The organism is Amycolatopsis sp. NPDC005961 (assembly GCF_040629235.1).
Taxonomy (GTDB): domain Bacteria; phylum Actinomycetota; class Actinomycetes; order Mycobacteriales; family Pseudonocardiaceae; genus Amycolatopsis; species Amycolatopsis camponoti.
In genome coordinates, this window is sequence record NZ_JBEXVF010000039.1 from 1 (window position 1) to 82,094 (window position 82,094).

The window sequence follows — 82,094 nt, forward strand, 5'->3', positions numbered from 1 at the left end:
CCGTACGCGGAGGGCAAGGGTGACCGTCCACAAGGGATGGGACTCGACGCTGCCGACCTCGCCACGCTGCAGAAGCTGAAGGACTCCGGTGTGCACGACCGCGTCGAACGGTTCTTCCATGCCCCGCAACAGGTCCAGCACCGCCGCGGCGGACAGGAAGCTGTCGAGCCAGCCCTCCGCGGACTCCGGTCCCCAGCGGGGCGTGCGGGCGAGGATCTCGGTGCCGGGGCTCGCGGCGGCGCGTGCCCCGGCTTCGATCTCCTTCGTCATCGCCTGGGTGGTGTTGCAGTTGGTGACGACGATCCTCATCGGTGCTTCCTCGAGACCGCGAAGTACAGGGCCGCGGACGACGCCGTGCCGATGAACCACGAGTACGGCGCCGCGGGGGCGAAGAACGGCACCAGCGCGATCACCGCGGCCAGCGCGGCGGTCGGGAAGAACGTGACCAGCGCGCGCGGGTTCACCCGGGGGTAGATCCCGCCGTCGACGAACAGCTGCGCGACGTCGACCTTGCCGCGCCGGATCAGGTAGTAGTCGACGATCATGATCCCGAACAGCGGCCCCAGGAACGCGCCGAGCCCGCCGAGGAAGTAGTTGACCACGGTGGGTGAGGAGTACAGCTTCCACGGCAGCACGCACAGCGCGGCGACCGCGCTGATCATCCCGCCGACGGTGAACGAGATCCGCTTCGGCCAGATGTTGGCCAGGTCGTAGGCGGGGGAGACGAAGTTCGCGACGATGTTGACGCCCATGGTGGCGACGGCGAACGTCAGCGCGCCGATGATCAGCACCGGCGTGTTGTGCACCTTCGCCAGCAGCTCGGCCGGGTCGGTGATCGCCTCGCCGAACACCTGCATGCTGCCCGCGGTGACGACGACCGACAGCAGCGCGAACGCCGTCGAGTTGATCGGCAGGCCCCAGAAGTTGCCGCGCCGCACCGTCTTCTGGTCCGGGGCGTTGCGGGAGAAGTCGCAGAAGTTGAGCATCAGCGTGCCGTAGGTGGCCAGGATCAGCCCGGCCGCGCCGAACCACTGCCGGATCTGCTCGCCCGTCGACAGCTGCTTCGGGCTGCTGGTGAAGGAGATGTTCCAGTGCCCGGCGGCGAGGATCCACACCGCGAGCGCGATCATCACGACCCAGATCGCCGGGCCGCACCAGTCCTGGAACTTGCGGATCGACTCCATGCCGCGGGTGAGGATGAGCGCCTGGACCGCCCACAGCGCGATGAAGCAGATCCAGCCGAGCGCGTGCAGGCCGAGGAAACCGTGTTCGGTCAACGGTTTCAGGCCGGGGTCGATGGTGAGCACGAGCAGCGTGATGGCCACGCTCGCGAGGTAGGTCTGGATGCCGTACCAGAAGATCGCGATGACGGCGCGGATCAGCGCGGGCAGGTTGGCGCCGAACGTGCCGAAGCTGATCCGCGCGACGACCGGGAACGGGACGCCGGTGCGCTGGCCGATCCGGCCCATCAGGTTCATGCCGACGTAGATGATGACGAAGCCGAACAGCAGGGCGGTGAACACCTGCCAGGCCGACAGGCCGAGCACGAACAGCCCGGCCGCGAAGGTGTAGTTGCCGAGGTTGTGCACGTCCGACATCCACAGCGCGAAGATGTCGTAGACCTTCCAGCGGCGATCCTTCGCCGGGGCGAGGTCTTCGTTCCAGAGCCGAGGATCCGGCGATGGGCTCGTTTCCTGCTGGGAATCGGTGAGCGGGGCGGCGGTCAAGAGAGGCCTCCGATCGACGTGCTGCGACGGCGATTTGGGATACCAAAATTTGGCATCCCAAATATCACCCCGATGTCCGCCGTCGTCAACCCTCCGGCCCGTAAACTCTTGTTACGAGCGTGTTGAGGAGAGGGGACCGGTGACGACGGCGAGCGAGCGGCAGCCCCTCGCGGCCACCCGCCAGCGGGTGCGCGACGAGCTGCGCGAACGGATCTTGACCGGCCGCCTCCGCCCCGGCGACCGGCTGGTCGAGCGCGAGCTGGCCGAGGACCTCGGCGTGTCCAGGGTGCCGGTTCGCGAGGCCATCCGCAGCCTCGAGGCCGAAGGCTTCCTCGTCGAGCAGTCGGCCCGCCGGATCGTCGTCCGGCAGCTCGCGCGCGTCGACGTCGAAGAGCTGTTCGACGTCCGCGAGGCCCTCGAAGGACTCGCGGCGGGGCGCGCCGCCGGACGGGCGGGCGCGGCCGAGCTGAAGCGGCTGGAGCGGATGCTCGCCGACTCGGCCCGCGCGACGGCCCGCGGCGACGCGGCCCGGATCACCGTGCTCAACTCGCGCTTCCACGACGAGATCGTCGCCATCGCGGGCAACGCCCTGCTCACCACGATGCTGCAGCCCCTGCAGGGCAGGCTCCGCTGGCTCACGAGCCAGAACGAGCACTGGACCGAACTGCTCGACGAGCACCGCCGGCTCTACGAGGCGATCGCGTCGGGGGACGCCGACCGCGCGCACGCCGAAGCCGTCGAGCACGTGCGGGTCAACCGCGAGGTGACGCTGAAGTCCCTCTTCGGTGACGAGCCGGATCAGGCGGAGATCGCGGCCGGCTCGAGGTAGGGCGTCACGTTCCGCAGGGCGCGCTCGACGTACTCGTCCTTCTCGCCGACCGGCGCGACGTAGTGCATCGCGTGCTCGGCGGCTTCGAGGCCGTGCAGCCGGGCGAGGACCCAGGTGGCGAGGTACGTCGAGGCCAGGCAGCCGCCCGCGGTGGCGAGCGGGCCGCGGGCAAAGAAGGGCTGGTTCAACACCTCGACGCCGGCCGCGAGGACCCACGGCTTCGTCGTCAGGTCGGTGCAGGCGGGTACATCGGCGAGCAGCCCGAGCTTCGCCAGGACGAGCGTGCCGGAGCACTGGGCGCCCAGGAGCTGCCGGGCCGGGTCGAGCCCGCGCAGCACGTCCATGATCGCCGGGTCCTCGACGACCTCGCGGGTCTTCGCGCCGCTGCCGATGATCACGGCGTCGGCCGTGCAGGCCTCCTCGAGCCCGATCGCCGCGTCGATCGTGACGCCGTTCATCGACGTCACCCGCGGGGTGGGGCTCGCGATCGACACCCGCGAACCGGGCAGCCGGTTCAGGACGCCGAGGGCGATGAGCGAGTCGAGTTCGTTGTAGCCGTCGAAGGTCAGGATCGCGGTGTGCATAACCGCACGCTAGGACGGCCGATCCAGGACAGTCCACAAATTGTCCTGCCTACAATCGCGGTGTGCGGGTGCCGAAGTACAAGACCGTCGTCGACGCGTTCGCGGCGAAGATCCGCGGCGGGCAGTGGCCGGCCGGGACGCGGCTGCCCACGCACCGGCGGCTGGCCGCCGACGAGGGCATCGCCGTCGTGACGGCGTCCCGGGTGTACGCCGAGCTCGAAGCGATGGGGCTGGTCAGCGGCGAGCAGGGGCGGGGCACGTTCGTCCGGGACCTCGCCGCCGGTGAGGGCGCCGACGAGCGTGCGGTCGCCGCGGACGCCGTCGACCTCAGCTTCAACTCCCCGGCCGTGCCCGGTCAGGCCGACCTGCTGCGGGAGGCGCTGCGGGACCTCGCCACGGCCGGCGACCTCGACGCGCTCCTGCGCTACCAGCCCCACCGCGGACGCGCCGAGGACCGGGCCGCCGTCGCCCGCCACCTGCGCCGGCGCGGGCTCGACGTCGGCCGCGAACGCGTGCTGATCGTCGACGGCGCCCAGCACGGCCTGGCGGTGACGGCGATGGCGCTGCTGAGCCCGGGCGACGTCGTCGCGGTGGACGCCCTCACCTATCCCGGCTTCCGGGTGCTCGCGCGCACGCTCGGGCTCGACCTCGCGCCGCTGCCGGTGACCGACGAGGGGCCTGACCTCGACGCGCTCGACCGGCTGTGCCGCCGGCGCCGGGTGCGCGCGGTGTACGCGATGCCGACCCTGCACAACCCGCTGGGCTGGGTGCTCTCCGCCGGGCAGCGCACGCGGCTCGTGGAGATCGCCCGGCAGCACGGCGTGACGATCATCGAAGACGCGTCGTACGCCTACCTGGCCAAGGACGCACCACCGCCGCTGGCGGTGCTCGCGCCGGAGACCACCGTCTACGTTTCGGGGCTGTCGAAGAGCGTCGCGACCGGGTTGCGCGTCGGGTTCGCTGTCGCACCGCCCGAGCTGGTGCCGGCGCTCGAGAGCGCGATCCGGGCGACGACGTGGAACACGCCCGCCCTGACCGCGGCCATCGCGCGCCGGTGGCTCGACGACGGTACCGTCGAACGCTTGGAGGCCCGCAAGCGCGACGACGCGCGAGGGCGTCAGGCACTCGCTTCGGAAGTGCTGGCCGGGCTTCCGTGGATCGGGCACCCGTCGTCGTACTTCCGGTGGCTGCCGCTCGCCCGCGACTCCCGGCCGGACCGGATCGTGGCGGCGCTCGCCCGGCGGCGCGTCGCGGTGGCCACAGCCGAGCCGTTCGCGACGACGCCGGCCGTGCCGCAGGCGCTCCGGCTGGCGCTCGGTTCGGTGGGACACGCCGAACTGCGCGACGCGCTCGCGGCGGTCCGCGAGGAGGTCGAGCGGGATGTTTTCCGCTGATCACGGCGAGATGACGAAGGTCACGCTCGGTACCGGAGAGCTTACGTATTAACATGATCGGCGGGTCTTCGCTCCGTGAGCGGGAGTGGCATATTCCACAGCCCGATGGGCCCCGGCCAACAGGCGCTTCCCAGTGCCTTCATGGGAAATTCACAGAATGGGTGGCAAGTCTGACAACGTGAACCACGCCGACGACGGTGCCGGAACGGCGGCACGATGACGACTGCCCAGGCCACTCTCGAAGCGCCCTCCCGGATCGCGAGACCGGGTGGAAAAGCGCCGTACCTGCACCAGGTCGACCTGTTCCGGCTGGTCACCTTCGCGTGCGTGATCCTCATCCACGTGGTCGGCGCCACGAACTTCGCGCAGGACGTCGGCGCCAACGCCGTCGAGACGCCGCTGCACTTCACGCGGGAGGCGTTCTTCGCGCTGACCGGATTCGTGCTGGTGTTCCAGAACCGCGGCCGCGAGATCGCGCCGTCCGACTTCTGGCGCAAGCGGCTCCCGCTGGTCGCGACGCCGTACCTGGCGTGGTCGATGTTCTTCTGGGCGTTTTCGCTGGTCACCGGCACGCAGCAGCCGGACTCGCTGGAGGCGTCGATGCGCCTGCTGCTCAAGGACCTCGTCACCGGCGGCGCCTGGTACCACCTGTACTTCCTGCTCGTGACGATGCAGGTGTACCTGCTGTTCCCGTGGATCATGAAGCTGCTGCGGGCGACCGAGGGCAAGCACAAGTGGCTGCTGCTCGGCAGTGGCGTGCTGCAGGCCGGCGTGACGCTGTTCATGACGTACCAGCCGTTCGGCGTCGGCTACGAGACGATCACCCACCTGTACGCCACCGTGCTGCCGTACCAGTTCTACACGCTGTTCGGGGCCGTGGTGGCCATGCACTTCGAGGCCGTGCACGCCTGGGTCGGCCGGCACCGGCTGCTGCTCGGCGGCGCCCTCGTGGCGGTGCTGGCGGGCACCGAGTGGTACTACCTCCGGACCGTCCACAGTGGAACGTTCCCGCAGGTGGCCAGCGACCCGTTCCAGCCGTACCTGATCCCGTGGTTCCTCGCGGTCATCGCGGCGATCTACGCGTTCAGCACGTGGTGGTCGGGTCGCCGTCGCGAAGGCAGTGGCGGGGCCCGGCTCGTCTCCTGGGCGGCGAACCGGTCGTTCAGCATCTTCCTGGTCCACCCGCTCGCGCTGGCGTTCCTCGGGCCGCTGATCCCGCACGTGGCCGAGCGCTTCGGGGCGCCCTGGCTGAGCGTGATCATCTACTTCGCCACGATCGCCCTGACGATCGTGATGGTCGAGGTGCTGCGGCGGCTGCCGGGCAGCCAGGCGCTGACCGGACGGCCGCGGCTGCGGCTCGCGAAGGCCGCCGCGTAGGTCACCCCGTCGGGTGGTCAACCGCACAAAAGAGAGTTCCGGCATGTCCCGGCGCGCGGTTCCACGGTCTTCGGATATGCTGGCGGCCCGTGGGACTTCAGTCACGGGCTACCAAGTACGTTTTTGTCACCGGAGGCGTCGCCTCCTCTCTGGGTAAAGGACTCACGGCTTCCAGCCTGGGACAACTCCTTACCGCGCGCGGGCTTCGCGTCACGATGCAGAAGCTCGATCCGTACCTCAACGTCGACCCCGGGACGATGAACCCGTTCCAGCACGGTGAGGTGTTCGTCACCGACGACGGTGCGGAGACCGACCTCGACATCGGGCACTACGAGCGCTTCCTCGACCGCGACCTCGACGGCAAGGCCAACGTCACGACCGGCCAGGTCTACTCCGAGGTGATCGCCAAGGAGCGCCGCGGCGAGTACCTCGGCGACACCGTCCAGGTCATTCCGCACATCACCGACGAGATCAAGTCCCGGATCACCGCGGCCGCCGAACCCGACGAGAACGGCCAGACGCCGGACGTCGTCATCACCGAGGTCGGCGGCACGGTCGGCGACATCGAGTCGCTGCCGTTCCTGGAGGCCTGCCGCCAGGTCCGCCACGACGTCGGCCGCGACCACTGCTTCTTCCTGCACGTCTCGCTGGTGCCGTACCTGGCGCCGTCGGGCGAGCTCAAGACGAAGCCGACCCAGCACTCGGTCGCCGCGCTGCGCAACATCGGCATCCAGCCGGACGCGCTGGTCTGCCGGGCCGACCGGGAGATCCCGGAGGACCTCAAGCGCAAGATCGGCCTGATGTGCGACGTCGACAACGAGGCCGTCATCGCCTGCCCCGACGCGCGGTCGATCTACGACATCCCGAAGGTGCTGCACCGCGAGGCGCTCGACGCCTACGTCGTCCGCCGCCTCGGGCTGCCGTTCCGCGACGTCGACTGGACGGTGTGGGGTGACCTGCTCGACCGGGTGCACAACCCGAGCGAGGTCGTGCGGATCGCCGTCGTCGGGAAGTACATCGACCTGCCGGACGCCTACCTGTCGGTCACCGAGGCCCTGCGTGCGGGCGGGTTCGCCCACCGCGCCAAGGTGGAGATCGTCTGGGTCGCGTCGGACGACGCGCAGACCGCGTCCGGCGCGGCGTCGGTGCTGTCCGATGTGGACGGTGTGCTGATCCCGGGCGGGTTCGGCATCCGCGGCATCGAGGGCAAGGTCGGCGCGATCGAGTACGCCCGCACCCGCGGCGTGCCGCTGCTCGGCCTGTGCCTCGGCCTGCAGTGCATGGTCATCGAGGGTGCCCGGCACCTGGCCGGGATCGTCGACGCCGGGTCGTCGGAGTTCGACGAGAACACCAAGCACCCGGTGATCTCGACGATGGCCGACCAGCGCGACGTCGTCGCGGGGGAGCGGGACATGGGCGGCACCATGCGCCTGGGCGCCTACCCGGCGAAGCTCAAGCCGGGTTCGCAGGTCGCCAAGGCGTACGGCACCACCGAGGTGTCCGAGCGGCACCGCCACCGCTACGAGGTGAACAACGCCTACCGCAAGCAGCTCTCCGACGCGGGCTTGGTGTTCTCCGGCACGTCGCCGGACGACCGCCTGGTCGAGTTCGTCGAGCTGCCGGCCGACAAGCACCCGTTCTTCGTCGGCACCCAGGCGCACCCCGAGCTCAAGAGCCGCCCGACCCGGCCGCACCCGCTGTTCAGCGCGTTCGTCAAGGCCGTCGTCGACCGCAAGGTCGCCGAGCGGCTGCCGGTCGAGCTGCCCGAGGCCCCCGTGGCGGCCCGGTGACCGCGCCGGGCGAGCACGAGTTCACCGTCGCGTCCAGCCGGGACGTCCACATCGGACGGGTCGTCGGCCTGCGGATCGACGACGTCGTGATGCCGGGTGGGGACACCGCGGTCCGTGAGGTGATCGAGCACCTCGGCGCGGTCGCGATCGTCGCGCTGGACGACGAGCAGCAGGTCACGCTGATCCACCAGTACCGGCACCCGATCGGGCACCGGCTGTGGGAGCTGCCGGCGGGCTTGATCGACCACCTCGGCGAGGACCCGGTCGGGACGGCCAAGCGCGAGCTGGTCGAGGAGGTCGGCCTGGCGGCGGCGGACTGGGTGACGCTGGTCGACGTCGCGGCGTCGCCCGGCTTCACCGACGAGGTCGTGCGGATCTTCCTGGCCCGCGGACTGTCCGATGTGGACCGTGAGGTGCTCGGCGAGGAGGAGGCGGACCTGGTCATCCGCAAGTTCCCGCTCGCCGAAGCCGTCCGGATGGCCCTGGCGGGCGAGCTGATCAACGGCGCCACGGTGTCCGGCGTGCTCGCCGCGCACGCGGTGGTCACCGGAGGGGCTCCGGCTCGCCCGGCGGACGCCCCGTGGGAGGACCGCCCGACGGCGTTCGCCAAGCGCAAGGAAGCCTGAGGAAGTCCGCTGCGCCTCGGTTCAGGGGCGCAGCGGGCGGCCCTGGGCGTCCAGGCCGCCGTCCTTCAGGAGCGTGATGCCGTCGATGATCGGCCAGATCACGCCGACCCCGGTCAGCATGACGACGAGCAGCTGGAGCAGCCCGAGCCCGACCTGGCCGGTGTAGAACCGCCCCACGCCGAACGGCAGCACGATCTGCAGCACCCCGGCCACGGTCTTGGACCGGTAGGAGTACGGGACCGGCGCGTACGGCATCGGGGCCGGCGGCGGCGCGTACGGGTCGATCGGGGGCCCGTACGCCGGCAGCTGCATCGTCGTCTGCGCGTACACCGGCGGCGGCCCGAAGAACCCCGGGTGCGGCTGGGGCAGGTCCTGGAACAGCGGCCGCAGGTCGCCGAGGGTCGTCGCCGCGTAGGCGTCCGTCACCCGCGTCTCGTACTCGTCCGGGGTGATGCGGCCCATGCCGAAGTGGTCGGCGAGCAGCCTCGCCGCCTCTTCCCGTTCGGCCGTGCCGATGCGGAGCTGGTCCGACTCCATGAATCCAAGGTAACCGCGCCAAGCTGAGAACGGGGTTTCTCCCGGGTCACGGTGCCCGCACGGCCTAAGGTGTCCCGCGTGGCCTCCAGCCCGCACAGCACGGACGGCGTGATCGCCGCGTACCTCGACCACCTGGTCGTCGAACGCGGGACCGCGCGCAACACGCTGGACAGCTACGCCCGTGACCTGCGCCGGTACGCCGCGCACCTGGACGGCATGGGCGTCGGCAAGATCGCCGACGTCACGTCCGCGCACGTCACGTCGTTCGGCGCCGCTCTGCGCGAGGGCGACGGCGAGCACCGGCCGCTGGCCGCGTCGTCGGCCGCGCGAGCGCTGGTCGCCGCGCGCGGGCTGCACAAGTTCGCCCACGCCGAAGGCCTCACCGAGCACAACCCGGCCCGCGAGGTCCGGCCGCCGACGCCCGCGAAGCGGCTGCCCAAGGCGTTGCCGGTCGACGACGTCCTGCGGTTGCTCGAGACCCCGCCGCCGGACGGCGAACGCCCGCTGCGGGACCGGGCGCTGCTGGAGGTGCTCTACTCGACCGGCGCCCGGATCTCCGAAGCCGTCGGCCTGGACATCGACGACGTCGACGAGGTCGAACGCACCGTCCTGCTCGACGGCAAGGGCGGCAAGCAGCGGCTCGTCCCGATCGGCCGCCCCGCGCTCGCCGCGCTGAACGCCTACACGGTCCGTGCCCGCCCGGCGCTCGCCGCCCACGGCCGCGGCACCGCGGCGCTGTTCCTCAACGCCCGCGGCAGCCGGCTTTCGCGCCAGAGCGCGTGGCAGGTCCTCAAGGACACCGCCGAACGGGCGGGGATCACCGCCGCGGTCTCGCCGCACACCCTCCGCCACTCCTTCGCCACGCACCTGCTCGAGGGCGGCGCGGACGTCCGGGTCGTCCAGGAACTGCTCGGCCACGCCTCGGTGACGACGACCCAGGTGTACACGCTGGTCACGGTCAACACCCTGCGCGAGGTGTACGCGACGGCGCACCCGCGGGCGTTGGGCTAGATGGCCCCGTAGCGGGCGAAGGGCCTTCGTACGCTGCACCGACGGTCGAGTGACATTGCCCCGTCGAGTCCGGCGCGTTGCTTTGCCGGGGCTCCGGCTCCGCGCATAGGCTGCGTCGGACGCGACGAACAAGGAGTCTTCTCGCCATGTCGACACCGAACCAGCCGGCCCACGCGGCCGAGTCCGCCGGGTCGGCGGCGGCGAACCTCAGCGACGTCAAGATCGCGACCCCGGCGGTCCACGACGGCGACGAACCGCACGAGCGCAACGGCAAGAAGGTCAAGCTCGAGGGTATCGGGCCGACCGGCCGCCCGATCCGCGAGCACGCCGATCCGGCGCCGCTGGACAAGCACGGCCCGGCGAAGATCATGGCGATGTGCAACCAGAAGGGCGGCGTCGGCAAGACGACGTCGACCATCAACCTGGGTGCCGCCCTCGCCGAGTACGGCCGCAAGGTGCTGCTCGTCGACTTCGACCCCCAGGGCGCGCTCGCCGTCGGTCTGGGCATCCAGCCGCACGAACTGGACCAGACGGTCTACAACGCCATCATGGAGCGGTCGGTCAGCGCCACCGACGTGCTGATGAAAACCCGCGTGGACGGCGTTGACCTGCTGCCGAGCAACATCGACCTGTCCGCGGCGGAGGTCCAGCTCGTCGCTGAGGTAGGGCGCGAACACACGTTGTTACGGGTCCTTCGTCCGGTCATGAACGACTACGACTATGTTCTTGTCGACTGCCAGCCCTCACTCGGCTTGCTCACGGTGAACGCGCTGACTGCCGCGGACGGCGTGATCATCCCGCTCGAGTGCGAGTTCTTCAGTCTGCGAGGCGTCGCGCTCCTGATCGACACGATCGAGAAGGTGCAGGAACGCCTCAACCCCAAACTGGACATAGTCGGGATTCTCGCCACCATGTACGACCCGAGAACCCTGCACTCGAAGGAGGTCATGGCTCGCGTGGTGGAGGCATTCGGCGAGACCGTGTTCGACACGGTCATCAACCGCACCGTGCGGTTCCCCGAGACGACGGTCGCGGGTGAGCCGATCACGACCTGGGCGCCCAAGTCGGCCGGCGCCGCGGCGTACCGCCAGCTGGCCCGCGAGGTGATCGCTCGGTGAGCAGGCGTGCTTCCCTGCCCGGAGCGTCGGAACTCTTCCGCATCACCTCCAGCCCCGCTCTCGACCTTCCGCCCCAGGCGGCGCCCGAACCCGTCGAAAAGGCCAAGCCCGCCGGCAACGGCCGGTCGGAGCAGCTCGCTCGCGGCGTGGCCCCGCACGGGTCGGGCCGGACCAAGCACGACGCGAAGATCACCGTGTACGTCTCCGGCGACGAGCTCGTCGCCATGGAGCAGGCCCGGCTGACGCTGCGCGCGAAGCACGACCTGGTCGTCGACCGCGGCCGGCTGGTCCGCGAAGCGGTCGCGGTGCTGCTGGCCGACTTCGACCAGAACGGCGAGGAGTCGGTGCTGGTGCAGCGGCTGCGGGTGGTCGGCTCAGACGGCGGCGAAACCGAGGGCTGATGGACGAGCCGGAACCGGCCCCGGCATCGGCTCCGGAGGAACAGGTCCCCGAAGAGCACCAGACGGTGCACGGCGGGATGATCCCCGAAGGCGTCAACACCGAAGAGCTGAGCACGTCGAAGTTCAAGGTGCGGCTGGCCAACTTCGAGGGGCCGTTCGACCTGCTGCTGCAGCTGATCTCGCAGCACCAGCTCGACGTCACCGAGGTGGCGCTGCACCGGGTCACCGACGACTTCATCGCGTACACGCGCGCGCTGGGCACCGAATGGAACCTCGACGAGACGACGGAGTTCCTGGTCATCGCGGCGACGCTCCTGGACTTGAAAGCGGCGCGTCTGCTGCCTTCGGCCGAGGTGGAGAGCGAAGACGACCTGGCGCTGCTCGAAGCCCGCGACCTGCTGTTCGCGCGGATCCTGCAGTACCGCGCGTACAAGCAGGTGGCGGCGCTGTTCGGCGAGCTGGAGCAGAACGCGCTGCGGCGCTACCCGCGGTCGGTGGCGCTGGAGGAGCGGTTCATCGGGCTGCTGCCCGAGGTGATGCTGGGCGTGACGCCGGCGAAGTTCGCCGACATCGCGGTGGCGGTGTTCCGGCCCAAGCCCCCGCCGACGGTGTCGATCGCCCACATCCACATGGGCCGCGTGTCGGTCCGCGAGCACGCGGCGCTGCTGCGGGTCAAGCTGGCCGCGGCGGGCGAGGCGACGTTCGGCGAGCTGGTGGACGACTGCGAGCACACGGTCGAGATCGTGGCGCGCTTCCTGGCGCTGCTGGAGCTCTACCGCGAGGCGACGGTCCAGTTCGAGCAGTCGGAGGCGCTGGCGGAGCTGCACGTCCGCTGGACGGGCGGCTCGATGGCCGACGCCTCCGCGGCGGCCGAGCTGGACCGGACCGCCGGAGACGAAGAGGAGTACGGGTGAGCCCCGAAGACAACGAGCCGGCCGAGGCGCCGGCGGTGCCGGCCGAGCCGGCTTTGCCGGCGGCGGACGACGTCGAGGGCGCGGCGGAACTGGCGCTGGACGAGGCGCTCTCCGGCGAGCCGGTGACGGACGATGGTGAGCCGGTGGAGCCGCTGGTCGAGGTGGCCGTGGACGGGGCGGATTCCGCCGAGCCCGCCGATTCTGCGCCGGTACTGGATTCAGTCACTGAAGATAGTTCTGCCGGTGTTGTTGAGGGTGTGACTGAAGCCGCGCCCGCCGAGGGTGGTGTCGCCGCGGAGGCTTCCGCCGGGGCGCCGGTTACAGTCACTGAAGAGACTTCTGCCGCTGTACCTGCGGACGTGGCTGAAGCGACTGAAGTCGAGCCTGGCGAGGGTGGCCTTGCTGCGGAGGGTTCAGCCGAGTCGCCGCTTACAGTCACTGAAGAAACTTCTGCCGCTGTAGCTGCGGACCTGACTGAGGTGACTGATGTCGAGCCTGGCGAGCGTGGTCTTGCTGGGGAGGCTTCGGTCGGGGCGCCGGTTACAGTCACTGAAGACACTTCCGCCGCTGTAGCCGCGGAAGCGACTGAACCTGAGCCTGAAGCCGACCCGGGCGCTGACGACCCCGAGTCCGACCTCGTCGCCGCGGGTGACGTCGACTCCCTCCCCGACGTCACGTCCGACGAGACCCTCGAAGCCGCCCTCGAAGCGCTTCTCCTCGTCGTCGACTCGCCCGCCAGCGAGGAACTGCTCGCCGATACCGTCGGCCAACCCAAGGCCAGGATCGTCGTCGCCCTCCGCACCATGGCGCAGAAGTTCACCGACCGCGCCTCCGGGATCGACCTGCGGCGCGTCGGTGAAGGGTGGCGGTTCTACACTAGAGACGTCTATGCCCCGTTCGTGGAGAAGCTCCTGCTGGACGGCCAGCGGTCGAAGCTGACCCGGGCCGCGCTCGAGAGCCTCGCCGTGATCGCGTACCGGCAGCCGGTGACCCGTGCCAGGGTCGCCGCGGTGCGCGGCGTGAACGTGGACGGCGTGATCCGGACGCTGCTCGCGCGCGGCCTCATCGAAGAGATGGGGACCGACCCCGAGACGACCGGCACGCTGTACGTGACGACCGAGCTGTTCCTGGAGCGACTGGGGCTGTCGTCACTGAACGACCTGCCGGCCATCGCTCCGTTGCTACCCGAAGTGGACACCATCGATGACATCCAGTGAACACCCCGACGGCATCCGCCTGCAGAAGGTGCTGTCGCAAGCCGGGGTCGCCTCCCGGCGGGCGGCGGAGGACCTGATCGCGGCCGGCCGGGTCGAGGTGGACGGCCAGGTCGTCACCGAGCTGGGCCGCCGGGTGCACCCGGACGAGGCGATCATCCACGTCGACGGCACCCGCGTGAACCTGCGCGACGACCTGATCTACCTCGCCCTGAACAAGCCCAAGGGCGTGCACTCGACGATGTCGGACGACCGCGGCCGCCCGTGCGTCGGCGAGTACCTGATGGGCCGCTACGAGGAGACGCCCGGCGTCGTGCACGTCGGCCGGCTCGACGAGAACACCGAGGGCCTGCTGCTGCTCACCAACGACGGCGACCTCGGGCACCGGCTGATGCACCCGTCCTACCAGGTGCTCAAGACCTACCTCGCCGAGGTCGACGGTCTCGTGCCGCGCGGGCTCGGCAAGGAGCTGCGCAACGGCTGGGAGCTGCCGGACGGCATCGTCAAGGTCGACCAGTTCCGGGTCAAGGACATGCACTCCGGCAAGTCGCTGGTCGAGCTGGTCATCCACGAGGGCAAGAAGCACATCGTGCGCCGCCTGCTCAAGGACGCCGGGCACCCGGTGCTCAAGCTGGTCCGCACCGCGATCGGCGACGTCCAGCTCGGCAACCAGCGCGTCGGCTCGATCCGGCGGCTGACCAAGGGCGAGGTCGGCTCGCTCTACCGCGCCGTCGAGCTCTGACGCCGCCTTTCGGGGTCCGGGTGGCGAAGCCCCCGGCCCCGGTCGGCACAGTCCCGACTTTCCGCCGTGGCGCGAACATTCCGCCGCTGCCAGCGTGGAGCCATGCGATCGCGTCTGGCAGGCGGAGTTCTCGCGACCATCCTCTTCACCGCGTTCCTCCCCGGGGTGGCCCACGCGGCGCCCCGGGCGAGTGAGCCGGTCTACGACTACGCGAAGGCGGTCCGCGAGACCGTCTGGGTCGACATCGGCCACGACGGCGACGGCGACGGCAAGCCCGACCGCGTCGCCGCCGACATCGTCCGCCCGAGCGAGGCGACGTCACCCGTTCCGGTGATCATGGACGCCAGCCCGTACTACTCGTGCTGCGGACGCGGCAACGAAAGTGAGCTCAAGTCGTACGACAGCGCCGGCAAGCCGGTGAAGTTCCCGCTGTTCTACGACAACTACTTCGTGCCGCGCGGGTACGCCGTGGTGCTCGTCGACCTGGCCGGGACGAACCGCTCGGCCGGCTGCGCGGACGTCGGTGGCGCTTCGGACGTCGACTCGGCGCGCAAGGTCGTCGACTGGCTGAACGGGCGGGCGACGGGGTACAGCGCGAAGACCGGCGGCAGCGCGGTGACCGCGGGCTGGAGCACCGGGAACGTCGGCATGATCGGGAAGTCCTACGACGGCACGATCGCCAACGGCGTCGCGGCGACCGGCGTCGCGGGCCTGAAGACGATCGTGCCGATCTCGGCAATCAGCTCCTGGTACGACTACTACCGCTCCGACGGCGCGACCTTCGGCTTCAACCCGGACGGGCTGGCGCAGACCGTCGAGGCACGCAACAGCGGCCAGAACTGCGCGGCCCAGAACCAGGTGCTCAAGCAGGGCGCGACCGCCGACGGCGACTACGGGCCGCTTTGGGCGGACCGCGACTACGTCACCCACGCGGGCAACGTGCGGGCCAGCGTGCTGCTTTCCCACGGCGTCAACGATCTCAACGTCAAGACGATCCACTTCGGACAGTGGTGGAGCGGGTTGAACGTCGAGAAGAAGATCTGGCTGTCGCAGACCGGGCACGTCGACCCGTTCGACTACCGGCGCGACGGCTGGGTGGACCTGCTGCACCGCTGGTTCGACCACTACCTGCTGGGCGTCGACAACGGCGTCCAGAACGGGCCGCAGGCGAGCGTCGAGCGGCAGCCGGACCAGTGGGTGGACCAGAGCGCGTACCCGGCGGCGAACGCGGTGGCCACGACGTTGCGCCCGCACACCGGCGGCTCGCTCGGCACCGCGGCGGCGTCCGGCACGGCGTCGTTCACCGACAACCCGAACCTCGGCGAAGACACCTGGGTGACGAACCCGGGCAGCGCGGCGCTGACCTACTCGACCGGAACCCTCAAGACGGACCTGCAGGTTTCGGGGACGTCCGCGGTGACCGTGACGGCTACGCCCAGCACGGCATCGGCCCGGCTTTCGGCGCTGCTGGTGGACCTCGGCCCGGCGACGATCCGCAACTTCGCCGGCAGCGGCGAGGGGATCAAGACGGGGACGACGGAGAACTGCTGGGGCTCGTCCACCACGGGCGACGACGCTTGCTACCGGATCGCGTCGGCGGACGTGAAGAAGGTGAACTACACGATCTTGAGCCGCGGCTGGGCGGACCTGGCGAACTACGCGTCGCTTTCGCAGGAACGGCCGCTGACGCCGGGTACGGCTTACACGATGACGTTCGATCTGGCGTCCACGGACCACATCGTGCCGAAGGGGCACGCGCTGGCGTTGATCATCGGGGGCACGGACGGCAGCTTCATCCGCGGGCCGGCCCAGCCGGGCCGGGTGACGCTGGACCTGGCCCGGACGTCGGCGTCGGTGCCGCTGGCCGGAGTCGTGCCGGCGGCGGCGACGCACCCGGCCCTCGGCGGCGGCGCGTTCGTGCCGTCGCAGGGCCGGGCGGACCTGCGCTAGTCGTACTCGCGGGAGAGGACGTCGACGCGGCCGGTGGCGGGGTCGGCCCGGACCGTGTCCAGGCCCATCCCGGCCAGCTCGGTGATCGTGGCCGCGTGCGTCGTCGTGTTGAGCGCGAGCATGCCCACCTGGGGGCGGTCCGCGCCCCCACCGAGCATGGCCTCCATCAGCTGCCCCGCCGACTCCGACGGCAGCTCTTCGTCGACGGCCATGTGCACCATCAGGTGCTCCACCCCGGTGTCGAGCCACCGCGCCTGCGAGACCCACACCGTGCGGACGGCCGGGAACTCCCGGATCCGCTGCACCGCGGCGTCCCGCATCGCGACTGCCGCGGGGTGCTGCGACCAGCTGAGCTTCATCGGCTGACCTTCGCCTCGCACGCCACGCTCGGCCAGCGTCCGCTTCAGCAGCGGCGCCGGCACCCGCGCCCAGCCGCCGGGGGAGAACACCACGATGTCCGCCACCCCGGTCTGCTCGGCGATGTCGAGCAGCCGCAGCACGTCGCAGTGCACGGCGCCCCCGGCCGAAGGCAGATGTTGTGCGCAAAACTCTTCGCTGACGTAGCCCGGCAGCGCGGGGCTGCCGTCCTCGGCCTTGATGAACACGACGTTGCCGTCCGCGGTGACCGGAACGTACGCGCCGTGGTCGGCCAAGGCGGCGAGCACTTCGTGTCCTTCGCGTTCGGGACGGTCGAGGACGGCGGCCAGGGCGGTGTTGACGGTCATCGCGTCAGTTTGCCTCGGCCGGGGCGGTCTTCGTGGCCGTTTTCCGTTGCAGCGCGCGGGCGATCGGCTCGACGACGCGGGCCGCCGTCGGGCCGAGGATCGCCATCAGCAGCACGTACGCCGTCGCCAGCGCCGCCAGCTCGCCGTCCACCGCGCCCGCCGTCACCGCCAGGCCCGCGATGACGATCGAGAACTCGCCCCGGGCCACCAGCGCCGCTCCGGCGCGGGCCCGGCCCATCTTCCCGATGCCCTGCCGCCGCGCCGCCCACCAGCCGGTGCCGACCTTCGTGAGCGTCGTCACCACCGCCAGCACGATCGCCCAGCCGAGCACCGGCGGGATCGACGCCGGGTTCGTGTTGAGCCCGAACACCACGAAGAACACCGCGGCGAACAGGTCGCGCAGCGGCTCGAGCAGGTGCGTCGCGTTCTCCGCCGTCGAGCCCGAGATCGCGATGCCGAGCAGGAACGCGCCGACCGCGGCCGACACCTGCATCGCCGACGCGAGCCCGGCCACCAGCAGCGCCGCGCCGAGGACCTTGAGCAGGAACACCTCGCGGTCCGGGCTGTCGACGGCGGCCGAGACGTACCGGCCGAACTTCAGCGCGATCACCAGCACCACGGTGATCACCAGCAGGGAGATCCCGACGGCTTCCATGCCGCCCAGCAACGAGACGCCGCCGAGGACCGCGGTCAGGATCGGCAGGTAGAGCGCCATCACGAGGTCCTCGAACACGAGGATCGACAGCACCACCGGCGTCTCGCGGTTGCCGAGCCGGCCGAGGTCGCCGAGGACCTTCGCGACGATCCCGGACGACGAGATGTACGTGACGCCCGCCATCACCATCGCGCCGACCGGGCCCCAGCCCAGCAGCAGCGCGACGGCCGCACCGGGGGCGGCGTTGAGGACGATGTCGAGCAGGCCCGCGGTCCACGAGCGGCGCAGCCCGGTGAACAGCTCGGCCGCGGAGTATTCGAGCCCCAGCAGCAGGAGCAGCAGCACGACGCCGATTTCGCTGGCCAGGTGCGTGAACCCGCCGATGTCTGTCAGCGGGATCAGGCCGCCGGAGCCGAAGCAGAGGCCGCCGAGCAGGTAGAGCGGGATGGGGGAGAGGCCGATCTTCCCGGCCAGGCGCCCGAGCGCGCCCAGCACGAAGAAGACCGCCCCCAGTTCGATCAGGGACAGCGCGGTGTGGTCCATCGAGCGCTCAGCCGTACTTGAGGATCTTGGCGGCGGCTTCGAGGCCGTCGCTCGTGCCGACCGCGACCAGCAGGTCGCCCCCGGTGAGGGTGAAGTCGGGCGCCGGCGAGGGGTGCACCTGGCCCGCCCGTGCGACGGCGACCACCGAAACACCCGTGCGCGTGCGCATCGCCGTGTCGCCGAGCGTCCGGCCGTCGAACGGGCCGGACGGCTTGATCGGCAGCTGCCGGGTGCTGATCCCCGGGAGGTCCCGGTGCTCCTCGGTGAGCTGGGCGACCAGCTGCGGCGCGCCGAGCAGGTTGGCCAGCGTGCCCGCCTCGTCCGCGGTCAGCGGGATCGAGGCGGCGCAGGCGTCGGCGTCGTCGGTCTTGGAGACGATGAGCTCGGTGTGGCCGTCCCGCTGGGTGACGACGCCGATGCGGCGGCCCGTACGGGTGCTGAAGTCCTTGCGGACCCCGATGCCGGGCAGGGGAGTTACTTCGACGTTCACCCAGCCACCGTAACCCACGTGTCCGATTCGCGACGTTCAGCCGAGCAGCAGCAGGGCCGCCGCGACGACCATGACGAGGGCGGTGACGCCGTGGACGCTGTAGGCGATGACCTTCTTCCCGCGGTGGCGCAGGACGATCAGCATGTCGAAGAGGGGCCAGACGGCCGCGACGAGGATGACCCAGCCCAGCGCGTGCGGGTCGCCGTAGATCATCAGGGTCAGCGGGACCAGGCCGGCCCCGACGTCGCGGCCGCCCTTGACGTTGAGGAAGCTCTCGGCGTTTTCGGGGACCTCGGTGAAGCCGAACCCGGCGGCGGTCTTGACCGGTGCGAAGAGGTAGTTGAGCCCGACGTAGATGATTCCCAGCGAGACGATCGCGACGAGGACGTAGCCGGCGATGAGCATGGTGTTCCCTCCAGTTTTCTAGCGTTGCTAGCGATACTAGCAACGCTAGCTTAGCGGCGCTAGATTGTCTAGCAGTGCTAGTATCAGTGGCATGACCCAGCGACAGCGGCGTGTGCGCGACCGGACCGAGCGCGGGCAGCGGATCGTCTCCGCGGCCAGGGAGCTGGCCGAGGCGGAGGGCTGGGACGCCGTCACGACCCGGCGGCTCGCCGCGCTGATCGAGTACAGCCAGCCCGTGCTTTACAGCCACTTCCCGGGTGGCAAGGACGCGATCATGGCGGCGGCCGCGCTGGAGGGCTTCGCCGAGCTGGCCTCGGTGCTGGCCGCGGCCCGCGAGGGCGGTATCGCGGGAGTCGCGCGGGCGTACGTCGAGTTCGCCGACGTCAAGCCCGCGCTCTACGACGCGATGTTCACGCTGGCCTCGGAGCTGCCGTTCGCCCAGGACGACACGCCCGCGGTGATGCAGGAGGCGTTCGCCGGGCTGTTCGCCGTGGTCGAGCCCGTGGCGGGGGACGAGGAGGCCGGGATCCTCACCGAGGTCTTCTGGGGCGCGCTGCACGGCTTGATCACCCTGGATCGCGGGCACCGCCTGTCCCCGGAAAACCGTGACGAGCGCCTCGCCTTGGTCGTCGGCCGCTTCCGCGCGCGGGCCGACTGATCTCCTCCGCACCCCGACCGGCAGAATGGACACCAAAGCCGAACGAGACGAGAACGCGAGGAGAGTGCCGGTGACGGGAGCCCTACGTGGTGTGGTCGCGCTGGACGGCCCGTCGGGGACCGGGAAGACCACCGTCGCGCGCAAGCTCGCCCAGCGCCTCGGCGCCGGCTACCTCGACACCGGTGCGATGTACCGGATGGTCACCCTCGCCGTGCTGCGCGCGGGGGTCGACCCGGCCGACGCACCCGCCGTCGCCGCGCTGGCCGACAAGACCGACTTCGGCATCGGCACCAGCCCCGACCGGCTCGAGATCCGGCTGGCCGGCGAGGACGTCGCCGCCGACATCCGCGGTCCCGAGGTCACCAAGGCCGTCTCGCCCGTCTCCGCCGTGCCCCACGTGCGTGAGCTGCTGGTCGCCCGGCAGCGCCGGATCATCGACGACGTGGTCGAGCACCGCGGCGGGATCGTCGTCGAAGGCCGGGACATCGGCACCGTCGTCGCGCCGGACTCGCCGCTGAAGGTCTACCTGACCGCCTCGGCCGACGTCCGCGCGTCGCGGCGCAGCACCCAGGACAGCGCGGCCGGGCGGAAGTCGTCGGTCGCCGATGCCCTCGCGAGCGTCGAGCGCCGCGACCACCTCGACTCCACCCGCACCGCCTCGCCGCTGCGCGCGGCCGACGACGCCGTGCACGTCGACACCTCGGAACTGTCGATCGACCAGGTGATCGTGGCGCTCAGCGAACTGGCCAGCCACCGCGGCCTGCTGGCGGGGTGCAACGCCGAGGTCGCTCGATGAAAGCTGACGGACTGCCGGAAGGCTCCGTCGGCGCACTCCACGACGCCGGCCGGATCTTCGGCCGGTACCATCTGCGTTCGGCCTTCCGCATCCGCGTGCACGGCCGCGAGCGGATGCCCGCCACCGGCCCGGTGGTGGTGATCGCCAACCACAGTTCGATGATCGAGCCGCAGCTGATCTTCGGAATGCTGCCGCGGCGTTCGGCGTTCTTGGTCAAGGCCGAGCTGTACGACTGGCTGGGCGGGCTCGCCGGGAAGTTCCTGGTGGCCATCGGGCAGATCCCGGTCAAGCGCGGCGAGATCGACCGCAAGCCGCTGATGACCGCGGCCGGCGTGCTCAAGGACGGCGGCGTCGTCGGGATCTTCCCCGAGGGCACCCGCGGTGCGGGGGACGTCGGCGCGGCCGAACGCGGCGCGGCCTGGCTGGTCCGGGCCTCCGGCGCGACCGTGCTCCCGGTCGCGACGCGGGGCACGCGCAAGCCCGCGGACGGCAAGCGGCGCTGGCGCCCGCGCGTGGACATCCTCGTGGGGGAGCCGTTCACGCCGAAAGTCGGACCCGGGAAGACCGGGCTCGACCAGGGCACCGAAGAGCTGCGCGGCGAGCTCGCGGCGCTCGTCAGGACTTTGGACGATTGGCGTACCGAAAACGGTTTCGTTACGCCATAAGGGAAACAGGTAGTCATGGAAGAGTTGGACAGCGTCGGCGAAGTCGATGGCACTTGGTCGGACGAGACCGAGTTCGCCAGGCTCGACGCGCAGATCGACGCGGCGGAAGCGGCTGAGGAGGCGGCGCTCGCGCAGCCGGTGCTCGCCGTGGTCGGCCGGCCCAACGTGGGCAAGTCCACGCTGGTCAACCGCATCATCGGCCGCCGCGAAGCCGTGGTCCAGGACGTGCCGGGCGTCACCCGCGACCGCGTCGCCTACGACGCCTACTGGGGCGGGCGCAAGTTCACCCTGGTCGACACGGGCGGCTGGGAGCCGGACGCGACCGGGCTGCAGGCCTCCGTCGCGGCGCAGGCCGAGCTGGCCATGCAGACGGCCGATGCGGTCCTGCTGGTGATCGACGCCTCGGTCGGCGCCACGGCCACCGACGAAGCCGCCTCCAAGGTGCTGCGCCGCTCGAAGAAGCCGGTGCTGCTCGTGGCGAACAAGGTCGACGACGACCGGCTGCTCGCGGACACCGCGTCGCTGTGGTCGCTCGGCCTCGGCGAGCCGCACCCGGTCAGCGCGCTGCACGGCCGCAGCTCCGGCGACCTGCTCGACGCCATCCTCAAGACCCTGCCCGAGGCGCCGCGCGAGGGCGTCGCCGCGACGTCGGGCCCCCGGCGCGTCGCGCTGGTCGGCAAGCCGAACGTCGGCAAGTCGAGCCTGCTCAACAAGCTCTCCGGCGAGGAGCGCTCGGTCGTCGACTCCGTCGCGGGCACCACCGTCGACCCGGTCGACTCGCTGGTCGAGCTGGACGGCGAGACCTGGCGGTTCATCGACACGGCCGGCCTGCGCAAGCGCGTCAACTTCGCCGCCGGCGCCGAGTACTACGCCTCGCTGCGCACCAAGACCGCGATCGACGCGGCCGAGGTCGCGGTCGTGCTGCTGGACGCCGGCGAGCCCATCTCGGAGCAGGACCTGCGGGTGCTGACCATGGTCGTCGAGGCCGGGCGCGCCTGTGTGCTGGTGTTCAACAAGTGGGACCTGGTCGACGAGGACCGCCGGCACGCGATGGTCCGCGAGCTGGAGCGTGGCCTGGTCCGCGTGCCGTGGGCGGAGAAGGTCAACGTCTCGGCGCTGACCGGCCGTTCGGTGCGCAAGATCGCCCCGGCGCTGCGGACGGCTCTCGCGTCGTGGGACAAGCGGGTGCCGACCGGCCAGCTCAACGCCTGGCTGTCCGACCTGATCGCGGCCACCCCGCCGCCGGTCCGCGGCGGCAAGCAGCCGAAGGTGCTGTTCGCGACGCAGGCGGGCATCCGGCCGCCGACGCTGGTGCTGTTCACCACCGGCTTCCTCGAGGCGGGCTACCGCCGGTTCATCGAGCGCAAGTTCCGCGAGCGGTTCGGCTTCGAAGGCAGCCCCGTCCGGGTGAATGTGCGCGTCCGCGAAAAGAACGCGAAACCGAAGGTCGGCGGAAAAGCGGCCAGGCCCGCCAAAACCCGGTGACTTCTTGACGTCCCAGCCTGACGCCCGGCCGGCGTGGTCCCCTGAGTGCGACCTGGATCACGCTGGTCAGGGCGGTTCTGGTGAGGTCCGACACTCCGTCGTGATCTGGAAGATATGGTTCCTTCATCTGCGAGTATGGTGAAGGGTCGTTGCGGGCGCCTCATTCAGGAGTGCAAGCCCGGTGAGGCTCGCGGAAGGTGAGTGATGGGCTTGCGCGCCCACAGTTCGTCCCTGCACGTCTTCTACCCGGTCGAGGGGGCAACCCGATGACCGTCACGATCGAACCCGCCGAATCCGCCGCGGAGATCACCGCCCCGCTCGCCTGCGTCGCCGAAGTGACGCACGCCCCGTCGGCCACCCCGGTCGCCGACCGGGCCCTGTTCTGGTCCGGTCTCGGCGCCGGCGAGCGCACCCTGCTCGACGTCCTCGCCGCCACCGCCGAGCGGCACCCGAACGCCGCCGCGATCGACGACGGCACGACCACCCTGACCTACCGCGCGCTCCTCGAGGAGATCGACGCCTACGGCCGCCGCCTGCGCGGCTACGGCGTCGGCCTCGGCGACCGCGTCGGCATCCGGATCTCCTCCGGCACCGCCGAGCTGTACGTCGCGATCCTCGCCACCCTGTCCGTCGGCGCCGCCTACGTGCCGGTCGACGCGGACGACCCGGACGAGCGCGCCGAGCTGGTCTTCGAAGAGGCCCAGGTGGCCGCCGTCGCCACCGACGGGAAGATCAACGTCCACAGCACGCCGGGCGGCCGCCACGGCGTCCCCGGCCCGGCCGACGACGCCTGGATCATCTTCACCTCCGGCTCCACCGGCAAGCCCAAGGGCGTCGCGGTGAGCCATGCGAGTGCCGCCGCGTTCGTCGACGCCGAGGCCGAGATCTTCCTCACCGAGGAACCGATCGGCCCGGGCGACCGCGTCCTGGCCGGCCTGAGCGTCGCCTTCGACGCCTCCTGCGAAGAGATGTGGCTGGCCTGGCGCCACGGCGCCTGCCTCGTGCCGGCGCCGCGCGCGCTGGTCCGCACCGGCGTCGACCTCGGCCCGTGGCTGGTCGCGCAGGGGATCACCGTCGTCTCGACCGTGCCGACGCTGGCCGCGCTGTGGCCCGCCGACGCCCTCGAAGACGTCCGCCTGCTCATCTTCGGCGGCGAAGCGTGCCCGCCGGAGCTGGCCGAGCGCGTCGCCGTCGAAGGCCGCGAAGTCTGGAACACCTACGGCCCCACCGAGGCCACCGTCGTCGCCTGCGCCGCGCAGCTGACCGGCGAGGGCCCGGTGCGGATCGGCCTGCCGCTGGCCGGCTGGCAGCTCGCCGTCGTCAACGACGCGGGCGAGCCGGTCGCCATGGGCGAGACCGGCGAGCTGGTCATCGGCGGGGTGGGCCTGGCCCGCTACCTCGACGCGGAGAAGGACGCCGAGAAGTTCGCGCCGCTGCCGTCGCTCGGTTGGCAGCGCGCCTACCGCTCCGGCGACATGGTCCGCGCGGAAGAGGAAGGTCTGCTGTTCCTCGGCCGCCTCGACGAGCAGGTCAAGCTCGGCGGCCGCCGCATCGAGCTGGGCGAGGTCGACGCCGCGCTGCAGGCCCTCCCGGGCGTGCAGGGGGCGGCCGCCGCGATCCGCCGCACCAAGGCGGGCAACCAGGTCCTCGTCGGGTACGTCGTCCCTTCGGACGACAACTTCGACCACGACCAGGCCGCCACCCGGCTGCGCGAGCACCTGCCCGCCGCCCTGGTGCCGTTGCTCGCCGTCGTCGAGGACCTGCCGACCCGCACCTCCGGCAAGGTCGACCGCGCCGCCCTCCCGTGGCCGCTGTCCACAGTGGACGCCACCGGGCTCACGCCGACCGAGACGTGGCTCGCCGAAGGCTGGGCCGAGATCCTCGGCGTGTCGGTCGACGACCCGAAGGCCGACTTCTTCACCCACGGCGGCGGCAGCCTGACCGCCGCGCAGGTCGTCGCGCGCATCCGCACCCGGCACCCGCAGGTGTCGGTCGCCGACATCTACGCCCACCCCAGGCTGGGCGCGCTGGCCGCGATGCTGGACGCGCTGAGCGGCCAGGCCACCGAGCGCCGGGACATCGCGCCGACCCCGCGTCGTGCCGGTGTCGTCCAGACGCTGCTGACGGTTCCGCTCATGGGCCTGGTCGGGCTGCGCTGGGCGACGCTCGCCGCCGCGCTGTCGAACATCCTGTCGCTGCTGGGGTTCGCCTGGGCGCCGACGCTGAACTGGGCGTGGATCGGCCTGGCCTGGGTGGTGCTGTTCAGCCCCGCGGGCCGGATCGCGATCGCCGCCGGCGGTGCCCGCGTGCTGCTGTCGGGCGTGCGCCCGGGCACCTACCCCCGCGGCGGGAGTGTCCACTTGCGACTGTGGACGGCCGAGAAGCTCGCGGAGTTCAGCGGCGCGGACAGCGTCGCCGGCGCGTCGTGGATGACGACGTACGCCAAAGCGCTCGGCGCGCGGATCGGCAAGGACGTCGACCTGCACTCGCCGCCGCCGGTCACCGGCTTCCTCAAGCTGGGCCGCGGCGCGGCCATCGAGCCCGAGGTCGACCTGACCGGTCACTGGGTCGACGGCGACGTCGTGCACATCGGCAAGGTCCGCGTCGGCGCGGAAGCCCGCATCGGCGCGCGCAGCACGCTGTTCCCCGGCGTCCGCATCGGCAAGGGCGCGGAGATCGCGGCCGGCTCGACCGTCCGCGGCGCCGTGCCGGCCGGGCAGCGCTGGGCCGGTTCGCCGGCCGCGCGCGTGGCCAAGGACGAGCGTGACGCGCTGAAGTGGCCGGCCAGCCGGCCGCCGCGGTCGCACTTCTGGGCCACCGTCTACGGCGCGACGTCGCTGCTGCTCGGGTTCCTGCCCGGGATCGCCGCGCTGGCGGGCGTCGTGGTGCTCGGCTACGCGATCGCCGGGGCGCCGACGCTCCTGGCCGCGTTCGTCCAGGCGCTGATCTTCGTGCCGGTCGCGACGGCCGCGTACTTCCTCGCCTACATGCTGCTGGTGCTCGCCGGTGTCCGGTGCTTGAGCATCGGCATGGTCGAGGGCTACCACCCGGTGCACGGCCGCGTCGCGTGGCAGGTCTGGGCCACCGAACGGCTGATGAGCATGGCCCGCGAAGGCCTGTTCCCCTTGTACGCCAGCCTGTTCACGCCGGTGTGGCTGCGGCTGCTCGGCGCGAAGGTCGGCCGCAACGTCGAGGCGTCGACCGTCCTGGCGCTGCCGAAGATGACCAAGGTCGACAGCGGCGCGTTCCTGGCCGACGACACCATGGTCGCCACCTACGAACTCGGCCACGGCTGGCTGCACGTCGCCCCGGCGCGGATCGGCAAGCAGGCCTTCCTCGGCAACTCGGGGATGACCGCGCCCGGCCGTTCGGTGCCGAAGCGCGGGCTCGTGGGTGTGCTGTCCTCGACGCCGTTGAAGGCGAAGAAGGGCTCGTCGTACCTCGGGATGCCGCCGCTGCCGGTGCGCCGCGCGATCGGCGACGCCGACACGAGCCGCACCTACACCCCGGCGCTGCACCTGAAGGCGGCGCGGGCGCTGGTCGAGCTGTGCCGGATCATCCCGGTCATGTGCGGGGTCGCGCTGACCGTCTCGGTCGCCTTCGGGCTGCTGTGGGCGGCGTCGGCGTTCGGCTTCGCGGTCGCCGCGCTGCTGGCCGGGCCCGCCCTGCTGGGCGCCGGGATCGTCGCGGCGCTGACCGCGACGGTCATGAAGTGGCTGCTGGTCGGGAAGTTCCGCGAGATCGACCACCCGCTGTGGAGCTCCTTCGTCTGGCGCAACGAGCTGGCCGACACCTTCGTCGAGGCGCTCGCGGTGCCGTGGCTGATCGGCTCGATCGGCGGCACGCCGCTGCTGTCGGCCTGGCTCCGCACGATGGGCGTCAAGATCGGCCGCGGCGTGTGGCTCGAGACGTACTGGCTGCCCGAGGCGGACCTGGTGTCGCTGGGCGACGGTGCGACCATCAACCGCGGCTGCGTCGTGCAGACGCACCTGTTCCACGACCGGATCATGAGCATGTCGCGGGTGGTGCTCGGCGAAGGTGCGACGCTCGGCCCGCACGGCATCGTGCTGCCGGGGGCCGGCATCGGCGCGCGCACCACGGTCGGCCCGGGGTCGCTGGTGACCCGCGGCGACGAGGTGCCGGCCGACACGCGCTGGCTCGGCAACCCGATCTCGGCGTGGACGGGCAAGTAAGCAGAAGGTCACGAAGTACCCGCCTGGCTCGCCGGACTCACCCGTCCGTGCGAGCCTGGTTTGGTACGTCGGTACGAGGAAAGGTTCGGCACGGGTGATTTCGAAGGCTCCGGCTCCGGCACCCGGCGCGGATACCTCCGGTGACCCCTACCTGCCCGCACACGGCAACGGCGGCTACCGGGTCCGGCACTACGACCTGAACCTCGACTACAAGGTCGCGCCGAACCGGCTCTCGGCTTCGGCGGCGATCACCGCCGAGGCGACGCAGGCGCTTTCCCGCGTCAGCCTGGACTTCGGCGAGTTCCGGATCAACCGCGTGCTGGTCGACGGGAAGCCCGCGAAGTACCTGAAGCGCGGCGCGAAGCTGCACGTCCGGCCCGCGAGGGCGATCGCGGCGGGTGCCGCGTTCGTCATCGAGGTGCACTACGTCGGTAACCCGCGGCCGGTCGGCAGCCGCTGGGGCGACGTCGGCTGGGACGAGCTGACCGACGGCGTGCTCGTGGCGAGCCAGCCGGTCGGCGCGCCGTCGTGGTTCCCGTGCAACGACCACCCGGCGGACAAGGCGACCTACCGCGTGACGGTGACGACGGCGTCGCCGTACCTGGTCGCGGTCACCGGCAACCTGGTGGACCGCTACACCGCGGCCAGCACCACGCGATGGGTGTACGAGCGTCCCGAGCCGACGGCGACGTACCTGATGAGCGTGCAGATCGGTCGCTACGACGAGCTCGAGCTGTCCGGCCGCGGCTGGTTCCCGCACACGGGCGTGAGCGCGCGCCGGCTGATGGTCGGCTTCGGCCACGGTCGCGTCGATTCGGTCCTCGAAGCGGTGCCGCAGCGCGCGGCCGTGCCACCGCGGCTGCGCCGCCTCTTCGAGCGCGACTTCGGCCGCCAGGGCCGGATGGTCGAGATGCTGCAGCGGCTGTTCGGCCCGTATCCCTTCGGCGAGTACGTCATCGTGGTGACCGACGACGAGCTCGACGACCCGATCGAGGCGCAGGGCATGGCGATCTTCGGCGCCAACCACGTCGACGGCCGCCGCACCCACGAGCGGCTCGTGGTGCACGAGCTGGCCCACCAGTGGTTCGGCAACAGCCTGACGGTGGCGGATTGGCGTCACATCTGGTTGAACGAGGGCTTCGCGACCTACGCCGAGTGGTTGTGGTCGGAGGAGTCGGGCGGCCAGTCCGCGCAGGCGCTGGCCCGGAGCTGGCACACCCGGATCAAGGCCAAGCCGGCCGACGTCCGGATCGCCGACCCCGGCGTGGCCCGCATGTTCGACGAGCGCGTCTACAAGCGCGGCGCGCTGACCTTGCACGCGCTGCGCGCCGAGATCGGTGACCCGGCGTTCTTCGCGTTGTTGAAGGCGTGGGCGGTCGAGCACCGGCACGGCCTGGTGACGACGGCGGGGTTCGTGACGATGGCCGAGGCGTACGCGGGCCGGTCGCTGAGCACGTTCTTCACGCGCTGGCTGGAGACGCCCGCGCTGCCCCCGCTACCGGGGGCCTAGGACCCGCCGCGGGTGGCGTCGACCAGCCAGACCGCGCCCGGGATGCGAACCCCTTCGGGCGTCTCGAACGCTTCGAGCCCCGCCCGCAGCTGTTCCCGCGTCCGCGCCACGACGTCCGGGTCGAGTCCCGCCAGGTTGGTGCGGACCGGGCCCTGGCCGAGGATGAACCCGGCCGCGTCGGCGGCGTCACGGCCGTAGTCCATCGGCGCGGTCACCGGCTCGATCCGGATGCCGGTGAACCCGGCCGCGTCGAGCACTTCGCGGATTCGGGCCGGCTCGACCAACGAGCCCATGCCCCGCGACGCGGGTGATGGCGCGCGCATCAGAGGCTTGAGTGCCGCGGTGGCGCGGGCGTAGGCGCTGTCGGGGCCGCCGCCCTGCGGGCCGAGGAACGCCAGCCGCCCGCCGGGACGCAGCCCGCGCCGGATGTTGGCGAACGCGGCCACCGCGTCCTCGAAGAACATCACCCCGCCCCGGCTGATCGCGACGTCGAAGCCGGCGTCCGGGAACGGGCGGACCTGGGCGTCTCCCTGCTCGAACCGGACATTGGCGATGCCTTGGGCGGCCGCGTCGGCGCCGGCGCGCTCCAGCATCGGGGCCGAGAGGTCGACGCCGACGACGGTTCCGCGGACCGCCCGCCGGGCGGCCAGCAGCGTGACGTGGCCCGTGCCGCAGCCGACGTCGAGGACGTGGTCGTCCGGGGCGATCGCGGCGATGCGGAAGAGGTCGTCGTTGAAGGCGCCCACGATCGCGTTGTAGCGGGCGCGGTTCTGTGCCCAGTGGACGCCCTCCCAGCCGTTCCAGGCTTCGGCTTGCCGGGCGTTGACGATGGCCTGCATGGGTTCCTCCGTTACTAGAGTCGTACTCTAGATGTACACTCCAGTGATGGAAGAGCGCAAGAAACGCGTCCGTGACGCTCCGCGGACGCGCAGGCGCATGCTGGAAGCGGCTCGCGACCTGTTCCTGCGCAACGGCTACGGCGCGACGACCCTCAAGGAGATCGCCGACCGGGCGGACGTCGCCGTGCAGACGATCTACTTCACCTTCGGCAACAAGCGGGTGCTGCTCAAGGAACTGGTCGACGTGGCGATCGCGGGCGACCTCGAACCGGTCGCGACGATGGACCGGCCGTGGTTCCAGGAGGCTCTCGCGGCCCCGACCGCCGAAGCGCACCTGCGGCTGCACGTCCGCGGCACCCGCGGGATCCTGGAGCGCGTCGCCCCGATCGTCGAGATGCTGCGCGCGGCCACCGCGGCCGACCCGGCGCTCGCCGGGCAGTGGGACGACGACGTCGACCCGCGGTTCGCCGTCCACCTCGAAGCCGCCCGGTCCCTGATGGCCAAGCCGCGGGCCCGCTCCGGGATGACCGCCGAGCACGCCGCCGACCTGCTGTTCGGTGTGCTCAGCCCGGAGCTCTACCAGGTGTTCGTCCGCGATCGCGGCTGGTCGCCGGAGCGGTGGGAGGCCTGGGCGGCCGACACCCTGACCGCCCAGCTCTGTCAAGCCGCCTGACTTCCCGTTGCGCCGAATACATCGGATGTATCTGCCGCTTTCTGGGTGAACCGCTCTGGTCTTTCGCGACTCTGTCTGTAAACATGGCCGCACGCCGCCTGCAGACCTCGCGAAACGTAGTATGAATCCGAAAGGACGCTTCATGGACGCAGTGTCGCGGCGTACCGTGCTCCGCTCTGCCTCGGTCGCGGTGGGGGCCGCCGCGTTCGGCGGGCTGTGGGCCGAGGGGGCTTCGCCGGCGCTGGCCGCCGGGAACCCGCACCGGGACGTCGCCGCCGACGCTCGCATGGTCTGGAAGCGGCTCCCCCAGAACTGGCAGGAAGGCCCGTTCCTCGCCAACGGCTACCTCGGCGCGCAGGTCTACGCCGGTCGGACGCCGCAGGTCCTCAAGGTGATGCTGAGCCACACCCAGGTGCAGGACCAGCGCATCCAGTGGGAGGCCGGCATCGGGTTGTCCCGGCTGCCGATCGGCTACCTCACGCTCACGCTCGCCGGCGCGATCACCGCCGTCGACTGGACGCTCGACCTCTACAACGCCGAGCTCGGCGGCACGATCACCACCACCCAAGGCTCGGTCGCCTTCTCCGCCGTCGTGCACAACGACCTCGGCGTGCTGCTCGTCTCGCTGACGCCGAGCGCGGGGGAGACCGGCGCGGCGTGGGCGTTCCAGCCGCTGGAGTCGGCGACCACCCGCACCGTCCGCAAGCCGCCCGAGTACGTCGCGAACCCCGCGCCCGAAGTGGCCGACGGGTACTGCGCACAGCCGATGCTCGCCGGAGGCGGCTACACGACGGCGTGGCGCGAACGCCGGATCGGCGCGCGACGGCTGCTCGCCGCGACCGTCGCCTACAGCTTCCCGGGCACGACGCACACGGCGGATGCCCTGGCGAGCGTCCGGAAAGCGCTTGCCGCGAACCCGGACGCCCTGCTCGCCCGCCACCGCCGCTGGTGGAACGACTACCACGAGCGCAGCTTCGTTTCGGTTCCGGACAAGCAGGTCCAGCGGTTCTACTGGATCCAGCTGTACAAGATCGCGGCCGCCACGCGGGCGGGCGGGCCGGTCGTGTCCGAGTGGGGACCGTGGTTCCCCGAGGTCGGCAACAGCTGGACCGCGGTCTGGTGGAACCTCAACGTCCAGGTCACCTACCCGATCGTCAACAGCAGCAACCACCCCGAGCTCGACGCCGTCACCGAGACCTTCCGGCGCGACCACGCGAACCTCGAGACGTCCGTGCCGCCGGCCTACCGCGACGGCGACACCTACGCGCTCTCGCACCCGGGCGACTGGCGGCTGCGGCCCGGCGGCACGCGCTCGGTGGGCGTCCCCGGGACGACGTCCAAGACCGACCAGACCGGGAACCTGTTGTGGGGCCTGCACAACGTCTGGCTCGCCTACCGCCACCACCTGGACCGGCGCGTGCTGCGCGACGTCCTGTACCCGACGCTGGCCAAGGCGCTGAACTTCTACCGCCACTTCCTGTTCGCCGGCCCGGACGGGTTCCTGCACCTGCCGCTGACCCGCTCGCCGGAGTACGCCGACGCGGCCGACTGCACCTACGACCTTTCGCTGATCCGATGGGCCGCCCGCACGCTCGTCGACACCGCGCGGATCCTGCGCCTGAACGAGCCGCGTGTCCCGATCTGGCAGGAGATCAGCGCGAAACTGGTGCCCTACCACGAAACCGCGGCTGACGGCGTGCTGATCGGCGACGGCGTCCCGCTCTCCGCGTCGCACCGGCACTTCTCGCACCTGCTGTGGCTCTACCCGCTGCGGGAGAAGGTGTGGGACGCGCCCGGCGATCGTGACCTCATGACGCGGACGTTCCGGCACTGGATCGCCGACCAGGCCGCCTGGCACGGTTACAGCTACGCGGCCGCGTCGTCGATGTCTTCGGTGATGGACGCGCCCGAGGAAGCTTTGCGCTACCTGAAGTTCTTCCTCGACCGCAACGTCGTGGCCGACACCGAGCTGACCGCGAACACGATGTACCGCGAAGGGTCCAACTTCGCGATCGAAAGCCCGATCACCGCCGCGCAGTCGGTGGTGGACATGCTGGTGCAGGGGTCCGGCGGCGTGCTCAAGATCTTCCCGTCGGTGTCGGCGACCTGGCGCGACGCCTCGGTCGACGGCCTGCGCGCGGAGGGCGCGTTCCTCGTGGACGCCTCCCGCCGCGACGGGAAGACGGAGTTCGTGCGCGTGCACAGCGAAGCCGGCGAGCCGTTGGTGCTGCAGCACGGCGTCGCCGGGGACATCGACGTCCGCGACGAGCACGGCCGGCGGCTGCCGTGGCGCCCGGCCGGGCCCGGCCGGATCGCGATCGGGCTGCGGCGCGGCGGGACCGCCGTCGTCACCCCGCGCGGCGGCCGGCCGGACTGCGCGCCCCGCGACGTCCCCGCCCTCGGCCCGGCCCCGGCGTGGGGCCTGCCGAGCTGAATCCGCTGTCGACAAGGAGGTCGCCATGGACATCACTCGCAGAACCGTGCTCGGCGGTGCGCTCGCCGGGATCGCGGCCGGCGCGGCGGGCGTCACGCCCGCGTTCGCCGACACACCGGGCAGCGACGACTTCGCCTGGGCCGGGTTCCTCGGCACCGCCGACCTGTACTGGCGGCGGCTGCCGAAGACCTGGTACGAGGGCCCGTTCCTGGGCAACGGGTTCCTCGGCTCGGGCATCTACGCCGAGCCGGGGCAGAACGCGATCCGCTTCAACGTCCAGCACAGCCAGGTCCAGGACCACCGCCCGGAGTTCGGCTCGCTGTTCGGCCTGGCGCGGCTGCCGATCGGGTACTTCACCCTCGAACCGGTCGGCGCGATCACCGCGATCGACTGGCGGATGGACCTGTGGAACGCCGAGCTGACCGGCACGATCACGACCGCGGCCGGCAGCCTGAGCCTCCGCGCGATCGTCCACACCGGACAGTCGCTGCTGGCCGTCGAGATCCGGCCGTCGGAAGGGGAACGCGGGTTCAAGTGGGTGTTCCACCCGGCGGCCGCGGTCAGCCCGCGCGCCGACCCGGTGTGGAACAAGCCGCCGCCCGCCGGCTACACCGCGAACCCGCCGGTGCAGCTGAGCGGCAGCGGTGACGCGCGGCTGGCCGTCCAGCCGCTGCTGGCCGGCGGCGAGCACGTGACGGCCTGGCGGGAGGTGACCCGCGGCGGCGCGCGCACGCTGTACACGTCGGTGGCGTGGTCGCACCCGGCGAAGACGTCGGTGGCGCGGGCACTGGGGACCGTGCGCCGGGTTTCTTCGTTCGCCGCGCTGACCCCGGACCACCGGCGCTGGTGGCACGACCACTACCGGGCGAGCTTCCTGTCCATTCCGGACACCCGGCTGCAGAGCTTCTACTGGATCCAGCTGTACAAGGTCGCGTCGGCGGCCCGGCGGGAGGCGCCGGTGATGGCGACGTCCGGGCCGTGGCTGGAGAACACGCCGTGGCCGGCGACGTGGTGGAACCTCAACGTCCAGCTCGAGTACTGGCTCATCCACGGTTCCAACCACCTCGAGCTGGACGCCGTCAGCCACGCCCTCGACAAGTACCGCGCGAATCTCAGCAGCCAGGTGGCGACGCCGTACCAGGCCGACTCGGCGGGCATCCCGCGCACGACCGACATGACGCTGCTCAACGGCGTCTCGAACGCCACGAGCGGGTTCCCCGTCGGCGTCCCGGGGCAGGACCCGCCGACGCCGGAGGTCGGCAACCTGACGTGGGCGCTGCACAACGTGTGGCTGTCCTACCGGCACACGATGAACGCCGCGCTGCTGCGGGACACGCTGTTCCCGTTGCTGCGCAAGGCGATCAACTACTACCTGCACTTCCTCGCGCCGGGCCCGGACGGGAAGCTGCACCTGCCGCCGACGTTCTCGCCCGAGTACGGCGTCGACGCCCCGGACTGCAACTACGACCTCTCGCTGATCCGCTGGGGCTGCAAGACGCTGCTGCGGACGGCGCCGGGTGACCCGCTGGCGCCTCGCTGGCGGGACGTCCTGGCGACGCTGGTGGACTACCCGGCCGACGGCAACGGGTACATGATCGGCGCCGGCGTGCCGTTCGCGAAGTCGCACCGGCACTACTCGCACATGCTGCAGATCTACCCGCTCTACGACGTCACGTGGGAGCAGCCGGAGCACCGGGCGATCATCGAGACGTCGCTGAACCACTGGGTCGGCTTCGAGGGTGCGCTGCAGGGGTACACGTTCACCGGGGCCGCGTCGATCTCGGCGCAGATGCTGCGCGGCGAGCAGGCGGCGTTCTACCTCGGCGAGCTGCAGCGCCGGTACATCCAGCCGAACACGATGTACAAGGAGTCGGGGCCGGTCATCGAGACGCCGCTGTCGGCGGCGAAGTCCATGCAGGACATGCTGGTCCAGAGCTGGGGCGGCGTCGTCCGGCTGTTCCCGGCGGTGCCCGCGGCCTGGGGCGACATCGCGCTGCGGGACTTCCGGACCGAGGGGGCGTTCCTGCTGAGCGCGTCCCGGTCGGGTGGGAAGACGCGCTGGCTGAAGGTGCACAGCGAAGCGGGAGCGCCCTGCGTGCTGCGGCCGGGCATCGAGGGAGAGCTGACGGTGACGGACGCCCGCGGCCGCGCGCGCCGGTGGCGGCGGCTGGGCAACGGGGACGTGCAGGTGGAGGTGGGGCGCGGTGAGGACGCCTTCGTGTACCGGAAGGGGGACCGGCCGGACTTCGGGGTACGCCCGGTCGCCCCCGGCGGAGCGAGCGCACCGTGGGGGCTGCCGTGAGGGGCTGAGCAGGCGGCTGTCAGCGCTGGGGCGGGTCGCCGCCGGTCGCGGGGACGGGCGGAGCGGGCGGCTGTCAGCGCTGGGGGCGGTTGCGGGGCCGAGTTGGCGGCCGCGCGCTGGGCGGGTCGCCGCCGGTCGCGGGGACGGGTAGAACGGCGGCTGCCTGCGCTCGGTCGGTTGTCGGCTGGGGATGGCGAGCCTCACTCGACGTCCGCTTCGTCCTTCTTCCCGGATTCCCGCCCGGGGCGCAGTCGTTCGCGGCACAATGGGCGGCTGACGAGGGGAGCGGGGATGAGCGAGCCGGGGCAGCGGCCGGACGGGGGCAGGCCGGACGGGGCACCGCCGCCCGGTCCGCAGCACTACCAGCAGTTCTCCCAGTACCCGCAGTGGCAGCCGCCGGTGCCGCCGAAGCGGACCTCGCCCGCCGCCGTCGTGCTGATCGTCGGGTCGGTCGTCGTCGTCATCCTGATGGCGCTGGCCTTCCTCGCCTGGGGCTATCCCGGTTTCCTGCGCGAGCAGGACGTCAAGGGAGTCGCCGGGGCCCGGCCGGCGTCGTCATCGCCATCGCCCTCCCCGTCGCCGACCACCGCCACCACGAGCGCGCCGGTTTCGCTGCCCGCCGGCGCCCGGGCGCCGATGCCGAAGCGCAGCAAGCCCCTGGCCGACCCGGTGACGTGCGCCTTCACCCCGGAACCCACGTCGCCGGCGCCGAAGAAGGTCGCGCTGCCGCCTGACGGCCCGGCGTCGTCGTCCGGCACGGTCCCGGTGTCCCTCGCGACGAGCGCCGGCGACATCGGCCTCACGCTCGACCGCGCCCTCGCCCCCTGCACCGTGGTCAACTTCGTGAGCCTGGTGAAGCAGGGGTTCTACGACGGCACGTCGTGCCACCGGCTGTCCGTGACGGCCGGGCTGCAGATGCTCCAGTGCGGCGACCCGGTGGGCGACGGCACCGGCGGCCCCGGCTACTCGATCCGCGACGAGGTGTTCCCGGAGCTGACGTACGGCCGCGGCGTCCTCGCCATGGCGAAGACGGCCCAGCCCGACTCGGGCGGGTCCCAGTTCTTCCTGGTCTTCGGCGACGTCGAGATCTCACCGGAGTACACGGTCTTCGGCAGCATCGACGACGCGGGTCTCCGCGTCCTGGACGACGTCGCCCGCGGCGGCATCGACCCGTCCCGCCCCGGCATCGGCGACGGCAGCGGCCCCCCGACGGTCCCGGTCACCTTCACCCACGTCACCACCCCGTGACGGAAGAGCCGACACGCGTGATTGAGAGGTCGACACGCGTGATTGAGAGGTCGACACGCGTCGGCACGGCCGCTTCCGGCGTGTCGACCCTTCAATCACGCGTGTCGACCCTCTGATCACGCGTGTCGACTCCTCAAGCACGGTCGAGGAGGGACTTCAGGGCGGTGAGGAGTGCGTTCGCGGCTTGCGGGGTTGCCGTGGCGTGGCGCCAGGCGACGTAGCCGTCCGGGCGGATCAGGAGGCAGCCAGCCTCGTCGACGCCGCTCAGCCGGGACCAGTCGCCGTAGGCGTCGCGACCTTCGGGGTCGCCGACGCGCACCGCGCGCAGGTCCAGGCCCAGCTCGGCGCCGACCTTCGCCGCCGCGTCGCGCCACGCCGTGCCGGTCAGGCCGGTGAGCACCGTCCAGCGGCCGCCGCCCACCAGGTCCAAAGTGGACACCCGATGCCCGTGCGGGCCGACCAGCCACGCGTGCGGCAGCTTCGCCCCCGGCTCGGTGCTCGGCCGGTGGAACAGCTCGGGATCGCGCTCCGCGGGCGCCACGACCCCGTCGGGCAGCACCGCGCCCGAGACGTACCGCTGGTCCATCTCGACGCCGTGGGCGTTGAACTCGTAGTGCTTCAGCTCGATGGCCTTCTCCAGCTCACGCCGTTTCCGCGTGCCCTCGGCGGTGGGCGCGAGGCAGGTCTCGAGCCCGGCCGTGATGCCGTCGGCGTCGGTGTCGCCGGCGATGCCCAGCGCCGCGAAGATCGGCCCGAACTGGTCGCGGCTCAGGTTCGCCCGGTCGACGATCTGCTTGCCGACCGGTGCCCGTTCCGCGCTGTAGCTGTCCAGCAGCCCTTCGCCCGCTTCGCCGCGAAGCACCATCGCGAGCTTCCAAGCGAGGTTGTAGGAGTCCTGGATCGAGGTGTTCGAGCCGAGCCCGTTGGACGGCGGGTGCCGGTGCACGGCGTCCCCGGCGCAGAACACCCGGCCGCTGCGGTATTCCGTCGCGTAGTTGTGGTTGACCGTCCACAGTGACGTCGAGGTGATCTCGACCTCCAGCGAGGCGTCGCCGACCAAGTCGCGCACCAGCCGCGTCGCTTCCTCGACGTCGACCTCCGGCGGCGCTTGCGCGATGTCGTAACCCCAGGTCAACAGCCACTCGTTCCACGGCCGCACCATCCGGACCAGGCCCATCCCGATCCCGCCGAGGTGCGCGCCCGGCCGCATCACCCAGTACAGGACGCTCGGGCGGTGCGCGACGTACGGCGCGAGGTCGGCGGTGAACGTGATGTTCATGCTGCCCGCCTTGCCGGTCTGCCCGGCGATCGGCAGGCCGGCCTGCTCGGCGACCCGGCTGCGCGCGCCGTCCGCGCCGATCAGGTACTTCGCGCGCAGGGTGAACTCGTCGCCGCGCACGCGGTCGCGGAACCGCGCGGTGACGCCGTCCTCGTCCTGCGTGAAGTCCAGGAACTCCGTGTCCAGACGGAGTTTCGCGCCGCGGGCGGCAGCCTCGCTCACCAGGATCGGCTCGAGGTAGGTCTGCGGCAGGTCGATCATGTGGCACGGGCTGGCCGCGGCGTACTCGGCCGCGGAGGAGTCGCCGGTGCCCCAGCTGCGGATGCGGCCGATCTCCGGCCCGGTCAGCGACGTGCAGAGCACGGTGTCGCCCATCAGCTCCGGCGGCGTGCCGACGGCCAGGGCCTTGTCCTCGACGCCGAGGTCGCGCAGCACCTCCATGGTGCGCTGGTTGGTGATGTGCGCGCGGGGCGTGTTGGCCGTCCAGCCGTACTTGGTGGCCAGTACGGTCGGCACGCCGTAGGTGGCGAGCAGCAGCGCGGCGGACCCGCCGGCCGGGCCGCTGCCGACCACGATGACGTCGGTGTCGTAGCTCATGCGCTGCTCCCTGAGATCCGGAAGGTGAACTCGAGCCGCTGCTCGGCGAAGTCGACGATCAGGCCTTCCTTGACGCCGAACACGGTGTCGGAGTCGAGGTATTCGCCACCGGCGACGAACAGCTGGGTGATCAGCGTCCGGTACCCGGGCTTGGCGATCATGAAGTGCACGTGTGGGGCCCGGTAGGGGTGGCGCCCGACGGCGTCGAGCATCTGCCCGACGGGCCCGTCCGCCGGAATGGGGTACGCGCTCGGCACGATCGTCCGGAAGCGCAGCCTGCCCTCGGCGTCGGTGCGGAAGCGGGCCCGCAGCACTGGGCCGTCGACGTCGGGCAGTTGGACGTCGTAGAAACCGTCCTCATTGGACTGCCAGACGTCGACGATCGCGTCCGGAACCGGCTGGTCCTGAGTGTCGGTAACGCGAATGACCGTCCACAATGGAGTTCCCGGTAGCCCCTCCGCGATGTCGGCGCCCTGCGGGGTTTCGGGTGGTCCTTCGACGTAGAACGGCCCGAGCACCGCCGACGGCGTCGTGTCCGGCGTCCGTGAGTTGGTCAGGACGTCGACGACGCTCGACACGCCGAGCGTGTCCGACAGCAGGATGAACTCCTGCCGGGTGTCGGTGGTGATGTGCCCGGCCCGGGTCAGGAAGCCGATCGCGTACTCCCACTCGTCCTGCGTGAGGTCGGTGCGGATCGCGTAGCCGTGCAACGTCTCGACCAGGTCGGTGAGGAGTTCGCGGATGCGGTCCGGTGCGGCGGCGAAGCTGTCGACGACCTGTTTCGTGAGTGCCTTGAGACTGGGCGGAGCGGCCGGGCGGGTGCCGGTGATCGCCGCGCGGAGCAGGTCCGCCTCCGGCTCGTCCGCGATGTCCGCTTCGGTGAGGCCGAGTTCGGCCAGCGAATGCGGGATCGGGAGGCTCGCGGCGAGTTCGAAGATCTCGCCGGCGTCCTCGAGTCCCTGGTGGGCCATGACGTACGGGAGGAGGACGGCGTGCGTCTCCGCGTGCGGCAGGCCGAACTTGCCGCCGAGGAAGTGGCAGAGCCGGTGGTGCAGGCCCATCGAAACGGCGTCGAGGCAGGTGCCGGCCAGCCAGGCGCCGCGCAGGGCGTCGGTGCGAGCGTCCACATCGGACGGATCTTTGGCGATACGCGGCAGCGCGCTCGTGAGCAGCTTCACCGCCTCCGCGGCGAGCAGATCGGTCATCGGGTTCGCGTCGGGGGCGTAGCGGGCCTCGACGGCGTGGGCGAGCGCGTTGAGCCCGCTGGCCGCGGAGACCGCCGCCGGCAGGGACAGCGTCAGCTCGACGTCGTAGAGCACGGTCTCCGGCCGGACCTCCGGGGTCCGCTGGGTGGTCTTGCGGCCGTCTTCGGTCTGGCCCAGGACCGACGTCAGCTCGGAACCCGCGTACGTCGTCGGGACGATCAGCTGAGGCAGGCCGGTCCGCAGCGCGATCGCCTTGGCCAGCCCGGTGGCCGAGCCGCCGCCGATCGCGACCACGCCGTCGACGTCGTACTCCGCGACGACCTTGAGCGCGCGCTCGGTGACGTCGACCGGCGTGTGCATCGCGGCGTCTTCGAAGCGCGCGGCCAGCCGCGGGCCGAGCGCTTCGGCGGCGCGGTCGGCGTACCGCGGGCGGCCGACCAGCAGGACCCGCCGGAGGCCGAGCAGGTCGGCTTCGGCACCGACGGCGTCGAGCGAACCGAAGACCACCCGGACGGGGTTCGCGGCGTAGGTGAACGAGGTCATGCGAGGGAGTATCCGGCTGCCGGGGTGCGCGGTCCTGCACGTTCGTGCTGCGCGACGGCACGAAACGCGCGTCGGGTCAGCCCGCCCGGCGCAGCGCCGCCGGGGTGGTGCCGAGCTGGGCGCGGAGCACCCGCGTCAGGTGCTCCTGGTGGGAGAAGCCGCAGCGGGCCGCGATCTCGGCGATCGGGTCGTCGCCGGTGCGTAGCAGCAGCCCCGCCTGCTCCACCCGCAGCCGCAGCAGGAACCGGTGCGGGGGCAGGCCCGTGCGGGCCTTGAACTGCCGCGAAAACTGGCTGACGCTCAGCCCAGCGAGCACGGCCAGCTCCGCCAGGGGCACCGGCTCGGCCAGGCGTTCCGCCATCAGGTCGCGGACGCGCGTGAACTGCCGGTCGGACAGGCCGCGCGCCGGGGCGGGCTCGTGGGCGGGGCCGGCGTGGTGGCGGCGGACCAGCTGCGCCGCGACCAGCGCGCCCAGCTGGTCGGCGTAGGTGCGGGCGCTCGGCTCCCAGTCGCGGACGACGCCGTCGAGGCTGAGCACCAGCTGTTCGAGCAGGGGGTCGGAGCTGCCGAGCTCCTCGGCGAGCCGCACGGGCGCGTGGTCACCGGCGGCCTCCTGCACGGCGTCGTCGGCGACGTAGACGTGCACGGTCTCGAGCTCCCCGCCCAGCTCGACCGACAGGTCGGCGTGCGAAGGCTGCAGGAACAGGCCGCCGGCGGGCATCCGGCGGCTGCGTTCGCGCGGGGTCCCGACGCCGCGCCGGACCGTCACCGGCCCGTCGAGGTGCAGGATCAGCTGGTGGCTGCGGGCGGGCGCGAACTCGGCGCGGTAGGGACGTTCCCGCTGCCGGGAGACGTAGACGCGGTCCCAGCCGAGCCCCGCGCTGGTGCGTTCGGGCCGGACCCAGGGCAGCGCGAGGATGCCGTTGGTGTCGGTCAGCCCGAGTTCGCCCACGCCTGCCTCCTCGACGTCGAGGCTGCTCGCGATGGTACGCGAACCTCGTCCGTGGGCGGGCCTACGTACTCGCCTGGACAGCCATCCCGCGTACCCAGACGGACGACTCGCGTACCCAGAGGGACGACACGCGTACCTGGATGGACGACTCGCTGGGTGCGCGTGTCGTCCACCTGGGTGCGCGTGTCGTCCGCGTAGGTACGCGTGTCGTCCGTCGGTGTCAGCCCGGGGCGGAACGGCCGTGACGCCAGTAGCCCAGGAACGCGATGTCGGACTTCGCCCAGCCGCGGTCCCGCACCAGGTGACGGCGGACCCCGGTCGCCAGCGCGGCCTCGCCGGCCACCCACGCGTACGCCCGCCCCGGTGGCAGGTCGGCCGCGACGACCGTCTCCAGCGCCAGGACCCCCGGGCGGCCCGGCCGGGGCCGCGGCAGCCAGTGCACCCGCACCCCCGGCGGCGCCGGCACGACCCGGACGTCCGCGGCCGACGGCACCTCCAGGAACACCTCGGCCACCAGGTCGTCCGCGGCGCTCTCGAGGATCGCCAGGATCGCCGGCACCGCGCTTTCGTCCCCGGCCAGCAGCTGCCACGCCACCCCGGGCGGCGGCAGGTAGCTCACGCCCAGGTCGAAGATGCCCGCCGGGTCGCCGGGACGCGCCCGCCGGGCCCACTCGGCCGCCGGGGCGTCGCCGTCGTGCAGCGCGAACTCGATGTCGATCTCACCCGGCCGCGCGCGCCGGACCGTGTAGTTGCGCACCCAGGGACGGCGTGACTTCGGCAGCAGCAGCACCTCGGCCATCCAGCCCTCGTGGTCCAGGGTCGGCATCCGCAGCCCGTCCTGGCCCACCCGGGGGAAGAACAGCCGCACGGCCTGGTCGCCGCCCGCCACCTCCAGGTCGCCGAGCGACGGCCCGCCGAGGGTGATCGTCCGGAACGCCGGGCTGGGCGCGGTGTTCGCCAGGACTTCGAGGGTGATCATCCGTCGCGACGCGGGGCGGCGCACCTTCGGGATCATCAAACGTCCAGCACGAGCCGCGGCGACGACGCCCGCGACACGCACGCGTACATCCGCCCGGCGGGGGCGCTGATGTCGTCGCGGTGCTCGGGTTCGCCGTCGAGCACCGACAGCTCGCAGCTCCCGCAGACCCCTTCGCGGCATCCGGACGGCACCGGCTTTCCGGCGTGGTTCAGCGCGTCGAGCAGGGACTCGTCGGCCGGGACCTGGATCGTCGCACCGGACCGGGCGCACACCACTTCGAACGGCGTGTCGGGGCCGAAAACGCGGCGGGTGGGCTCGAAGCGTTCGGCGTGCACCCGCGGGAACACCGCTTCCGCCGCGGCGAGCATCGACGCCGGTCCGCAGCAGTAGACCTCGCCCGCGAACTCCGCGAAAGAAGCCAGATCCGGCCGGCCGTGGGAGAACAGAGACACGCGTTCGCCATACGTGGCAACGAGTTCCGCCGCGAAGGGCATGGTCGAAGCCGACCGTCCCACGTAGACGAGCGAAGCGGCGGCCCCGGCGGCGACGGCCGCCCGCAGCATCGGCACGATCGGCGTGATCCCGATCCCGCCCGCCAGGAACAGGTATTCCGGCGCGGGAACGAGCGGGAAGTGGTTGCGCGGCGAGGAAACTTCCAGCGTCCGGCCCGGGCTGAGGTACCAGTGGACGTACTCCGAGCCGCCCCGGCTCAGCGGATCGAGCCGGACCGCGATCCGGTACGCCGAAAGGTCGCCGGGGTCGCCGCACAGCGAGTACTGCCGCGTCAGCCAGTTCGGCAGCGCCAGGTCGATGTGCGCGCCCGGCTCCCACGCTTCCAGTGGCCCTTCGTCCCCGCGAAGCACCAGCGAGACGACGTCATCGGCGACGTGCTCGACGCTCTCCAGCATCGTTTTCTGCATGATCAGTACAACTTCCGGTAGCTGTCTTCGAGGATCTGGTCGAACACCGCCGGGTCGACGGCCACGCGCAGCTGGTCGGTGACGATCTCGCCGGCCGACGGCATCTCCGCGGCCAGCGCCTGGCTGGCGGGGTCCCACAGCCTCGACCGCAGCAGCGCCCGGCCGCAGTGGAAGTACGCTTCGGCGACCTCGACGATGATGGCCAGCATCGGCGCCTTGGCCTCGGTGCGCATGCGGGCGAGCACGTCCGGGTCGTCGGTGACGTACGCGCTTCCGTTGACCCGCAGCACCTCCCGCATGCCGGGGATGAGGAACATCAGGCCGACGCCGTCGTTCTCGGCGATGTTGCGGAACGAGTCGGCGATCTTGTTGCCGGGCCGGTCGGGCAGCGCGAGCGTGTGCTCGTCGAGGACCTTCACGAAGCCCGGGTAGTCGCCGCGGGGCGAGCAGTCCGTGCGGCCGGTCGCGTCGGCGGTGGCCAACGCGAGGAACGGGGCGTGCGCGATGAAGCGGCGGGCGTGCTTGTCGACGTGGTCGAGCTTCTTGCCCTCGATCATCTCTTCGGGGGCGCCCAGTCGGCTCCTGACCTCGGCCATGGAGACCCGCCGGTACCGAGTGCTCAGCGTATTTGTGCTGGTCATGCCATAATTATGAGCAAATATTCAGGTCTTGCGCTACTCGCTTTTCGAGGCGCGCGGAGGGGAGCGCCGTGTCATCGGACCAGCGCCGCATCCAGCCACGTAAACAGCCGCGCCAGGTCCGCGCCGAGCTGACCCGGCAGCGGATCCTGACCGCGGCTGCTCACGTTTTCGGCGAACACGGCTACGCCGCCGGCACCACCAATCGCATCGCCGAGCAGGCCGGGATCTCCATCGGCTCGCTGTACCAGTACTTCCCGAACAAGGACGCGATCCTCGCCGAGCTGCTGGTCCGCCACCTCGACGACGGCATGGCCATCGTCGAGCGGGTCCAGCGGGAGCAGCTGCCCGGCCCGATCGACCAGGTCTTCCGCGTCTTCATCCGCGGTGCGATCGAATCCCACCTCGGCGAACCCCGCTTGCTGCGGATGCTGCGGGAGCAGGCGCCGCAGACGAACGAGCTGCTGGAGAAGGCCGAACGGATGAAGCGGTCCCTGGAGGCCTACATGCGGGCGCTCCTGGAGGAACACCCCGAAGTCCGGGTCGCCGACATCGAGACGGCCGCGCGGCTGATCGTCACGACGGTCGAGCTGGTGATCCACCAGCTCGTGGCCGACCACGAGCCGGTCGACGCGGATCGGCTGGAGGACGAGATGGTCGCGATGCTGACGCGCTACGTCAGGGGGTGAGCCACGGGTTGCGCAAGGGCGGTCAGGCGCTCGCCCGGCGGAGTCGTTCCGCCGCCTGGGCGCGGACGGCCTCACCGGACACCGGGGATCGCCGTGCAGGGCTTCCCACCGGGCGTTGTGCGCGGCCGTCCACAGGCCGGCCGCCCAGGCGATTTCCCGCTCCGCCGCGGTGAACTCGCGGCCCCGGAGGTCCTGGTAGGCCGTCAGGAAAGCCTCGGAGCTCTCGATCGGAGGGAGGGTCGGCGGCGTGGCACTGGCGAACGCGCCGGAAGCCGCGCCCACGAGGGCCGCTTCCGGTTGCCAGGCGAGGCTGTCCCAATCGTGCACGGCCAGCACTTCGCCGTCCTGCCAGCGGAGGTTCTGGGCTTCGAAGTCGGCGTAGCCCAGCACGCACGGCAGGTCGGTGGCCAGCAACCGCTGGCGGGCCCGGCGGGCGGTGTCGACGACGTGCGCGGGCACGGCGCTCTGGTCCCGCTCGTCGAGGAACCCGATCGCGGGCCACAGCCCGGAACCCCCGTGGTCCCAGCGCACCCAGCGCGGGTTGGGCAGCGGCGGCGCGACGGTCACGTCGGCCAGCTCGGCCATCAGCCGGGCGAACACCGCGGCACAGCGCACGGCGATGTCCGGCGAGTCACCGCGCAGCATTTCGCCGCCCGGCAAGGACTCTTCGGCGTGCACGGCCAGCGCGTCGACGACGGTCACGGGGGTGATCGGCCGGGCGCACGGGAACCCCCGGTCCGCCAGCCGGGCCTGCGCGGCGACGCACGAGCCGGCCCGGCCGTCGTCCTCCCTCGCTTTCACCACGACCTCGCGCCCGTCGGCCAGCCGCAGCCCGACCACCGCCGAAAGGGACGTCCGCTCGAACAGCACCTCGACCGGCTCGGCTCCGAGCTGCTCGACGCACCAGGGTGCCAGCCAGTCCACGCAACAATCCTTCGCCGAGCAGCTCCGCAAGACCGTCAGAGCGGGTTGAAGACGCCTAGGGGAGCGGTGCAGAACGGCCCGCCGACGTACTCGGCCGCCGCGCCCGTCGGCGCCGGCTTCGATGCCAGCTGCTCCGCGTACACCTCCGCGTCGTCCAACGACTTGTACCCCAGCGCTTCCGCCTCCGACAGGGAGTAGATCCGGCGCGTGTTGTCCGAGACGCCCCAGATCAGCCGGTACCCCGGCGACGGCGCCGACAGGCAGGCCTCGAACAGCCGTGCGCCGTCGTCCGGGGACAGCCACGTCGTCAGGCCGCGCGGGCCCAGCGGCAACGGGGTCTCGAAGCACGAGCCGATCCGGATCACGATCACGTCCATGCCGAAGCGCGAGTGGTACAGGCTCCCCAGCGCCTCGATCGCCGCCTTCGACACGCCGTAGTACGTGTCCGGCCGCGGCGACGAGTCCGCCGGGAGGTCGGAGTCGTTGCGGCGGAAGCCGACCGCGTGGTTGCTCGACGCCAGGATCACGCGCGACACCCCCGCCGCGCGAGCCGCCTCCAGGACCGTCTGCGTACCGTTGATGTTGACGTCGAGGGTCGCTTCCCACGAGTTCTCGCGGCTGTGCCCGCCGAGGTGGATCAGCGCGTCGACGCCTTCGCACGCCGCCGCCATCGCCTCGGCGTCGGTCACCGAAGCCGTCACGACCTCCTCGGAAGCGTCCGACGCCGTCTGCGGCGCCAGGTCGAGCAGGCGCAGCACCCGGCCGTCGCGCTTCAAGCGGGGCCGCATCAGGGTGCCGACGACACCCGCCGACCCGGTGATGAGCACACGCTGGTCCGTCATTGTGTTCCTCTCGATAAGGGCGGCGGTCAGCGAATTCCGGCCCGGCGCAGCTGCTGCCCGAGCTCGGCGGTGGTTTCGGCGAGCAGCTCGCCGACGCGCTGGGCGTCGGCGTCGGTCACCTGGGAGATCGGCATCGAGCAGCTGATCGCGTCGGTGCCCGGGATCCGGTAGGGGATCACCGCGGCGACGCAGCGGACACCGAGCGTGCCTTCTTCGATCTCGGCGGCGTACCCGCGCTCGCGCGTCGCGGCGCATTCGGCGTGCAGGGCTTCGAGCGAAGTGATGGTGTTGGGAGTCAGCGGCGGCAGCGTCGCGGGCATCAGCGCTTCGATCTCGTCGTGCGTCAGCTCGGCCAGGAGCGCCTTGCCCAGCGCGGTCGCGTGCGTGGGCAGCGTGCGCCCGACGCGGGAGACGAGGTGCGTGGAGCGCTGCGACTCGCGCGTCTCCAGGTAGACGACCTCGGTGCCGTTGCGCCGCGCGAAGTGCGCGGTGAAGCCGGTCTTCTCCCGGATGCGCTCCAGCGCTTCGGTGGCGAACGGGACGACGGCGTCGCGGTCCAGGTACGCCGTGCCGCAGATCAGCGCGCGGACGCCGAGGCGGTAGCGGGCCGTGTTGGTGTCCGCCTCCAGCCAGCCGGCCTCCAGCAGGGTCCGCAGCAGGCCGTGCAGCGACGAGCGCGGGAAGCCCGTGCGCGCGTGCAGGTCCGAAAGCGACAGCCAGACGTCGTTCGCCGCGAAGGTCTCGATGAGGTCGACCGCGCGCCGCGCGGACTTCACTCCCGAGGATTCGGCGGGGGCACCGTCCGCTCGGGCGTCCGGATTGTCCACCTTCTGCGGCATTTGTGTGCCTCCGTCCGGCCGTTGACTTGTGACTCCGGCCATATTAGCGTCCCGAACAACGTTCTTATGGATGAACATAATCACTATAACAGACTCCGTTCATGGATGTGAACATCTCGTTCGAGACCGCATCACTGTGGACGCGGAAAGGAGCCTGCGGTGCACGCACTCGACTGGGCGATGGTCTGCGCGTACTTCGCGCTGATGATCGTGATCGGCTGGTGGTCGCACAAACGGGTCAGCGACGTGAAGGACTTCTTCACGGCCGGCGGCAAGATGCCGTGGTGGCTGGCCGGCATCTCGCACCACATGTCCGGCTACAGCGCCGTGCTCTTCGTCGCGTACGCGGGCGTCGCGTACACCAGCGGCGTCACCGTGTACTTCTGGGGCTTCGCCAGCATCGGCATCGGCGTGGGCATCGGCAGCTGGCTGTTCGCCGCGCGCTGGAACCGGCTGCGCTCGAAGCTCGGCGTCGCGTCGCCGCTGGAGTACCTGGCCAAGCGGTACAACGTGCCGACGCAGCAGGCGCTCGCCTGGAGCGGCAGCCTGCTGAAGATCTTCGACATCGCGGCCAAGTGGTTCGCCGTCGCTACGCTGCTGCACGTCTTCGCCGGCCTCGACTACAACCTCGGCATCCTCATCACCGGCGCGGTCACCCTCGTCTACTGCACCATCGGCGGGCTGTGGGCCGACGCGCTCACCGACTTCGGCCAGTTCGTCATCCAGGGCATCGCCGCGATCGTGATGATCGTCGTGGTGCTGGGCAAGCTGGGCGGGATCTCCGCGCTCTGGACGATGTGGGACAAGCTGCCGGAGAACCACCTCGACCCGGTGACGTCCAAGTACACCACCATCTTCTTGCTCGTTTACGTGCTCGTGAAGACGCTGGAGTACAACGGAGGCATGTGGAACCTGGCGCAGCGCTACATGGCGGCGCCGAACACCCACGAAGCCCGGCGCGGCGCGCGGCTTTCGTCCGCGCTGTACCTTGTGTGGCCGCTGGTGCTGATGTTCCCGATGTTCGCGGCGCCGCTGCTCATCCCCGGCATCAAGGACCCGACGCAGTCGTACGCGATCATGACGACGACGTTCCTGCCGCCGGGCCTGGTCGGCCTGGTGCTGGCCGGGATCTTCTCGCACACCATGGCGATGGTCTCCTCCGACGCCAACGCGATCTCCGCGGTGATCACCCGCGACATGATCCCGGCGATGGTCCGCCGCACCCGGCAGTGGACCGACGTCCAGGGCCTGAAGGCGGCCCGGATCACCACGGTGGTCTTCGTCGCGCTGACGATGCTCGTGGCCACGCAGGCGCAGAACCTCGGCGGCGTGCTGCAGATCGTCGTCAACTGGGTCGCCGCGCTGATGGGCCCGATCTCGATCCCGCTGCTGCTGGGCATGCTGCCGTGGTTCCGCAAGTGCGGCCCGCGCGCGGCGCTGGTCTCCTGGGCGGGCGGCCTGATCGCCTACGGGCTCTGCTACTACGTCTTCACCGCGAACCAGACGGTCCTCGTCGCCACGCCGATCCTGGTCTCGCTCGCCCTGTACGTCGGCCTCGGCCTGCTCGCGCCCGAGCGGAGCGCGGCGGCCGATGAGATCGTCGACACCGTGAACACCGACGACGACGTCGATCGCAAGAAGGAAGGCACGACCGTGCCCGCCTGACGCCTGGCCACACCCGGCCGGAACCGAATGAAGGACGAGAGAGCAGAAACTGATGGCACAGAACGAGATCGAGCTGGACGGCCTGCTGGCGTTCCCCCTCACCCCGTTCACCGAGAACCTCGAGGTCAACCTCGACGCGCTCGCGGAGAACGTGGAGAGCCACATCGCGGCGGGCGCCGGTGCGCTGTTCGTCGCGTGCGGCACCGGCGAGTTCAGCTCGCTCTCGCCCGCCGAGCACGCCTCGGTGCTCACCCGGTCGCGTGAGGTGGCCGCCGGCCGCGTCCCGGTCTGGGTGGGCGCCGGTGGCGGCGCGGCGTCGGCGCGGGCCGGCATCGCGGCGGCCCAGGCGGGGGGCGCCGACGGCGTCCTGCTGCTGCCGCCGTACCTCGTTTCCGGGCCGCAGGCGGGACTGGTCGACTTCGTCCGCTACGCCGTCGGCGACTCGTCGGTGCCGGTGATCGTCTACCACCGCGGCACCGGCGTCTTCAGCGCGCCGGCCGCGGCTTCGCTGCTGGACATTCCCTCGATCGTGGGACTCAAGGACGGCTACGGCGACGTCGAGGTGATGACCCGGATCGTCACCACGATCCGGTCGCTGGACACCGAGCGGTCGCGGAACTTCCTGTTCTTCAACGGGTTACCGACCGCGGAGGTCTCGGCCAAGGCGTACGCCTCGATCGGCGTCGCCCGCTACTCCTCGGCCGTGCACTGCTTCGCGCCGGAGATCGCGCACCGCTTCCACCGCGCGCTCGGCGAGGGCGACACCCGCGTGATGGACGCGCTGCTGACCGGCTTCTACCTGCCGCTGGTGGCGCTGCGGGACGAGACGCCGGGCTTCGCCGTGTCGCTGGTCAAGGCCGCCGCCCGCTTGCGCGGTGACAAGGTCGGCCCGGTCCGGCCGCCGCTGGTCGAGCCGACGCCGGAGCAGATCCACCGGCTCGAGAAGGTCGTGGAGGACGGCTTCGTGACCCTGAAGGCGCTGGGCTGATGAAGATCCTCGATGTGGTGCTGACGCCGGTCGCGTTCGCCGACCCGCCGCTGCTCAACGTCATGGGCGTGCACGAGCCGTTCGCGCTGCGCAGCATCGTGCAGGTCAAGTGCGACGACGGCATCGTCGGGCTCGGCGAGTCCTACGGCGACGACGCGTTCCTCGGCGAGGTGCGCAAGGTGCTGCCGCAACTGCGCGGCCACGACGTCTTCGACCTGCCCGGGCTGCAGCGGCTGGTCGCGCGGGCGCTGTCGGGCACGGTCCTGACCGACGCCCACGGGCTGATCGGCGGCTTCTCGATCCGCAAGACCGTCGCGAGCGTGTATTCGCTGTTCGAGGTCGCGTGCCTGGACGCGCAGGGCCAGTACCTCGGCCGCCCGATCACCGACCTGCTCGGCGGCAAGGCCCGCGACGCCGTCGAGTTCTCCGCGTACCTGTTCTACAAGTACGGCAAGCACATCGACGGCCGCGAGGACTCCTGGGGCGAGATCACCACGCCCGAGACGCTGGTCGGCTCCGCGAAGCGGATGATCGACCAGTACGGCTTCCGCTCCATCAAGCTCAAGGGCGGCGTCTTCGAGCCGGCCCAGGAGGTCGACGGGATCCGCGCGCTGGCCGAGGCGTTCCCCGGGCACCCGCTGCGGATCGACCCGAACGGCGCGTGGACCGTCGAAACCGGCATCCGGGTGGCTCACGAGCTGGACGGTGTCCTGGAGTACCTCGAAGACCCGACGCCGGGCATCGAGGGCATGGCCCAGGTGGCCGCCGAGGCGTCGATGCCGCTGGCCACCAACATGTGCGTGGTGAACTTCGGCGACATCGAGCCGGGCTTCCGGGCGCGCGCGATCGGCGTCCTGCTGTCGGACCACCACTTCTGGGGCGGCCTGCGCGCGACGCAGTCGTTGTCGACGACGTGCGAGAGCTTCGGTGTCGGCCTGTCGATGCACTCCAACAGCCACCTCGGGATCAGCCTGGCCGCGATGGTCCAGGTCGCCGCGGCGACCCCGCACCTGACCTACGCGTGCGACACGCACTGGCCGTGGAAGGTCGAGGACGTCATCGAGCCGGGCGTGCTGGAGTTCCGCGACGGCGCCGTGCCGGTTCCGTCGACCCCGGGGCTGGGCGTCAAGCTCGACGAGGACGCGCTGGCCAAGCTGCACGAGAACTACGTCCGATGTGGACTGACGAAGCGGGACGACGTGACCTACATGCGCAAGTACGTCGACGGGTTCGAGCCGAACACGGCGAGGTGGTGACCCGGTGAAGGTGACGGGATACGCCTACCCCTGGGACGTCCTGGAGGCCGGGTTCGCCGCGCGGGTGCGCGATCTGGGTGTCGACGAGGTGGCCGTGGCGCTGTCGTACCACAGCGCCCGCGCCGCGACACCGTGGTCGGCTTCGCGGACGGCCGTGGTCGCGCGGCACGCGGCCTTCTACCGCCCGGTTTCCGAGGGGTGGGGCGCGCTGCGTCCGTCCACTCCGGACTGGGTGACGTCGGAGGACAGCGGTGGCGACGCGGTCCGGCTGCTCACCGAAGCCGGGATCCCGGCCGCCGCGTGGATCGTGCTGACCCACAACTCCCAGCTCGGTTACGAGCACCCGGACGTCGTCGTGCGCAACTGCTTCGGGGAGAGCTATCCCTGGGCGCTGTGCCCGTCGCAGCCCGCGGTGCGCGAGTACGCCGCGACGCTGACCGCCGAGGCCGTCGCCGGGCTGGAGCTGTCGTCGGTGATCCTCGAAGCCTGCGGCCCGCTCGGCGCGGTGCACCAGCACCAGCACGAGAAGACCGACGGCGTCTGGGCGCCGGCGGTGGCCCGGCTGCTGTCGATCTGCTGCTGCGACGCGTGCGCGTCTTCGTGGGACCTCGACGCGGACACCGTCCGCGCGCAGCTCGTCGAAGAGGTCCGGCGGCTGGTCGCGACCGGCGACCTGGGCGTCACGGCCGACGACCTGCCGCCCGACCTGACCCAGGCGTTGCTGCGGACCCGGCAGCGGGCCACCGACGAGCTGCGGGCGGCGGTTTTGGCCGTGCTGCCGGAGGGCATCCGGATCGTGCTGCACGGCGCGCTCGACCCGTGGGTCACCGGCGCGCTGCCCGGGCTGACGCCGTCCGCTGCGGACGACGCCGACGCGGTCGTATTGTTCGGGTGGGCACCCGCCACCGGGGCCGACGCCGTCGCGGCGGCCCGGGAGGCGCTGCCCGAACGGGTGGCGATCGGCAGCTACATCACCGCGGTGGCCGCCGCGCCGGTGCCGGACATCGCCGCGTACGTGGGCGAGCTGGCCAAGGCGGGCGCCGCGGAGCTGCACCTGTACCACCTCGGACTGGCCGGTCCGGGTCGCTGGGGCGACCTGGCCACGGCCACCGCCGCCGCCCACGAGAACTGAGATATCCGGGGTCGGACCCCGGGACCCGGAAATTGCCTGAGGAGCTGTTCCACCCATGAGCCAGGCCACCGACGCCGCCACGCTCGAGAAGATCCTGGCGGGAGCCGCCGCGGCTGCCCGTCCCGCCGCCGCGGCCACCCCGGCCGAACGCGCCCGCTGGCTCGTCACGGCCGCCGACGCCCTCGACGCCGCCGCGGACGACCTCGTCCCGCTCGCGCACGCCGAGACCCACCTGCCCGCCACCCCGCGGCTGGCGGGCGAGCTGAAGCGCACGACGTTCCAGCTCCGCCTGTTCGCCGAGGTCCTCACCGACGGCGAGTACCTCGGCGCCACCGTCGACCACGCCGACGCCGACTGGCCGATGGGCCCGCGCCCGGACATCCGCCGCGTGAAGACCGCGATCGGGCCGGTGCTGGTGTTCGCGGCCAGCAACTTCCCGTTCGCGTTCAGCGTCGCCGGCGGCGACACGGCGTCCGCGCTCGCCGCGGGCTGCCCGGTGATCCTCAAAGCTCACCCCGGCCACCCCGAGCTGTCCGCGCTGACCGGCCGGATCGTGCGCGAAGCCCTGATCGGCGCGGGCGCGCCCGACGGCATCTTCGACGTGATCTTCGGGCAGGAGGAGGGCGTCACCGCGCTGAAGGACCCGCGGATCGCGGCGTCGTCGTTCACCGGCTCCATCCCCGGCGGGCGGGCGCTGTTCGACATCGCGAACGCGCGGCCGCGGCCGATTCCGTTCTACGGCGAGCTCGGCAGCGTCAACCCGGTCGTCGTCACCGAGGCCGCGATCGCCGCGCGCGGCGAAGCCGTCGCGAAGGGCTACGCCGGGTCGTTCACCCTCGGCGCCGGCCAGTTCTGCACCAAGCCGGGCCTGCTGTTCCTGCCCGAGGACCACAACCTGACCGACACGCTGCGCGCGGCGCTGGACGGCGCCGCGGCCCAGCCGATGCTCAACGACCGCATCGCCGCCGGGTACGCCGACAAGCTGGCGCAGCTGCGGGAGGTGCCGGGCGTCGAGGTCGTGTCTTCGTCGGCTTCTTCGTCGCCCGCGTTCACCCCGACGCTGCTGGCCACCACCGGCAAGCAGTTCCTCGAAGGCGGTGACGCGGTGCACGAGGAGTGCTTCGGCCCGGCGTCGCTGATCGTCACCTACGCCGACCAGGGCGAGCTGCTGCGCCTGCTCGACGTCATCGAACCGGGGCTCACCGCCACGATCCACGGCGAGGAGTCCGATGTGGACTGGATCCGGCCGGTGCTGCCGGCGCTGAGCCGCATCGCCGGCCGGCTGCTGTGGAACGACTGGCCCACCGGCGTGACGGTGAGCTGGGCCCAGCAGCACGGCGGCCCGTACCCGGCCACAACCGCCCCGACCACGACGTCCGTCGGCACCGCCGCGATCGAGCGGTTCCTGCGCCCGCTCGCTTGGCAGGGCTTCCCGGACGCGTTGCTTCCCGAACCCTTGCAGGAGGCCAACCCCTGGCAGCTGCCCCGCCGCACCGACGGCTCCCGCTGACCCGGCGGGGCGCCTCCCGCGGGGCGCCCCCCAGTTTCCACTTTATCGTTCGGCACCGACAATTTCGGCGCCGCCGACCCGGAGCCCGCGGGGGCGCCCCCCGTTTCCAGCCTATCGCCCGGCACCGACAGTTTCTGGTGCCAAGCACCGAATCCGCCGCCGCACAACCGAATTCCCGTTCCCCATTCCCCGCAAGCCGAGGATGTCTTCCTGGGAGGCATTGCCATGCCCGTGAACCGGAGAAACGCTCTGCGCGGCGGCGCGCTGGCGGCCGCTTCGACCGTGTTGCTCACCCGTCCCGCGTTCGCTTCCGCGGCGGCCGCGGCGCCCGTGGTCACCCCGGCCGGGAGCGGGGTGCCGGCGGCCACCGCGCCGATCGTCGCCGCCTACCGGCAGCTGCAGACCGGCATCAACCGGCCGTCGCCCGAACGCACCGAAGCGCTGGCCAACCTGGGCCGCGTCGCCAAGGCCTACAACGCGAGCCTGTCCGTCGCCGGTGGTGGCGCTCCACTGTGGACGGACCTGCCGCTCGGTCCGGGCAGCGACTACACGACGTCGATGTACGCCCGGCTGCGCGCGATCGCCGTCGACTGGGGCACGCCGGGCGGCGCGCTGTCCGGCGACCCGGTGGTGCTCGACCGGATCAAGGCCGCGCTCGAGCTGATCTACGCGAGCCAGTACAACCCGCAGGTCGGCGAGATCGGCAACTGGTACACCTACGAAATCGGCGTCCCGTACTACGTGCTGCACACGCTTTCGGTGGTTGCCGACCGGCTGACCGCCGACGAGCTGGCCCGGTACGTCAGCCCGATCAAGCGGTTCGTCGGCAACCCGAACGTCCGCGCGAACAACACGTCGCTCGTCGAGACCGGTGCGAACCGCGCGGACAAGGCCCTCATCTCGATCGTCGCCGGCGCGCTGATCGGCGACACCGCCTGGATCAAGACGGGCATCGACGCGCTCACCGACGTCGCCGGTGGGGGCGCGGCGAGCGTCGTCGCCAAGCTGGACCGCGCGGCCGGTGACGGCTTCCACGTCGACGGCTCGTTCATCCAGCACGACACCATCCCGTACCCCGGGCACTACGGCATCGTCCTGCTCACCGCGCTCGCCGGCGCCATCCACGTCACGGCGGGCACGGAGTACGCGCTGCCGCAGCCGCTCAAGGACAAGGTCTACGCGCTGGTCGCGGACAGCTTCGCGCCGTTCGTCTACGCGGGCGCGCTGATGGAACCGGTGCGCGGGCGGATGCTGTCGCGGCAGGGGGAGAACGGGCACGACATCGGCCACCAGCTGACGGTGGCGACACTCGTGCTGGCCCGCACGGCGTCGGGCAAGACGAAGACCGATCTGAACGCGCTGGCCGCGAAGTGGATCAAGGAAGGCACGTACGCGCCGTTCCTGAAGATCCCCGACCCGGAGCGGTTCGCGCCCGGCCCGGACCTGGTGGCGACGCCGGGCATCGAGTTCGCGCAGGACATGCTCGCCTCGGGCGCGCGCCCGGCGCGGGTCGTCGCGACGCACCGCGACTTCGGTCAGCAGGACCGGATGGTGCACGTCACCGGCGACTGGTCGGCGTCGCTGGGCGTCAGCTCGACGCGGATCTCGCGCTACGAGTCCATCAACGGCCAGAACCTCAAGGGCTACCACGTCGGCGACGGCGTGCTCTACACGTTCCTGCCCAACGCCAAGGGCCACTACACCGACGCCTACTGGCCGACGGTCGACCCGCTGCTGCTGCCGGGCACGACCGAGAACGACGGCCCGGTCGACCCGAAGTTCGGCGGCGTGCCGGTCGGCCCGAACCCGCACACCGGCGGCGTCCGCTGGGACGACAAGCTCGGCGCTTTCGCCGTGGACTTCAAGTCCTGGGACGGGTCGCTGGTCGCGAAGAAGTCATGGTTCTTCACGCCGTCCGGGATCGTGTGCCTCGGCGCCGGGATCACCGGCACGTCGGCGTCGAACGTGCGCACGACGATCGAGAACCGCAACCTCGGCGAAGGCGGTCGCGGTGCCTTGACCGCGGACTTCCGGCGCGTCCCGACCAACCTCGGCAAGGCTTCCGCGCTCCGGCGGCCGCACTGGGTGCACCTGGAAGACGTCGGCGGGTACGTCCTCCTGGACGACGCCTCGGTGACGGCGTTGCGCGAAGACCGGACCGGCGCGTGGCGCGACATCGACACCGGCGCCAACACCAAGGGCACGACGACGCCGAACACGCGCCGGTACCAGAAGCTGGTGCTGGAGCACGGCGTCAAGCCGACGGACGCGAAGTACGCGTACGCGGTGCTGCCGGGCGCTTCCGTGGTCGGGACGCTCACGGCGTCCTGGGCGTGGCGCGTTCTCGCGAACACGCCGGTGGTGCAGGCGCTCCGGGTGGCCGACACGACGTTGGCGAACTTCTTCGCGGCCGGCTCGGTTGACGGCGTTCACGTGTCGGGTCCCGCGTCCGTCGCGCTCGGGCGGCGTCAGCTGGCCGTGTCGGACCCGACGCAGACGCAGGACAGCGTGACGGTGACCGTGCACGGCAAGTCCGTGACGGTGCCGGTGAAGGGCACCTTCGGCGCGACACAGGTCGTGCGGTTGTCGTGATCCTCCCCGCCGGGCCGGTGCCCCGACCCGGTCCGGCGGGGTCCCCACCTCGGTTAGGCTGGAATTCATGAGCGCCGCCGAGCACGTGGACGTCCTGATCGTGGGCGCCGGCCTGTCCGGCGTCGGCGCGGCCTGCCGGCTCCAGGAGCGGCTGCCGGGCAAGACGTACGCCGTGCTGGAGGCGCGCGACACCATCGGCGGCACCTGGGACCTGTTCCGCTATCCGGGCATCCGGTCCGATTCGGACATGTTCACCCTCGGCTACCCGTTCCGCCCGTGGAAGGACCCGAAGGCGATCGCCGACGGCCCGTCGATCCTGTCGTACATCCGCTCGACGGCTTCCGCCCACGGGGTCGTCGAGCGGATCCGTTTCGGCCACCGGGTGGTGCGGGCGTCGTGGTCGTCGCCGGACGCGCTGTGGACGGTCTCGACCGAGCACGGCGCGACGTTCACCTGCCGGTTCCTGTACCTGTGCAGTGGTTACTACTCGTACGAGAGCGGGCACGTCGTCGACTTTCCGGGCCGCGCGGAGTTCTCGGGGGAGATCGTGCATCCCCAGCACTGGCCTCCGGCGTTGGACCACACGGGCAAGCAGGTCGTGGTGATCGGCAGCGGCGCGACGGCGGTGACGCTCGTCCCGGCGATGGCCGCGCAGGCCGCGCGGGTGACGATGCTGCAGCGCTCGCCGTCGTACATCGTGGCGCGGCCGGGGAAGGACGTGCTCGCCGACCGGATCCGCGCGCTGCTGCCGGAAAAGCTCGCGCACCGCGTGGTGCGGGGCAAGAACGTGGTCATGGGGACGCTGTTCTTCCAGCTGATGCGGCGGCTGCCGCGCCGGGCGGCGCGGGCGTTGCGGGATCGGGTGGCGGCGCAGCTGCCGGCGTCGATCCCGGTGGACCCGCACTTCGTGCCGTCGTACGACCCGTGGGACCAGCGGCTGTGCCTGGTGCCGGACGCGGACCTGTTCCGGGCGCTGCGGTCGGGCAAGGCGGACATCGTGACGGACCGGATCGCGCGCTTCACGGCGTCCGGGGTGCAGCTGGAGTCGGGCCGCTCACTGGACGCCGACATCATCGTGACGGCGACGGGCCTGCGCCTGGTGGCGTTCGGCGGAATAGCCCTGACGGTCGACGGGCGCGCGATCGCTCCCGGCGACCAGCGCGCGTACAAGGGCATGATGTTCGGCGGCGTCCCGAACCTGGCGTGGTGCGTGGGCTACACGAACAACTCGTGGACGCTCCGGGCGGACCTGACGTCCCAGTACGTGTGCCGGCTGCTGGCGTACCTGGACCGGCGCGGGTACGCGTACTGCGCCCCGGACGCGGCATCGGCATCGACGGCGGGCCGGCCGCGCCCGATCGTGGACCTGGCGTCCGGGTACATCAAGAGGGCCGCCTCCGACCTGCCGAAGCAGGGGGAGAGGCGGCCCTGGATGATGCGCCAGAACTACTTGCTCGATCTGGCCGACATGCGGTTCACCCGCGTCGACGACGGGGTGATGCGCTTCGGCCGCGCGGAAGACCGGGCGGCCGCGTCGAGTCAGCCCTGACGAGCCTTCTGGCGCGGGTTGTCCTTGTTGATCACGAACACGCGGTTACCGCGCCGGATCACCTGGGCGCCCGGCTGGCGGGCGAGCGAACGGACCGAGCTGCGAACCTTCATGGCGAGCCGTCCCTTCCTGGTCGTCGGTGCGGGCCCCGAGTACGTCCCGCTCCCCTCTCAACCGCGCGCGGTCGAGTTTCATTCCGCAACTCAGCTGGTCTCCCGGGCCACCCAGGCCTGCAGGTCGTCGCCCCGGACGGCGGCCGCCATCAGCTCCGGGAACTGGTCCGGCGTGCACGCGAACGCCGGGACCCCCAGCTCCGCCAGGGCCGCCGCGTTCTCGTGGTCGTACGACGGCGCGCCCGAGTCGGACAGCGCCAGCAGCGTCACCACCTGGACGCCCGCGCCGACCAGCTCGGCGATCCGGTGCAGGAGCTCCTCTTCGTTGCCGCCCTCGTACAGGTCGCTGATCAGCACCAGCAGCGTCTGCTCGGGGCGGCCGACCAGGCCCTGGCAGTACGCGATCGCCCGGTTGATGTCCGTGCCGCCGCCCAGCTGCGTGCCGAACAGGGCGTCGACCGGGTCGGCGAGGTGCTCGGTCAGGTCCGCGACCTCCGTGTCGAACGCGACGAAGCTCGTCCGCAACGCCCGCATCGACGCCAGCACCGCGCCGAACAGCCCCGAGTACACCACCGACTCCGCCATCGAGCCCGACTGGTCCACGGCCAGGATGACGTCGCGCTGCACCGACTGCTGGCGCCGGCCGTAGCCGATCAGCTGCTCGGGCACGATCGTGCGCAGCTCGGGGGAGTAGTGCTTGAGGTTCCGGTGGATCGTGCGCGCCCAGTCGACGTCACCCGGCCGCGGCCGATGCGTGCGCGACGCCTTGTCCAGCGCCCCCTTGATCGCCGCGCGCGTGCGCTCGGCCAGCCGCTGCTCCAGCTCCTCGACCACCTTGCGGACGACCTCGCGCGCCGTCTCCTTGGTCTCCTCCGGCAGGACGCCGTTGAGCGACAGCAGCGTCCCGACCAGGTGCACGTCCGGCTCGACCGCCGAGAGCAGCTCCTTCTCCAGCAGCATCCGGGTCAGGCCCAGCCGGTCGACGGCGTCGCGCTGCATCACCTGCACGACGGTGCTGGGGAAGTAGCGGCGGATGTCGCCGAGCCAGCGCGCGACCCGCGGCGCCGACGCGCCCAGGTTCGCGCTGCGCGGGCCGCCCGTCGCTTCCTCGTCCGGCTTGTCGTACAGGGCGGCCAGCACCGCGTCGACCCCACTGTCCTCATCGGACAGTTGAGCGTCGGCCAGTCCCGACCCGGGACCCGCGCCCTCGGCGCCCAGCACCAGGCGCCAGCGCCGCGTCCGCTCGGTGTCCGTGCTCAAGCTCCCACCCCCAGCAGGGTCGCGAGGACCGGCAGCACGCGCTCCGCCCGGTCCTCGTCCAGTTCTTCGGCCATGGCCACGACCGCCGCGGTGCCGGTGAGCCCGGCCGCACGGTGCCCGATCGCCCGCTTCTCCGGCCCGCTGAACGCGCCGAAAGTGCGGCGCAGCAACGGAAGCACTTCGGTGAAGACGTCGTCGTGGATCCCCGCGAGCCACGCGTCGATCACCCGCAGCAGGCCTTCGTCGTGCACCAGCAGCAACGCACCGCCGTCGAAGAAGCCTTCGACGTACGCCGCGCCCGCCGCCGGCGCGATGCCCGGCGTCAGGGCCCGCCCCAGCCGCAGTTCGATGTCCAGCGCGTCGAGCAGCCCGGCGTCGTGCAGGATCCGGGTGAGCCGCCCGGCCAGCAACGGCGGCAGCGACGGCCGTTCGGCCAGCCGCGCCAGCGCCGCGAGCCAGCGCTCCTTCGGGTCGTCGCCCAGCAGCGACGTCGCGTCGTGCACCCCGTCGACGAGCTGGGCCATCCGGGCCGCGGCGTCGTCGTCGATCCCGTGCGTCGCCGGTGGCAGCCCGGCGCAGATGCGGTCGAGCATGCGGTCGGCGACCGCGCGCAGCGCCCCGGTGTCGGTGCCGCGCACGTTCCCGTAGCGAGTCGCCCGGGCCAGCGCGGGCAGCGCCGACATCAGGCGGGCGACGTCTGCGTCCGCCGCCGCCCGCGCGTCGAGGGCGGCCAGCGCTTCGGGCAGCGCCTCCGGCAGGTCGGCGAGCAGGCAGTTCTCGACCGCCGTGGTCACCTCGTCCAGCGGGGGCGTGCCCTCGACGGTGTCGCGGACCGCGCTCGTCGCCGCCGACGGCACGGTGGTGCCGTGCACCGCGGCCGCCACCAGGTCGACCTCGAAGGCCGGTTCCCAGCACAGCGCCCAGGTCTCGCGGAACGTGCCCTTGTTCCGCCGGGCCGACGCCTCCCGGCTGCCCCACTCGATGCCGAGGATCCGCAGCCGGTGCAGCAGCTTCGAGCGGTCGAGCCCGCCGGGGGTCCGCAGGTCGAGGTCGAGCTCCTTGACGATCGGATCCTTCTTGAGCCGCAGGCGTTTCGCCGTCGCGGTCAGGTCCGCGGCCAGCGGCGGCTGCGGCACGCGGTCGGGCACCTCGCCGAGCCGTTCGCCGACCACCAGCCGCCGCGTGACCAGCTCGACCTGCACCTCGTCGCCGCCGCAGAGCACGGACCGGGTGGCTTCGGTGACCTCGGCCAGCCCGGCCGACGACCGCCCGCGCAGCGTCGCGAGGGTCTCGGCCAGCCGGACCGCCTCGATGACGTGCGCGGTCGAGACGGGCAGGTCCTCCTCCCGCAGCACCGCCGCGACGCCGGCCAGCCAGCGTGTGGTGACGTTCTCGGCCGTGGTGAAGAGGTGGTGGTACCAGCCCGGCGAACGCACCCCGGCGCCGTAGCCGCTGGCCGTCGCGAGCCGCCCGTGGGTCCACGGCACCCAGGTGCACGAGACCTTCCGCTTCGGCAGTCCTTTGAGGATGGCCTGGTCGTGCGACGCGGGCGGCAGCGGGTCGGCGAGCGCGGGCACGTGCCAGGCCCCGCAGACGACGGCGATGTTCTCGAAGCCGTCCTTGCGGGTGCGGCGCAGCACCGAGCGCATGTAGGCCTCGCGCCGGGCTTCGTTGCCGCGCGGCGGTTCCTCGTCCTCGCGCACCGCGGTCATCGCGTCCGCGATCACCTCGAACGGGTTTTCGCTGTCCCGCCGGGACTCGACGACGTCGTCCCACCAGCGTTCCGGGTCGTCGTAGCCACCGGCCGACGCCAGCAACGCCAGCGGGTCGACCGGCGGGCCCGCGTGCTCGTCCGGGCCCGCGGCGAACGTGTTCGCGGCCGGGAGGTCGCAGAACCGCACCGGGATCCCGGCCTCCCGCGCGTAGGCGAGCGCCTGCCACTCCGGGCTGAAGACGGCGAACGGCCAGAACGCGGCGCGCGAGACGTCGTCGGTCGCGTACGCCAGCAGCGCGACCGGCGGCGCCATCGCCGGGTCTTCGGTCAGCTCGACCAGGACGTCGGCCTCGGGCGGGCCTTCGATCAGCACGACGTCGGGTTCGAGCTGCGCGAGCCGCGTCGCCACGGCCCGGGCCGAACCCGGGCCGTGGTGGCGGATGCCGAGCAGGTGCGTCGTCACGAAAGCTCCTGGCCCGCCCGGTAGAAGTCGGCCCAGCCGTCGCGCTCGCGCACGACCGTCTCGAGGTACTCGATCCAGATCGCGCGGTCGGCCACCGGGTCCTTGACCACCGCGCCGTGGATGCCGGCCGCGACGTCGTGGGGGCGCAGCACGCCGTCACCGAAGTGCGTGGCCAGTGCGAGCCCGCCGGTGAGCACGCTGATCGCCTCGGCCGTCGAGAGCGTGCCGGACGGCGACTTGACCGCCGTGCGGCCGTCTTCGGTGCGGCCCGAGCGCAGCTCGCGGAACACCGTGACCACCCGGCGGATCTCGGACAGCTCGGCGGCTTCCGTGGGCAGCTGCAGCGACGTGCCCAGCTCGGCGACCCGGCGGCTGACGATCTCGACCTCCGCCTCGGCGCTGTCCGGCAGCGGCAGCACGACGGTGTTGAACCGCCGCCGCAGCGCGCTCGACAGCTCGTTGACGCCCTTGTCGCGGTTGTTCGCCGTCGCGATCAGGTTGAAGCCCGGCCGCGCCTGCACCTCGGTGCCCAGCTCGGGGATGGGCAGCGTCTTCTCGGAGAGGATCGTGATCAGCGAGTCCTGGACGTCGGCCGGGATGCGTGTCAGCTCTTCGAGCCGGGCGAGCTTGCCGTCCCGCATCGCGTGCAGCAGCGGGCTTTCGACCAGCGCGGCGGCGCTCGGGCCCTCGGCGATCAGGCGGGCGTAGTTCCAGCCGTAGCGGATGGACTCCTCCGACGTGCCCGCGGTGCCCTGCACCAGCAGGGTCGAATCCCCGCTGATCGCGGCGGAAAGGTGCTCGGACACCCACGTCTTCGCCGTGCCGGGCACGCCGAGCAGCAGCAGCGCGCGGTCGGTGGCCAGCGTCGCGACGGCGACCTCGATCAGCCGCCGCGGGCCGACGTACTTCGGCGTGATCACGGTGCCGTCGGGCAGGGTGCCGCCGAGCAGGTACTCGACGACGGCCCACGGCGACAGGTTCCAGTTGGGCGGCTTGGCCCGCTCGTCGGCGGCGGCCAGCGCGGCCAGCTCGGCGGCGTGGTCCTGTTCGGCGTGCGGCCGGAGGACGGTGGCGGCGGTCATGCGAGCTCCTCGTACATTTCGCGGCGGAAGTTCAGCGTTTCGGTGAGCGCCCGGCGCCACGGACCGGCGTCCATGGTCAGGCGGGTGGTGGCGAGCGGGTGGCGGAGGCACGCGGCGGGGACCGCACGGGCGATCACGACGGCGGCGTGCGAGACCAGGCGGTGGTCGTCCTGGCGGGCGATCCAGTCGAGCAGGGCGATGCCGAGTTCCTTCGTCCACGGCCGGGGCAGCTCGTGCACCAGCCGCGCGAACGACTCGACGGGCAGCCGGCTCACCAGGTGCCCGACGGTGGCGGCCTGGCTCGCCGGGCTCAGCACGCCCAGCAGCGGCGGCGTGGTGCGGCCGCCGGGGTCGGCGCCGATCAGCGCCTGCGCCCAGGTTTCGTCGCGCTGGCGCAGGGCCGCGGTGGCCCAGGAGTCGCGCAGCACGCCGGCCGGGCAGCCTTCGACGGTCATCCGCACGACCTCGGCGGGCGGCCCGAACTCGGTCCAGAAGGCCAGCGGAGCGGCGGCGGCGAGGGTGCGCAGCCGGACGGTGCCTTCGCCGCGTTCGCCTTGGGGGACGGTGACTTCGAGCACCCGGCCCTTCCGGCGGACGAGGGGCCGCAGCCGGTCGGCCATGGTCTCGCCGTACCGGGTGCCGGGCAGCCGCCCGAGCAGATCGGCGGCCCGTTCGCGCACGGCGGCGGCCCGATCGGTGAGGGCGGCTTCGAGGAAGGCTTCGTCTTCGGCGCCGACGTGCCCGGCGAGCACGCCGAGGAAGTCCGACCGGACGTCGGCGGGTTCGCTCTTCCAGGATCCCGCGAGGGCTTCGCGGGCGACGCCGGGATCGTCGTCGAGCTTGGCGGCGAGCCAGCGGCGGCGCTGCGCGAGGCTGCCGTACTGCCAGACGTCCTTTCCGGCCTCGGGCGGCGCGGAGAGGAAGGCCCAGTCGGGGTTCCGCTGCCCGAGCCACGCCCCGACCGGCCCGGCGACGGCGACGAGCGGCCCCCGCAGCGCGACCTTGCTGCGCGCGGCTTCGGCGAGCAGGGGGAGGGTTTCGGGCGGGACGCGGTAGTCCGTGCCGGCGACGATGCCGAGCCATTCGACGAGCAGATCGGGATGACTGGCGGCGAGCAGCCGCGCCAGCCGTTCCCGCGCGAGGGGAGGAACGAAGGGCCGCTCGTCGGGCGAGGCGACGGGCAGGGGACGGACATCGCTTTGGGCCCGCCGCCCGGCCCGCCGGTAGGTGGTGAGCACGGCCGCCGCGGCGAGCAGCTGTTCGGCGGGGTCTTCACGGCCTTCGAGGAGGCTTTGGACGGCGGGAGGCTGGGTGGCGGGGTCGACGGTGCGCCGGCGGGTGCCGAGGAGCGCGGTGCCGACGAGGTCTTCCCAGGCTTTCACGGCTTCACCGCCTTCCGGGGTGGGTGGGTCGGGGTGGTGGGGAGGTGCGCTCGGACGTCGGTGGCCGCGGTTCGGTTCGGCAGCCGTGGTGTCGGGAAGCCTGGGCAGGCCGCGTGAGGTGGTGTGGCCGGGCTCGAGGTGATGGGAAAGCTCGTGATTGCCCCTACAACTGCCGGAAGCTTCTCGTCGGCTCGTTCGTGAGGCGCGTCGGAAACGATCACAGCCGCACCGCCCGGTCGTCCTGCCAGCACATCAACGGCCGCAACCCCGACTGGCTCCACTCGCCCGCCACCGTCAGCGGCCGGCCGGCCGACATCGCCAGCAGCGACCACGGGAACGCGTACGGCACCAACGGCAACGCCGTGCCGTCCTTTTCGGACAGACACCAGCCTCCCGCGTGCTCGGCCGGGGTGACCCCCGACAGCAGCACCGGCCAGCGCTCCAGCCACGGGTCCGCCGCCATCGCCCGTGCGTACGCCGCCAGTGCGTCCGCGATCGAACCGCCCTCGGTCGCCGGGGCCGGCAGGGGGATTCCGCGCTCGGCCACCATGGCTCGCAACGGGGCCGCGCCCGGGTAGAACGCCAGCTCCGCCGTCAGCAGGTGCCCCGGTGGCAGCGACGCGTCCAGTGGACGGCCCGGTGGCGCGAACGACAGCACCAGCGCGTCCCGGCCCGTCAGCCGGCCGCGCAGCCACGTGCGGCGCGTCAACAGGCGGTCGTTCTCCTCGTCCGCCGCGCCCGTGATCAGCCACTCGTCCGACACGCGCTCGCCGTCCGAGAGGACCCGGGCCGTTTCCACCGAAAAACCGAGCCGCGTGCGGACCGTCTCCGCCAGCGGGGCCGGCAGCGTGTCCAGCCGAGTGGCCGCGTCCGCCAGCAGGTACAGCAGGGACAGCTCGCCCAGCAGCGCCTCCGGCCAGTCGCGGCGGCCGACGATCGCCGCCGCCCTGCGCAGGCCGCTCGCCAGGCCGGACGCCTGCGCGTCGACCATCCGGGCGGCCACCGTGCGCAGCTCTTCGCCGCCGCCGCGCTCGAAACCGGCGAAGCCCGCGCCGATCCGGTCGGTCAGCCAGACCTTCAGCTCGGCGACGCCGCCTTCGACGCGCGCCGCCCGATCCGAAGCGCGGCGCGCGGCCGCTTCCTCGTCCTTCGGGCCGGCCGCTTCCGCGCGTTTCTCCGCCCGCTGGGCGCGATCGGCGCGTTCGGCGAGCCAGGTGTGCACCCACTCGGGTGGTTCGGCCGTGTCCAGCTGCCGCGCGGCCCACAGCATCAGCAACCCGAGGGCGTGCTTGCACGGGAACTTCCGGCTGGGGCAGGAACACCGGAACGCGGGCTCGGCGAGCTCGACGCACGTTTGGTACGGCTTCTTGCCGCTGCCCTGGCAGAAGCCCCACACGGCGTCCTCGGACGCACCCGCGCCCGACCACTTCGCCGGCGCGGCCAGCGCCCGGCCCGCCTTCTCCGAAGCGGGATCCGGCGCGAGCCCGGCCACGCGTTCCGCGGTCCACGGCACCGCCGTCACCACCTGTCCCCCCACTGGTTTCCCTTGCCGTCCGGTCGGATTCCCCAGGCTAGTGGCCCGGGGACGCTTACCCGGTGAAGCATGCCAGCACCCACCGACAATTTCCGGCGACCTTGACGACCGCTAGTATTCCAGCACTAGAATAGTGCCGTGCTGACCGACGCGGAACTGACGGTGCTCGGCCTCGTGGTCGAGCGGCCGAGACACGGCTACGAGCTGGACGAGGTCGTGTCGGAACGCGGCATGCGCGACTGGACCGCCCTCGGCTTCAGCTCGATCTACTACGTGCTCGGCAAACTCCGGGACCGCGGCTTGGTCGCCGAGGTCACGGGGGAGCGGGCGCACGCCAAGGCCAAGAAGACCTACACGGCGACGGACGCGGGCCGGCGGGCGTGCGCGGCCGCCGCGGAGGCAGCCATCGCCGAACTGCGCCCGGTGCACCCGCCGGTGCTCGCCGGGCTGGCGAACAGCCCTTCGATCCCACCCGAACGGCTCAGCGCGGCGCTGGCCCGGCGCGCGGAAGCCGTGCGGGAGCGGCTGGCCGAGGTCCGGCGCGCGGCCGAGGCCGAGGCGCCGCCGTTCGTCCGGGCGATCTTCGACTACTCGATCAAGCAGCTCGAGGCGGAAGCCGAGTGGCTGGAAGGACTGACCTGATGCCCTACGACGTCAAGAAAGACCTGAAGCAGCTGTACGCGCCGAAGAACACCGACTGGGCGCTGCTCGACGTGCCCGAGCAGCAGTTCCTCGCGATCGACGGCCGCGGCAACCCGAACACCGCCGACAGCTACCGGAAAGCCGTCGAAGCGCTGTACGCCTTCGCCTACACGATCAAGATGACGGCCAAGCGCACCGGTGCGGACTTCGTCGTCGGGCCGCTGGAAGGCCTGTGGTGGGCCGAGGACTACGCCGCGTTCACCGTGCGCGCCAAGGACTCCTGGCAGTGGACGATGCTGATCTCGCTCCCGGGCACCCTCGGTGAGGACGCCGTCGAGGAAGCCCGGGAATCGGTGCGGCGCAAGAAGAAGATCGACGCGCCCGTAAGACTCGAGAAGCTGCACGAGGGGCGCTGCGCGCAGGTGCTCCACGTCGGCCCGTACGACGACGAGGGTCCGCTGCTCGCCCGCCTGCACGGTGAATTCCTCACGGAGCACGGACTCGCGGAGACCGGCCTGCACCACGAGGTCTACCTCGGCGACCCGCGCCGGACCGAGCCCGCGCGGCTCAAGACCGTGCTGCGTCAGCCGGTCGGCTGATCGAGGTCGGCCAGGCCGCTTTCCCAGCGCTCACGCCGTTGCGCGGACGTCTGCTCCCACCACGGTTCGCCGCGCTCGCCCAGCGCCACCTTCGCCAGCTGGGTGCGCTCCCGGTCCTGCACCCGCCGCGCCGCCATGAGGTGCTTCTGCAGGCGGTCGCGGACGTCGTCCGGGATCTCCGGATCGGTGGCCCGCCACCGACGGCCGTTCACGACGATGTAGCGGCCGTCGGGCGTGTGCTCGGGCATCAGTAGTCGCTGCTGACCGGCCAGGTGTCGTCGTGCAGCAGGCGCTTGAGGATCTTGCCCGTCGCGTTGCGGGGCAGGTCCGGCACGAAGTACACGTCGCGCGGGACGGCGAACCGGGCCAGCCGCTGGTGGATGTAGGCCCGGATGTCCTCGGCGTGCAGCGAGGCGCCGCGCCGCGGCACGACGTACGCCGCGAGCCGCTGACCGTACTCCGCGTCCGCCACGCCGACCACCGCCGCGTCGTGCACGCCGGGCAGCGCCACCAGCGCTTCTTCGACCGGGCGGGGAAACACGTTCTCGCCGCCGGACACGATCATCTCGTCGGCGCGGCCGGTGACGAACAGGCGGCCCGCCGCGTCGAGGTAGCCGACGTCGCCGGTGGCCATCAGGTCCGCCGCCCGCGCCGGGTCCTTGCCGTTCGTGTAGCCGTCGAACAGCATGTCGTTGCCGACGAAGATCTGGCCCTCGCCGCCCGGCGGGACGGGCTTGCGCTCCTCGTCGAGGATCGCGACGCGCGTGCCGAGCGGGCAGCGCCCGGCCGTGCCCGGCGCCGCGCGCAGGTCGCCCGGGTCGGCGATGCTCGCCCAGGACACCTCGGTCGAGCCGTAGAAGTTGTAGAGGACGTCGCCGAAGGTGTCCATGAACTGCGTGACGAACGTGCCGGACATCGCCGACCCGCTGCTCGCGACGATCCGCAGCGACGACAGGTCGTAGCGCGCCCGCACCCGCTCGGGCAGGTCCATGATGCGCTGCAGCATGATCGGCACGGCGAACAGCGCGTCGCACTTCTGCTCCGCGATCGCCCGCAGCGTCTCCTCCGCGTCGAACTTGCGGATCAGCGCGAGCGACGCCCGCAGCGCCATGCCGAGCTGCATCGCGGCCAGGCCCCAGCTGTGGAACAGCGGCGCCGCGACGAGGATCCGGTCGCCGGCGCGCAGCGGGATCCGGTCGAGGATCGCCGCGGCCGTCCCCATGCCCTTGGGCGTGGGGCGCCGCGCGCCCTTCGGCGTCCCGGAGGTCCCGGACGTCAGCACGACGACGCGGCCCGGCCGGTCGACCGGCTTGGGCGGGTCGGCGGGCGCGGCGTGGATCAGCTCGTCGACGGTCGGGTAGCCGGTTTCGGCGTCCGGCCACGTGCTGATCCGGGCGAAGTCGCCCGGGACGTTCGCGATGGTCTGCGCGAACTCGTCGTCGGCCAGCACGGCGGCCGGCTCGTGCTCGGCGAGCACGTCCTTGACCGAAGCCGCGGACAGGCCGGTGTTGAGCAGGATCAGGTCGGCGCCGAGCTTGCTGGCCGCGACGAACGACTCGACCATCGCGGCGTGGTTGCGGCACATCAGCGCGATCCGGTCGCGCTCGCCGACGCCGAGCTCGCTCAGCCCGTTCGCGAGCCGGTCGCTGCGCTCCTGGACCTGGCGGAAGGTGCGGAGGCTGCGCTCGTCGTGCAGGGCGGGCTCGTCGGGGACGCGGGCCGCGGCGGCCTGGTAGCCGCCGGCGATGGTGGCGCCCCACTGGGCGAGCGAGCTGAGCTGGCGGGCGATCTTGTCCGGGCGGCCCGCGGACAGGACGCCGGCGCGCACCAGGACGCTCGTGGTGCGCAGCTTCGTGGCCTTGTTGCCGTCCCGGTCGGCGTCGGGGTCGGACTGCCCGGCCAGGTGCAGGTCGAGGCGCCGCGCGAGGGCGCGGACGTCCTTCTTCACCGAAGACACCAGATCCAGGTGCGACGGCGGCAGCATCATCCGGACGAACAGCTCGGTCTTCCCGCCGGCCAGCGGTCTCAGCTCGAGCGAGACCCAGGCGCCCTCGTCGGGGACGCCGCACCACACGACGTGCTCGCCCGGCCGGTACACGACGGCCTGGACCTGCGCTTCCATCACCCGCCCGCGCTCGGGCACGATCCGGATCACGCCCCTGGGCCCCCGGCCGCGCGCGGCGTGCTCCTGGATCTCGCACCCGGCGATCTCGGGCACGAACCTCGAGTACCACTCTGGCGAACCGACGATCTGCCACACCACGTCCGGCGTGTGCCCGACCACCGCACTCGCCTCGACCACATCGTCACGCATCGTCGTCTGCCCTCACCGAAGTGTCACCGAACACACGTTCAGGTCACGGAGGCGTCACAGTAACAGCAAACGGGTGATCACGGATACTCCGAACGGCCAGATACCGGAGGGTAACGGACACTCGTAGTAGGCCTGCTCAATGTCCACTGTGGAGTGATTAACGCCGTTCACGGAGCTTAGCGGCCACGGGGTGTGTGCGCAGGCCTCCGACCGCGCCTCGAATGACTCGGTCAGTCCCTTTGTTGACCCGAATGGGGCATTCACGACATCAGGGTGTATAGCGGGCAACCAGCTCGGCTCCCAGCCGGGCCAGCTCGGCCCGGACGGACTCCGGGCCCTCGACCTCGACGAGCCCGCCCCAGCCCGCCAGCTCCTGCGCGATCATGATCGGCGCCGGAGCGGCGACGCGAGCGCGTACCCGGTCTTCGGGCAGCTCCGCGACCAGCTCGCAGTGCCGGCCGAACCGGTCGCGCAGCACGCCGAAGTGGCGGCGGCCGAGCACCACGTCCGCGGTGAGGAGCGACCGGCGCTTCTCGATCTCCTCGACGACCTCTTCCCACACCTTCGCCAGTTCGAGGTCCGCCGGGCGGTCCGCGGCGTCGCCGGTGGCGGCCGCCTCGACGATCCGGTCGACCCGGAACGTCCGGCGGCCCTTGTCCGTCCCCGCGACCAGGTACCAGACGTCGTCCTTGTCGACCAGGCCCCACGGGTCGACGAGCCGTTCCGTCTTTTCGCGGCCGGCGTAGGTGAGCCGGACGCGGCGGCGCGCGATGACGGCGTCCCGCAGCAGCGAGACCATCGGCGGCCGCTCCTTCACGCGCTCACCCCAGCCCGCCTGGTCGACCAGGACGGCCTCGGCGGCCGCGGAGGCGTCCGCGCGGAACGTGCCGGGCAGCGCGCCCATCAGCTTCCGCAGCGCCGACTTGACCTCGGGCGCCGCCGCCGCGGCCGGGCCGGCCAGGAGGAACAGGGCCTGTGCCTCGCGCGCGGTCAGGCCGGACAGGTCGGTGCGGGCGCCCCCGACCAGCCGCCAGCCCCCGCCACGGCCGGGCTGCGGGTAGACGGGGACGCCGGCCGTCGAGAGCGCTTCGAGGTCACGGCGGGCTGTCGCGACGGAGATCTCCAGCTCGGCCGCCACTTCGGCGGCCGTGACCCGGCCGCGCGTCTGCATCAGCAGGAGGGTGGCCACGAGACGGTCGGCGCGCATGGGGGAAGTCTCGCAAACAAAGTGCTCATTCGGTGCGCACTTTCACTCCGCATGATGGCGTCAGACCGCTTGAGAGGAGCAGCCATGCTGCGAGGAATGGCCACTGTTTCGTACTTCGCCGACGACCACGCGGCCGCGCAGGCCTGGTACACCGAGTTCCTGGGGATCGAGCCGTACTTCCAGCGGCCCGGGTACGCCGAGTTCCGGATCGGCGACTACCAGCACGAACTCGGCCTCATCGACCGCAAGTACGTCCCCGCGAGTATGGGCGGGGCGAGCGGCGAGATCGTCTACTGGCACGTCGACGACCTCGAGGCCACCGTCGCCCGCCTGCACGAGCTGGGCGCGAAGGAGTACGAGCCGATCACCGAGCGCGGGCCCGGGTTCGTGACGGCGTCGGTCGTCGACCCGTTCGGGAACGTCCTCGGCGTCATGACGAACGTGCACTACCTGGCGGTGCTGAAGGAACGCTCATGAGGCGGTAGGCCTCCTTGACGCACTTGTCGCAGCGCTCGTGCCGTTCGGTCTTGCCCGCCGGATCGGTGCCGTAGAAGGGGAAGCAGCCCGCGCCGCAGCCCGAGAAGTAGATGAGGCCCAGCCGGACCTCGCCGCGGCCGACGTAGTGCGCGAGACGGCGACGCGGATCCGGCCCGCACTCGGGGATCCAGCCGTGGGCGGGCAGGCGGGCGGCGGCGATGTCGTCGAGCACGCCCGCCCGGCTGATCAGGTCCGCGCCGAGGCAGGCGAGACGCTCGCCCAGGTCGCGCATCCCGTCCGCGCGCAGGGGCGGGCCGGCGAGCCAGGAGACGTCGCCGGCGAGGGTTTCGGTCAGGTCGCGCAGACGGGTCAGCAGCGCGTGGTCCGGGTCCATGACCTGCAGGAAACCTGACGCGGATTTGTGACACCAGCCGAAGTGGAGGTGCCGGAACTGTCGGACCCCGGTGACAGAATGCGGTCATGGCGACACCCTTCGCGACACCCCGGGCGAGAGCGCTCGGCTTCGGGCTGCGTGCCTGCCGGACGGACCGGGACCTCGGCGTGCGCGAGCTGGCGAGGTTGATCGGCGTGCTGCCGCAGGAGCTGTCCAACTGGGAGTACGGGAAGCGGATTCCCAAGGTGGAGCAGGTGGCGTTGCTGATGGGGGTGTTGGTCGTGGAGCCGGGGGAGCGGGCCCGGCTCCTGGAGCTGGCGAGCAACGCGCGGGAGCTGAGCTGGCTGGAGAAGGCGGTGCCTGGGGTAGCGCCGAGCGCGGGGGCTTACGCCGAGTACGAGCGCGCGGCGGAGGCGATGTTCGATTGGGAGCCCGCGGTGGTTCCGGGGCTCTTCCAGACTCCGGACTACACCCGGGCTTTCCTGGCCGCCGGTGGGTTGCCGCCGGACCGGATCGCGACGGTGATCCAGGCGAGGATGGCTCGGCGCAACGTGCTCACCCGGCATCACCCGCTCGCCTACCACGTGCTGGTGGGGGAGGGAGCCTTGCGCAGCGGGGTCGGCGGCGACCAGGTGATGGTGGAGCAGCTTCGGTACCTCCGGCAGGCCTCGGTCCGAAGCAACGTGAGGTTGCAGGTCTTGCCCGCGGGGTGCGGTGCCCATGCCGGTCTGCACGGCAACTTCGCGGTGCTCGACTTCGCCGCGCTTCCGTCGATCGTCTTCGTGGAGCTCTACCAGGCCAGCGCTTACCTCTACGATGACGATCAGGTGGCCGGTTACCGCAGAGCGGCGAAGGACATGGCGGCGCTGGCGATGGATGAACGCGAAAGCGCGGAGTTCATCGGGGAGGTGATCGCCGACCTGGGAGGGAACCAATGACCGTGTGGCGGAAGTCCAGTTACTCGGGCGAGGACAAGTGCGTGGAAGTGGCGCTTGGACCTGCGGCAAAAATCCGCGACACCAAGGACCGCTCCGGCGGCACCCTCGAAATCTCCACCCGATCGTGGCAGGCCTTCCTGATCGGCCTATGTCCACCGTCGCCACAGGATCTTCGCAAGCTGTAGCTCTCTCGCACATAGCCCGCGACCCGGGTCACGCTTACCGTTCCCGTCCATGACCAGCGATCTGGACGGGCGCACCGCCCTCGTCACCGGCGGGGCCTCGGGCATCGGCCTGGCCTGCGTCCGCGCTCTCGCCGCGGCCGGGGCCAAGGTGCACGTCGTCGACATCGACGGTGACCGCACCGAAGCCGTCGCCGCCGAGGTCGGGGGCTGGGCGCACGTCGCCGACCTCACCGACGCCGCCACCATCGGTGCCTTGCCCGCCGAGGTCGACGTCCTGGTCAACAACGCCGGGATCCAGCACGTCGCGCCGCTCGAAGACTTCCCGCCGGACGTGTTCGCCCGCATCCAGGCGCTGATGGTCACGGCGCCCTTCCTGCTCATCCGCCACACGCTGCCGTCGATGTACGCGCGGGGCTTCGGCCGGATCGTCAACATGTCGAGCGTCCACGGGCTGCGCGCCTCGGCCTTCAAATCCGCCTACGTCGCCGCCAAGCACGGGCTGGAAGGCCTCTCCAAGGTCGCCGCCCTCGAAGGGGCCGAACACGGCGTCACGAGCAACTGCGTCAACCCCGGGTACGTCCGCACCCCGCTGGTCGACGGGCAGATCGACGCGCAGGCCGCCGAGCACGACATCCCGCGCGAGGACGTCGTCGCCGAGGTCCTCCTCAAGCGCGCGGCCATCAAGAAGCTCATCGAAGCCGACGACGTCGCTTCCCTGGTGACGTGGCTGTGCTCGCCGCACGCCGGCCACGTCACCGGGGCGTCCATCCCGCTCGACGGCGGCTGGACCGCCGCGTAACGCCGCCTGAAACCCTGTCACCACAAGGAAGTGGAGCCCGCAGTGAGTCAACCGAACCGGTCGGCGATCGCCAAGATCGTCGGCGCGAGCCTGATCGGCACCACGATCGAGTGGTACGACTTCTTCCTCTACACCTCGGCCGCCGCGCTGGTGTTCAACAAGCTGTTCTTCCCGACGGCGAACCCGCTGACCGGCACGCTGCTGGCGTTCCTGACCTACGCCGTCGGGTTCCTCGCCCGCCCGATCGGCGGCCTCGTCTTCGGCCACTTCGGCGACCGGCTCGGGCGCAAGAAGCTCCTGGTCGTCAGCCTGGTGCTGATGGGCGGCTCGACGTGCCTGATGGGCGTGCTGCCGACGTACGCGAGCGCGGGCGTCGCGGCGCCCATCCTCCTCACGCTGCTTCGGCTCGTGCAGGGCTTCGCGCTGGGCGGTGAGTGGGGCGGGGCCGTCCTGATCGTCTCCGAACACGGCGACGACCGCCGTCGCGGGTTCTGGGCGAGCTGGCCGCAGTGCGGCGCGCCCGGTGGCAACCTGCTGGCGACCGCCGTCCTGGCGATCCTCTCGGCGATGCAGTCCGACGCGACGTTCCTGGCCTGGGGCTGGCGCGTCCCGTTCCTGCTTTCCGGCGTCCTGCTGCTGATCGGGCTCTGGATCCGGCTGGCCGTCGCCGAGTCGCCGGTGTTCCTGGCCGCGCAGAAGCAGGCCGAGACGCACACCGACAAGCACGTGCCGGTCGTCGAGGTCTTCCGCGACAGCTGGCGCCAGGTGCTGATCACGATCGGCGCGCGGATGGCCGAAAACGTCTCGTACTACGTGATCACCGCGTTCATCCTCGTGTACGTCACGACCGGGCTGCACCTGCCGAAGGGCGTCGGCCTGAGCGCCGTGCTGATCGGCTCGGCCGTGCACTTCGTGACGATCCCGCTGTGGGGCGCGCTCTCCGACCGCGTCGGGCGGCGCCCGGTCTACCTGTTCGGCGCGATCGGGATGGCGTTGTGGAGCTTCGCGTTCTTCGCGCTGCTGGACACGAAGTCGTCGGCGGTGATCGTGCTGGCCGCGACCGTCGGGCTGGTGCTGCACGGCGCGATGTACGGCCCGCAGGCCGCGTTCTTTGCCGAGCAGTTCCCGACGCGGGTGCGCTACACCGGCCTCTCGGTCGGCGGGCAGCTGTCGTCGATCGCCGCGGGGGCCGTCGCCCCGCTGATCGCCGTCGCGCTGTTCTCCGCCTGGGGCAGCACCGTGCCGGTGTCGCTGTACGTCACGGCAATGTGCCTGATCACCGTGATCGCCCTGCTCGCGGCCCGCGAGACGCGGGGCGAGTCGCTGCACGACGATGGTGTCGAAGCCGTCGAGGCGGGGTCGGCGACCGTTTCGCCCTAGCATGACCGCCGTGACCGTACCGCCCGAGAACGTCACGGCCGTGCGCCGGCTGCTCGACCTGCTCGCCTCCGGGGCGAGCAGCGAGCAGCTGGCGCACGTCGTCGTGGCCGCGCGGGCCGAGGGTGTCCTCGCCCCGGCCGACCTGGCCGCGCTGGCCGGCGCGGGCGAGCTGGCCCTGCGGATCCGCGAGACCCTGGAAGAGCACCGGCGGCGCGAGGCCCAGCTCGGCGCGCTGTTCGACACCGCGAGCGAGCTCGCCGCACTGTCCGATCCGGACACCGTGCTGCGGTCGATCGTCCGGCGGGCGCGGGCGCTGCTCAACGTCGACGTCTCGTACCTGTCGCTGAACAACGAGGCCGAGAACAAGACCTACGTCCGGGTCAGCGACGGGTCGGTGTCGGCGGAGTTCCAGCAGATCGTGCTCGGTATGGGGGAGGGCCTCGGCGGGCTGGTGGCGCAGACCGCGCGGCCGTACGCGACGGCGGACTACTTCCACGACGACCGGTTCAAGCACACCCGGCACATCGACTCCGGCGTCCACGACGAAGGCCTGACCGCGATCCTCGGCGTGCCCCTGGCCATCGGCCCGAAGGTGCTGGGCGTCCTCTTCGCGTCGGACCGCGGTGCGCGGGAGTTCTCCGCGGACGAGGTGGCGCTGCTGTCGTCGCTGGCCGACCACGCGGCGATCGCCCTCGACAGCGCGAACCTGCTCGACCAGACCCGCCGCGCCGTCGCGGAGCTCAACGAGGCCAACGCGACGATCCGCGCGCACACCGAGGCGATGGAACGCGCCCAGGACGCGCACGACCGGCTGACCGACCTGGTGCTGCGCGGCGGCGACCTGCCGGACGTCGCGGCCGCCGTCGCCGGGGTGCTGCACGGTGACCTCACGGTCTACGACGCCGACCGCACGCTGCTGGCCAGCTCGGCTTCCCCGGCCCCGCTGGACCCGGACGCGCTCGCCGCGGCCCGCGCCGCCGGCCGCGCCGTGTCCACAAAGGACACCTGGGTCTGCGCGGTGCAGGCCGGCCCGGAGGCGCTCGGCAGTCTCGTGCTGACGGGCCGCGCCGCGCTGTCCGATCCGGACCGGCGGCTGTTCGAACGCGCGGGCGTCGTGACGGCGTTGCTGCTGATGCTGCGGCGATCGGTGGTGCGGGCCGAGGACGAGGTCCGCGGCGAGCTGCTGACGGATCTGCTGACCGCGCCCGACCGCAACCCGCGGGCGCTGCTCGCGCGCGGCCGCCGGCTGGGGATCGACCTGTCGGCCCCGCACGCGGTGCTGGTCGCGCACGCCGACGGCGGCTCGCGGCGGCGCGTGGCGAGCGCGGCCGCCCGGCACGCGACGCTGGTCGGGGTGCACGCGGAGGAGGTCGTCCTGCTCGGCGCGGGCGACCCGGACGAGCTGGCCCGCCGGGTGGCGGCCGACCTCGGCGCGGCGACGGGCCGCCCGGTCACGGTGGGCGCGGCGGGCCCGGCGAGCGGCCCGTCGGCGATCGCCGCGGCCCACGGGGAAGCGGCACGCTGCGTCCGGGCGCTGCTGGCGCTGGGCCGGACCGGCGAAGGCGCGGCGATGGCGGGGCTGGGGTTCCTGGGCCAGCTGCTGGGCGACCAGGCGGACCTGGACGGGTTCGTGCGGAAGACGTTGGGCCCGGTGCTGGACTACGACGCCCGCCGGGGCACGGAGCTGGTGGCGACGCTGCGGGCGTACTTCGCGAGCGGATCGCAGCTGGCGCGGACGAAGGACGTGCTGCACGTCCACGTGAACACGGTGGTGCAGCGGCTGGAGCGGGTGGCGTCGCTGCTGGGGGAGGACTGGCAGGCGCCGGACCGGGCGCTGGAGATCCAGCTGGCGTTGCGGGTGCACCGGCTGGGCGGCTGAGGCAGGCTGCTTCGGCGGCGCCCGGTCCGGCAAGATATCGGGATGCGCGAACTGGTCTACGTCTCCGACGCCAAACTGCGGCAAGTGCTGCCCGGCTTGCCGAAGGCGTCGGCGTTCAGGGGACTCGAAGGTTCGCTCGAGCTCAAGGGACCGGTAGAATTCGCTGTAGTCCTGGATGATTTTCGCGGCGTCCGGATCCTTCGCCGCGGCGTCGTCCGTCAGGAACAGTCGCATCATCTCGGCGAACTCGTGCCACCGTGAGCCGCGGAGTCGTCCGCCGGATTCGCGATCCGGACCAGATCGGGTCTCGAGCAGGTGGGGCGCGGAGCCGTGCAGCAGCAGTCGCAGCCGGCCGCCGGTCGGATACTCCGGGGTCGCGGCATCAGCGTCGTGAGCACGGGCGCCAAATTCGAGAAGAAGGCTTCGAAGGAGATCGACCAGTCCCTCGGGAAGGCCGTCGACACCTCGCGAGCCGCATCCGGGAGGACGTCCGGAACCTGACCCGAACCCTGCAGCCCGGGTACACGGCGGCGTGGATGGCCGGCTACGCGCGAGTGACCGCGCGCATCCCGACTGCCGACGGCGTGGTCTTGGCCGCGTCCCCGCTCTACGTCGAACACATCGACTCGCCCGGCTCAGGCGGCTGAGGCGAACGCCTTCGACCGCCACACCACGACCGCCGACGCCCACCCGCCCGCTGCCGCGATGACCACCGCCAGCGGCAGCATCCCGTGGTCCAGGCCGACTCCGCCGAGCGCGGCGCCCAGCGCGATGCCGATCTGGAACGCCACGATGTACACCGCCGACGCCAGGTCCGGCCGGTCCTTCGCCACCCGCAGGACCGCCGCCTGCAGCACCACACCGATCCCCGCCGCCGGGCCCGCCCACGCCACGATCGCCGTGCCCGCGACCACCGGTCCCGGGGACACCAGCAGCGTCAGCGTGCAGACCGCGAGACCCGCCGTCGTGACCAGCGCCGTCGCGCGCGGGTGGTGGTCGATGTGGCGGCCGATCAGGACCAGGCCGGCCAAGCCCGCCAAGCCGTGGGCGAAGAGCAAAGCCGAAGTCGCCGGACCGGTGAGGTGGACGTACCGCGCGATGATCGCCGTGATGTAGGTGAACGCGGCGAAGTGGCCGGTGACCACGAGGAGCGTCGTCACGTTGACCGGGAACTGCGTGCGGTCGACGGCGATCCGGGAGCCGGAAGCGGGGGCGACGGCGGGCATCGGGCCGACCGTCACGCGGATCACCAGCGCCGTCACCGCCGCGACGGCCGCCACCACGAGAACGGCGAGCCGCCAGCCGAAGGTCGTCCCGAGCCACGAACTCACCGACAGCCCGAACAGGAACGCCAGGGAATTGCCCGCGAACACCACCGCCGTCGCGCGGCCGCCCCGGCCGGGCCCGAGCAGGCGGGCGGCCATCGACGCGACGACCGACCAGAACACGCCGTGGCCCGCGGCCGCCACCAGCCGCGCGGCGATCGCGACGCCGTAGTTCGGCGCGACGGCCAGCACGACGTTGGACACCACGACCATCCCGAGCGTGACCAGCGCCGTCGTCCGGCGGTCCCAGCGGGACGTCAGCGCGACCAGCGGTACCACCGAGACCGCCACGACCAGCGCGTACCCGGTCATCAGCAGCCCGATCGCGGAATCGCTCACCCCCAGCCCGGACGCGAGCTGCGGCAGCAGCGCCACGGGCAGGTTCTCCGAGGTCACGGACACGAAGCAGGCGGCGCCGAGCGCGCCCAGGGCCAGCCTCGTCCGAGGTTCGACGAGCATTGTTTAACGATACACAGCTAGGGTGGGGCGATGTCCAGACCGACGATGGCCGACGTCGCGCGCCGGTGCGGGGTCTCGGCGATGACCGTGTCGTACTGCTACAACCAGCCCGACCGGGTCGCGCCCGAGACGCTGCGCCGCGTCCGCGAGGTCGCGGCCGAGCTGGGCTACCGCGGGCCGGACCCGACCGCGCGGTCGCTGCGCCGGCGGCACAACGGCGCCATCGGCGTCGTGCTCGGCGAACACCTCGCCTACGCCTTCGAAGACCCGCAGGCCCGCCGGTTCCTCGCCGGCGTCGCCGAGGTCTGCCGCGAGCGCGGCAGCGGCCTCAACCTGATCCCGACGACCGGCGCGGCGGACGACGTCGAGCGCGTCCGGTCGGCGTCGGTCGACGGCTACATCGTGTGGACGACCGTCGACGGCGATCCCGTGCTCGACGTCGTCGGCGGGCTCGGCAAACCGGTCGCGATCCACGGCGGCCCCGCGTTCGCCGGCGCGCGGGTGGTCAGCATCGACAACCGGGCGTCCGCGCGGGAACTCGCCGCGCGGACCTTCGCCGGGGCGCGCCGGCCCGCCCTGCTCAGCTTCCCCTTCGACCGCGACCGCCGGCCCCGGCTGGAAACCGCGCCGTCACCGGAAACCATCGCCTTCCCGGTCACGCGGGAGCGGCTCCTCGGCATCTACGACCACCTCGGCGACCCAGGCGGCCTGCCGGTGGCCGTCGTCGCCCGCAACGACCGTGACGAAGCCGCGAAGCAGGCCGACGCGCTCCTCGACACCGAGCCCGACGCGGTGATCGCCATGAGCGACCAGCTCGCGTTCGCCGTCCTCGACGCCGCGCGCCGCCGCGGCCTGCGCGTGCCGGAGGACCTCGCGGTCGCCGGCTGGGACGACGACCCGGACGCCGGCCGCGCCGGGCTCACGACCGTCGCGCAGTCACTGTTCGATCAGGGCCGGGACTGCGCCCTGATCGCGCTGGGCTCGCGTGAACCCGGCCGGACGGCCGAATGGACGACGACGGTCCGGACGTCTACCCGCTGACCGTCACGACCAGCTTTCCGCGCCGCGGCCCGCGTTCGGCGGCGGCGTGCGCGGCGGCCGCGTCGGTGAACACCTCCTCGACCGGCACGCGGAACCGGCCCTCCTCGAACAGCGCCGCGGCCGCCGCGAGGCCGTGACGTCCGTCCGGCTCGCCGCCCAACGCCCCGACCGACACGCGCACGCCGTGCGACGGGCCGCTGAAGTCGGCCAGCGTGACCACCGACGACGGCGTCCCGGTCAGCGCCACCAGCTCCGGCAGCGAGCCCTTTCCGGCGACGTCGAGCGCCGCGTCGACCCGGCCGGGCACCCGAGACGACAGCCCGGGACCGTACGGAACCGCCGTGGCGCCCAGGCTTTCGACGAACTCCGGGTCGCCTGCCGTCCCGATCACCCGCGCGCCCCGCGCGAGCGCCAGACCCACCGCGAGACTGCCGACTCCGCCGGACGCGCCGTCGACCAGCAGGGTCATGCCGTCGCGGACGTCGAGGAGGTCGAGCGCGCGGGTGGCCGTCTCGATCCCGGAACCCGCCGCGCCCGCCTGCTCCCACGGCATCGACGGCGGCTTCGGAGCCCAGAACGCCAGTACGGCGAACTCGGCGGTCGCCCCGCCGAGCCGGGCGACGTCGACCGCGCCGAACACCTCGTCGCCGACCGAAACGCCGGGGCCGGCCTCGTCCACGACGCCCGCGGCGTCGACGCCCGGGATGTGCGGGAGGGCGATCGGCGACCGGGACTTCCCGGCGCGGATCGCCAGGTCCACCGGCGAGACGCCGGCCGTCCGGACGCGGATCCGCACCTGGCCGGGGCCGGCGTGCGGCTCCGGAACCTCGCCTGCGGACAGGACTTCCGGCGGGCCGAACCGCTCGAATCGGGTTGCGAACATGGCGCCTAGGCTAGGAAAGATCAGCGGCGCCGAACGGGAAGTGAGAACCGTGGCCGACGAACTGACTCGGAAACGCCGGACGGACGCCGAACACAACCGCCGGCACCTCGTCGCGGTCGCGCACACGGCCTTCGCGCGCCACGGCCCGGACCTGCCGGTGCGGGAGATCGCGCGGCGCGCGGGTCTGGCCCCGGCGACCGTCCACCGGCACTTCCCGAGCCGCGCAGACCTCCTCGCCGCCGTGCTCGACGGCCAGGTCGACCGGTGCGAGCGGCAGCTGCGGGCCGCGATGGCCGATCCGGACAGCCGCCGCGCGCTGAGCCGCACGTTCCACCGCTTCGGCGAGTGGCAGGCCACGGAGCCGGGGCTGACCGGTGTCCTTTCCGGACCGGAGTTCGCCGGCCGGCGCCGCGCGCACGCCGAGGCGTTCGCGCGGCTGGTCGAGCGGGCCCACGCCGACGGCGTCCTCCGGCCCCGGGTCACGATCGACGACGTCCGGCTCGCCTTGACCGCCCTGACGTCGGCACGGACGGGCGAGTCGGCGCGGCGGCTGACCGCGGTGCTGCTGACCGGGCTGCTGACCTGATTGTCCTCATCCGGACCTGGTGGATCCGGGATCGTCCGGGCACGATGGAAGTCGCGGTATACGACATCGAGGGGGTTTCGTGGACGACTTCACACGCGCGCTCGAGACGGCGTTCGGGACCGGGGCGGTCGGGACGACGGAGTTGACGGTCGACCGGCTGGACGGCCGGGCGGCGGCCGGCCTCGGCGGAAACGACCCGGTGCGGCCGTCGGTCAGCCCTTGCCGGCTGGAACACCCGGCCTCGGCTCGCTTGTGCCGGGTCGAGGCGCCGGTGGCCGCGATCCACGGGTGACCGAACCGCCCCGGCCGCTCGTCGGATTCAAGCGCCACCTGAGTGTCGCGGTGGTGCCCGGCGACGCGGTGTACGTGCTGTCCGAAGACGAGGCCGCCGCCCTGCGCGGTCCGCACCTGGAGTCCCTGGTCCCGTTGCTGGACGGCACCCGGGACTTCACCGCGGTGCACCGCGAGCTGCCCGAGGACGTCCCCGCCGAACAAGCCGCCGGCCTGCTGGCCCGGCTCGCGGAGACACAGGTGGTCGGCCTGCGCTCCGCGGCCGGTTCCGCGGCGGATCGGCCGGCGCTGGCCTACTGGGACGCCATCGGCGGCGACGGTGAAGCCGCGACGGCCGCCGTCGCGCGCGGCCGGGTCGCGCTGGCCGGTGCGGGTTCCACTCCGGCCGCGGCGGAAGCCTTGCGCGCGTCGGGCCTGACCTTGGTCGAGCGAGCCGAGGACGCGGACCTGTCCGTCGTGCTGTGCCGGGACTACCTCGAGGCCGGTCTGTCCGAAGTGGACGCACGGCAGCGGGCGGCCGGACGGCCCTGGCTGCTCGCCAAGCCGACCGGGTCACGGCTGTCGATCGGCCCGTTCTTCACCCCCGGCGACGGCCCCTGCTGGCACTGCCTGGCCACGCGGCTGTGGGGCAACCGGCCCGCCGAAGCGCACGTCCGGGACACCCTCGGCCTGCCGGGACCGCTTCCGCGCCCGGAGGTCATGCTCGCCCCGCTGGCTGCCCTCGCGGTGAACCTCGTCGCGTTGGAAGCGGTCAAATGGCTGGCCGGGCGGCGAAATCCCGGCCAATGTGCACTGTGGACGTTCGACAGCGGTGACCTGACCGGGGAACGGCACGAGGTTCGCGCCCGTCCGCAGTGCGCCTCGTGCGGGAACCCGGAGCTGGTGCGTGAGCGGACCCGCCGGCCCGTGCGCCTGGAACCCAGGACGAAGACCGACACCGCGGGCGGCGGGCACCGCGCGGTAGCGCCGGAGCGGGTGCTCGGCACCTACCGGCACCTCGTCAGCCCGCTGACCGGCGTGGTCAAGGAGCTGCGACGCGACACCCGCGGTCCGGCCCTGTTCGCCTCCTACCGCTCTGGGCCCAACATCGCGCTGGGCCGTCGTGGCGCCGACCGGTTGCGCACGGCCCTGCGGAGCCAGAACGGCGGCAAGGGCGTCACCCCGGTCCAGGCCGAGGTGGGAGCGCTGTGCGAGGCCCTCGAACGGCACAGCGGTCACTACGACGGCGACGAAGAACGCGTACGGGCCAGCTTCCGTTCGCTGGGCGAAGCGGCGGTGCACCCCGACACCTGCCAGCTGTTCCACGAGCGCCAGTACCCCGGCCGGGTGCGGGCCCGCGAGCGCCACGGCCCGTTCCAGTTCGTCTGCGACCCGTTCGACGACGACGCCGAGCTGGACTGGACGCCGGTGTGGTCGCTCACCCGCGGCGAGCACCGGTTGTTCCCGACCGCGTTGCTGTACTTCGGCGTGCCCGCCGGACCGGGGCCGGTGTCCGTGTTCGCCGACTCCAACGGCAACGCGGCGGGAAGCACGCTCGAAGACGCCGCGCTGCAGGGGTTGCTCGAGGTCGTGGAGCGCGACGCCGTCGCGCTGTGGTGGTACAACCGCACCCGCCAGCGGGGCGTCGACCTCGACGCGTTCGGTGATCCGTGGCTCGGCGAGCTTCGCCGCACGTATGCCGGAGTGGGCCGGGACGTCTGGGTGCTGGACGTGACCTCCGACATCGGGATACCCGTGTTCGCCGCGCTGTCCCGGTGCGTCGGCGGGCCGTCCGAGAAGATCATGATGGGCTTCGGTGCGCACCTCGACCCGGCCGTCGCCCTGCGGCGCGCGCTGACCGAGCTGAACCAGATGATGCCCGCCGTCCTCGACGGGTGGGACGGCGGCGACGACCCGGACGCGGCCCGGTGGCTGCGCGAGGCCGCGGTGGCCGAGCAGCGGTACCTCCTCCCCGATCCGGCGCGACGGGCCGTCGGACCGGCGGACCACGGCTACGCGTACTCGGCCGACCTGCTGGCGGATCTGGGACTGGTGCGGGCGAAGATCGAGCGGGCCGGACTGGAGGTGTTCGTGCTCGATCAGACGCGCCCGGACATCGGCCTCCCCGTCGTGAAGGTGCTCGTCCCCGGGATGCGCGGGCTCTGGGCGCGGTTCGCGCCCGGCCGGCTCTACGACGTGCCCGTGCGGCTCGGCCGGCTGGCCGAGCTCCTGGC

General features: G+C 71.9%; 72 protein-coding genes and 1 pseudogene. 43 read left to right on the forward strand and 30 right to left on the reverse strand.

Going from position 1 to position 82,094, the window contains the following annotated elements; translation table 11 throughout:
- Together ABZ342_RS29630 and ABZ342_RS29635 are read right to left on the reverse strand one after the other, a co-directional pair.
- Window positions 1-309: aspartate/glutamate racemase family protein (locus ABZ342_RS29630; RefSeq protein ID WP_360479693.1), on the reverse strand; the 309-nt coding region annotated here is incomplete at its 3' end.
- Window positions 306-1,727 (reverse strand): NCS1 family nucleobase:cation symporter-1, encoded by a 1,422-nt coding sequence (locus ABZ342_RS29635; RefSeq protein WP_360479696.1) that lies wholly within the window; start codon window positions 1,725-1,727, stop codon window positions 306-308. The genes ABZ342_RS29635 and ABZ342_RS29630, both read right to left, overlap by 4 nt.
- Window positions 1,728-1,866: 139 nt before the next feature.
- Here ABZ342_RS29635 and ABZ342_RS29640 point away from each other — a divergent pair, with 139 nt between their 5' ends.
- Complete coding sequence (locus tag ABZ342_RS29640) at window positions 1,867-2,556, forward strand: GntR family transcriptional regulator (RefSeq protein ID WP_155546238.1); 690 nt, start codon at window positions 1,867-1,869, stop codon at window positions 2,554-2,556.
- Here ABZ342_RS29640 and ABZ342_RS29645 read toward each other — a convergent pair.
- Window positions 2,526-3,140: a DJ-1/PfpI family protein gene (locus ABZ342_RS29645; RefSeq protein WP_360479699.1), complete on the reverse strand. Its 615-nt coding sequence runs from the start codon at window positions 3,138-3,140 to the stop codon at window positions 2,526-2,528. The genes ABZ342_RS29640 and ABZ342_RS29645 overlap by 31 nt on opposite strands.
- 62 nt (window positions 3,141-3,202) lie before the next feature.
- Here ABZ342_RS29645 and ABZ342_RS29650 point away from each other — a divergent pair, with 62 nt between their 5' ends.
- From ABZ342_RS29650 to ABZ342_RS29665, 4 genes are all read left to right on the forward strand, one after another.
- Window positions 3,203-4,534 (forward strand): PLP-dependent aminotransferase family protein, encoded by a 1,332-nt coding sequence (locus tag ABZ342_RS29650; RefSeq protein ID WP_360479702.1) that lies wholly within the window; start codon window positions 3,203-3,205, stop codon window positions 4,532-4,534.
- 216 nt (window positions 4,535-4,750) lie between these two features.
- Window positions 4,751-5,911, forward strand: coding sequence for an acyltransferase (locus ABZ342_RS29655; protein WP_360479705.1), 1,161 nt, complete (start codon window positions 4,751-4,753; stop codon window positions 5,909-5,911).
- An 89-nt stretch (window positions 5,912-6,000) separates the two neighbouring features.
- Window positions 6,001-7,701, forward strand: coding sequence for a CTP synthase (locus ABZ342_RS29660; protein ID WP_360479708.1), 1,701 nt, complete (start codon window positions 6,001-6,003; stop codon window positions 7,699-7,701).
- Window positions 7,698-8,327, forward strand: coding sequence for an NUDIX hydrolase (locus tag ABZ342_RS29665; RefSeq protein ID WP_155546243.1), 630 nt, complete (start codon window positions 7,698-7,700; stop codon window positions 8,325-8,327). Before ABZ342_RS29660 ends, ABZ342_RS29665 begins: the two co-directional genes overlap by 4 nt.
- 21 nt (window positions 8,328-8,348) lie before the next feature.
- Here ABZ342_RS29665 and ABZ342_RS29670 read toward each other — a convergent pair whose 3' ends face one another.
- Window positions 8,349-8,864 (reverse strand): DUF1707 domain-containing protein, encoded by a 516-nt coding sequence (locus ABZ342_RS29670; protein ID WP_360479712.1) that lies wholly within the window; start codon window positions 8,862-8,864, stop codon window positions 8,349-8,351.
- A gap of 108 nt (window positions 8,865-8,972) precedes the next feature.
- Between ABZ342_RS29670 and xerD the strand changes: the two genes are divergently transcribed.
- The 7 genes from xerD to ABZ342_RS29705 all read left to right on the forward strand — a co-directional run bounded on the left by xerD (window position 8,973) and on the right by ABZ342_RS29705 (window position 16,214).
- On the forward strand, window positions 8,973-9,875 hold the full coding sequence (xerD, locus tag ABZ342_RS29675; protein ID WP_196425715.1) for a site-specific tyrosine recombinase XerD: 903 nt from the start codon (window positions 8,973-8,975) through the stop codon (window positions 9,873-9,875).
- Between the two features lie 146 nt (window positions 9,876-10,021).
- Window positions 10,022-10,993 (forward strand): ParA family protein, encoded by a 972-nt coding sequence (locus ABZ342_RS29680; protein ID WP_155546246.1) that lies wholly within the window; start codon window positions 10,022-10,024, stop codon window positions 10,991-10,993.
- Window positions 10,990-11,394 carry a cobyrinic acid a,c-diamide synthase gene (locus tag ABZ342_RS29685; protein WP_155546247.1) on the forward strand — a complete coding sequence of 135 codons (405 nt, stop codon included), beginning with the start codon at window positions 10,990-10,992 and terminating at the stop codon, window positions 11,392-11,394. Before ABZ342_RS29680 ends, ABZ342_RS29685 begins: the two co-directional genes overlap by 4 nt.
- Complete coding sequence (locus tag ABZ342_RS29690; protein WP_360479716.1) at window positions 11,394-12,308, forward strand: segregation/condensation protein A; 915 nt, start codon at window positions 11,394-11,396, stop codon at window positions 12,306-12,308. The genes ABZ342_RS29685 and ABZ342_RS29690 overlap by 1 nt, the downstream gene beginning before the upstream one ends.
- Before the next feature lie 359 nt (window positions 12,309-12,667).
- The gene (scpB, locus tag ABZ342_RS29695; protein ID WP_360479868.1) at window positions 12,668-13,525 is read left to right on the forward strand and encodes an SMC-Scp complex subunit ScpB; all 858 of its coding nucleotides are present in this window, start codon (window positions 12,668-12,670) and stop codon (window positions 13,523-13,525) included.
- On the forward strand, window positions 13,512-14,264 hold the full coding sequence (locus tag ABZ342_RS29700; RefSeq protein WP_155546249.1) for a pseudouridine synthase: 753 nt from the start codon (window positions 13,512-13,514) through the stop codon (window positions 14,262-14,264). The genes scpB and ABZ342_RS29700 overlap by 14 nt, the downstream gene beginning before the upstream one ends.
- Window positions 14,265-14,366: 102 nt before the next feature.
- Window positions 14,367-16,214 carry a Xaa-Pro dipeptidyl-peptidase gene (locus tag ABZ342_RS29705; RefSeq protein WP_360479720.1) on the forward strand — a complete coding sequence of 616 codons (1,848 nt, stop codon included), beginning with the start codon at window positions 14,367-14,369 and terminating at the stop codon, window positions 16,212-16,214.
- Here the strand turns inward: ABZ342_RS29705 and ABZ342_RS29710 are convergent.
- The 4 genes from ABZ342_RS29710 to ABZ342_RS29725 are packed head-to-tail and all read right to left on the reverse strand — an operon-like array spanning window position 16,211 to window position 19,032.
- Window positions 16,211-16,939: a hypothetical protein gene (locus tag ABZ342_RS29710; protein ID WP_360479723.1), complete on the reverse strand. Its 729-nt coding sequence runs from the start codon at window positions 16,937-16,939 to the stop codon at window positions 16,211-16,213. The two genes, ABZ342_RS29705 and ABZ342_RS29710, sit on opposite strands and share 4 nt — an antisense overlap.
- 4 nt (window positions 16,940-16,943) lie before the next feature.
- The gene (locus ABZ342_RS29715; protein WP_360479726.1) at window positions 16,944-18,137 is read right to left on the reverse strand and encodes a cation:proton antiporter; all 1,194 of its coding nucleotides are present in this window, start codon (window positions 18,135-18,137) and stop codon (window positions 16,944-16,946) included.
- Window positions 18,138-18,144: 7 nt separating this feature from the next.
- Window positions 18,145-18,627 carry a cation:proton antiporter regulatory subunit gene (locus tag ABZ342_RS29720; protein WP_360479729.1) on the reverse strand — a complete coding sequence of 161 codons (483 nt, stop codon included), beginning with the start codon at window positions 18,625-18,627 and terminating at the stop codon, window positions 18,145-18,147.
- Window positions 18,628-18,663: 36 nt separating this feature from the next.
- Window positions 18,664-19,032: a DUF4267 domain-containing protein gene (locus tag ABZ342_RS29725; RefSeq protein ID WP_360479732.1), complete on the reverse strand. Its 369-nt coding sequence runs from the start codon at window positions 19,030-19,032 to the stop codon at window positions 18,664-18,666.
- Between the two features lie 91 nt (window positions 19,033-19,123).
- Here ABZ342_RS29725 and ABZ342_RS29730 point away from each other — a divergent pair, with 91 nt between their 5' ends.
- From ABZ342_RS29730 to ABZ342_RS29755, 6 genes are all read left to right on the forward strand, one after another.
- On the forward strand, window positions 19,124-19,690 hold the full coding sequence (locus ABZ342_RS29730; protein WP_360479735.1) for a TetR/AcrR family transcriptional regulator: 567 nt from the start codon (window positions 19,124-19,126) through the stop codon (window positions 19,688-19,690).
- 91 nt (window positions 19,691-19,781) lie between these two features.
- On the forward strand, window positions 19,782-20,486 hold the full coding sequence (gene cmk / locus ABZ342_RS29735; RefSeq protein WP_360479871.1) for a (d)CMP kinase: 705 nt from the start codon (window positions 19,782-19,784) through the stop codon (window positions 20,484-20,486).
- Window positions 20,483-21,151: a lysophospholipid acyltransferase family protein gene (locus ABZ342_RS29740; protein ID WP_360479738.1), complete on the forward strand. Its 669-nt coding sequence runs from the start codon at window positions 20,483-20,485 to the stop codon at window positions 21,149-21,151. Before cmk ends, ABZ342_RS29740 begins: the two co-directional genes overlap by 4 nt.
- A 15-nt stretch (window positions 21,152-21,166) precedes the next feature.
- Entirely contained in the window at window positions 21,167-22,636 is a 1,470-nt protein-coding gene (gene der / locus ABZ342_RS29745; RefSeq protein ID WP_155546254.1) for a ribosome biogenesis GTPase Der, read from the forward strand.
- 266 nt (window positions 22,637-22,902) lie between these two features.
- The gene (locus ABZ342_RS29750) at window positions 22,903-26,829 is read left to right on the forward strand and encodes a Pls/PosA family non-ribosomal peptide synthetase (RefSeq protein WP_360479741.1); all 3,927 of its coding nucleotides are present in this window, start codon (window positions 22,903-22,905) and stop codon (window positions 26,827-26,829) included.
- Window positions 26,830-26,923: 94 nt separating this feature from the next.
- The gene (locus tag ABZ342_RS29755) at window positions 26,924-28,339 is read left to right on the forward strand and encodes a M1 family metallopeptidase (RefSeq protein ID WP_360479744.1); all 1,416 of its coding nucleotides are present in this window, start codon (window positions 26,924-26,926) and stop codon (window positions 28,337-28,339) included.
- Here ABZ342_RS29755 and ABZ342_RS29760 read toward each other — a convergent pair.
- Window positions 28,336-29,178: a methyltransferase domain-containing protein gene (locus tag ABZ342_RS29760; protein ID WP_360479746.1), complete on the reverse strand. Its 843-nt coding sequence runs from the start codon at window positions 29,176-29,178 to the stop codon at window positions 28,336-28,338. The two genes, ABZ342_RS29755 and ABZ342_RS29760, sit on opposite strands and share 4 nt — an antisense overlap.
- A gap of 46 nt (window positions 29,179-29,224) precedes the next feature.
- Here ABZ342_RS29760 and ABZ342_RS29765 point away from each other — a divergent pair, with 46 nt between their 5' ends.
- From ABZ342_RS29765 to ABZ342_RS29780, 4 genes are all read left to right on the forward strand, one after another.
- Window positions 29,225-29,851, forward strand: a complete 627-nt coding sequence (locus tag ABZ342_RS29765; protein ID WP_360479749.1) for a helix-turn-helix domain-containing protein — start codon at window positions 29,225-29,227, stop codon at window positions 29,849-29,851.
- 142 nt (window positions 29,852-29,993) lie between these two features.
- The gene (locus tag ABZ342_RS29770) at window positions 29,994-32,285 is read left to right on the forward strand and encodes a glycoside hydrolase family 95-like protein (RefSeq protein ID WP_360479752.1); all 2,292 of its coding nucleotides are present in this window, start codon (window positions 29,994-29,996) and stop codon (window positions 32,283-32,285) included.
- 25 nt (window positions 32,286-32,310) lie between these two features.
- Window positions 32,311-34,587 carry a Tat pathway signal sequence domain protein gene (locus tag ABZ342_RS29775; RefSeq protein WP_360479755.1) on the forward strand — a complete coding sequence of 759 codons (2,277 nt, stop codon included), beginning with the start codon at window positions 32,311-32,313 and terminating at the stop codon, window positions 34,585-34,587.
- Between the two features lie 291 nt (window positions 34,588-34,878).
- The gene (locus ABZ342_RS29780) at window positions 34,879-35,835 is read left to right on the forward strand and encodes a peptidylprolyl isomerase (protein ID WP_360479758.1); all 957 of its coding nucleotides are present in this window, start codon (window positions 34,879-34,881) and stop codon (window positions 35,833-35,835) included.
- Window positions 35,836-35,968: 133 nt separating this feature from the next.
- Here ABZ342_RS29780 and ABZ342_RS29785 read toward each other — a convergent pair whose 3' ends face one another.
- The 6 genes from ABZ342_RS29785 to ABZ342_RS29810 all read right to left on the reverse strand — a co-directional run bounded on the left by ABZ342_RS29785 (window position 35,969) and on the right by ABZ342_RS29810 (window position 42,951).
- Window positions 35,969-37,711 (reverse strand): FAD-dependent monooxygenase, encoded by a 1,743-nt coding sequence (locus tag ABZ342_RS29785; protein WP_360479761.1) that lies wholly within the window; start codon window positions 37,709-37,711, stop codon window positions 35,969-35,971.
- Window positions 37,708-39,459, reverse strand: a complete 1,752-nt coding sequence (locus ABZ342_RS29790; RefSeq protein WP_360479764.1) for a maleylacetate reductase and hydroxyquinol 1,2-dioxygenase domain-containing protein — start codon at window positions 39,457-39,459, stop codon at window positions 37,708-37,710. The genes ABZ342_RS29785 and ABZ342_RS29790 overlap by 4 nt, the downstream gene beginning before the upstream one ends.
- 76 nt (window positions 39,460-39,535) lie before the next feature.
- Complete coding sequence (locus tag ABZ342_RS29795) at window positions 39,536-40,411, reverse strand: AraC family transcriptional regulator (protein WP_360479767.1); 876 nt, start codon at window positions 40,409-40,411, stop codon at window positions 39,536-39,538.
- 220 nt (window positions 40,412-40,631) lie between these two features.
- On the reverse strand, window positions 40,632-41,426 hold the full coding sequence (locus tag ABZ342_RS29800) for a siderophore-interacting protein (RefSeq protein WP_360479770.1): 795 nt from the start codon (window positions 41,424-41,426) through the stop codon (window positions 40,632-40,634).
- On the reverse strand, window positions 41,426-42,310 hold the full coding sequence (locus ABZ342_RS29805; protein WP_360479773.1) for a PDR/VanB family oxidoreductase: 885 nt from the start codon (window positions 42,308-42,310) through the stop codon (window positions 41,426-41,428). Before ABZ342_RS29805 ends, ABZ342_RS29800 begins: the two co-directional genes overlap by 1 nt.
- Window positions 42,311-42,312: 2 nt before the next feature.
- Complete coding sequence (locus ABZ342_RS29810) at window positions 42,313-42,951, reverse strand: MSMEG_1061 family FMN-dependent PPOX-type flavoprotein (RefSeq protein ID WP_360479776.1); 639 nt, start codon at window positions 42,949-42,951, stop codon at window positions 42,313-42,315.
- A gap of 68 nt (window positions 42,952-43,019) precedes the next feature.
- Here ABZ342_RS29810 and ABZ342_RS29815 point away from each other — a divergent pair, with 68 nt between their 5' ends.
- Entirely contained in the window at window positions 43,020-43,637 is a 618-nt protein-coding gene (locus tag ABZ342_RS29815) for a TetR/AcrR family transcriptional regulator (protein ID WP_360479779.1), read from the forward strand.
- A 22-nt stretch (window positions 43,638-43,659) separates the two neighbouring features.
- On the opposite strand, the pseudogene ABZ342_RS29820 reads toward ABZ342_RS29815, so the two are convergent.
- The 3 genes and pseudogenes from ABZ342_RS29820 to ABZ342_RS29830 all read right to left on the reverse strand — a co-directional run bounded on the left by ABZ342_RS29820 (window position 43,660) and on the right by ABZ342_RS29830 (window position 46,242).
- Window positions 43,660-44,561, reverse strand: a pseudogene (locus tag ABZ342_RS29820) (hypothetical protein).
- Window positions 44,562-44,596: 35 nt separating this feature from the next.
- Window positions 44,597-45,403, reverse strand: a complete 807-nt coding sequence (locus tag ABZ342_RS29825; protein ID WP_360479782.1) for an NAD(P)-dependent oxidoreductase — start codon at window positions 45,401-45,403, stop codon at window positions 44,597-44,599.
- Window positions 45,404-45,429: 26 nt separating this feature from the next.
- Window positions 45,430-46,242, reverse strand: a complete 813-nt coding sequence (locus tag ABZ342_RS29830; protein WP_155546270.1) for an IclR family transcriptional regulator — start codon at window positions 46,240-46,242, stop codon at window positions 45,430-45,432.
- 159 nt (window positions 46,243-46,401) lie between these two features.
- On the opposite strand from ABZ342_RS29830, the gene ABZ342_RS29835 reads away from it, so the two are divergent.
- The 7 genes from ABZ342_RS29835 to ABZ342_RS29865 all read left to right on the forward strand — a co-directional run bounded on the left by ABZ342_RS29835 (window position 46,402) and on the right by ABZ342_RS29865 (window position 56,934).
- Window positions 46,402-47,907, forward strand: a complete 1,506-nt coding sequence (locus ABZ342_RS29835; protein ID WP_155546271.1) for a sodium:solute symporter family protein — start codon at window positions 46,402-46,404, stop codon at window positions 47,905-47,907.
- Window positions 47,908-47,959: 52 nt separating this feature from the next.
- Window positions 47,960-48,895, forward strand: coding sequence for a 5-dehydro-4-deoxyglucarate dehydratase (locus ABZ342_RS29840; RefSeq protein WP_155546272.1), 936 nt, complete (start codon window positions 47,960-47,962; stop codon window positions 48,893-48,895).
- On the forward strand, window positions 48,895-50,151 hold the full coding sequence (locus ABZ342_RS29845) for a glucarate dehydratase family protein (RefSeq protein WP_360479786.1): 1,257 nt from the start codon (window positions 48,895-48,897) through the stop codon (window positions 50,149-50,151). The genes ABZ342_RS29840 and ABZ342_RS29845 overlap by 1 nt, the downstream gene beginning before the upstream one ends.
- Window positions 50,152-50,155: 4 nt before the next feature.
- Complete coding sequence (locus ABZ342_RS29850; protein ID WP_360479789.1) at window positions 50,156-51,283, forward strand: hypothetical protein; 1,128 nt, start codon at window positions 50,156-50,158, stop codon at window positions 51,281-51,283.
- 55 nt (window positions 51,284-51,338) lie between these two features.
- Entirely contained in the window at window positions 51,339-52,793 is a 1,455-nt protein-coding gene (locus tag ABZ342_RS29855) for an aldehyde dehydrogenase (NADP(+)) (protein ID WP_155546275.1), read from the forward strand.
- Window positions 52,794-53,018: 225 nt separating this feature from the next.
- Entirely contained in the window at window positions 53,019-55,385 is a 2,367-nt protein-coding gene (locus ABZ342_RS29860; RefSeq protein WP_360479792.1) for a polysaccharide lyase 8 family protein, read from the forward strand.
- Window positions 55,386-55,452: 67 nt separating this feature from the next.
- Complete coding sequence (locus ABZ342_RS29865; protein ID WP_360479795.1) at window positions 55,453-56,934, forward strand: NAD(P)/FAD-dependent oxidoreductase; 1,482 nt, start codon at window positions 55,453-55,455, stop codon at window positions 56,932-56,934.
- On the opposite strand, the gene rpmJ is transcribed toward ABZ342_RS29865, so the two are convergent.
- The 6 genes from rpmJ to ABZ342_RS29895 form a co-directional block, all read right to left on the reverse strand.
- On the reverse strand, window positions 56,925-57,047 hold the full coding sequence (gene rpmJ / locus ABZ342_RS29870) for a 50S ribosomal protein L36 (RefSeq protein WP_155546278.1): 123 nt from the start codon (window positions 57,045-57,047) through the stop codon (window positions 56,925-56,927). The genes ABZ342_RS29865 and rpmJ overlap by 10 nt on opposite strands.
- Window positions 57,048-57,137: 90 nt before the next feature.
- Window positions 57,138-58,307, reverse strand: coding sequence for a VWA domain-containing protein (locus ABZ342_RS29875; RefSeq protein WP_360479799.1), 1,170 nt, complete (start codon window positions 58,305-58,307; stop codon window positions 57,138-57,140).
- A complete protein-coding gene (locus ABZ342_RS29880) occupies window positions 58,304-60,484 on the reverse strand; it encodes a DUF5682 family protein (protein ID WP_360479802.1) in 2,181 nt (726 codons plus the stop codon). The genes ABZ342_RS29875 and ABZ342_RS29880 overlap by 4 nt, the downstream gene beginning before the upstream one ends.
- Window positions 60,481-61,566, reverse strand: a complete 1,086-nt coding sequence (locus tag ABZ342_RS29885) for an AAA family ATPase (protein ID WP_360479805.1) — start codon at window positions 61,564-61,566, stop codon at window positions 60,481-60,483. Before ABZ342_RS29885 ends, ABZ342_RS29880 begins: the two co-directional genes overlap by 4 nt.
- A complete protein-coding gene (locus tag ABZ342_RS29890) occupies window positions 61,563-62,948 on the reverse strand; it encodes a DUF5691 domain-containing protein (RefSeq protein WP_360479808.1) in 1,386 nt (461 codons plus the stop codon). The genes ABZ342_RS29885 and ABZ342_RS29890 overlap by 4 nt, the downstream gene beginning before the upstream one ends.
- A 217-nt stretch (window positions 62,949-63,165) precedes the next feature.
- A complete protein-coding gene (locus ABZ342_RS29895; protein ID WP_360479811.1) occupies window positions 63,166-64,485 on the reverse strand; it encodes an SWIM zinc finger family protein in 1,320 nt (439 codons plus the stop codon).
- Between the two features lie 135 nt (window positions 64,486-64,620).
- Here ABZ342_RS29895 and ABZ342_RS29900 point away from each other — a divergent pair, with 135 nt between their 5' ends.
- Both ABZ342_RS29900 and ABZ342_RS29905 read left to right on the forward strand, forming a co-directional pair.
- Window positions 64,621-65,124 carry a PadR family transcriptional regulator gene (locus ABZ342_RS29900; RefSeq protein ID WP_360479814.1) on the forward strand — a complete coding sequence of 168 codons (504 nt, stop codon included), beginning with the start codon at window positions 64,621-64,623 and terminating at the stop codon, window positions 65,122-65,124.
- A complete protein-coding gene (locus ABZ342_RS29905; protein ID WP_360479817.1) occupies window positions 65,124-65,723 on the forward strand; it encodes a GyrI-like domain-containing protein in 600 nt (199 codons plus the stop codon). The genes ABZ342_RS29900 and ABZ342_RS29905 overlap by 1 nt, the downstream gene beginning before the upstream one ends.
- Here ABZ342_RS29905 and ABZ342_RS29910 read toward each other — a convergent pair.
- From ABZ342_RS29910 to ABZ342_RS29920, 3 genes are all read right to left on the reverse strand, one after another.
- Window positions 65,708-65,971 (reverse strand): hypothetical protein, encoded by a 264-nt coding sequence (locus tag ABZ342_RS29910; protein WP_155546285.1) that lies wholly within the window; start codon window positions 65,969-65,971, stop codon window positions 65,708-65,710. The genes ABZ342_RS29905 and ABZ342_RS29910 overlap by 16 nt on opposite strands.
- A complete protein-coding gene (locus ABZ342_RS29915; RefSeq protein WP_360479820.1) occupies window positions 65,971-68,037 on the reverse strand; it encodes an AMP-binding protein in 2,067 nt (688 codons plus the stop codon). Before ABZ342_RS29915 ends, ABZ342_RS29910 begins: the two co-directional genes overlap by 1 nt.
- Window positions 68,038-68,305: 268 nt before the next feature.
- Window positions 68,306-69,244, reverse strand: coding sequence for a WYL domain-containing protein (locus ABZ342_RS29920; RefSeq protein WP_360479823.1), 939 nt, complete (start codon window positions 69,242-69,244; stop codon window positions 68,306-68,308).
- Window positions 69,245-69,328: 84 nt separating this feature from the next.
- On the opposite strand from ABZ342_RS29920, the gene ABZ342_RS29925 reads away from it, so the two are divergent.
- Complete coding sequence (locus ABZ342_RS29925; RefSeq protein WP_360479826.1) at window positions 69,329-69,721, forward strand: VOC family protein; 393 nt, start codon at window positions 69,329-69,331, stop codon at window positions 69,719-69,721.
- Here the strand turns inward: ABZ342_RS29925 and ABZ342_RS29930 are convergent.
- A complete protein-coding gene (locus ABZ342_RS29930; protein WP_360479829.1) occupies window positions 69,675-70,115 on the reverse strand; it encodes a hypothetical protein in 441 nt (146 codons plus the stop codon). The two genes, ABZ342_RS29925 and ABZ342_RS29930, sit on opposite strands and share 47 nt — an antisense overlap.
- An 86-nt stretch (window positions 70,116-70,201) precedes the next feature.
- On the opposite strand from ABZ342_RS29930, the gene ABZ342_RS29935 reads away from it, so the two are divergent.
- Genes ABZ342_RS29935 through ABZ342_RS29960 form a run of 6 tightly spaced genes read left to right on the forward strand, consistent with a single transcriptional unit; the run spans window position 70,202 to window position 75,557 of the window.
- Window positions 70,202-71,053 (forward strand): helix-turn-helix transcriptional regulator, encoded by an 852-nt coding sequence (locus ABZ342_RS29935; protein ID WP_360479832.1) that lies wholly within the window; start codon window positions 70,202-70,204, stop codon window positions 71,051-71,053.
- Window positions 71,050-71,238, forward strand: coding sequence for a DUF397 domain-containing protein (locus ABZ342_RS29940; RefSeq protein ID WP_360479835.1), 189 nt, complete (start codon window positions 71,050-71,052; stop codon window positions 71,236-71,238). The genes ABZ342_RS29935 and ABZ342_RS29940 overlap by 4 nt, the downstream gene beginning before the upstream one ends.
- Before the next feature lie 49 nt (window positions 71,239-71,287).
- Window positions 71,288-72,037, forward strand: coding sequence for a 3-hydroxybutyrate dehydrogenase (locus ABZ342_RS29945; RefSeq protein ID WP_360479838.1), 750 nt, complete (start codon window positions 71,288-71,290; stop codon window positions 72,035-72,037).
- A 42-nt stretch (window positions 72,038-72,079) separates the two neighbouring features.
- Window positions 72,080-73,417: an MFS transporter gene (locus ABZ342_RS29950; RefSeq protein WP_360479841.1), complete on the forward strand. Its 1,338-nt coding sequence runs from the start codon at window positions 72,080-72,082 to the stop codon at window positions 73,415-73,417.
- A gap of 1 nt (window position 73,418) precedes the next feature.
- On the forward strand, window positions 73,419-75,296 hold the full coding sequence (locus tag ABZ342_RS29955; protein WP_360479844.1) for a GAF domain-containing protein: 1,878 nt from the start codon (window positions 73,419-73,421) through the stop codon (window positions 75,294-75,296).
- A gap of 42 nt (window positions 75,297-75,338) precedes the next feature.
- Window positions 75,339-75,557 carry a hypothetical protein gene (locus ABZ342_RS29960; protein ID WP_360479847.1) on the forward strand — a complete coding sequence of 73 codons (219 nt, stop codon included), beginning with the start codon at window positions 75,339-75,341 and terminating at the stop codon, window positions 75,555-75,557.
- Between the two features lie 374 nt (window positions 75,558-75,931).
- Here the strand turns inward: ABZ342_RS29960 and ABZ342_RS29965 are convergent, their stop codons facing one another.
- Window positions 75,932-77,080 carry an MFS transporter gene (locus ABZ342_RS29965; protein WP_360479850.1) on the reverse strand — a complete coding sequence of 383 codons (1,149 nt, stop codon included), beginning with the start codon at window positions 77,078-77,080 and terminating at the stop codon, window positions 75,932-75,934.
- 30 nt (window positions 77,081-77,110) lie between these two features.
- Between ABZ342_RS29965 and ABZ342_RS29970 the strand changes: the two genes are divergently transcribed.
- Window positions 77,111-78,121, forward strand: coding sequence for a LacI family DNA-binding transcriptional regulator (locus tag ABZ342_RS29970; RefSeq protein ID WP_360479853.1), 1,011 nt, complete (start codon window positions 77,111-77,113; stop codon window positions 78,119-78,121).
- On the opposite strand, the gene ABZ342_RS29975 is transcribed toward ABZ342_RS29970, so the two are convergent.
- Complete coding sequence (locus ABZ342_RS29975; RefSeq protein ID WP_360479856.1) at window positions 78,111-79,004, reverse strand: NADP-dependent oxidoreductase; 894 nt, start codon at window positions 79,002-79,004, stop codon at window positions 78,111-78,113. The genes ABZ342_RS29970 and ABZ342_RS29975 overlap by 11 nt on opposite strands.
- A 49-nt stretch (window positions 79,005-79,053) precedes the next feature.
- On the opposite strand from ABZ342_RS29975, the gene ABZ342_RS29980 reads away from it, so the two are divergent.
- The 3 genes from ABZ342_RS29980 to ABZ342_RS29990 all read left to right on the forward strand — a co-directional run.
- Window positions 79,054-79,590 (forward strand): helix-turn-helix domain-containing protein, encoded by a 537-nt coding sequence (locus ABZ342_RS29980; RefSeq protein WP_360479859.1) that lies wholly within the window; start codon window positions 79,054-79,056, stop codon window positions 79,588-79,590.
- 79 nt (window positions 79,591-79,669) lie between these two features.
- The gene (locus tag ABZ342_RS29985; RefSeq protein ID WP_360479862.1) at window positions 79,670-79,882 is read left to right on the forward strand and encodes a hypothetical protein; all 213 of its coding nucleotides are present in this window, start codon (window positions 79,670-79,672) and stop codon (window positions 79,880-79,882) included.
- Window positions 79,879-82,094: TOMM precursor leader peptide-binding protein (locus tag ABZ342_RS29990; protein WP_360479865.1), on the forward strand; the 2,216-nt coding region annotated here is incomplete at its 3' end. The genes ABZ342_RS29985 and ABZ342_RS29990, both read left to right, overlap by 4 nt.

What these genes read in the sequence shown, in the direction of transcription:
- ABZ342_RS29645 (WP_360479699.1), bottom strand. Translation starts at nt 3,140, where the DNA reads ATGCACACCGCGATCCTGACCTTCGACGGCTACAACGAACTCGACTCG.
- ABZ342_RS29655 (WP_360479705.1), top strand. Translation starts at nt 4,751, where the DNA reads ATGACGACTGCCCAGGCCACTCTCGAAGCGCCCTCCCGGATCGCGAGA.
- ABZ342_RS29670 (WP_360479712.1), bottom strand. Translation starts at nt 8,864, where the DNA reads ATGGAGTCGGACCAGCTCCGCATCGGCACGGCCGAACGGGAAGAGGCG.
- ABZ342_RS29680 (WP_155546246.1), top strand. Translation starts at nt 10,022, where the DNA reads ATGTCGACACCGAACCAGCCGGCCCACGCGGCCGAGTCCGCCGGGTCG.
- ABZ342_RS29690 (WP_360479716.1), top strand. Translation starts at nt 11,394, where the DNA reads ATGGACGAGCCGGAACCGGCCCCGGCATCGGCTCCGGAGGAACAGGTC.
- ABZ342_RS29700 (WP_155546249.1), top strand. Translation starts at nt 13,512, where the DNA reads ATGACATCCAGTGAACACCCCGACGGCATCCGCCTGCAGAAGGTGCTG.
- ABZ342_RS29705 (WP_360479720.1), top strand. Translation starts at nt 14,367, where the DNA reads ATGCGATCGCGTCTGGCAGGCGGAGTTCTCGCGACCATCCTCTTCACC.
- ABZ342_RS29710 (WP_360479723.1), bottom strand. Translation starts at nt 16,939, where the DNA reads ATGACCGTCAACACCGCCCTGGCCGCCGTCCTCGACCGTCCCGAACGC.
- ABZ342_RS29715 (WP_360479726.1), bottom strand. Translation starts at nt 18,137, where the DNA reads ATGGACCACACCGCGCTGTCCCTGATCGAACTGGGGGCGGTCTTCTTC.
- ABZ342_RS29725 (WP_360479732.1), bottom strand. Translation starts at nt 19,032, where the DNA reads ATGCTCATCGCCGGCTACGTCCTCGTCGCGATCGTCTCGCTGGGAATC.
- ABZ342_RS29730 (WP_360479735.1), top strand. Translation starts at nt 19,124, where the DNA reads ATGACCCAGCGACAGCGGCGTGTGCGCGACCGGACCGAGCGCGGGCAG.
- ABZ342_RS29740 (WP_360479738.1), top strand. Translation starts at nt 20,483, where the DNA reads ATGAAAGCTGACGGACTGCCGGAAGGCTCCGTCGGCGCACTCCACGAC.
- der (WP_155546254.1), top strand. Translation starts at nt 21,167, where the DNA reads ATGGAAGAGTTGGACAGCGTCGGCGAAGTCGATGGCACTTGGTCGGAC.
- ABZ342_RS29750 (WP_360479741.1), top strand. Translation starts at nt 22,903, where the DNA reads ATGACCGTCACGATCGAACCCGCCGAATCCGCCGCGGAGATCACCGCC.
- ABZ342_RS29760 (WP_360479746.1), bottom strand. Translation starts at nt 29,178, where the DNA reads ATGCAGGCCATCGTCAACGCCCGGCAAGCCGAAGCCTGGAACGGCTGG.
- ABZ342_RS29765 (WP_360479749.1), top strand. Translation starts at nt 29,225, where the DNA reads ATGGAAGAGCGCAAGAAACGCGTCCGTGACGCTCCGCGGACGCGCAGG.
- ABZ342_RS29770 (WP_360479752.1), top strand. Translation starts at nt 29,994, where the DNA reads ATGGACGCAGTGTCGCGGCGTACCGTGCTCCGCTCTGCCTCGGTCGCG.
- ABZ342_RS29775 (WP_360479755.1), top strand. Translation starts at nt 32,311, where the DNA reads ATGGACATCACTCGCAGAACCGTGCTCGGCGGTGCGCTCGCCGGGATC.
- ABZ342_RS29780 (WP_360479758.1), top strand. Translation starts at nt 34,879, where the DNA reads ATGAGCGAGCCGGGGCAGCGGCCGGACGGGGGCAGGCCGGACGGGGCA.
- ABZ342_RS29785 (WP_360479761.1), bottom strand. Translation starts at nt 37,711, where the DNA reads ATGAGCTACGACACCGACGTCATCGTGGTCGGCAGCGGCCCGGCCGGC.
- ABZ342_RS29790 (WP_360479764.1), bottom strand. Translation starts at nt 39,459, where the DNA reads ATGACCTCGTTCACCTACGCCGCGAACCCCGTCCGGGTGGTCTTCGGT.
- ABZ342_RS29800 (WP_360479770.1), bottom strand. Translation starts at nt 41,426, where the DNA reads ATGATCCCGAAGGTGCGCCGCCCCGCGTCGCGACGGATGATCACCCTC.
- ABZ342_RS29805 (WP_360479773.1), bottom strand. Translation starts at nt 42,310, where the DNA reads ATGCAGAAAACGATGCTGGAGAGCGTCGAGCACGTCGCCGATGACGTC.
- ABZ342_RS29810 (WP_360479776.1), bottom strand. Translation starts at nt 42,951, where the DNA reads ATGACCAGCACAAATACGCTGAGCACTCGGTACCGGCGGGTCTCCATG.
- ABZ342_RS29825 (WP_360479782.1), bottom strand. Translation starts at nt 45,403, where the DNA reads ATGACGGACCAGCGTGTGCTCATCACCGGGTCGGCGGGTGTCGTCGGC.
- ABZ342_RS29830 (WP_155546270.1), bottom strand. Translation starts at nt 46,242, where the DNA reads ATGCCGCAGAAGGTGGACAATCCGGACGCCCGAGCGGACGGTGCCCCC.
- ABZ342_RS29840 (WP_155546272.1), top strand. Translation starts at nt 47,960, where the DNA reads ATGGCACAGAACGAGATCGAGCTGGACGGCCTGCTGGCGTTCCCCCTC.
- ABZ342_RS29845 (WP_360479786.1), top strand. Translation starts at nt 48,895, where the DNA reads ATGAAGATCCTCGATGTGGTGCTGACGCCGGTCGCGTTCGCCGACCCG.
- ABZ342_RS29855 (WP_155546275.1), top strand. Translation starts at nt 51,339, where the DNA reads ATGAGCCAGGCCACCGACGCCGCCACGCTCGAGAAGATCCTGGCGGGA.
- ABZ342_RS29860 (WP_360479792.1), top strand. Translation starts at nt 53,019, where the DNA reads ATGCCCGTGAACCGGAGAAACGCTCTGCGCGGCGGCGCGCTGGCGGCC.
- ABZ342_RS29865 (WP_360479795.1), top strand. Translation starts at nt 55,453, where the DNA reads ATGAGCGCCGCCGAGCACGTGGACGTCCTGATCGTGGGCGCCGGCCTG.
- rpmJ (WP_155546278.1), bottom strand. Translation starts at nt 57,047, where the DNA reads ATGAAGGTTCGCAGCTCGGTCCGTTCGCTCGCCCGCCAGCCGGGCGCC.
- ABZ342_RS29885 (WP_360479805.1), bottom strand. Translation starts at nt 61,566, where the DNA reads ATGACCGCCGCCACCGTCCTCCGGCCGCACGCCGAACAGGACCACGCC.
- ABZ342_RS29905 (WP_360479817.1), top strand. Translation starts at nt 65,124, where the DNA reads ATGCCCTACGACGTCAAGAAAGACCTGAAGCAGCTGTACGCGCCGAAG.
- ABZ342_RS29910 (WP_155546285.1), bottom strand. Translation starts at nt 65,971, where the DNA reads ATGCCCGAGCACACGCCCGACGGCCGCTACATCGTCGTGAACGGCCGT.
- ABZ342_RS29915 (WP_360479820.1), bottom strand. Translation starts at nt 68,037, where the DNA reads ATGCGTGACGATGTGGTCGAGGCGAGTGCGGTGGTCGGGCACACGCCG.
- ABZ342_RS29920 (WP_360479823.1), bottom strand. Translation starts at nt 69,244, where the DNA reads ATGCGCGCCGACCGTCTCGTGGCCACCCTCCTGCTGATGCAGACGCGC.
- ABZ342_RS29925 (WP_360479826.1), top strand. Translation starts at nt 69,329, where the DNA reads ATGCTGCGAGGAATGGCCACTGTTTCGTACTTCGCCGACGACCACGCG.
- ABZ342_RS29930 (WP_360479829.1), bottom strand. Translation starts at nt 70,115, where the DNA reads ATGGACCCGGACCACGCGCTGCTGACCCGTCTGCGCGACCTGACCGAA.
- ABZ342_RS29935 (WP_360479832.1), top strand. Translation starts at nt 70,202, where the DNA reads ATGGCGACACCCTTCGCGACACCCCGGGCGAGAGCGCTCGGCTTCGGG.
- ABZ342_RS29940 (WP_360479835.1), top strand. Translation starts at nt 71,050, where the DNA reads ATGACCGTGTGGCGGAAGTCCAGTTACTCGGGCGAGGACAAGTGCGTG.
- ABZ342_RS29945 (WP_360479838.1), top strand. Translation starts at nt 71,288, where the DNA reads ATGACCAGCGATCTGGACGGGCGCACCGCCCTCGTCACCGGCGGGGCC.
- ABZ342_RS29955 (WP_360479844.1), top strand. Translation starts at nt 73,419, where the DNA reads ATGACCGCCGTGACCGTACCGCCCGAGAACGTCACGGCCGTGCGCCGG.
- ABZ342_RS29960 (WP_360479847.1), top strand. Translation starts at nt 75,339, where the DNA reads ATGCGCGAACTGGTCTACGTCTCCGACGCCAAACTGCGGCAAGTGCTG.
- ABZ342_RS29965 (WP_360479850.1), bottom strand. Translation starts at nt 77,080, where the DNA reads ATGCTCGTCGAACCTCGGACGAGGCTGGCCCTGGGCGCGCTCGGCGCC.
- ABZ342_RS29970 (WP_360479853.1), top strand. Translation starts at nt 77,111, where the DNA reads ATGTCCAGACCGACGATGGCCGACGTCGCGCGCCGGTGCGGGGTCTCG.
- ABZ342_RS29975 (WP_360479856.1), bottom strand. Translation starts at nt 79,004, where the DNA reads ATGTTCGCAACCCGATTCGAGCGGTTCGGCCCGCCGGAAGTCCTGTCC.